Here is a 115,343-nt window from a genome sequence, read left to right as displayed (position 1 = left end):
CATGGAGCCCTCCTTCGCGCTCGCTCGGGTGATCACGCACGGCCAGCAAACAACGTGCGTGAGGTCGTATCAAAGCCCCAGAAAAACCGCGCCGGCCGCGACGACCAGGCAGGCGACCCAGCGCATGCCGCTGACCGCCTCGCGCAGAAATAGCCGTCCGATCAGCACGGCGAACACCACGCTGGTCTCGCGCAACGCCGACACCGCACCCATCGCGCCCGACTGGAGCGCCCAGATCACGATGCCATACGCCGCGATCGACACGAGGCCGCCCGCCAGCGACGAGGCGATCGAAAGCGGCTCGGCGCGCACCGGCGTCCATAGCGGCGCGAACCCGCGCCGCGCGACGAACAGCACCGGCATCGCCCAGTAGAAGAGGAACATCCATGCGGTGTAGCTGAGCGGCTGCGCGCCGGACAAGCGTACGCCGATGCCGTCGATCACGGTATAGAGCGCGATCGTCGCCCCCGTGGTCAGCGCGCCCAGCGCACCCGCGCGCGACATGTGACGCCCCTGTAGCGCGATGGCGATGATGCCGCCTGAAATCATCACGATCCCGAGCGCGTGCAAGGCGCCGATCGCCTCGTGCGCGAAAAGCGCCGCGCCGAGCGTGACGAGCAGCGGCGAGGAGCCGCGCGCGATCGGGTACGCCAGCGCGAGATCGCTGCGCCGATACGAGCGCACGAGGCTCACGTTGTAGAAGATATGCACAAGCCCCGATGCGACGATGTAGGGCCAAGCACCGGCGGCCGGCAAGGGGCTGGCGAGGACGACGAACGTGGAGACCGTGGCGATCGCGATGCTCATCCACGTCATCGACAAGGACCGGTCGCGGTTGCCGTGCAGCATCGCGTTCCAGCTCGCGTGGAGCAGCGCGGCGAAAAGCACGATACCGCCGGTATAGCTGAGCATGGAGGTGACGGGCCGCAATGACGCGGTCATTGAAAGAGTGGTCAGACGAGAAGGATATCTATCTTGTGAGCGGCCAACAAACGAGATAAATTGCGGATTCATGTTAGAAAAACTCACTTGAATGAAGCCGGTACTCCCCCCGCTCAATGCCCTGCGGGCCTTCGAGGCCGCTGGTCGGCTCGGCAGCTTCAAGGAAGCCGCCGCCGAACTGCACGTGACGCCGGGTGCGGTGAGCCAGCACGTGCGCCTGCTGGAGGCGTGGCTTGGCGCGCCCCTGTTCGACCGGCAAAACCGGCGCGTGGCGCTCACGCCCGCGGCGCAGGCCTATCTGGAGGCAATCGGCCCCTTGTTCGAACAGCTTGCGCAGGCGACCGCGCGATACGGTGTGCCGCAAACAGCTTCACGAACGCTCTCCGTGAATGCGCCCGCAACGTTCACGTTGCGCTGGCTGGTGCCACGGCTCGCGAAATTCCGCGCCGGACATCCCGACGTGGAGGTCAAGGTGGAGACGTCGAACGGGCCGCTGGAGAGCCTGAGTGAGGAACACGACATCATCATCCGGGGTGGACCGGACACGTTCTACGGCTATGCGATGCGGCCGTTTCTGACCGAGGAGCGGCTGCCGGTTTGCAGTCCCGCACTGTTGCAGCGCGCGCCGCTGCGATCGCCCGGCGACTTGCGGCAGCACACATTGCTGCATACCTCCAGCCTTCCGCGCCTCTGGCCCGACTGGCTCGCGAGCGCGCGGCTTGCTGACCTGAGACCGGCTGCCGCGTTGACCTTCGATCACTTCTACCTGACCTTGCAGGCCGCCATCGACGGAATCGGCGTCGCGATGGGGCCGACCGCGCTGGTCGCCGACGATCTCGCCGCCGGCCGGCTCGTCACCCCGTTCGCCGGCCCTCGTCTGCCCTCGCGCAGCTATTGCACTTACGTTCCGGATGAGAAGTCCGGCGATGGTTTGATCGAGCGGTTTCGTTCATGGCTCGAGCGCGAGGGCGCAGGTTCATGAACGCATGGCACGCAACGATTTCCCGTGTTGGCCTAAGCGCCGTGATCTGACCTCGAACGGGTCTGCGCAGCCGGGATATCACGCTGATCCGTGGCGATCTGCCATGTGTTTCCCCACGGATCTCTCACCATGGCTCGCCTGTCGCCGTATGGCATATCGGCTGGCGCTTCGAGCGAAATCGCCTTCGCGGCAATCGCGCGCTGGTAGGTCGAATCGGCGTCTTCAACGTAGACATAGAGACATGCCGGCATGAAATCGCGCAAGCCGTCTCCGTCGCTAATCATCACGATTGAATCGCCAATCACGATTTGGGCGGGCCGTCCTGCACGAAATTCGCCCTGCGCCTGAAACACCGTTTTGATGAATGCGATCAGATTTTCCGGATCGCGCACGACGATTCGGGGCGTAACGGTATGCCATCCATCGGGCTGATATCCGGCCATGTGGCGTCGCCTCGCAAGAGATTCGCAAGCACATTGTGCGCCGGGCACGGCATATCCGCAAAGGGCCCGGTTCATCTCGCCCGCATCAATTCGGCCCCCGAAACGATTCGTCGCGCCGCACCGGTGAAATCGGGCTTCCCACATATTGGGGATCCGATTCCATTACGCGTCACGCCGAAAATCGAAATAAATACTTGCGAACAATGCGCTTAATTATCAGCAGCCACTTTCCTAAACTTGTTATTAGCTGGCACGAAGCAAGCCGCGCTATCGGCTCACGGTATGCCGCCAATACCGTGCAATACCGAGCCATTCCGGCCTGAGAAGCCTGATTTCACGTCGCCTGAAACGGTTGCGCGAGTTTGATCGCCACGAACCAGGCGTACAACGATCGCCATAGAGCAATACAAATGGATCGTTTGCGTCGAAATTTCACTTTAATCATGGAGGAGCACATCATGAACCAATCCACCCGCACCCTGCTCGCGGCCGCAGCCGCACTCATGCTGTCGGCCGGTGCATATGCACAGAGCAACAACACGCTGGCGACCCCGTCGACCACGTCGCCGGCCGCGGCGGCGCCCGCCGCCAACGCAACGAGCGGCTACGGCACGCCTGGCGGCGCCAACTCGGACAGCGGCATGAGCGCGGGTTCGCCGAACCTGGCCCAGCCGAACGGCGCGGCCACCCTCACCAACCCGCCGCCGAGCAACAACACGCTGGCAACCCCGTCCACCAAGTCACCGGCCGCCAATTGATAGCGATTAAAGTCAATCAGGCCGCCTGATGTGAGTCGCTGCCGCCGAATGCATCGGGCGGCAGCGGATCACGAAAGCCTAGGCGAGCAACACCAAGGCATCCGAGAGCGACAACACCGTCGTACGCGTATCGAATGCGGTGTCGAACAAATGTTCGTGGACCACCGTATCCGGGTCGTGACAACAATCCTTGACCGTGTAGAGGCGGAAGTCCGCGTCGCTTGCGTACGCAACCGACGAGAGCACGACGCCCGTCGTTGCAATGCCGACCAGGATCAGCGAATCGATGCCTCGTGCGCGAAGCCGCGCCTCCAGACCGGTGCCGAAGAACACGCTGGCCCGATGCGCGGCGATGAGCGGCTCATCGGCCTGTTGATTCAACTGCGGCGCGGTCCCGTCGTCCAGAAAGAGACCCAGTCGCTTGATTCCCTGCCCATTCCTGTTCAACGGGCTGACTTCCGCATAGCCCGGACTAAAGCGCAGATTCGCGAAATAAACGCCGACGCCTTTCGCGCGCGCGGCATCGCATAGCGCGCGCGTATTAGCCAGCAGCGTGGGCGCGACCGATGGAAAGAGCCCGAGTATGTCGGTCTGATAGTGCATGACGACCAGCGCGGTTTGCGCCGGCACGACAGGCTCGATGGGCGGGATGGACGGGTTCATGCGTTGATGTTGCCTCCAGGCAGTGCCTTCGTTCGCACGGCTTCCTCAACGCGCATGATAGTCCCAACCGCCAGGTGGCCGGCGTCATCCCGCCTCAACTTTCACCCGCCCCGCTTCACCACGCGTAGCGCCCCGTCAGCAGCACATTGCGGCGCTGCCCGTACTGGCAGCGGGTCACGCTGCCGCAACGCGCCACATAGGTGCGATCGAGCAGGTTGTTCGCCGAAAGCACGAAGCGCCAGTGCTCGATGTCGTAGTGAACGGCCGCGTCGACGAGCGTGAACGAACCCACGGGCAACGTATTCGCCGTATCGGCGTAGGTCGGACCCACATACTGCACGCCCGCGCCGAAGCCCATGCCGCGCAGCGGGCCGCCCGTGAGCGAATAGTCGAGCCACACCGAAGCGAGATTGCGCGGCGTTGCGGTGGGCGTCTTGCCGACGGTCGGATCGTCCGCGCTGCCCTGTGTGACCTTGACGTCTTGCAGCGTGTACGCGGCCTGCAAACGCAGGTTTTCGGTCAGCTCGGCGGTCGCTTCGAGTTCGAGGCCGCGGCTGCGCGTTTGCCCCGTCTGCACGTTGCCGGTGAGCGCCGGATCGGGCGCGGCGGTCAGCGCATTGTTCTGGCGCAGATCGAACAGCGCAGCCGTGAAGTTCGCGTTCATGAAAGCGGGCTGGTACTTCAGGCCCAGTTCCCACTGCTTCGACTTGAGCGGCTTGTAGGTTCCGCCATAGGCGTTCACGCCGATCACGGGCTGGAACGATGTGGAGTAGCTGATATACGGCGCGAGCCCCGAATCGAACAGATACATCAGCGCCGCGCGGCCGCTGAAGGCGCTGTTGTGCTGATCGGTCGTCTCGCCGCTGAAGTTGTCGAGGTTGCTCGACGAGACCCAGTCCTCGCGTCCGCTCAGCACGAGGCGCCACTTCCGGTACGCCATCTGGTCCTGTGCATAGAGGCCGAACTGGCGCTGCACCTGGCGCATCTGCGTGTCGTTGAACGACGGCGCGACCACCGGCAGATTCAGCGCGACGGGGTTGTACAGGTTGAGCGCGTAGCCGGTGTACGTGTAGCCTTCGTTGTCGGTGAAGTTCTGGTTCGTGAAGTTGAAGCCGATCAGCAGCGAGTGATCGACCGGCCCCGTCTTCACCTTGCCGAGCAACTGGTTGTCGATATCGACGTCATTGAAGCTCGAACGCAGGTTCATCGCCGCGCGCTGCATGGTTTGCTGGTCGGCGCTCAGGCTGTAGCCGAACAACGCCTGGTTGTCCAGGTCGAGATGCGAATAGCGGAAGTTCTGCCTGAAGGTCCAGTCCGGACTGAAACGATGCTCGAACAGGTAGGAGAACGAATATTGCGTCTTGTCGTAGTTCTCGTAGCCGGGGTTGCTGGTGGCGAGGCTCGTCGGTATGCGCTGGCCGTAGAGGGTCGGCGCGACCGTGCCGTAGTACGGCAGGAAGTTGTTCGTGTCCATCGTATCGTCATGCAGATACGTGGCCATCAGCGTGAGCGAGGTGTCGGCGCTCGGGCGTAGCGTGACGGACGGCGCCACCAGGGTGCGCGTGCCGTGCACGGAGTCCACCTGGTTCTGGCTATAGGTTTCGGAGGCGATGAAGCGGTACAGCACGCGCTTGTCCGCGTCGAGCGGGCCCGACGTGTCGATGCCGATGCCGTAGTGGTTGTAGCTGCCCGCGAGCAGATCCACCTGGCCGCGCGCGTAGTCGGTCGGCATCTTCGAGACCATGCTGACGACGCCGCCCGGCTCGCCCAGACCGTACAGCACCGACGCCGGACCCTTCACGACCTCGATGCGTTCGAGCTGGTACGGATCGACGCGCCACTGGTCGAGCGCGCGGCCCGGCACGGCGGGCAGGCGCGTGCCGTCCAGGTAGAAAAAGTCCGAGCTGAAACCGCGAATGTTGAACGCGTCGTTGCGGATGTCGTTGCTGTAGTAGGTCTGCACGCCCGCCGTGTAGTGGAGCGCGTCGTTGAGGTTCGTGACGTTGCGGTCGTCGAGCTGGGCGCGGCCGATCACCGAGATCGACTGCGGCGTTTCGTGGATCGGCGTGTCGGTCTTGGTCGCGCCGCTGCCCTGGTTGGCCACGAAGCCGTTCACCGGACCAAAGGCGGATTCGCGGGCCGCCTTCACCGCAACGGCCGGCAGGGTGCTCGTGTCCCGAGGCGGCTCACCCGGCTTGTTCGGCTCGCTCGTCGCGCCCTGCTGCGTCTTGCCCGCCTCGTCGCCCGTGACGGCCTGCGCATGCGCTATCCCCGACGACATGGTCGTCACCGCCACGCCGACCAGCATGGTCAGCGCCTTCTTCTGCATCCCTGCCCGCATTTCTTCCCCGCTTCCTGGGCCGCGACAAACGTCGCGGCGTGTTGACCTTTGTCCCGTATCCTCACGGTGAAGCGAATTCTAAATGCGAATCAGTATCATTACTAGTTATTATTTTGGACGAATGGCGGCCCGCGATATCCGCCCAGCGTTGAGCGCTGGGCCGCCCGGCAATGGCGTCCCCCGGCGGCACGCAACACGTCTCAAGCCCGCGCTTTGACCGCCTTCGGTTCGGCGAGTCCCAGCAGCGAGGCGAGGCTTTTCTCGCCGCGCATGCGCGTGGTTTCGATGCGCTGTTCGAGATCGACGAGATGCGCCTGCATGCGCTCGATCGCACCAGGTGCGTCGCGCCGCGCAAGACATTCGACGATGGCCGCGTGCTCGTCGTGCTCGCAAGGCGCGTAGCCCGGCGGCTCGTACAGGCCGACGATCAGCGAGCTGCGCGACACCAGTTCGCTCAGGTAGCGCAGCAGCACCGCATTGCCCGCGAGCGCGGCCACGCGCAGGTGAAAGTCGCTCGCGAGCCGCGCCCACGAAGGCTGGTCGAAACGGTGCATGGCCGCATGCTCCTCATCGAGTTGCTTACGCAACTGCACGAGGTCGGCGTCGGTCACGCGCGCCACGGCCAGCTCCACCAGCGCGCGTTCGAGCGCGCGGCGCGCCTCGAAAATCTCGCGGGTCTCCTCGGGCGTGGGCTCCGCGATCACCGCACCTTTGTTGGGGCGCAGCGTGACGATGCCGTCATGCGCCAGCTTTTCGAGCACGCGCCGCACCGTTGCGCGGCCCACATCGAAAAGCTGGCACAAGTCCGGCTCCGGCAGCTTGGTGCCGGGCGTGAGCCGATGCGCGAGCACGCCGTCGACGATGGCGCGGTACAGATGCGCTTCGCTGCGCGTATCCAGCGATGCCGGCTCGCTCCCGTTCGCGCCGCCCTCGTCGATCGATTCGCGCGCGGCGGCTTTTTTCGCGGCTGATTTTGCTGTGATGCTTTTCGAGGCGGGGCTTTTCAAGGCGGCTTTCTTCGCGGCGGTCTGTCGGGTTGCGGACATGATGGTCGTTGCGTGCGGCGCGGGCGTGGAGAGCGTGGGACGTGTCCCAGTTTAGCGGATCGTCGCGGCCGCGCCGGTGTCCACGGTCTCCACCCCATCCACCGTGTCCATGTGCGCGCTGAGCGCGCCAGGCGTCGTCATCCAGATCGCGCCCGCGCGCGCCGCCTGCGCGATGTGGGCGAGCGCGCGCCGGAGGTGGCGCAGCCGGTACGGCTGACCCACCAGATAAGGATGCAGCGCGATACCCATCACGAGCGGCTGCCCGCGCGTGGGGTGCCCGGCCTGCGCGAGCATCTCGTCGAACTGATCGACGATCATGTCGGCGAACGCCGCGCCGTCGAGTTGCCGCCCGACGATCATGGGAATGTCGTTCACTTCCTGCGGATACGGAATCGACCACAGCGGCCCGTGCGCGGTGCGCATGCGCACGGGCCGGTCGTCGTGACACCAGTTGAGCGTGTAGCGATAGCCCGCCTGCGCGAGCAGATCGGGCGTGTCGAGCGTTTCCGATATCCACGGCGAAAGCCATCCGGCGGGCGCTTGCCCGGTGAGCGCCGCCATACGTGCGCGGCAATGCACGATCAGGTCGCGCTCGTGCGCGCGTTCGAAGTCGCTTTGCCGGTGCGCGTTGGTGTGGCCATGCGCGATCAGTTCGTCGCCGCGCTTCACGCATGCCTCGATCAGCGCCGGGCAATGATCGAGCAACGCGGTGTTCATCACAATGCCCGCCGGCAGCGCGAGATCGTCGAACAGGTCGAGACAGCGCCACGCGCCCACGCGGTTGCCATATTCACGCCAGCTGTAATTGAGCACGTCGGGCTGCGGCGAGAGCGGGCCCAGATTCGCGCCGAGCCCCTCGCCGAAAGCGAAGTGCTCCAGATTGAAGCCGAGATACACGGCGAGGCGCGCGCCGTTGGGCCAGCAATACGTATCGCGCGCAACGATCGGCCGATAGTCGAAGCGTCCGTGCGTGCGCAGCGCACCGAAGCGCGGGTCCGTGCGGGTGCTCTCGTGGGGACTGCCGGGCGTGCCGATGTGCGCGGCGGCCGTGAAGGTTGTCGTCATTGCGTCGTTACCTGTGTGTGCGATTGCGGTGCTGTTCGTGGTGCCATCCGTTGCATCGCGCGCACCGCCCTTGTGCGAGGGCGAACCGATTTGGCGCAATGCAGATGGTCAACCATTTGATACGCAGATCGTATGCAAATCGTGTTCCATATCGTTCACACATTGCCGTGACTGGCGTCGCGGCGAATCCTCATCGATCGTGAACGAAATGGCACAGGTCTTGCGTGAAGCGACCCGTCCGCGGCTTCGGTCCGCGCCCGTCAAACTCACTGGAGAACCGCCCCATGTCCCCACGCCGCATCGCTCACACGGCCGCCCGCCCCGCTTCCTCGCCGCGCCGCCAGTGGTTCAAGGCAAGCGCCGTCGCCATCGCGCTCACCGCAGCCGCGCTGTCCTGCGGCGTTGCGTACGCCGCCGACACCATCAAGATCGGCCTCGTCACCGCGCTCTCGGGCCAGTCGGCGCGCGCGGGCGAGGCGCTCACGCGCGGCATGACCATCGCCATCGACGAAATCAACGCAAGCGGCGGCGTGCTCGGCGGGCGCAAGCTCGAACTCGTGCGCCGCGACGACGAAGGCAATCCCGCCAAGGGCGTGCTCGCCGCACGCGAGCTGATCTACAAGGACAAGGTGGCGGTGCTGTTCGGCGGCCTCGACACGCCGGTTTCCATGGCGATCGTGCCGCTCGCCAATCACGAGAAGGTGCCGTTCATGGACCCCTGGGCCGCGGGCACGCAGATCACGCACAACGGCGCGAAGCCGAACTACGCGTTCCGCGTTTCCGCCGTGGACGAGCTGGTGGACGTGGCGATGGTCGCGCACGCGCAGCAGGCGTTCGGCGCGAAGAAGCTGGGCCTCATCCTCGTGAACAATCCGTGGGGCCAGTCCAATGAAAAGGGCATCGTCGCGGCGCTGGCCGCGAAGGGCATGAAGCCGGCCGGCATCGAGAAGTTCGAGGCCACCGACGTGGACGTCACGCCGCAGCTCGGCCGCCTCAAGGCGGCAGGGGCCGACACCTTGCTCATGGTCGGCAACGTCGGTCCCTCGGCGCAGGTGGTGAAGTCGCTCGACCGCATGGGCTGGCAGGTGCCGATCGTCTCGCACTGGGGCCCGGCGGGCGGCCGCTTCACGGAACTCGCGGGACCGAACGCGAAGAACGTGCATTTCGTCCAGACCTATAGCTTCTTCGGCGCGAACACGCCGGTCAGCACGCGCGTGGTGGCCGAACTCAAGGCGAAGTATCCGGACATCAAGAGCACCGACGACATCACGCCCGCGGTGGGCGTCGCCAACGCCTACGACGCGATGCGCCTGAGCGCGCTCGCCATCGACAAGGCGGGCTCCACCGACGGCGACGCGATTCGCAAGGGCTACTATGCAATCGACCGCTACGACGGCCTGATCAAAACTTACGTGCATCCGTTCAGCGAGCAGCAGCCCGACGCGCTCTCCGCGAGCGACTACGTGTGGGCGCAGTTCATCGACAACCGCATCGTGCCGGTGAGCGCCGCCGGCGGCCAGATGGCCTCGAAGTAAGGCACAGGCACTCCGGAGATTCACTCATGCAATGGATATCGGCGCTGGTCGCGGGCCTCGGCCTCGGCAGCATGTACGGGCTCATGGCGCTCGGCTTTCATCTGACGTTCGCGGTCAGCGCAACGGTCAACTTCGCACAGGGCAGCTCGATGATGCTGGGCGCCGTGCTCGCCTACACGTTCGCGCAAACGCTCGGCTGGCCCATGCCGCTCGCCATCGCGCTGGCACTCGCGGCATGCGCGCTCTACGGGCTCGTGGTCGAGCGCCTGGCCGTGCGACCGTTCGCGCGGCGCGGCTCGAACGCCTGGCTCATGGCGACCGTGGCGCTCGGCATCGTGCTCGACAACGTCGTCATGCTGACCTTCGGCACCGAGCCGCGCAGCCTGCCCTCGGCGCTCGCGCAGTCGTCGCTGCACATCGGCGGCGCGGGGCTCGGCGTGTATCCGCTGCAACTCGTGATTCCCGCAGTCGGCCTGCTGCTCGCCGCCGTGCTCCATTACGTGCTGCGGCGCTCGCGCTGGGGCGTGGCGATGCTCGCCGTGGTGCAGAACCGCGACGCCGCGCGCCTCATGGGCATCCCGATCCAGCGCACGGTAGCCGCCGCCTTTGCCGTTTCCGCGCTGCTCGCGGGCGTGGCCGGCGTGCTGATCGCGCCGCTCTTCAACGTGCAGTCGGACATGGGCACCGTGTTCGGGCTCAAGGCCTTCGCGGTCGCGATCCTGGGCGGGCTCTCCAGCGCGTGGGGCGTGATGATCGCGGGGCTGCTGTTCGGCGCAGCCGAAGCGCTGATTACGGCCACGCTCGGTTCGAGCTACACGCAGATCATTACATTCGGGCTCCTGATCGTCGTGCTGGCGATCCGGCCCAACGGCCTCTTCGGGCGCGCGGAGGTGCGCAAGGTATGAGCAATTCCCGACTTTCCCTCGCCGCCCGCGCGCAGGCGCTTCATCCGGGCACGAGCGCAAGCGCGAGCGCGCCACGCTCGCGCGGACCGTGGCCTGGCGTGGCGCTGGCCGCCGTGCTGCTGGCCGCCGCTTTCGCGGCATGCAGCGTCAACGGCTATTTCGTCGTGGTGCTCGCGGGCGTGGCGCTGCTCGCCATTTGCGGTGTGGGCCTGAACCTGCTGCTCGGGCTCACGGGCCAGGTGTCGTTCGGCCATGCAGCGTTCTATGCGATCGGCGCCTACGCCGTCGCGATCCTCACCACGCAATCCGGCTGGAACTTCTGGGCCGCGTGGGCGCTCGGCGCGGGCGTGTCGGCCGCAGCCGGCGCGCTGCTGGCGCTGCCCGCGCTGCGCGTGCGCGGGCCCGGCCTCGCGATGGTGACGATCGCGTTCGGCTTCGTGATCGAGCAAAGCGCCGTGGAAGGCGGCGACCTCACCGGCGGCCAGAACGGCATCATGAACGTGTTCGGCCCCGCGCTCGGCAGCTTCGCCGAAGGCGAGCGCGCCATCGCGCTCGTTGCGCTCGCCACGCTCGCCGTCGCGCTCGTGCTCTACTCGCTCGTTGCGCGCGGCACGTGGGGCGCCGCCATGCGCGCGGTGCGCGACAGCGAAACGGCGTCCGCCTCGATCGGCGTGAACGCGCTCGCGGTGAAAACCGTGGCCTTCGCGTTCTCGGCCGCGCTCGCGGGCCTCGCGGGCGGCCTGTTCGCGCCGCTGCAAGGCATGGTCACGCCGGGCATGTTCTCGTTTTCGCAATCGATCCTCTTCGTGCTCGTGGTGATGATCGGCGGCGCGGGGTCGGTGGCGGGGCCGCTCGTGGGCGCGGCCGTGGTCGGCCTGTTGCCCGAACTGCTCGCCGGACTCGAAAACCTGCGCCTGCTGTGCTTCGGCGTGCTGCTGCTCGTGGTGCTGTGGAGCGCGCCCGATGGCGTGGCCGGCGTGGCGGTGGCGCTGGCACGGCGGCTCTTTTCGCGTGTAGCTGCGAAGCCTGGCGAAGCGGCGGCGGCGCGCGATCAGGACACGGTGGCGGCACCGTCGCTTGAGCCGCTCGCGGTCGAAGCGCGTCGCGCACTCGCCGCGCAGGGGCTTTCGATGACGTTCGACGGCGTGAAGGCCGTCTCCGACCTCTCGTTCGAACTGCCCGCCGCGCGCGTAACGAGCCTGATCGGCCCCAACGGCGCGGGAAAATCAACAGTCCTGAATATGCTCTCGGGCTTCTATCGTCCGCAAACCGGCACGCGCACGCTCGGCGGCGCACGCCTCGCCGCGGGCGGCGCGTTCGAAAGCGCCCGCGCGGGCGTGGCGCGCACGTATCAAACTTCGCAGTTGTTCGGCAGCCTGTCGGTGCTCGATAACGTCGCGCTCGCCCTCACGCGCGGCCGGCTCGGCGCGCTGTTCGGCACCACGCGCATGCGGGGTGATGCGCCCCGTGCCGAGGCGCTCGCGCTGCTGCGCGCATGCGGCTATCACGGCGACGCGAACGCGCAAGCCGCCAGCCTCGCGCACGTGGACCGCCGCCTCGTCGAGATTGCGCGCGCGCTCGCCACGCGGCCCGCCGTGCTGCTGCTCGACGAACCCGCGGCGGGTCTGTCGAGCGAGGACAAGGTGCGCCTCGGCGCGCTGCTGCGCGCGATTGCGGATTCGGGCGTCGCCGTCGGCCTCGTCGAGCACGACATGTCGCTCGTCATGGGCGTGTCGGACCGCATCGTCGTGATCGACGCGGGGCGCTTTCTCGCGCAAGGCGAGCCCGCCGCGATTCGCGCCAACAACGCGGTGCGCGAAGCGTATCTAGGCACAACGAACGACGACACGCTGCACGCGCTGCGCCCCGCCCACGCGCGGACAACGAACGGCGCCGCCGCGCGCGAGGTGCTCGGCGTCGGCAACGTGACAACGGGCTATGGCGCAGCGCCAGTGCTTCACGACGTGAGCGTGCAGGTGCGCGAAGGCGAGCTGGTCGCGCTGCTCGGCGCCAACGGCGCGGGCAAATCGACGCTCATGCGCGCGCTCGCCGGGCTGCATCGCCCCGTGGCCGGCGGCGTGACCTTCGACGGCCGCGACCTCACGCGTCTGGACGCCGCGCACATCGCGGCGCTCGGCGTCGTGCTCGTGCCCGAGGGCCGCCAGGTGTTCCCCGAACTCTCGGTGCTCGACAACCTCAAGCTCGGCGCGTTTCCCTCGGGCCGCCTGCCGCGCGGCGAACTCGAGGCGCGCATCGAATCGATGTTCGCGCGTTACCCGCGCCTGCGCGAGCGTCAGCATCGCCGGGCGGGTCTGCTCTCCGGCGGCGAGCAACAGATGCTGGCCATCGCGCGCGCGTTGATGTCGAAGCCGCGCGTGCTGCTGCTCGACGAACCCTCGCTCGGCCTTGCGCCGAAGGTGATCGCCGAACTGTTCGCCTCGCTCGACGACCTGCGCCGCGAATCGCTTTCCATGCTGCTCGTCGACCAGATGGCGGCGATGGCGCTCGCCATTGCCGACCGTGGCTATGTGCTCGAAGAAGGCCGCGTGAGCGCGAGCGGCACGGCCGCCGAGCTGGCCGCCGATCCGAAGCTGTCCGCCGCGTATCTGGGCGGCCACGCCGACGCCGGGGTGCCCGCATGAGCGCACCGGCGCAACCGCCGCGCGGCGAAGCGGCACGGGACGCAACGGCGGCCCCGCACGCGCACACGACAGCGCAAACCGCGAGCGCGAACGCGCGCGGCCGCAACGGCCTCGTCACGAGCCCGCACACGCTCGCGAGCGAAGCGGGCCGCGACGTGCTCGCGCGCGGCGGCAACGCGATCGAGGCCGCCATCGCGATGGCGGCCGTGCTATGCGTGACCATGCCGCACTTCACCGGCCTGGGCGGCGACGGCTTCTGGCTGATCGCCGAATCCGGCCACGCCGTCGAATCGATCTCGGGCATCGGCCAGGCGGCGCGCGCGCTGCCCGCGTTCGACGGCGCGATTCCCGTGCGCGGCCCGGCCTCGGCGCTCACGAGCGCCGCCACCGTCGCCGCCTGGGAAGCCGCGTACCGCGTGAGCCGCGAACGCTGGGGCGGCGCGCTCGCGTGGGAGACGCTGCTCGCGCCCGCCATCGCGCTGGCCGAGGCGGGCTTTGCGCTCTCGCGCTCGCAGCACTTCTGGGCCACGTATCGCGAGAGCGAATCCGGCGACGCGCGCGTGTGGCGCGGCTTCGCGCAAACGTTCCTGCCGGGCGGCGCGACCCCCGCGCCGGGCGCCACATTCCGCCAGCCCGCGCTCGCCGCCACGCTGCGCACGCTCGCCGCGAACGGCCCGCGCGACTTCTACGAAGGCGCGCTCGCGCAGCGCATTGCGCGCGGCCTGCGCGAAGCGGGCTCGCCGCTGAGCGCCGACGATCTGGCGGCGACGCGCGTGCGCACCGCGCCCGCGCTCACGCTGCGCTACGGCGAAGGCGTGCTCGCCACGCTGCCGCCGCCCACCCAGGGCGTGACGACGCTGCAAATCATGGGCATCCTCGCGAAGCTCGGGCTGCGCGATTGCGAGCACGGCAGCGCCGGCTACTATCACCGGCTCGTGGAAGCGGTGAAGCAGGCGTTCATCGACCGCGACCGCCATCTCGCCGATCCCGACACGCACGACGTGCCGGTGGACACGCTGCTCGGCGACGCGCATCTCGCCGCCTGCGCGGCGCGCATCGCACCCGCGCGGGCGGCGCCGTGGCCGCATCGCTTTCGCGAAGGCGATACGGTCCACCTCGCCGCCACCGACGCCCAGGGCCGCGCGGTGAGCGTGCTGCAAACGATCTTCCACGATTGGGGCAGCGGCGTGATGGCCGGCGACACCGGCATCCTCTGGCACAACCGCGGCGCGGCCTTTCGCGCGCCCGGCGGCGAGCCGCATCCGAACACGATCGCGCCCGGCAAGCGACCGTTTCATACGCTCAACCCCGGCATGTATCTCGTGGCGGGCCGCCCGCGCCTGCTCTACGGCACGCAGGGCGCGGACGGCCAGCCGCAGACGCTTTCGGCGCTGCTCACGCGGCTCATCGACTACGGGATGGACCCGCTCACGGCGCTCGCGCAACCGCGCTTCCTGCTCGGGCGCACGTTCTCGGACAGCCGCGACAACCTCAAGCTCGAATCCGGCGCGGGCCGCGCCGTGTTCGACACGCTCGCGGCGTGGGGACACGAAATGGCGGAATTGCCCATGCTGAGTCCGCTGGCGGGCCAGGCAGGCGTCATTCGACTGGACATGGACGGCACGGCGTGCGGCGCTCACGATCCGCGCAGCGACGGACTGGCGCTGGCGGTTTGACGCCTTCCTGAAGCGTCCTGATGCGTCCTGACGCGTCCTAACGCGAGGTGGAGACCGCCATCTCCGATTCGTAGGTGATGCGCACGCGGCTGTGATGCTTGAGCGTCTGCATCACCTCGACGAGATCGGGGCGGCTCACCCGCACCGAACGGGCGGTGCCCGACTTGTCCTCGACAGTCAGCAGGTTGAGTTTGTGATCGACGCCGGTGACTTCCGCCACGCCGCTGAAGACGCGCAGCACGTGGAAGCTCACCTGGTCGGCGCCCGCCGTATGCTCGGTCACTTTCGCCGTGTGGGTCAGGCGCGTGAGCGACGCGCCCTTTAGCGGCGTCAATCCGGTGACGTAAGGCTCCATGTAGCTCGCGGTGAGCTTGTCGCCCACCTTGACGATATCGAGCACGTCGCGGTGGTCTTTCGCGCTGAAGCTCAGGTCGTCGTGGCCCGGCACCGTCACGACAATCAGCGCGTTCTTCTGGTCGATCAGGCTGATGGTGCCGTGCTGCGTGTCGACCGACGCGCCGCTTGGCACCGCCTGCGTGGCCGAGGCGCTGGTATCGTCCGCGCCCCACGCGGGCATTGCGCCGCCCGACAAAGCGATCGTCGCGGCGAGCAGCACACAGCCTCGCCCGGCGGCAACAACTGGATTCGACAGGAAGCGCATGTGAGTCCCCTTGTTACGATCGGATGCCACGCCTGTTACGCCAACCCGGAACCCGCGCGTGTTCGTCGCAGCCTGGCACCTGAAAGTGACGCATGCCATAGGACCTTGGTCTTATCCGGCCTCGCTTGGCAAGCGAGCCTCGATGGCCGCTATTCGGTAAGCCCATGCTTCATGCGCGGCGTCTGGTTGCGCGCGCGACGACGCCCGCCGTATGAGATTTGACAGGCTGTGCACCGACGAATCCGGATCGAACGAAACTCGAACGCGGCTCGAACAAAACGGCGCGGAAGATAGGCGAAATGTATTGGCGCGCGGGCCGCGCAATGAAGTTTAATGTCCTTCCCGCGCCCCCCTCTCTGTCTGCATGGAGGCATTGATGAACCCGCACGCCGCAGAAGAACTCGTCAAGGCGATTGCCGCTGAAACCCATGCACCCGTGGAAACCGTGTCGAAAATGGTCGAAGAAACCTGGGCCGCCTATAGCGATGGCGCGCGCGTCATGGATTACCTGAGCGTACTGGTCGCCCGGCGCGTACGTGAAAATCTGCGAGGTATCCGCAAGGACGCTCACTAATTCGGACTGCCAGGTCACGACCGGGAGTCGGCGCGAATGCACGCGCCAGCCTTCACTGGCAAGTCACGACGCTCACCGGCAGGTTCTCGCTCGCCGCTCCGAGTTTCTGGCGCGCGGCCGTGGTAATGGAACCCCCGGGCGGAATGCATTGCGATTGCCCCATGCCCCCGCGCTCCATTTGCGGCGCACCATTGTTGAACGACTGCCACGTGATGATGACCGGTTCACCGCAGTTGTTGATGAGGTCGGTGTAGTCGAGTCCGAGCTTGGCGTTTTTCCCGCGATACTCCCGATCGATGCAGTCCGTCGAAAGCTCGCTCGGCTCGAAACCCGGCGAGGCCGCAGGCGCGACACGATCGCCGGCGCGTACCGCGCCATGCGCCAGAAGAATCAGGACAAAGGCTGAAAGCCGGCTGTTGGCCAGGATGCGGGATGCATTCATTTTTCACCTCGTTTTCGCGTGCACGAAACTCAAGCCAACGCACCCACGGGTGTTTCACCTGTTGTGCGATCTTCCAGTTAGCGGCTGCCTGGTGCAAGCGTCAAGCGCCACGAAACGCCTTGCGTGGGCAAACAGACATTGCGCCCCACATCGGCCGCGATCATGCGCCACTATGGCGTCAATCGAGAGCCTGGACATGGAGGACGATTGCGATGGGCGCCAATGATCTGCCGGAAATCTACCGAGACTATATCGCCTGCCTGAACAGGCAGGACTGGTCAACGCTGGGAGCGTTTGTCGACGACGACGTGGAGCACAACGGCAAGCGGATCGGCTTGTCCGGCTACCGCGCCATGCTGGAGAGCGACTTCCGCGACATTCCCGACTTGCACTTCAACATCCAGACGCTCGTGTGCGAGCCGCCGAATATCGCAAGCCGGTTGCATTTCGACTGCACACCCATCGGCATGTTTCTCGGGCTGGCGGTGCAAGGAAAACGTGTGGCGTTCGCCGAGCATGTCTTCTATGAGTTTCGTGAGCGCAAGATTGCGCGAGTCTGGTCGATCATCGACAAGGCGGCGATCGAGCGTCAGTTGTAGCGCAGCACGACCGCTGGCTCGCCGCGCCTCATAGTGAAGGCGCGGCGGCAATACACAACCGTATCAGCGAGCGGCAACGCGCCCGCTTGCCCCGTCGACCAGCACCTCCGTCACTTCTTCAGAAAAGCGCATGCGTCGGCCGTCGATCAGCACGCCGTCGTCATGCTCGGGGTCTCGCTGCGCCGTCGGCACGCCATGCCTCATGAGCGCACGGGCGCAGCCGACCCAATCGGGGCGCTCCGCCAAGGCCGGCTCGTTTTCGGACGCCCACCCCAACGTGCCGAGCGCATCGGAACCGTAGCCATGGGTCTCGCGCCAGTTCGCTCCGTGGTCCAGCAAAAATGCCGTCAAGGCGGCGTCACCGCGAAACACGGCGTGATTGAGCGCGGAAGCGTCCCAGTCGCCGCCGCGCACGTCCGGCGGCCAGCCGAGTTCGATCATCGTCTTCACCGCCGCGCCCGATCCCCACGCCATCGCTTCGGGCAGCAGCCGAAGCCGGTCCGGCGGCAGCGATCGCGGCAGTTCGGGATGTTGCGCCTGAATGCGGCGTGCTTGCGTGATATCGGCGCGCGCGCACGCGGACACGAACTCCTCCTCGACGCTGAGGGTTTCGTCGACACCCGCGGCACGCAGTTGCGCCGCGATATCGGGCAGACCGACCTGCATGGCGAGCCGATAGGCGCTCACGCCCGCTGCGGTCCTAGCCTTCGCGTGCGCACCCGCCGCCAGCAGCGCGGCGATGTGACGTGCGGACCTGCGCTGAGCGATCGCACGCAAGAGTGGACTACCCCAGAATATCAAGGCTTCGGGGGCCGGTTCGTTCGCATCGCCGCCGTGCGCGAGCAACAACTCAAGGGCGGTCGCATCCGGCATGTCGAGCGCACGCCACAACGCGTTGGTTCCGCTCACGCGCGCGCCGTGCTGCAACAGCAAGCTCGTGCAGTCGGGATTTTCGAGCGAGTGATAGAGCGACTCGCCATCATTCGGGTCCGCGCCCGCGCTCAGCAGCATGCCGGTCAGCGCGGGATCGCGCGCCACGCCGACCGCGCCGTAGAGTGCCGACAGCGGCTCGGTCTCGACGGGCGAAGCCAAGGAGGCGGGCGGCAGCCGATTGCCGATTCGCTGGTTCGGATTGGCCCCGGCATCGAGCAGCGCATGCGCGCATTCGCGCAATCGCGCCGCAAACTCGGGTAGCTGCGCGAGGCTCGAATGCGTGACGGCAACGAGCGGCGGCAGATCGAGCGCGCCGCCGGGCCGATTGACCCACGCGGGATCGGCCGTTATCGCGCGTGACATCGCCTTCCAGTGCCCGGCGGTGCACGCCACGTACGGGTCGGCGTCGAGCATGTCCGGATGCTCGAGCAGCAGTTTGACCGCAACGCGCGGCCGGGCCGCGGCGTAAGTGCCCGTCACGTCGGCGCCGTAGGCGAGCCCAAGCCAGCGTCGAATCAACGCCGTCCGCTCGCGATGCGCAAGTGCGCTTGCGTCCGCGTAGGCACTGAGATCCGCCCACGACGCGAAGCCATATTCGCGCGCAAGGCAGGACTGCGCGTCATGCAGGCGGAGATCGGGCGCCGGCATTGCGTTGCCGGTGCGATTCGCGAGTGCGGGGAGGGACTGGGCGAATCGCGCCAGGGCGGCGGTGTCCCCCGCGCGATAGAGACGCAGCAGGTCTTTCGCCTGCTTCTTCAAATGATCGAGATTGGCCTGGGCAGGCAGCGTTTTCATACGGTCCTCGTGCATGGAATGGCTGAGGGTCCGCAACACCGCCCGCACAAAGGATGGGAAGCCGTCTGGTTCGCCGCGACAGGTGGGTTCAACCCTTTCCGCGGACCCGGAAGCGGCCTGCACCGCTAGCGCGATGGTATGCGAGCGCGCGTTGCGGCGTCAACCGGAGGAGACGATTTCAAATCGGCATTGACCCGATGCCGATGAGCCCCTTAATGAATTAATATTCGAGAAACGGCAATTGTCTTTTCCATGACAAAGTCATATTCGCGATTCATCTGAATGAAAGTCGCTTTTATTCCAGAAAATTGCGCCGACGATCCGCAAGGCCAGCGGCCCCACAGCACGGGCGTTAGGAGCTCATAATCCGATTAAGTCGCAATAATAAAAACGTCAAATTTATGAAATTAAAAATGCAATTTCCGCCATTGCTTATGTGAACCTTAAGGCAAGGCGCAATCAGAAAATAAATACTTCTCAAGTATTTTGAAGCCGCTCCGATAAGACATTCGCTGTTCACGGTTTTTTCTCTTTTCGGGAGCCCTTTCATGGCAATCCAGGCAGTATCCAACCAACCCGCCGCCACGACGGTCGCGAACACCGGCGCGCAGAACCAGCAGGCCAGCACCTCTGCGCAATCGACCAGCACGACGCAAACGCAGCAGTCCGGTACGACCACGCAGGCATCGACCTCGTCGCAATCGTCGCCCTCGTCAACCGCGTCGGCGTCGTACTCCGTCTCCATCAGCAGCGCCGCACGCGCCGCGCTGGCCGAAGCCAGCGAATCGTCGGTGCAGACCGCCCAGGAAGCCAACCGCGGAGATCGACAGGCGCAACGCCTCCTCGCGAAGGAGCAGGCCAACAAGATCGGCTGACGAGCAAAGCGCGTGACCGAGGCCGTATCCAGGGCGCTTTGAAACGTTAGTGGACATATCACCCACTTTCGACAGACAAGCGCCCGCTCTTTCCAGAAAATAGAGTACGGCCTCAAAGCGCGCCGAGAAGTCGCAGGCGTGCACGCGGTGACATCCTATCCTTGCAGTTGCCCCTCAGAACCCATTGCACAGGAGTCGCCGCGTGGACAACATCAAGCCCTTTCGGCCCGGATCGGAAACGGCGTCGTCGTTTCATCTCTCTCACGTTCGATCCCTGATTCGCAGTCACGGTGCAGGGGGCGACGCCATCGATCCGGGGTCGAATGAAGCAGGCAGCGACGATCGCGTCGCCGGGCAAGTCACCGTTCGTCTGCCTGGGGGCAGAGTGAGCCGGGCGCTTGCCTATGAAGCTCCGGCTTGCGAGGACCTACCGTCACGGCGACTCGCCCACGGCGTGCTCAATGGCACGACCTACTGGTTTCGATGTGCCGACGCGCCGGGCGTGCGAGAAGATTTCCCCTGCTTTCGCGCGTACTTCGGCCACGAGGGGGCATGGTTCTTCTTCTCCACGCGGGGCGCCGTGCTGCCTTTCGGGGCCGAGGTCAACTTCTCGGGTATGCGCAGCAGCGCGCAAACGGCCCCGATGCGGCTTGCAGCGAACAATTGACGCCACGGCTGTTCGCGACAACAACGGGCCGTAGCCCGCGCCCGCATCAAATCACGCTGGCATTCTGCGCGGCATAATCGCGCGCCCAACGGTAATCCGCCTTGCCCGCAGGACTGCGCCGGATGCGATCGGCCAGAAACACCGCGCGCGGCATCTTGTAGCCGGAGAGCCTGGCGCGGCACACGCTGTCGAATTCCTGCGCGTCGAACTCGGCGCCGGGGCTCAACTCGATCACGGCCGCCACGCGCTGTCCCCAGCGCTCGTCGGGCATGCCCACCACCAGCACGTCCTGCACGGCCCCGTAGCGGCGCGCCGCCTCTTCGACCTCTTCGGGGAACACCTTTTCGCCGCCCGTGTTGATGCATTGCGAGCCGCGCCCGAGCATCACGAAGTTGCCCGCTTCGTCCATGCGCGCGCGGTCGCCGCTCAGCACCCAGAGCTTGCCGTCGATGGTGACGAACACCTCCGCGCTTTTGACCGGGTCGCCGTAATAGCCGATGGGCGTGTGGCCGCTGCGCGCGAGCACGCCTTCGGCGCCCGCGCCGCTCACGATGCGCTGCGCGTCGTCGACGAGCGCGAGATCCGGCCGCGCCGCCAGCACCATGAAGCCGTCGCCGCTCGCGGGCTTCGCGCCGCCGCCCACCACGCCGACCTCCGACGAGCCCAGCCCGTTATTGAGCGCGATATGCGGAACGAGCGCTTTCAGGCGCGCTTGCAAGTGATCCGAGAACACCGCGCCGCCGTTGCCGAACACCATCAACTTGCCGAGGTCCCAACGCGCGGGCGCGGCTTCGAGCGCCTGGATCAGCGGCAGCGCCATGGCGTCGCCCACCACCGACACGACGTTCACGCCGTCGCGCACCACGACGTCCCAGATATGCGCGGGATCGAAACCGGTCTCGTCGTTCACGACGATCGTGTGCCCGGCGAAGAGGCTGATCAGCGAGAACCACATGGCCGCGCCATGCATCATCGGGGCGGCCGCGAGGACCGTGAGATACGGCTGGCGCGCGATGAGTTCGCCCAGCGCCTCGGGCGTCTCGACCGGCGGGCAGCCCAGGTACATGCCGCCGCCGCCGAGCGCGCCCATGAAGATCGCGCGCTGCGGCCACATCACGCCCTTGGGCATGCCCGTGGTGCCGCCCGTGCACAGCATGTAGAGATCGTCGCCGGAGCGCTCGGGGTCGTCGAGCGTGGGCGAGCCCTGCTCGCGCAACGTGGCGTAGTGCTCGGCGCGGCCCTCGGGCGCGCCGCTGCCCACGCACAGGAGCACCTTCAACGCGGGTACGTTGGCGGCCGCCTTCAGCACTTCCTCGCCGAAGGCTTCGCCGTACACGAGCGCCTTGAAGTCGAGCGTCGAAAAGAGGTATTCGAGTTCCGACGCGACGTAGCGGTAATTCACGTTGACGGGCACCGCGCCGATCTTGCAGCAGGCGAACAAGGTCTCGAGATATTCGGCCGAGTTGTAGAGCGCGATGCCAACGTGATCGCCGCGCCGGATGCCGCGTGAGCGCAGGCCGGAGGCGACCCGCGTGGCCCGCTCGTCGAGTTGCGCGTAGGTGAGGCGCTGCGGGCCGCACACGAACGCGGCGCGCTCGGGCACCCTGGCTGTCACGATCTCCAGCAGATCGGCCAGATTGAATGTTCTCGACCTCGTCATCGTCGTTGTCTCCTGTCTTTTTTTCTCCGGGCATGCGCACGATTTCGCCGCCTGGGTTCGGCCTGAGTTCGGCCTGGAATCAAAGCCTGGTATCAGCCCCATATCGTCGCGCCGACCGGGGCACCGCCTCATCGTCCGAACAGAGTATGCACGCGCTTGCGCACAGGCGAACAATGGCCCTTACCTGCAAGCGCAGTTTCCGCGCAGTTTCCGAAAATGTCTCTCCGGGAGATTTTGTGGCTACCACCAAAGATTATCGCCTTGGCGAATTCACTTATCCGCGCGGCTGGTTCATGATCGCCGACGCACGCGAGCTGGACACCCACAAGCCGCTTGCCGTGCGCTTCTTCGGCAAGGACTTCGCCCTGTATAGAGGGCGCGCGAGCGGCCGCGTCGTGCTGCTCGACGCGTACTGCCCGCACATGAAAACGCACCTGGCGGCCCCCAACAACACGTCGTATGTCGTGCTCGACGGCGGCGGCAGCAACGTGGAAGGCGACGACATCCGCTGCCCCTACCATGCATGGCGTTTCGGTCCGGACGGCAAGTGCAACGACATTCCGTATCACACCGGCGAAATTCCGGCGGCGGCCTGCGTGAAGACGTGGACCGTGGTGGAGAGCCTCGGCGCCGTGTGGGTGTGGCACGACCCCGAAGGCGGCGAGCCGGAATGGGCGCATCCGACGCTGCCGCAATGGGACGACCCTTCGTGGGTGCGCTGGCAGTCCTTCGACGATCTCGGCACGCTCGCGCAGCATCCGCAGGAAGTCATCGACAACATTTGCGACTACGGGCATCTCGGGCCGATTCACGGCTCGACGGTCCAGCGCTACGAAAACGAATTCCTCGCGCACACGGCCACGCAGCGCCAATGCGGCCCGCACCGCACGCTCGTGGGCGCCAACGGCGTGAGCCCGATCCTGCACACGGTCACGACCTACCACGGGCCGGGCGTGCTGATCTCCGACCTGACCGGCCTCTATGACGCCGTGCTCGTCATCACGCACACGCCGGTGGACGACGGCGTGATTCGCGTGTGGCATTCGCTGCTCGTCAAGTCGCCGGGCCAGAATGCCGAGGTGACGCTGCCCGACACCATCGCGGCGCGCCAGTTCCAGGATTCGAGCCGGCTTTCGTTCATGCAGGACTTCGAAGTATGGGCCAACAAGGGTCCGTGCCTGAACGGCATGTTCCTGCCGAGCGACGGCCCGTTCATGAAGGCCCGCGTTTGGTACAAGCAGTTCTATAACCCGCGCGCGAAGAAGCAGGAGTATCTGGAACAATGCGAAGGGGTGTATGTGCCGCGCGGCGCGGTGGCGTATACCGAAGCGGCCGAAGTCTAAACACAAGCTGAAAACACAAAAAGCGGCGTGCCCTAAACCGGAGCACGCCGCTTCTTTTTTGCCGCCGTGATTCAGGGCACTGCGACAGCCTCTTCCCGCATCATCAGGCTCGCGGCGGGATAAGCCTGCATCGCGCGAAAAAGCGCGTACCAGCCGGGCACGAGCAGCGCCGATACGCCCATGAGCGAATAACGCAGCGCATCGTGCGGATAGCGCGCGGCGAGCAGCGAACTGGCCAGCCCCGTGACGATCGGCCCGGCGCCGAGACCCAGCACATAGCCGGAGATCAGCAGCATCGAGTTGGCAGTGGCGCGCCGCTCGGGCGCCACCACGAGCGAGAGCGCGGCATAGGTGGGCGCGGACCACCACGTCACGAAGAACGCATAGGCGATCATCAGTCCCCACACCTGCGTCAGCCGCCCGGCGGGCAGCAGCAGATAGACATAGGCAAGCGGAATCGCGATCGCAAGGCCGAGCACCGGCACGCCGAGTTGCCAGCGCGCGTCGCCGCGGCGCACGAGGCGGTCGGCGAGCGCGCCGGAAAAGAGGCCGCCCAGCACCGACGCCGCGCCGGACGCGCCCGCAATCCAGCCGGCCTGCTGCAAGCTGAATCCGTGTGTGCGCACCATGTACGCGAAATTCCACGTGCCGAACGAGTACAGCACGAACATGTTAGATGCGGCCGCAACGATCAGCCAGCGCGGCACGCGCGCCGCGAGAATCTCGCGCAGGTCGCCGCGATCGACGGCGCGCCCAGCGGCACGCCGGGCGCTCAAGGCGTTCAGGTTTTCGCGCTGCGGCTCGCTCACCGTGAGCCGCACGACGCCGGCGAGCAGCAGCGAGGCGAGCCCCACCATCACGAGCGTCATGCGCCAGCCGAAGCGCGCCGCCAGCGAAGCCCCGACGACAAACGCCATCATCGCGCCGATGCTCGCGCCGGAGGTCAGCACGCTCATGGCGCGCGAGCGCCGCCACGGCGGAAAGAGGTCGGAGATCATCGAGATCGCGCAGCCGCTGCCGCCCGCTTCGCTGAGCGCCGTGCCGCTGCGCAGGATCAGCAGTTGCCAGAAGCCCGCTGCCGCGCCGCCGAGGGCCGTGATGAGTCCGCCCAGCCCGCGCGAGAGCACGACGAGATTGCGCCGGTGCCCGCGATCCGCGAGGCGCGCGAGCGGCAATCCGAGCAGCCCGAAGCCTACGGCGAAGCCCAGGCTCGACACGATGCCCACTTGCAGGTCGCTCAGCGCGAACTCGGCCTTGATCGGCTCGATCATGACCGCGAGTATCTGCCGGTCCATGAACGAGACGGCCGAAAGCGCCGTCAACAGCAGCAGCGTGTAATGGCTGCGGCGGCGCTCGCAGGCTGCGGGGTCCAAGGTATTGGTGAGTTCGGACATGGCGGTGCAGTTCGGGTCACACGCTTCTTGCATGCTTCACGCGCGCGCGGCCAGGGCAGGCCCGCGCACGGCGGCGGCGATCGAGCGCGCATACGGCCGCACCGCGCCGATCAGCACGAGCCCCGCGAGCAGGTAGCCCATCGCGCCGCCCACCATCGCCCAGCGCAACGCGTTCTCGCCGAACGCGGGCGTGAGCGCGTCGCTCAATGCGCCCACGGCAAGCGGACCGCAGCCCGCGCCAATCGCCGTCACCCCGAAGTTGTAGATCGAGAGCGTGGTGGCGCGCCGGTCGGGCCGCATGATGTGCGTGATGGCCGCGTAGCTCGGGGCCATCCACCACATGCCGAAGATCGACATGCCGAGCATGAACACGGAAACGCGCGGCACGACGAGCGCGCCCCACTTCCACGGGTCGGCGGACGGATACAGCGCGAACGCCACGGCAAGCGGAAACGCGAGCAGTGCGCCCACGATCGGCACGCCGAGCTGCCAGCGCGCGTCGCGCGCGGCGAGGCGGTCGGTAAGCCAGCCGCTCGACAGCGTGCCGATGATCGCGCCCGGTCCCGCCGCGAGGCCCATGATCGCGCCCGCGTCCTTGAGCGTGAGGCCGTGGCAACGCACGAGAAACGCCGTGCTCCAGATGCCGAACGCGTAGCCCGAGAAGCCCAGCAGCGCGCCGGAGATCACGATCTTCACGAACGCGCTGGAGCGCCAGGCGTCGCGCAGCACGGTGCGCAGCGGCTCGGGCCGCCCGCTGTCGTTGAGCGCCGCGCCTTCGGACCCGCCGCGCGCCGGCTCGAACGCGAGCAGGCGCACGAGCAGCGCGGCCACGAGCCCCGGCACGGCCATCCACACGAACGCGGCGCGCCAGCCGTGGTAGTAGGCAATCCACGCGCCCACGCTCAGGCCGATGAGCGTGCCGATGGGCGCGCCGAGCGTGAACACGGCGAGCGCCCGCGCGCGCTGGCGCGGCGGATACAGGTCGGCCACGATCGTGAGCGACGCCGAAGCGCTGCCCGCCTCCCCGACGGCCACGCCGATACGGCCCAGCGCGAGCGTCCAGTAGTTCGTCGCGAAGCCGCACAGGAGCGTCATCACGCTCCACGCCGCGCACGACCAGCTGATCAGGTTGCGCCGGTTCGTGCGATCGGCGAAGCGGCCGAGCGGTAGCGCGAACACGCAATACACCAGCGCGAAGGCAACGCCCGTGAGCAGGCCCATGGCGAGGTCGGACACGCCGAACTCCTTCTTCACGGGTTCGAGCACGACGCCCATCATCTGCCGGTCGATCAGGTTGATGATCGACACGACGAGGAACAGAAGCAGCGCGCTGTGGCGCCGCAGCGGGGAATGTTCGCTTTTCATGCTGGCTTTCCGTAAAGGTCCGGGCACGTACTGGAAAAGGTCACGCCTGCCCGCCTCACAGCGAAGGCGCGAGCGGCGCCCACGGCTGCGCGGCTTCGAGCTGGCCCGCGAGCTGGAACAGCAGTCCCTCGCCGCACAGCGCGGCCGTGAACATCATGCCGATCGGCAGGCCGCTGCGGCTCACGCCGAGCGGCACCGACATCGACGGCTGTCCGCTCACGTTGGCAAGCGCCGTATACGACACGCTGCCGACGATATGCTTGATGTACTCTTCGTACTCCTGCTCAAGACTGAGCCTGCCGAGCGGCGGCGTGAGCGTGGCCGTGACGGGCGAGAGCAGCACGTCGAAGCGGTCGAACTTCTCCTCCATCTGGAGCCCGATACGCTCGAACGTGCGGCGCGCGCGATACAGCGTTTCCGCCGAATACTGCTGCGCGTTGCGCACGATGCGCCAGGCCACCGGTTCGAGTTCGTCGGTTTGCAGCGCGCGGCCGAGCGCGGTCTCGCGGTCGCGCACGGCGGCGACGAGCGCGGTGCCCGAAGCGGCGCCGTGCGCGCTGAAAAGCTGCTGCGATTCGATGGCGAGCGTCACGGGCTCGACTTCATGGCCGAGACTCGTGAGCAGACGCACGGTCGCATCGAGCGCGGTGGCAATGTCGTCGTCGAGCGGCATGCCCGTGAGCGAGTCGGCGACGAGACCCACGCGCAGGCGCGACGGCGCGCGCCGCACTTCATCGGCGAAAGGACGCTCGGGCGCGGCCAGCCAGTAAGGGCTGCCCTTCTCGTGGCCGTGCGACACGTCGAGCGCGAGCGCCGAATCGCGCACGCTGCGCGACACCACGTGGGCGCAGCTCGCGCCGAACCAGCCTTCGAATACGTCGGGCCCATGCGGCGTGCGATAGCGCGTGGGCTTCATGCCGAACACGCCGCAATACGAGGCGGGGATGCGAATCGAGCCGCCGCCGTCGGTGGCGTGCGCCACCGGCACGATGCCCGCGGCCACGGCCGCCGCCGCGCCGCCCGAGGAGCCGCCCGCGCTCATCGCGAGATCCCACGGATTGCAGGTCTTGCCCCACAGCGCCGACTCGGTCGTCGTGCTCAGGCCGAATTCGGGTGTCGTCGTCTTGCCGAACACGACCATGCCCGCCGCCTCGTAGCGCGCGATGAGCGTGGCGTCATAGGTGGCGGGCGCAGCGTCGCGCTGCGAGCGCGAGCCGTTGGTCGTGATCGTGCCCGCCACGGCGGTGTGCATGTCCTTGGCGAGCGTGGGCACGCCGGCGAACGCGCCATCGCGGCTCGTGCCCGCTTCGCGACGCGCCGCGAGCGTCTGCTGCGCGCGCACCTCGCAGCGCATGTTCACGGCGTTGATGCGCGGGTTCACGTCGTCGCAACGCGCGATCGCCGCGTCCAGCAGATCCTGCGGCTCCAGCTCGCCGCGTTGCACGAGCGCGGCCATGGCCGTCGCGTCGAGCGTGAGATATTCATCGGGCGAGCACGCGCCGCCTTGCGTGCGGGCACTGCCTGTGAAGCTGGCGGGATGGCCTTTGTCGTTCAATTGCGTCTCCTGTTATGTCTTTCGTGTGCGTCGGCCCGTGCGCGGCCCGTTTCAGGCCCGTGCGAGCTGGCTGAACGGCACGCCCTTGTCGGTGCGCGGCTCGGGCGGCAAGCCGAGCACGCGCTCGCCCACGTTGTTCTTCACGATCTCGTCGGTGCCGCCCGCGATGCGCATGCCCGCCGCGCCGAACCACAGTCGCTCGACCAGCTCCCACTCGTCGCCCCGCTCGCTCGCGGCCAGCACGCCTTGCGCGCCCTGCAAGTCGATGGCGAGATACGCGAAGTCCTGGAGCGTGCGCGCGGCCACGATCTTCGCCACCGAAAGCTCGGGGCCGGGCTCACGCCCCTTGCCGAGCGCGGTGAGGCCGCGGCATTGCAGCAGCCACAGGCCGTGCGCGTTCAGATACAGATCGGCGAGCCGCTCGCGCATGCGGCCGTCCGCGAGCGCGTGGGCGCCGCCAAAGCCCGCCTGCTGCATCTGCCGCGCCGCCGTGCGCCACAGCTCCGGCGGCATCACGCCGCCGATCGAAAGGCGCTCGTTCATGAGCGCCGTGAGCGTGACCTTCCAGCCCGCGCCGACCGCGCCCACGCGCTGGCTGTCCGGAATGAACACGTCGTTGAAAAACACCTCGTTGAACTCGGCTTCGCCGCTCGCCTGGCGGATCGGCCGCACCTCGACGCCGGGCGTCTTCATGTCGAGATAGAACGACGTGAGGCCCTCGAACTTCGGCAGATCCGCATCGGTGCGCGCGAGCACCATGCCGAACTGCGCGAACTGCGCGAGCGTCGTCCACACCTTCTGACCATTGAGGAGCCAGCCCTCGCGGCCGTCCGTGCAGCGCTCGGCGCGTGTGCGTACCATGCCGAGGTCCGAGCCCGCGCCCGGCTCCGAAAGCAACTGGCACCAGAGCGTGCGGCCGTGCAGCGCGGCCTCGACGTGCTCGGCGCGCACCGCCTCGCTCGCGTGCACGAACAGCGAGGGAATCACCATGCCGAGGCTCACGTTGAAGTAACCCACCGGCACGTTGAAATGGCCTTCTTCCTGGCGGTAGATCACCTCCTGCATCGGCGTGCCGCCGCGCCCGCCCAACGCCTGCGGCCAGGTGATGGCGCCGTAGCCGGCTTCGGCCTTGCGCGCCTGCCAGGCGCGAGCGGCTTCCATGCGCTGCGCGGCGTCCAGCCCGCGGCCGAACACCTCGTCGGGCCGCGACTTGCGCGGCGCGTTGGCCGCGAGCCATGCGCGGCACGCCTCGCGAAACGCCGCTTCTTCGTGTGTGTCGTGAAAATCCATGCAGATCACGCTCCGTACTGTGGGCCGCGCCTCGCGCACGCCCGGAATCGGGTCAGGCCGGCGGTTGTGCTTCCAGTTCCGCTTCAAGCCCCTTCACGAGACGCTCGCGCCACTCGTGCACGTTGCCGAGCATCACGGCGAGCTGACGCGCTCGACGGTAGAACAGATGGCAATCGATTTCCCAGGTGTAGCCCATGCCGCCGTGCGTCTGGATGTTCTCCTGCGCCGCGAAGCCGAACGCCTCGCTCGCGCTCACGCGCGCGCCTGCCGCCGCCAGCGGCAATTCGGGCGCGCTGCTCGCCAGCGCCCAAGCGCCGTAATAGCAGTGCGAACGCGCCATCTGGTTGCGCGTGTAGATATCGGCGAGCTTGTGCTTGATGCCCTGGTACGAGCCGATCGCGCGGCCGAACGTGCGGCGCTCGCATGCGTAGCCCGCAGCCATGTCGAGCGCGGCGTCGGCCCCGCCAAGCTGTTCGAACGCGAGCAGGATGGCCGCGCGCTCGCGCACCGCGCTGACGAGCGCCAGCGGGTCCGCGCAGGCGTCCAGCGGCTCGGCCTCGACGCTGTCGAATTCAAGCGACGCAAACGGCCGCGCCGGGTCGAGCGTGGCGCGCGGCGTGCGCCGCACGCGCGCGCCCAGTTCCGCGAGTACCAGCACGAGACCCTCGCTTCGCGTATCGCGCGCGAGCACGACGGCGAACGCGGCGGCCATGCCGTCCGGCACGAGCGGCGCGCTGCCGCGCAGCACGCCCGACTCGAACACGGGCAACGCCTCAACGCGCCACTGGCCGTCGAGCGGCGCGGCCCAGGTCGCCGCGTCGCCGCGCGCGATGCGCGGCAGCCAGCGCTCCTGCTGCGCCTGCGAGGCACCCAGCAAGAGCGCCTGCGCGGCAAGATAGAGCGTCGAGGCGAGCGGCACCGGCGCGAGCTGCCGCCCCACCTCCTCCGCCACCACGCAAAGCTCGAGCGCGCCAAGGCCGTGTCCACCGCACGAAGGCGGCAGCATCAGCGTGGTCACACCCAGGCCCGCGAGTCCCGCCCACACGGCTTTCGCGCGCTCGCCGCCGTCTTCCATCGTGGCGCGCGCCAGCGTGAGCGGCGCTTCGTTGACGAGAAACTTGCGCACCTCGGTGCGCAGCACGTCCTGATCTTCGGTGAATTCGAAATTCATGCGTGGTCCTTGCCTTTCCTGTCGCTCAAGCGCGGCGAGTCGCGCCGTAGAAGGTCTGTCCCCTGGCCGCCATATCGCGCAGCAACTGCGGCGCGCGCAAATGCTCGCCGAACAGGTCGGCCAGGCGGTCCGCCTCGGTCACGAACGCCGCCACGCCCACGCCGTCGATGAAGCAGAACGGCCCGCCCGTCCAGGCCGGATAGCCCACGCCGAGCACCGCGCCCACGTCGCCGTCGGCGGGCGAGATCAGCACGCCTTCTTCCATGCAACGCGCCGCCGTCACGGCCTGCACGTACAGAATGCGCTGGCGGATGTCGCGCGCCTCAGGCTGTTGCGGGCGCAACGGATAGAGGTCCGCGAGACCGGGCCACAAGCGCTTGCCTTGCTCGTCGTAATCGTAGAAGCCCTTGCCCGCTTTCTTGCCCATGCGTCCCAGTTCGTAGAGCCGCTTCACGACCGGCACCGAGCGCCCCGGCACGTACTCGTCGGGAAACTCGCGCGCCTGCGCCTCGCCCGCGTGCACGGAAAGCTCGATCGACAGTTCGTCGGTAATCGCGAGCGGCCCCACCGGCATGCCCGCATGGCGCGCGCAGTTCTCGATGAGCGCGGGGTGGATGCCTTCGGCGACCATGCCGATCGCGTCGTCGACGAACGAGCCGATGAAGCGGCTCGTGAAGAAGCCCCGCTTGTCGTTCACGAGGATCGGCGTCTTGCGCAGTTGCGCGATGAAATCAAGCGCCTGGGCGAGCGTCGCATCCGACGTCGCGTTGCCGCGAATCACCTCGACGAGCGGCATGCGCTCGGCGGGCGAGAAGAAATGCAGGCCGATGAAGCGCTCGGGCCGGCGGCTCGCCTGCGCGAGCAGCGAGATCGGCAGCGCCGAGGTGTTGGTCGCGAGCACGCAGGTGGCGGGCAGGATTTCGTCGAGCTGGCGCGTGACCTGCGCCTTCACGGCGCGGTCTTCGAACACGGCCTCGACCACCATGTCGGCGTCGCCCAGCTGCGCGTAATCGGCGGCAGGCGTGATGCGCGCGAGCACGTCCGCCGCCTTCTGCTCGCTCATGCGCCCCTTCGTGACGAGGCGCGCGAGCGACTTCTGCGCGTACTGCTTGCCGCGTTCCGCAGCCGCCAGGTCGCGGTCGATCAGCACGACGTCGATGCCCCGCTGCGCCGCCGTAAGCGCGATGCCCGCGCCCATCATGCCCGCGCCCACCATGCCGAGCTTGCGGCAGGTGAAGCGCTCGAAGCCTTCGGGGCGATGCATGAGCTTGTCGGCCTTCGTCTTGCTCACGAACAGCGTGCGCACCATGCTGCGCGAAACGGGGTCGCGCGTGACCAGCGCGAGATATTTGCTCTCCACGCGCAGCGCCTTGTCCATCGGCAGTTGCGCGCCTTCGTACACGCAGCTTTGAATGGCCAGCGGCGCGGGCAGATTGTGATGCGTGTTCGCCTGCAACATCGCATTGCCCGCGACGAACGCGGGCGCCACGCGAGGATCGAGCGGGCCGCCGCCAGGAATGCGAAAGCCCTTCGCGTCCCACGGTTGAACGGCAACCGGCGTTTCGAGCAGCCAGCGCTTTGCAGCCGCGAGCAGATCGGCGGCGGGCACCACGGCGTCGATCATCTTCAGTTCGAGCGCGCGCGCGGCGCTCGCGTGCCCGCCTTCGAGCAGCCACGGCAACGCCGCGAGTATGCCGAGCATGCGGATCAGGCGCTGCGAGCCGCCCGCGCCCGGAATCAGGCCGACCTGCACCTCGGGCAAGCCGACGGCGAGCCCCGGCGCATCGGCGGCAATGCGGTGATGGCACGCGAGGCAGATCTCGAAGCCGCCGCCCATGGCCGTGCCGTTGATCGCCGCGACCACGGGCTTGCCGCAGGTCTCCAGGCGTCGCACGAGGCGCGAGAGCGAGCCGCACTTCTCGAACAGCACGTCGACGGCGTCGCTCGCCATGCTGTCGATGTTCTCCTCCATCGACTTGAGGTCGGCGCCCGCGACGAACGCCTCCTTCGCCGAGGTGACGATGGCGCCTTTCACGGCCTCGTCGGCCACGATGCGGTCGATGCATGCCGAGAGGCTGTCCATGAACGCCTGGTCAATCACGTTCATCGTCTTGCCGGGGTAGTCGATGGTGAGCGTCGCGATGCCATCGCCATCGACGGTGTAGCGAATGATGTCTTCCATGAAGCGGTGTCCTTTGCGCGTGAGGTCGGCCGTTGCGTCGGGGGTGCGTATCAAACGCGCTCGATGATCATGGCCGTGCCCATGCCCGCCGCCACGCACAGCGACACGAGCGCGGTGCTGCGGCCGCTGCGTTCGAGCTCGTCGAGCGCGGTGCCGAGGATCATCGCGCCCGTCGCGCCGAGCGGATGCCCCATGGCAATGGCGCCGCCGTTCACGTTGATGCGGTCGTGGGGAATGGCGAGCGCGTCCATGAAGCAAAGCACAACTGACGAAAAAGCTTCGTTGAGTTCCCACAGGTCGATGTCGGCCGCCGTCATGCCCGCCTGCGCGAGCGCCTTCTTCGCGGCGTGGCTCGGTCCGTCGAGCATGAGCGTGGGCTCCGAGCCGATCGACGCGAAACCGCGAATGCGCGCGCGCGGCTTCATGCCAAGGCGCTCGCCCGCTGCCTCGCTGCCGAGCAGCACGCCCGCTGCGCCGTCCACGATGCCCGAGCTGTTGCCCGCGTGATGCACATGGTCGATGCGTTCGATCTGCGCATAGCGCTGCAAGGCCACGCCGTCGTAGCCGTACTTCTGCCCCATCTCGGCGAACGAAGGCCGCAGCGCCGCGAGCGACGTCACGGAAGTCTGCGCGCGGATCGTTTCGTCATGATCGAGCAGCGTGAGGCCGATGGCGTCGCGCACCGGCACGACCGAGCGCGCGAAGCGCCCTTCGGCCCAGGCGCGCGCGGCGCGCTGGTGGCTCTCGGCCGCGTAGGCGTCCACCTCTTCGCGACTGTAGCCATGGAGGCTCGCGAGCAGATCGGCGGAAACGCCCTGCATCACGAAGCAGGTCTTGCTCGCCACTTGCGGGTCTTGCGCCCAGGCGCCGCCGTCCGCGCCCATCGGCACGCGCGACATCGACTCCACGCCGCCGCCGATCGCAAGGGAGGCCTGCCCGGCCATGACTTTCGCGGCCGCGAAGGCGACCGCGTCGAGGCCCGAGCCGCAGGCGCGATTGATCGAGAGCGCCGGCACTTCCTGCGCATAGCCCGCATTGAGCACGGCCATGCGCGCGATGTTGCCGCCCTGCTCGCCAACGGGCACGACGCAGCCCATCACCACTTCGTCGAGGGCGGCGGTGTCGAGCGCGTTGCGCTCACGCAGCGCGACGAGCGGCGCACTGGCGAGCCACACGGGCGTGACTTCGTGCAGGCTGCCCTCGGGCTTGCCTTTGCCGCGCGGCGTGCGGACGTGATCGTAGATGAAGGCTTGCATAAGTCTCCGCTTTGAAGAAGTTCGGATAGGACGCCGCGGCGCCGGGCGGCTCAGGCGACGAGCGAGCCGCCGTTGACGGGCAGCACCTGCCCGGTCACCCAGGCCGCTTCCTGCGAGGCGAGATAGGCGACGGCGGCCCCGACATCCTGCGGGCTGCCCGCCCGGCCGACCGTGGTGCCGCGCCGCGCGATATCTTCGGAGCCATCCCAGTTGTTCATCGTGCCGAGCGAGAGCGCGTTCACGGTCACGCCACGCCGCCCCACCTCGCCCGAGAGGTTGCGCAGGAAGCCCAGCGCTGCCGCCTTCGCCGCGCCGTATGCGCACAGGCCCATGCCGGTTGCCGTGCGGGCGGCGTCGGAGTTGATCGCGACCACGCGGCCGTAGCGCCGCTCGATCATGGAGGGCAGCAGCACCTGGCACGCATGCATGAGACCGTAGAGGTTCAGTTGCATCCAGCTGTCCCACTCGGCCGTGGTGGATTCGAGGAATTGCGCGTAGCCCCAGCCCTGCGCGGGAATGCCCGCGTTGTGCACGAAAATGTCGATCGGGCCGGTGTCCGCCACCACGCGCTCGTTGAGCGCCGCGATCTGCTCGCGCGAGGTCATGTCGGCGGCCACGGCGCTCGCCTTGCCGCCTTCGGCGCGCAATTGCGCGGCGGCCTCCTCGGCGCGCTCGCCAAAAAAGTCATTGACGACCACGTGCGCGCCCTGGCGCGCGAGCGCCTGCGCAATGCCAAAGCCCATGCCGCGACCCGCGCCCGAAACCAGTGCGACCTTGCCATCGAAACGGAACATCGTTTGTCTCCTGCTCGTTGTGCTAGTTCTTCTGCGGCCCCAGTGCGTGGTTGCGTGAGGCGCAGCGCTCTGGATTACAAGGATGCCGCCAGCGGCGCAGCGCCGCCTACCTCATTCGGACGAGGCCGCGCGCCGTGCACGTGGTCAAGATGGCTTCGTCCCGGGCTGCCCCTCTTTGTGTCCCCCTGAGTCACCCGATCCTCTCGACCCTCTGGAAAAATCCGCATGGAACGTGCTCATCCGTCCGCCCCCGGCCCGTTGCAGGGCTTTCGCATCGTCGAGTTCGCGGGCATCGGCCCCGCGCCCTTCGCGGGCATGCTGCTCGCCGACCTGGGCGCCGATGTCGTCATGATCGACCGGCTCGCCGACGCGCGCGCGGGCTACCCTCGCATGGCGCTCAACCGCGGCAAACGTTCCATTGCGCTCGACCTGAAAAGCGAAGCGGGGCGCGCGCTCGCATGGGAGATGCTGGCGAACGCCGACGCGCTGATCGAGGGCTTTCGCCCCGGCGTGATGGAGCGCCTCGGCTTCGGCCCCGATGAAGTGGCGAAGCGGCATCCGAAGCTCGTGTACGGCCGCATGACGGGCTGGGGCCAGAGCGGACCGCTCGCGCAAAGCGCGGGGCACGACATCAACTACGTCGCGCTCACCGGCGCGCTCTCGCTCGCGGCGCGCCCCGGCGCGACGCCGTCGATCCCGCCCACGTTCATCGGCGACATGGGCGGCGGCGCGATGTTTCTCGTCACCGGCGTGCTGGCCGCGCTGCTCGAAGCGCAACGCTCGGGACGCGGCCAGGTCGTGGACGCCGCGATCGTCGACGGCACCGCGCTGCTCGGCGCGCTCATCCACTCGATGCGCGGCATCGGCGCATGGGTCGATCGCCCGGAGCGCAACTTCTTCAGCCATACGTCCCCGTTCTACGATGTGTTCGAATGCGCGGACGGCAAGCACGTCACGCTCGGCGCGATCGAACCGCAGTTCTACGCGCAATTGCTCCAGCGCCTGGGCCTCGACGACGTCGATCCGGCCGCGCAATACGACAGCCGCGCGTGGCCCGAACTCAAGGCGCGCGTCGCCGCGTTGATCCGCACGCGCGAGCGCGAGCATTGGTGCGGCCTGCTGCTCGGCACCGATGTCTGCTTCGCGCCCGTGCTCGATCTCGACGAAGCCGCCGCTCACGAGCACAACCGTGCGCGCGGCGTGTTCGTCGAGGTGGACGGCAAGCGGCAACCCGCGCCCGCGCCGCGCTTTTCGCGCACGCCCTCGCGCGCGCCGCAAGCCGGCCCGCTCGTCGGCGAACATACGGAAGCAGTCCTGATGGAATTGGGACACGCGAAGGAGGACATTGCGGCCAGCCGCGCGCAGGGTGCGTGCGCCTGAGGACCGGGCACCCCGCGATGGTGGAGATCGCGGGGTTGGCAAGCGTTCATGACAGGGCGCGGCCGGTGCACGGCCGCCCCGCCTAGCGGGCCGGAGCGAGCTCCGCCACTTCCGACGTGCCCAGCAGCATGACGCTGTTGAGGAAAATGCGCACGAGTTCGGTCTGACGCCGCACGCCCGTCTTCGAGAAGATCGAACGCAGGTGCGCTCGCGCCGTGTTGCGCCGGATGCCCAGCGCCTCGGCGGCTTCTTCGAGCGAAAGCCCGTTTGTCAGTTGAATGGCGAGCGCCGTTTCGGCGGGCGTCAATTCGAAGAGCTGCTGCGCGAGCTTGACGGGCGGATGCGACGCGCCTTCCGGGTCGCGCACGAAAATGGCCACGGCGGGACGATGCTTGCCGTCGGTCCATTCGTCGGTCGCGAGCTGCCGAACCACCACGCCCCAGCTCGCCTGCCCCGAAGGACGGCTCACCGCCATCGCCTCGATGAGCCCCACGCGCGACGGCGCACGCAGCGCCTCCGCAACGAGGCTCTGGAGCTTGCGGTTGTCCATGGCGTACGAAGCGGTCACGTGATTGCCGATGAGCTTGAGCCCGTCACCCGACTGGAGCATTGCCTTGGCGATCGCATTGGTTTCGATCACCATGCCGTGCTCGTCGAGCACGATCACGCCGACCATCAACTGCACCATGGCCTGGCTGTAGAGCGAGGTGATGCGGCGATCCTGGTGGGTGGACTGGTACAGATTGAGCGCGCGCTTCAAATGCGGCACGAGCCGCTCGCACAGCGCGCGGTCTTCGCTCGAAAACGGCGGCGCACTTTCGGGCCGCGTCAGTCTGAAACCATAAACCGACCGGTCGGCCGTGGCGAAATCCACGGCCATGACGTGAAAGACCTCATGCGGCGCGCACCACGCCTGATAATAAGTGGTCGAGCGCCATTCGGCTTCGGAAAGCATGTCGCCGATCGTCACCAGCTTGTCGAGCGGCAGCCCCCGGAACGGGCTCAGTGAGAGATGAGGATTGTGCTGCTGAATCAGGCGGCGGTCGTCGCTGCCCGAAAATATGAGCCCCTCTTCCTTGGTGGGGACCGACTGTTGAACGATCAGGGAAACGTAATTCGCAGAGAATTCGTTGCAGACTTCCTCGAAACAGCGAACCCACTTCGCGGTATCGAGCGCCGACTCGTAAATCATTCCAAGCAGATGACTGAAACGATCCACCGAAATTGACGGAGCCTGCCAGTTGTACACATCCGCAGCCACATCAGTTCCTCAATAATTTGCAGGGAAGTATCTCGGGCGGAGCGGGGGGACGTCAATTTAGGGAATATATCTACCGCTCAGACAAAAAGGTTGTGTTGTCCCCTTTTGTGTCCGAGCCGTGTCTACGCCATGTCCGCACTGTGTCCGCCCGCGCGCTCACGCATCGCTCATGCACATCGTCGCGCGCGTCGCTCAAAGCGTTCCGCGCGGCTCCTTCGGCATGCCAAGGCCGCGTTCCGCCATGAGGTTCAACTGGATCTCGTTCGTGCCCGCATAAATCGTGTCCGCCCGCGAGAACAGAAACACCTGCTGCAAGCGCGTGCGCTTCTCGTCGTCGGCTTCCACGATATTGGCTTGCGCGCCCAGCACGTCCATGGCCAGTTGCCCAAGCTCGCGGTGCCAGTTCGACCAGTAGTACTTATAAACCAGCGCTTCGCGGCGCGGCGCGCCCTGTGCTCCTGCGTCGGCGCCGCTCAGCATGCGCAGCGCGTTGTGGCGCATGATGCGCAACCCCGACCACGCCTGTGCGAGCCGCTGCCGGATGACCGGCTCGTGCGCCGCGCCGTTGCCGCGCGCAGCTTCGATCACCCATGCCAGTTCGCGCGCGAACTGCATCTGCTGGCCGAGCGTGGAGATGCCCCGCTCGAAGCCGAGCAGCGTCATGGCCACGCGCCAGCCGTCGCCAGGCTCGCCCACCACGTCGGCGGCGGCCGCCCGCGCGCCGTCGAAAAACACTTCGTTGAATTCGGACCCGCCATTCATCTGCCGGATGGGGCGAATTTCGACGCCGGGCTGTTCGAGCGGCATGAGGAAAAACGACAGGCCTCGATTGCCTTGCGCCTCCATGTCGGTGCGCGCCAGCACGAAGATCCAGTCGGAGTCGAGCGCGAGCGAGGTCCACACTTTTTGCCCGCTGATGCGCCAGCTACCGTCGGCCTCACGCACCGCGCGCGTGCGCACATTGGCGAGATCGGAACCCGCGCCGGGCTCCGAGTAGCCCTGACACCAGAATTGCGTGCCCGCGAGAATACCCGGCAAAAAGCGCCGGCGCTGATCTTCACTGCCGCACGCGATCAAGGTCGGCCCGAGCAGGCCCTCGCCAATGTGCCCCATGCGCCCCGGGCCGCCCGCGCGCGCATACTCTTCGGCGAACACCACCTGCTGCGCCACGGAGAAGCCCCTGCCGCCGCACGTCTGCGGCCAGCCGAGCGCCGTCCAGCCGCCCGCCGCCAGCTCGCGCTCCCACTCCTTGCGCAACGCCGGCCAGGCCTCTTCGTCGCCCGGCCCGCCACGAAAGCGCAGGCAGGCGAATTTGCCCGTGAGATGTTCGTCGAGCCATGCGGCGACTTCAGCGCGCAATGGCGCATGAGAGAGCGCGTCGTTCACCATGTCGTTGCCTCGTCCACGATCTGTTGCGCGATGAAGGCGCGCAATGGCGCGGTCTCGCCGAACATGGCGCTCGCCGCCTGCGCCCGCTTGAAATAAAGCTGGGGATCGTATTCCCACGTGAATCCCACGCCGCCGTGCAATTGAATGGCCTCCTGCGCGCAAAAACGCAAGGTCTCGTTCGCGCTTGCCTTGGCTGTCGCCACTTCCAGTTGCGTTTCCCGCGCGGGCACGGCTGCTGAGGTGTCGGCATCCCAGGCGAGGGCCGCGCCCAGCACCGCCGATCGCGTGGACTCGATCTGCACGAGCATTTGCGCGCAGCGATGCTTGATGGCCTGGAACGAAGCGATCGATCGCCCGAACTGCACGCGCTGTTCGACGTAGGCGAGCGTGAGGTCGAGGCAGCGTTGCGCGCCGCCCAGCTGTTCGGCGGCCAGTGCCAGCGGCGCGAGCCATGCGGCGCGCCCGAGCGCGCCGTGCGCTTCCTCGCCTTGCGCGAGCAACGCGTCGTTCGATACTTCGATGTCCTTGAATTCGAGGCGTGCCAGCGGCCGCGTGCTGTCCAGCGTGACCAGCGGCGTGCGCACGAGGCCTTCACCGGGTTCGACTTCGAAAAGCGCGAGACGCCCCTCGTCGTTCGCCAGGCGCGCAGCCACGATCACGAGCCCGGCTCCCGCGCCGTCGATCACCTGCTCCACCGCTCCGCGCAGCCGGTAGCCGCCCGCCGTGCGCTGCGCGCTGACCGCGAGGTTGCCCTCATCGGCCTCGTCGTATGCCTCGCCCGCCCACGTTCTGGACGAAGCCAGCGTGGCGCGCAGTTCACCGTTGGCAATGCGGCCAAGCCGCTCGCGCGCACGCGGCGAATCGCAGCAGGAAAGCAGCGTGCCCGCAAGGCAAACGGTGCTCAAGTAAGGCACGCACGCAAGCCGCTGCCCCATTGCCTCCAGCAACAGGATCAGCTCCATCGCGCCCAGTCCCGATCCTCCCGCAGCCTCGGGCACGCTCAGCGCGCACCAGCCAAGCTCGCGGGCAACGAGACGCCACAACGCTTCGTCGTGGCCCGACGACTGCTCCACGGCGCGGCGAACCGCAGCCGAGCCGCTGTGCTGATCGAGCACTTCGGCCGCCGCGTCGCGAATCATCGCCTGTTCTTCGCTCAAGGCGAATTCCATGCTGTCTCCTTCCTCGTACGGGCGGGTCTGTTGCCTCGCCTCGCTGCGCACGCGCCATCGCGCCGTGCCGATGCACGACCGCGTAACTGCGCGCGGTCGCGCCTTTCGTGTCCCTCGTGCCTTTAGCGCTTCTTGAGCCTACGCTTCGAAACGAATGGAGCATTCGCCGAGGCCCTCGATGCGCATCGAGAAGCCGTCGCCCGCCACTACGGGAACGAGCGGCGCGAGCGAGCCCGAGAGGATCAGCTCGCCCGCCTTGAACGGAATGCCGAACGCGCCGAGCGTGTTGGCGAGCCATGCAACGGCTTCGGCGGGATGACCCTGCACCGCCGCGCCCACGCCCGCTCCCGCTTCCACGCCGTTTTTCCACATCTGCATGGAAACGGCCGCGAGGTCGAGCGCGCCCGGATCGGTATGCTGCTCGCCGATCACGAACACGCCGCACGACGCGTTGTCGGCCACGGTGTCCTGAATCGCGATCTGCCACGCTTCGATGCGCGAATCGACGATCTCGAAGCACGGCGCGACCCACGCCGTGGCGGCCAGCACGTCGGCGCGCGTCACGCCCGGCCCTTGCAGGTCGGCCTTCAGCATGAAGGCGATTTCGCCTTCCGCGCGCGGCTGGATCAGATTCGCGCCGCGCAGCGAAACGCACGCGCCGTCGTCGAAGCGCATCGTATCGGTGAGGAATCCGAAGTCAGGCTGGAAAACGCCCAGCATGTCCTGCACGGCCTTCGAGGTCACGCCGATCTTCTTGCCGATCACGCGCTCGCCGCGCGCTTCACGACAACGCAGCATATGCAGCGAGATCGCGTACGCGTCGGCGACGCTCATGTCCGGATAGCGGCGCGACAGCGGCGGCAGGGTCGTGCCCGCGCACAATGCGTCGAACAGCGCGGAGCCAAGCTCGCGAACCCGGGACGCGTCCATTGTTGTGTCAGTGCCTTGCATCTTTACCCCGCATGAATGGCGCGACTCGCGCCAGCGCTTTCTACGTTAAGCGATGGGGCGCACGCGGGGCATCGTTCGAATGGATTAGGCGCCGTTCACGCTTGCCGGGACGCCGTCCTCGACCAGGGCCAATCCTGGCCCCGCCCGCCCGAGCACCAGATCCGCGCCTTTATCGCCGATCACGACCGTCGCGGCGGTGGTGTTGCCGCAAATCAGATTCGGCATGACCGACGCATCGATCACCCGCAATCCCGCGATGCCCTTCACGCGCAGGTCCGGCGTCACCACGGCGAGCGGATCGTCGGCGCGGCCCATGCGGCAAGTGCCCACGGCGTGATGGCCGGTCGTGAGGAACGGGCCGAGCCAGTCGAGCCATTCGTCGTCGCTGCGCACGTCCGGGCCCGGCCGCGTTTCGGCCTCGGTCAGGCGCGCGAGCGACGGCTGCGCGGCGAGTTCGCGCATCGCGCGCAACCCGTATAGCAGCGCACGCCGGTCGCGCTCGTCGTCGAGATAATTGAACTGCAAGGCGGGCGCCTCGCGCGCGTCCGCGCTCTTGAGCCACACCGAGCCGCGCGACCACGGCCGCAACTGGTACGGCGCGAGCGTGAAGCCCGGCCACGCCTCCGGCGTCTCGCGGCCTTCGCGCAAGGCCGTTTCGATGTCGCCGGTCACGGGCAAGCCGAAGATCTGAAGGTCGTGATAGGGCAGCGTGGGATCGCTCTGGATCCACGCGCCGAATTCGGATGGCGGCGTGGTCATCTCGCCGCGCCGGGTGAGCAGGTAGCGCAGCGCGGGCACCACCACGCCAAGCCCGCGAAACGCCGCATTGAGGCTGGGCGTGCCCGGCTTCAGACGCCACGTCATGGGCACGATGGCGTGGTCCTGCAAATTCGCGCCCACGCCGGGCAAGTCGGCATGCACGCGAATGCCGAGGGCCGCCAGCGGCGCGGCGGGCCCGATGCCGGAGAGCATCAGCAGTTGCGGCGTGTTGATCGCGCCGCCGCACAGCAGCACCTCGCGCGCCGCCGCCGCGAAACGCTCCGTGCCGTCGGGCAAGCGGTAAACGACGCCGCTCGCGCGCTGCCCGTCGATTTCCACGCGCGTCACGAGCGCGTGCTGCACGACCTTGAGGCCGGGACGCCCCATGGCCGGTTCGATGGCGTTGCGCGCGATCGACGAGCGCCGTCCGGCGTCGACGTTCACCTGATAGAGCCCCGCTCCGCGCGGCTCGCCGTCGTTGAAGTCGTCGCTTTGCGGCCAGCCCGCTTCGCGCGAGGCCGCCAGCATGGCGTGCGAGATGGGATGCACGCGATCGAGATCGGCCGCCGTGAGCGGGCCGCCCGTGCCGTGCAGCGCGTTGCGGATGCGCCGCTGGTCCTCGGTGCGCAGGAAATGCGGCAGCAGGTCGTCCCACGACCAGCCCTGCGCGCCCGCCGCGTTCCAGTCGTCGAAATCGCGCCGGTGCCCGCGCACGTACAGCATGCCGTTGATCGACGTGGAACCGCCGAGCAGCTTGCCGCGCGGCACCTTGATGCGGCGCCCGCCCGCCCAGCGCTCCGGCTCGCTCTCGTAGACCCACGCGTAGCGCTTGTCGTAGATGAGACGCCCCCAGCCCGCAGGCATCTCGACCATCATCCGGCGATGGCTGCCGCCCGCCTCCAGCAGCAGCACGCGCAAGCCCTGCTGTTCGCTCAGGCGCGCCGCGAGCATGCCGCCGGCCGCGCCCGCGCCGACCACGATGTAATCAAACGTTTCGTTCACCTGAGCTGTCTCCTGAGGCCGTTCGGCCTTCGTTTTTTTCTGGCTTGTTTGTCTGTGTCGATGGTGATGCTCACGACTGGCTCGCGTGAGGACATCCCTCATCCGGACGATGCAGGCGGCAGCGCTCCTGCGGCCTCCGACCCGGCTTATGAATACTACAGTTCATTTTTAGACTTGAGTATACAAATTTCAGAACGCCTGCTACCTTGGCGCCTGATCTCAGGTGTGCGCGACACAACCCATGAACCCGATTCTGGAGAGAGGAGACAGGAGATGACTGCGAGCGACAACGCAAAAGCGCCTCAAGCGCATGACGTGCTGCCACGGCCCGAGCGGCCGCGTTCGACCCGCGCCGGGCGCACCGCGCGCGAAGCCGCCGACCCGCAATGGCCGGACACGCCGCGTGCGCCCGAGGGCGCGCCCAATGTGCTGCTCATCCTCACCGACGATATCGGCTACGGCGCGAGCCACACCTTCGGCGGCCCGATACCGTCGCCCACGCTCGACGCGCTCGCGAGCGCGGGACTTCGCTACACGGAGTTCCACACCACGGCCATGTGCTCGCCCACGCGCGCGGCGCTCCTCACCGGGCGCAATCATCATGAAGTCGGCAGCGGCCGCGTGACGGAATCGGCCACGGCCTACGACGGCTATACGAGCATCATCCCGCGCGACTCGGCAACGCTGGCCGACATCCTGCGGCTGCACGGCTACTCCACCGCCATGATCGGCAAGTACCACAACGTGCCCGACTGGGAGAGCGGCCCGGCGGGCCCGTTCGATCACTGGCCCACTTCCATGGGCTTTCAGTACTTCTATGGATTTCTCGGCGGCGGCACCAACCAGTGGTCGCCGGGACTCTATCTCGGCACCGAAGCCATCGAGCCGCCGCACGACGACCCCGCCTATATCCTGGAGAGCGACCTCGCGGATCGCGCGATCACCTGGATACGGCGGCAAAAGTCGGTGGCGCCCGAGCGGCCTTTCTTCATGCACTACGCCACCGCTTCGGGCCATTCGCCGCATCACGCGCCGAGAGACTGGATCGAGCGCTTCAAAGGCCAGTTCGACGAAGGCTGGGACCGCATTCGCGAGGCGACGCTCGCGCGCCAGAAGGCCTGCGGCGTCGTACCGGAGAACACGCTGCTGACCGCCCGCCCCGACGAGATCGAGGCGTGGGACACGCTCTCGGCCGACCAGAAGAAGGTCTACACACGCATGATCGAGGTGTACGCGGCGACGGTCGCGCACGCCGACCACCAGATCGGCCGAGTGATCGACGCATTGCGCGAGATGGGCGAGCTCGACAACACGCTGGTCGTCTTCATTCAGGGCGACAACGGCGCGAGCGCCGAAGGCGGCCCGCATGGCGAGCTCAACGAAACGCTCTTCATGAACGGCATGTCGGAAGCATTGCCCGTGCTGCTCGAACATCTCGACGAGCTTGGCGGGCCGATGGCGTACAACCACTATCCGGTGGGCTGGGCGCACGCCATGGACACGCCGTTCCAGTGGTTCAAGCAAGTGGCCTCGCATTTCGGCGGCACGCGCAATGGCATGGTCGTCACGTGGCCCAAACGCATCGCGGCCCAGGGCGGCGTGCGCCGGCAGTTCCACCACGTGATCGACATCGCGCCCACGGTGCTCGAATGCATCGGCCTGCCGGCGCCTCGCGTGGTGCACGGCGTGGAGCAGTCGCCGATGTCGGGCGTGAGCATGGCCTATACCTTCGACGACGCCCACGCGCCATCGCACCGCAAAACGCAGTATTTCGAGCTGGTGGGCAATCGCGCGATCTATCACGACGGCTGGGTCGCGGCCGCCGGTCCCGTGGAGATGCCGTGGTCGTTCCCGATGGATATCCGCTCGCTGGACGACATTCGCTGGGAGCTTTACCACGTCGCCGACGACTATAGCGAAGCGATCGATCTCGCCGGCACGGAACCCGCGAAGCTGCGCGAGTTGCAGGATCGCTTCTGGATCGAGGCGGCCCGCAACCACGCGCTGCCGATCATGCGCGGCACGGCGAACCTGCCCGGCCCGCCCAAGCCGAGCGCCGTGCGCGGGCGCAACGAGTTCGTGTTCTATCCGGGCACGCAACGCGTGCCGCCCGGCAGTTCCCCCAACGTAGCGAACCGCTCGTTCACGATCGCCGCCGACGTCGATCTGCCCGCGCAAACGCGCGAGGGCGTGCTCTTCAACCAGGGCGGCCGCTTCGGCGGACACGCGCTTTATCTGCGCGACGCCCGGCTCGTCTATCATTACAATCTGCTGGGCACGGCGCGCTATACGGTGGAGTCCCGCACGATCATTCCGCCGGGGCGTCACCGGCTCGCGCTCGACTTCGAAGCCGATGGCGGCGGTTACGGCAAGGGCGGGCAAGCCACGCTCAGGCTCGACGGCGAGGTGATCGGCACGGGGCGCATCGAGCGCACGGTGCCGTGGGTGATGTCCTATGTCGAAGGCATGAATGTCGGGCTCGATACGGGCACACCGGTCAGCGAGGACTATCGCGTGCCGTTCCGCTTCAGCGGTACGCTGCATACGGTGAAAGTCACGCTGCGCTAGCCCGGCCGCCACCGGCATCAACCCGCCCCGCAGGGCTTCGAAACCGCATGACCGATACGAACGCGACGCTCTCGCGCAGGGAGCGCAACAAGCAGAAGACCCAGGAGCGGCTGCTCGAAGCCGCGCGGCGTCTGTTCGCCGAGCGCGACATCGCCAGCACGACGATCGACGAGATCGCCGACTATGCCGATGTCGCGCGCGCGACCTTCTTCAATTACTTCCCGGGCAAGGACGCCGTCTTGCAGGCGCTGTGGCTCGAGCAGCTCGCGAAGCTCAAGGCCGTCGTCGACGAGCAGCTCGCCGCAGAACACAGCACGCAGGCGCGCCTTCTCAGCGTGCTGCGGGCGTTCGAAACGGCGGCAACGAGCCGCCCCACCTATCTGCGCGCGGTCACCTGCGAGCTCGAACGCGATGCGGGCACGCTCGAACTCGCGCGCCATCGGGTCGACTATTTCCAGGCGACGCTTGCGCCGCTCGTCGCGGCGGGCCAGCACCAGGGCGACGTGCGCAACGACTTTGACGGTGCATTTCTCACGCAGATGATCGGCGCGGCCTATCTGTCGATCGTGCGCAACTGGCGCCTCGACCCCGACTACGATCTGCGCGCGCGCATCGAGGACACCGCACGCTTTCTCGGCGAAGCACTGCGCGCGCCCGGCGAAAGCAACGCGGCGGCGCCCGCGCCTCGACAAACCCGGCGGACCCGGCGCACGCCCAAGGTCTGACCCGCGCACACGCTCTCGTCTGATCGGACGATGCCGCAGGCGTCGCCAAAAGGTTCAATGCGCTCAAGCCGGACGGGCTCCCGCCGTCCCATGCACCGCGTATCGAACCGCCATGGCCAAACTGATCGAGACCGAAATCCAGCAGGGCGTCGCCACGCTCACGTTCAATCGCCCGAATGCGCTGAACGCCTTGAACACGCCAATGGCCGTGGAACTGGCCGAGCAGCTCGAACGCGCGACGCAGCGCGCCGACGTGCACGTGATCGTGGTCACGGGCGCGGGCCGCGCGTTCATGGCGGGCGGCGACGTGCACGCGATGCGCGAGACGCTCGACGAGCGCCCCTCCGAACGCCGGCGCCAGATCGGCAAGCTCGTGCGCCACGCGCAGCTTTGCGTGCAAACCATCGTCGCATCGCGCAAGCCCGTGATGGCCTGCGTGAACGGCGTGGCCGCCGGTTTCGGCCTCTCGCTCACCGCCGCATGCGATGTGGTGATCGCGGCCGACCATGCCACCTTCGCCTCGGCCTATAGCCGCATCGGCGCTTCGCCGGATGGCGGCGCGACGTTCACGCTTCCCCAGGCGGTCGGCCCGCGCCGCGCCGCGCAATGGCTCTACTTCGGCGAGCAATACAGCGCGAGCGAGGCCTTGCAGATGGGTCTCGTGAACTGGGTCGTGCCCGCAAGCGAGCTGGCCGCCGCCTCCCAGGCGCGTGCCGCTCAACTGCTGGCGCTGTCGTCCAATGCGTTCGCGCAGACCAAAGCGCTGCTCAGCGGCGCGGCGCAACGCTCGCTCGACGCGCAACTGGTCGCCGAGCAGCGCGGCTTTCTCGCCTGCGCGGAGCACGACGAGTTCCGCGAAGGCGTGGACGCCTTCGTCAACCGGCGCAGCCCCGTGTTCCGCACGCGCTGAACGATGCGCTGCGCGAGACGCAGCCGCCATCCCCCGCTTCGCAGTTGAATCGGACAACGAACTGATGAAACGAACCAAGGCGGCCGCCTGGGAGACGCGTAATCGCATCCTGGACGCGGCGGAGCACGTATTCGTCGCGCGCGGCGTCGCCTCCGCGACACTAAGCGACATCGCCAGTGCCGCGAGCGTCACGCGCGGGGCCATCTACGGGCACTTCGAGAACAAGAGCGAGTTGTTCGCTTCGATGATCGAGCGCGCCGGGCTGCCGACCGAAACGCTGGTCAAGGAAGTGGCGAACGCGCCGCAAACCGATCCGCTCGGCCACATCGGCCAGGTCTTTGCGCGATCGCTGCATGACGTCGCGCGCAATCCGCGAACGTGGCGGATCTTCGCGATCATCTTCCGCAAATACGAGTTGCCGGACGAGTCGTGCCCCGTGCTCACGCGCTGCCGCGACGTCGCCGACGAACTCCAGACGCGCCTGCAAGCCGCGCTACGCCATGCCGTTCGCGCAGGACAACTGCCCCGCGACCTCGACGTGGAGTTTTCCAGTTCGCTCTTTCTGGTGCTGTGGAACGGCGTGCTTCTGGAATGGCTGTCCAGCCCGGTAGTCGACAACCCCGGACACGACGCCGAACGCATTGCGCAAAGCTGGCTCGACATGCTGCGCTACAGCCCAACCTGCCTCGGCAAGGCGCAAGCGTGCTGAAGCAGGCCGGACATGCGGCACCGCTAGTCGAGAGGCGTCACATGCGCCTTGCGGCCATCCCAGCGCAAACGGTCGATGCAGCGCAGCGCCTCGCCGCCGCGACCTTCGCCGCCCAGCAAGAGCACGCTGTCATCAAGCGGGATCGAGAGGCCATAGGCGCGCCCTTGCGGCAATTGCCCCGCCACCTCCCAGCGGCCGTCGACGAGCGCGTAGATCACGTCGCGCCACGTCTTTTGCAGACCCTGGTGCGCGTAGGTTCGCCCCTGGCCGTACTGCTCCCACGCGCCGGGGAAGTTCGCGCCGCCCGCCGCCAGCAGCGCGCCGTTGCTGTAGCCCGCGAAGGCGCCCGCCAGGCCTTCCTGCACCGACTCGCCAGGCGGCGCGACGATATCAGGCGCGGCCCGGCTTGCAAGTATCTCGCCCGCCACTTCGACGTGATTGACCGCGCGCGAGCGCAAGCCGGGTTTCAACTCGCCGTGGATCAACGTCGCCTGGCTACCATCGAACGCGACAGCCGCGCCGACCACGGCCGGAAGCGGCAGCTTGCCGAGCGAGCGCCATGTGCTTTCCGCAGGCTCGTAGCACAGCACGTCGTCGGCGAAGCGATAGTCCTCGGGGCGTTGGCTGAAGTACGCCACTTCGATCTCGCGGCGGCGTTCGGCGTCGCTCCCGGCGGCCTTGAGGTCGCGAAAGAGCGTCTCGAACACCGTCTTGTTCACGCCGCCGAAGAACAGCACGCGCGCGCCTGCCGAGACGCACGCGGCACCCAGCACGCTGCGGGGGCTGCGCGCATTCAGTTCGCGCCAGCGGTTCGCGGCGGGATCGAATTCGTGCACGTCGCAGTGGATGACCGTGTCCGGCGTGCCGCCCGAACCGGGAATCTGCCCTGCGCCGCCGAACACATAGAGCTTGCCGCCCACCACGGCGCAGCCGCTCTGCTCGCGCGGGCCGCCGGGGAAGTCCGCAAGTCTGCGCCACGCGCGGGGGTGTGCCGCGAGATCGAGCGCATACCATTGCGTTCCCGCCGACCCCAGCCCCGCATAAATCACACTGCCCATTCTCGCGCCCGCGCCGTTCTTCAGCCCGACAGGAAACTCAGGGCAGGTATCGGCAAGAGACGCCAACTCGCTACAGTTGCTCTGCATGAAGAGATTGCTATTGATTCGTAAACCTAATTATTCAGGCAAGCATTGCACCGCTTGCGACTTGCGGTACATCCTGGTGCGAGCGAGGGCGTCGCCCCCGCTCTCATGCGACAAATACGACAATCAGGCGGCCTTGCCTTGAGGGGCCGCGCCAAGCCGGCCGAGCAGCGTATTGAAATGCTTTTCGTATGCGCTCATCAGGCCTTGCAGATCCTTCGCCTCGATCATCTTGACGATGCTCGCGTGGTCTCGCGCCGAAGCCTCCAGCATCTTGCGCGTGGGCGGTTCGCCGGTCTGGTCCATGCGGTGGAACACGCGCCAGAACATGTCGGTGAGCTTGCTCAAGAACGTGTTGCCAAGGCAGCGGTACATGGTGGCGTGGAACTGCCGGTCCTCTTCCTCGTACTCCTCGCCCGCCTTGGCTTTCTTGAGCATGGCGTTGGCCAGTTCACGCAGCGCCTGGACGTCTTCCGGCGGAATCTGTTGCAGCACGGCCGGCACCGAACCGAGTTCGATGGCCGCGCGCACCTGAAGCAAGTCGCGGATACTGCGGCCGTCGGCCACGAACGCATAAGGCAGGTTTTCGATGATCGAATCGAACGAGAACGCCTTCACGTAGATGCCCTCGCCGTGGCGCGACTCCACCACGCCGAGCGACTCCAGGCTCTTCATCGCTTCGCGCAGCGACGGCCGGCTGATACCCAGTTCCTGCGCGAGCACGCCCTCGGGCGGCAGCGAGTCGCCGAATCGCAGCTTGCGGTCCTCGATGAACTTCTTGATTTCAATCTGGGCCTGCCGATAGGCCGGAACACGGTTGCTCATAGACTCTCCACCAGGTCGGGACCGCCGCGTGGCAGGCGCGCGAGCCGGATGACGCACGTTGCTCGAATTCGCCTCGCGGGTGCGACGATGCACGTCAGTGCACGATCAGACATCAGATATCTAATTCTAACACGCCCCTAATTACCGGTTGAGCCGCCCGACGGCAGCCGACGGGAAGCGCTCACGCGCCCGCCGCCTCCGCATCCATGCGCGCGAAGATCGTGTCGAAGTGTTTCCGGTAGGCCTTCACGAGGCCGCCCAGATCACCCGCTTCGAGCCTGTCGACGATATCGATGTGGTCGCGCGCGGTCGCTTCGATAAGCCAGTGCTCGGGCTGCCCGGTCGAATGGTTCAGCCGGCGGAACACCTGCCAGAACAGGTCGATCAGGCGGCTCAGGAACGGATTGTCCAGGCATTGGTGCAGCGTCGCGTGAAACTCCCGGTCCTGCTCCTCGTACAACTCGTGTGCCTCGGCCCGCGCGAGCATTTGCTGCGCCAGCACGCGCAGGCGCGCGACATCGGCAGCCGGAATGCGCGCATGAATCTCGGGCACCGCGCCAATTTCGATTGCCGCGCGCACCTGGAGCAATTCGCGCAGGCTATGGCCTTCCGCGATAAAGGCGTACGGCAGATTGTCGATGATCGAATCGAACGAAAACGCCTTGACGTAGATGCCCTCGCCATGCCGCGACTCCACCACGCCGAGCGATTCGAGGCTCTTCATCGCTTCGCGCAACGAAGGCCGGCTCATGCCGAGATCCTGCGCAAGCTGCCCCTCGGAGGGCAGCGCGTCGCCAAAACGCAGGCCATGCCGCTCGATGTAGCTCTTGATCTCCATCTGGGCCTGCCGGTAAGCAGGGATGCGAGACGTCATGTTTGCTCTCCAGTCAGTTCGGGTTCCGCTCCGTTGCCACACCGCATGCTCGCACTCCCGCTCGCCTGTCTTTTGCGTGCTTCGCAAAAGACTTGCACCGGCGGTCTTAAAAAACGACTTGCGCGGTCGAATTTTGCAGTGCTAGCATTTGACCTCAGATGTCAGATATCTGATTCTAGCACAGCACAGAGATCGATCGCGATAGCGCGGCCGCGCGGGCTTTGGCCCCACGCGCCGTTGCCGACTCCCGTCCGCCCTGTGAAGAACACGTAGTGAACAACACGCTTACAACCCGGCCGCATGCGCCGGGGCGGCATCGCAAAGACGGTTTTGACAAGGAGATCTAACAATGAAGAAGGCGGTATGGGCGCCCGGTGCGGCGGCGGTCTTGTGTGCGCTATCCACCGGCGCGAGCGCCCAGTCTAGCGTCACGCTCTCGGGGCGCATCGACGCCGGGTTCGCGTACATGAACAACGTGCAGACCTCGCCTGGCGTAACGGCGTCGCGCTTTGGCATGCAAAGCGGCGACTGGGGCACGGGCATGCTCAATTTCACGGGCACGGAGGATCTGGGCGGCGGCGTCAAGACGATCTTCTTCCTCTCGCGCTCGCTCAAGGCGACCACCGGGACCGCCGGCACCGTCCACCGCAAATCGTGGGTCGGTTTATCTCAGGAGAACTACGGAACGATCAAGTTCGGGCGCGATCTCTTCATCAGCAACGGCGTATCCGCGTTCGACCCCTTCCTCCAGGAGATGTTCAGTTCCGCTTCGCTGGTGCGCGGGCGCACGTGGCAGCAGACCAACAGCAACGTCGGTTACCTGAGCCCCTCCTGGCACGGCTTCGATCTGGCGGCGCAATACTCGTTCGGCGGCAAGCCCGGCAACTGGAACGGCACCGACACGGGCTCGTACGGCCGCTCGGACGGCCTGCAACTGACCTACCGCACCGGCCTGTTCGACGTGCGAGCGATCTACGACGAATTGCGCGACCCGAACGGCCAGTTCAGCAATGTGTTCACGGCGTCGCGCGAATTCATCCTGGCCGCCAACCTGCGCCTCGGGTCGTTCCTCGTTCAGGGCGCCGCCACGCGCATGTTCGCGCCCGACACGCCAACGGGCCTCGCGAGCACGGCGAATCACTACTGGCTGGGCGTGGGCTATCAGGCGAACCCTTTCCTGCTCGTGACGCTCGCCGCGTATCACGTCGACGTGGGCCAGGGCGCGGGCAACGACACTCACGACGCCCACGGCCACGCCACGATGTACGAACTCGGCACGACCTATAACCTCTCGAAGCGCACCTTCCTTTACGCCAACGTGGGCTATGTGCACAACAGCAGCAACGCCACCTTCTCGCTGGAGCCCAACAATCCCGGCCTGAACAACAGTAACCTCGACAACCCGCTGCCGGGCCACTCGCAGGTGGGCGCCTATCTGGGCATCAACCACTCGTTCTGAGCGCGCCCGCTCCTTTCCTCAAGCTTTCTCCACGACGCGGCCGTGCCGCCGCAATCGCGGCGGCGCGCGCCGTCGTGCGAGCGTACGTCATCCATATGGGCAACACCTCACCAAACGACGCCACCTCGTTCGTCCTGTTCGGAGGAACGGGCGATCTGGCCATGCGCAAGATACTGCCTGCGCTGCACAAAGCCGAAACCGCGGGCAGACTGCCGCACGCGCTGCGCATCCTGATCGTGGACCGCAGTTGCGCGAGCCGCGCGGACCTCATGGCCTGGCTCGACACATGCGTTCGCCCGCATCTCGCCCAGAGCGGCCCGGCTTGCGCGGCGTGGCAGCGGTTCGTCGAACGCATCGAATACGTCCGCCTCGACTTCTCGCGCCCGCAAGATTTCGTCGCGCTTCGGGACGCACTTCGGGACACGCTTCGAGACACATCGGCCGCACACGCGCACGCGACCCGCGAAAAACCGCTCTACTATCTGGCGACGGGCCCGGCGCTGTTCGTGCCGATCTGCCGCGCGCTGGCCGCGCTCGACCTCACGCGCGACGCCCGGGTCGTGCTCGAAAAGCCGCTTGGCTACGATCTCCAGTCGTCGCGGCAGATCAACGACGAAGTCGGCCAGATTTTCGCCGAGGAGCAGATCTACCGCATCGACCACTATCTCGGCAAGGAGTCGGTGCAGAACCTGCTTGCGCTGCGCTTCGGCAATACGCTGTTCGAGCCGGTGTGGCGGCGCGAATGGGTCGAAAGCGTGCAGATCACCATTGCGGAGCAACTCGGCGTGGAGGGGCGCGGCGAGTTCTACGACAGTGTGGGCGCGCTGCGCGACATGGTGCAGAACCACCTGCTTCAATTGCTCTCGATCGTCGCGATGGAGCCGCCTCACTCGATGGACGCCAACGCGGTGCGCGACGAAAAGCTGCGCGTGCTGCGCGCGCTCAAACCGGTGCCCGCGAACGATATCGACAGCGTCGCGGTGCGTGGCCAGTACGACGCGGGCGTGATCCGCCGCGAAGCCGTGCCCGCCTATGCGCGGGAAGCCGGCATCGCGCACGCGAGCACGACCGAAACCTTCGTCGCGCTGCGCGTGGAAGTCGAGAACTGGCGCTGGGCAGGCGTGCCGTTCTTTCTGCGCACGGGCAAGCGGCTCGCCGAGCGCGCGGCCGAAATCGTCATCACGTTCCGGCCCGTGCCGCACTCGTCGCTCGGCAACGAATCGGGCCGCCCAGGCGCAAACCGGCTCGTGATACGCCTTCAACCCGACGAGGACATTCGCCTCCACTGGCTCGCGAAGCGTCCCGGCGAAGGCATGGCCTTGCAGCCCGTGCACCTCGAAATCGACTTCGACCGCTTTTTCGCGCCGGAGCGCATGGATGCGTACCAGCGGCTGCTGATCGACGCGATCCACGGCCGTCTCGCGCTATTCGTGCACCGCGACGAACAGGAAGCGGCCTGGCGCTGGGTCGAGCCGATTCTGCGCGACTGGAAGGCGCGCACCGCGCCGCCGCGCCCGTATCTTGCGGGTTCGTGGGGGCCGGCCGCGTCGAGCGCGCTGCTCGCGCGCGCGGGTATGTGCTGGATGGAAGAAGAACATTAGGATACCGATGCGACGGCGCATGGCGCGCCGTCGCAACCTGCATCGATATCAACGGGTAACAACCGCCAACAACCGCTCAGTTATACGAGCGCAGAGTGATGCGATTGCTGAGCGAGCTCACGCCGCTCACCTGACGCGCTGCATCGCCGGCCTTCTGGATCTGGTCGGCCACCGGCACCGAACCGCTCAGCGTCACCGCCCCGCCGTTGGCGCGCACGGAGATGCGTTCATTGTTCAGGCCCGGCGTTTTCGCCAACGCGCGCAGCACGTCGCGGCGCAGCTTGCGGTTGGCCGCCTTGGTCGCCTTGATATTCGACTCCGCGCCGCTCGCCGCCACGCCGCTGTCCGAGCCCGGCGACGGTTGCGCCGAGACCTGGCACGCCACCGCGAGCATGACCGCTCCCGCCACGACCCACCCCATTGCTTTTCGCTTCATTGTGTCCTCCCTGGTTTGCCTGCTGACTGAAAAGCCGAACTAAAAAAACCGAACCGCGGCCCACCGGCGCAACGACGCCGGTGCGGCCTGACGGCTAGATCAAAGTGTTTGGGTGACCTTGTTCAGATGACGCGGCGTGTCCGGGTTGCGCCCGCGCGCGGCGGCGAGACCCGCCGCCATCACGTAGAACGGCAGGATCGCGGCGATCGGGTCGAGCGCCTCGTGACCCGTTTCGAGCAGCGGCAGGTTCGCACCGGGCACGGCAGACGGCGCGGCCAGCAGCACGCGCGCGCCGCGCTCGCGCATGTCGTGCGCGAGTTGCAGCAGGCCGTCCTGCTCCGGGCCGCGCGGCGCGAATACCAGCAGCGGATACGCGCGGTCGATGAGTTCCATGGGGCCGTGGCGCACTTCCGCGCCGGAAAACGCCTCGGCCTGGATGCCGGAGGTCTCCTTGAGCTTCAATGCGGCTTCCTGCGCGATCGCCAGTCCCGGCCCACGGCCGATCACGATCATGCGGTCGGCTTCGCACAACGCGTCGATTGCGCTGTGCCAGTCGAGTTCACATGCGGCATGCAGCGCGGCGGGCAAGGTGGCCAGGGCCTCGCTCAAGGCGCGCTCGCGCGACCACGCCGCGACGAGTTGCGCCGACAACGCGAGCATCGCCACATAACTCTTGGTGGCGGCCACGCTCAGTTCCGGACCGGCCGCGAGCGGCAGATGCCATTCACACGCCGCGGCGAGCGGCGAATCGGGAGCGTTGACGGCGGCCACGGTCAGCGCGCCGGCCTCGCGCAACGCGGCCATCGCGCCCACGAGATCGGGGCTGCGGCCCGACTGCGAGAAAGCCAGCGCGAGTTGCCCACCCACGCGCAACGGGGCGCGCCGCAGCGTCGCGACCGACATCGGCAACGAGGCCACCGGCACGCCCAGCCAGTTCATGGCGAGCGAGGCGAAATAGCTCGCGGCATGGTCCGAGCTGCCGCGCGCAACGGTCAAGGCGACCTGCGGCGCGCGTTCGGTGAGCAAGGCGGCGAGCGCCTCGACCCGCGACGGGTCGGCTAACTGCGCGGCGACGACGGCAGGCGCGGCGAGCGCCTCTTCAAGCATCTTCGACAATCCGTTCTCCTTCTACGAAAGTGGCGGTGAGCGCCAGGGCGCGGTCGAGCACGACGAGATCGGCCCAGGCTCCGGGCGCGATGCGCCCACGATCGGCCAGACCGAGGTAGTCGGCCGCGTGGCGCGACAAATGGTGGGACACGTCGGCGAGCGGCAGCCCGATCGACACGAGATTGCGCAGCGCCTGGTCCATGGTCAGCGTGCTGCCCGCGAGCGTGCCGTCGGCGAGGCGCACGCCGCCCATGCACTTCGTGACGTGCTGGCTGCCGAGCCGGTATGCGCCGTCGGGCATGCCCGCCGCCGCGGTGCTGTCGGTCACGGCGTAAAGGCGCGGAATCGCGCGGGCCGCCGCCTGGATCGCACCGGGATGCACGTGCACCAGGTCGGGAATGATCTCCGCGTAGTCCGCATGCGCGAGCGCCGCGCCCACCATGCCCGGATTGCGGTGATGCAGCGGCGACATCGCATTGAACAGGTGCGTGAAGCCCGCCGCGCCATGTTCGAGCGCGCGCACGCCGTCTTCATACGTGCCCGCCGAGTGGCCGATCTGCACGCGCACGCCGCGCCCGGCAAGCGCGCGAATGATCTCCATGTGCCCCGCGATTTCGGGTGCGAGCGTGACGATGCGCACCGGTGCGAGCGCGAGATAGTCCAGCACCTCGTCGAGCACGGCGGCGACCGCGGCGTCCGGTTGCGCGCCCAGACGCCCGGGGTTGATATACGGTCCTTCGAGGTGCACGCCCAGCACCCGCGCGCCGCCCGCGCTGCGCGTGCGCGCATGGTCGCCGAGGTCGGCGAGCACACGCCGCAGTTCCGCGCGCGGCGCCGTGACCGTCGTGGCGAGCAGGCTGGTGGTGCCGTGGCGCGCATGCAGGCGCGCCATGGTCGCCACGGCGGCCGAGCCTTCCATGACGTCGGCGCCGCCGCCGCCATGTACGTGCAGGTCGATGAAGCCCGGCAGGATGCAGGGCTCGCCGTTGCCCGCCGGATCGGCGGGCTCGCCTTCGAGCGCCGCGATGCGTCCGTCCTGAATGTGAAGACGGCCGCGAATCCAGCCGTCCGTCGTGAGTAGGTTTCCGCTGAGCATGTCAATGGCCGGTTGAAGTGAGCGGCTCGCGCCATTGCGCGGTCAACTCGTAGTAATCCTGTAGATAATCGAGCGGCGGCAGGCTGGCCGGCAGCACCAGCGCTTCGAGCGCCACCGCCACGCCGCCCACGTAGCGCAGGCGTTGAATCGCCGCGACGCGTTCGCCCGGCGCGAGGCCGAGCAGGCGCGCCTCCTCGTCGCTCGCGGCGCGGATCGTACGCGAGACACAGCGCACGCCGCTTCTGGCAGCGGGCGGCGTGGCCGTACCGGCCGCGGGCGGCGCGATGAACGTGCCGGACCCGCGAACGCGGCGCACCAGCCCGTCGCGCACCAGCAGCGTCATCGCCCGGCGCATGGTGATGCGCGAGACCTTCAAGGCGCTCGCCAGGGTGCGCTCGGAAGGCAGCGCGTCGCCAGCCTGCCACGCGCCGCCGCGAATCGCGGCCGTGAGCTTGCCCGCCATCTGCAAGTAGAGCGGCATGGCGCTGTCCGCGTCGGGCATGATGTCCTGCCAGGGAATATTCATCGGAAGCGCTCGTTTGATGCGTCGCCGTACGTCGCCGCGTCAGGCATGAAGCGCCCGCGCAAGCGCGCTTACCGTGGCCCGCCAGCAATCCTGCGAGGCCCGCGTGTCTTCGACCGAGTCGAAACCGTGTGGCGCGCCCGGATACACATGCAATTCGGTCGGCACGCCCGCATCGATCAGTCGTCCTGCATAAGCGAGGTTCTCCGCCGCGAACAAGTCGAGCGCGCCGAGCGCGATGAACGCCGCCGGAAGATCGGCCAGGCTTTGCGCCCGCGCAGGCGCGGCATAGGCGCTCACGTGCAGCCCTCCCGGCTCCCCGGCCAGCGCCGCGCGCCAGCCAAAGCGGTTCGATGCCGGTGTCCAGACGAACTCGCCCGCGTAAGGCGACACCGGGCCCGTCGAGCCGGTGCGGTCGTCGAGCATCGGGTAAGTCAGCAACTGAAAGCGCAGCGCGATTTCGCCGCGCTCGCGCGCGAGCAACGCGAGCGCCGCCGCGATGCCCCCACCCGCGCTCTCGCCCGCCACGGCCAGTCGCGTGCGATCCACTCCAAGCATAGGCGCGTGGTCGTGCACCCAGCGCAGCACCGCGTAGGCATCCTCCACCGCGCCGGGCAGCGGCGTTTCCGGCGCGAGCCGGTAGTCCACCGACACCACCACGCAACGCACCTCGGCCGCGAGGCGAAGGTTGCGCCCGTGCGCGTTCTCGGGCTGCCCCATGACCATGCCGCCGCCATGCAGATGCACGAGCGCGGGCAGCTTGCCCGTGGGCACGGTGGCCGCGTCCGGCGCAGGCGGCGTGTAAATCACCACGCGCACGGGCGGCGCGCCGGGCGGACCGCTCACGTGCCGCGTGTGAACGCTGACGTCGCGGTCATCGAGCGCCGCAGCGTGTTGCGCCTCACGCGCCCAGTGCGCGGCAAGCGCGCGGCGCTCGGGCAGGCGCTCGCCGCACAGGTCGGGCGGCGAGGCGTCGGCAAGCGACTGGAACGCCGGGTCGAGCAGATGTCTGGAGGACATAGGAGTTCGATCAAGAGACGGCGCGCAGGCGCTCACGCGGGCGTGAGCGGCACGACTGGCGCGAGCGGCACGCCGGACGACTCGCCATACAGCAGGCAAGCGACTTCGTGGCGATCCTCCCGGTGCACGAGCGGCGGCACGGTGCTCTTGCACGAAGGCATTGCGCGCGGGCAGCGCGTGTGAAACACGCAGCCCGGCGGCGGATTCAGCGGGCTGGGCACTTCGCCCTTGAGCAGATCCTCGCCCGCAAGACGCCGCGCGGGGTCGGGCACGGGCGAGCTGCGCGTGAGCGCCTGCGTATAAGGATGCAAGCCGCCGTCGCGAATGCCCGCGCGGCTCGCGAGCTCCATCACGCGGCCGAGATACAGCACGAGCACGCGGTCGCACATGCTCTGCACGATGGGCAGGTCGTGCGAGACGAAGAGAATGGCCAGGTCCAGCGAGCGACGCAGTTCCAGCAGCAGATTGACGATCTGCGCCTTGACCGACACGTCGAGCGCGGCCACGGCTTCATCGGCCACCAGCACCTTCGGCTTGAGCGTCAAGGCCCGCGCGATCACGACGCGCTGCTTCTGCCCGCCCGACAATTCATGCGGATAGCGCCGCAGCACCGAAGCCGGCAGCCCGACCACGTCGAGCAGCCGCGCGATTTCGGCGCGCCGCTCCACGCCCGTGCCGAGTTTGTGGAGCACGAACGGTTCGAGCAGGCTCTGCTCGATGGTCATGCGGCCATTCAGGCTCGAATTGGGGTCCTGGAAAATCATCTGCATGTCGCGCCGCACCTCGCGCAGCGCGCGCCCGCGCAGCCCCGCCAGGTCCTGCCCCTGGTAGCGCACCGTGCCGCTCGTGGGCGCCATCATGCCGAGCGCGATGCGCCCGAGCGTCGACTTGCCGCTGCCCGACTCGCCCACGATCCCGACGATCTCGCCGGGCTTCACGTCGAACGACACGCCGGTCAGCGCATGCAGCGCCACCGGCGCGCGCAGGAACGCCTGGCGCACGGGAAACTCGCGGCACACCTGCTCGAAAGAGAGAATGGGCCGCACGCCGGCCTCATCGTTCGCGTCGATACCGTTCATACCTTGTTCCAGAAATGACAGCGCACGCTATGGACCTCGTTCACCTGCGTCTGGGCGGGCACCTCGACGCTGCATCGCGCCTCGGCGCGCGTGCAGCGATTGGCGAAGCGGCAGCCCGTGGGCGCGCCGACGATGGCTTCGATCTGGCCGGGAATGCCGCGCAATGCGCCGCCCTCGGCCGGCCGTGGAATCGAATCGAGCAGCGCGCGGGTATAGGGGTGCTTCGGCGCGGCGAACAGCTCGGCGGTGGGCGCCGTCTCCACGATCTGGCCGCCGTACATCACGGCCACGCGGTCGGCGATCTGCGCGACCACGCCCATGTCGTGCGTGATGAACACCACCGCCATGCCCGCTTCCTGCTGGAGCTTGCGGATCAGTTCGAGAATCTGCGCCTGCACCGTCACGTCGAGGGCCGTGGTCGGTTCATCGGCGAGCAGCACGGCGGGCTCGCACGCGAGCGCGATGGCGATCATCACGCGCTGGCGCATGCCGCCCGACAACTGATGCGGATACTGCTTCGCGCGCGAAGCCGGGTCGGAGATCCCCACTTTGCCGAGCAGCGCGATGGCGCGCTCGCGCACCTCGCCGCGCTTGCCCATGCCGTGGATCGTGAGCGCCTCCTCCACCTGCTTACCGATGCGCTGAAGCGGATTGAGCGAGGTCATCGGCTCCTGGAAGACCATGGAGATGCGGTTGCCGCGCAGCTTCATCATCGGCTTTTCGCCGAGCGCGAGCAGATCGACCGCGCCCGATCCAGCGGATCCGGCCGATTTGGCCGATCCACCCGAATGCAGCCACGCCTCGCCCGCGAGTTGCGCGCGGCCGCCAAGCAGCCGCATGAGCGAAAGCGAAGTGACCGACTTGCCGCTGCCCGACTCGCCGACGAGCGCCAGCGTCTCGCCGCGCCGCACCTGCAAGGTGACGTCGGTCAGCGCGTGCACCTGCCCCGCGGGCGTGGCGAAGCGCACGCACAATTGCTTCACGTCGAGCGCGATGACCTCGTTGCTCATGTCAGCCCGCCCGCAAGAGTCCGCTCTTTTCGACAATGGCGCGCACCTTCGCGGCGTGCGCGTCGCTCAGCACCGCATTCGGGCGGCTCATGTGGCGATGGGTGATGAGGCCCATCATCTGCATGGCCGTCTTGAAGCCGCCCACGCCCGAGGCGTTGCGGCTCGTGTCGGGATAGCCCTGGAACACGATCTCGAACAACTCGATCAGGCGCTGCTGCTCGGCGCGCGCCGCCGCCCAGTCGCCCTTGCGCGCGGCGTCGTAAAGCCGCACATAGCCGGCCGGGTCCACGTTGGCGAGGCCGGGAACCGCGCCGTGGCCGCCGCCGAGCAGGGCGTAGTCCACCGTGATTTCCGATCCGGTCAGGACTGCGAAGTCCGGATGCGCCGCGAAATCGCGCATGACCATGCGCATGTTGCCGTCGTCGCCGCTGCTGTCCTTCAGGCCCACGATGGCCTTGCGCGCGTACAGCTTGTGCAGCGTCTCGCGTTCCAATTTGATGTTCACGCACACCGGAATGTCGTAGGCGATGAGCGGCAGATCCACGGCGTCGCGCACGTAGCAGAAGTGATCGACGATCTCGGCCTGCGAGGTGCGCGTGTAGAACGGCGCGGTGAGCACGAGCGCATCGACGCCGAGCGCGCGCGCCTCGCGAGCGTGCTGGATGCAGCGGTCGGTGGCGATGTCGATCACGCCCGCGATCACGGGCACGCGGCCGCCGGCCTCTTCCATAACGATACGGATCACTTCGGCGCGGCGCTGCGCGTCGAGAAACACCACTTCGCTCGACGAGCCGAGAATGAACAGACCGTGCACGCCGCCGTCGATCAGATGGCGCACCACGCGGCGCAGCGAAGGCGCGTCGACCTCCATGTCCGTGGTGAGGGGCGTGACGACGGGCGGCACGATGCCGTGCAGGGAAAACTGGGTCATTTTGCGTGTTGTTCCTGGTTTGACTTTGGATCAAAGGCGGCGCGAAGTCCGTCGCCGAAAAAGTTGGCGGCGAGCGCCGTCACAACGATAAGAATTCCCGCGGGCATCCACATCCACGGATAGGCCTGCATCATCGAGGCGTCGGTGGTGAGGCTCAGCAGGCTGCCCCAGCTCGCGAACGGCATTTGCACGCCGAGGCCGAGAAAGCTCAAACCCGCCTCCATCATGATGGCCGACACGAAATTCAGGCTCGCGAACGCGACGATCACATCGGTCGTGTTCGGCAGGCAGTGGCGCACGATGATGTACGCGTCCCCCGCGCCGAGCAGCCGCGCCGCCGCCACGAAGTCGAGTTCGCGCACGGTCAGCACGCGTGCCCGCACGAGCCGCACCGCCAGCGGCGCGGTGAGCACGCCGACGATCACGATGGTCTTGCCCGTGCCCGGTCCGAGGACGGCCGCGAGCGTGAGCAGGACGATGGTGGTGGGGAAGATCATCACGACGTCCACGAGCCGCATGATGAGCATGTCGATCTTGCCGCCGAAATAACCGGCGACGCCACCGAACAGCAGGCCGAGCACTACCGAGAGCAGCGCGCTCAGGAGGCCCACGGTGAGCGACACCTGGCCTGCGGCCAGCGTGCGCGCGAACATGTCGCGCCCGGTTTCGTCGGTGCCGAACCAGTGCGTGGCCGAAGGCGGCAGCGAAACGGAACTCAGGTCGATCGTGTTCGGACCGAAGCGGCTCGCGAACGGGCCGAACACGCAAAGCAACACCACGAGGCCGAATACGACGAGGCCGAACACCGCGAGCCGGTTGCGCGCGAAGCGGCGCAGAACGGACGATCTCATCCTGCGTTCGCCGCGTGCGGCGGCGCCTGCAAGGGCAAGGTTTTGCTGCATGAAGCACTCTCCATCAAGGCTGGCATGGTTCAGTTGAGCGCGATGCGCGGATCGATGAAGGCATACACCACGTCGGTCAGCAGGTTGACGACCAGCACCGCAATGGCGATCCACAAGGTGATGCCCATGATGAGCGGGTAGTCGCGCGCGGCGATGCCGTCGAGCAGCAGCGTGCCCATGCCCGGCCACGAAAAGATCGTCTCCAGAAACACAGCGCCGCCGATGATGTTCGCGAAGTTCGCGCCGATCACGGTCACGATCGGAATGAGCGCATTGCGAAACGCGTGCCGCGTGAGCACCTGCGAGCGGCTCAATCCCTTCGCGCGGCCCGTGCGGATATAGTCCTGCGTCATCACTTCGAGCAGGCTCGCCCGCGTGTAGCGCATGAGGATCGCGACGTACTGGATCGACAGCACCGAGGCGGGCAGGATCAGATGCCAGAGAATGTCCGCCGCGCCGCCCTTGCCCGGCGTGGTGTAGCCGCCGGTGGGAAACCAGCCCAGCGTCATGGAAAGGAAGTACAGCGCCAGAATGCCGAGCAGGAAAACCGGACCGCTCACGCCCACATAGGCGAGCAGCGAGAGCCCATGATCGACAATGCTGCCCTCCATATGCGCGGAGACGAGCCCCAGCAACACGCCGAGCAGCACGCCGATGCCGATGCCCGTGCCGGTCAGCAGCAGCGTGGCCGGAATGCGCGACGCGATATCGTGGCTCACCGAGGTGCCGTCCTTGTAGCGGTAGCCCAGATTGCCCTTGGTCATTTCCTTGACCCAATAGCCGAACTGGACGTAGGCCGGGCGGTCGAGCCCCAGCTCATGGCGCAACGCCGCCTTCTGCACCGCCGAGATATCGTGGCCGGGCGGCGCGAAGGCATCGACCGGATCGCCCGGCGCGAGGCGAACGAACACGAACACGACGGCGAGCACCGCCAGCAGGATCGGTATGTACAGCAGGAACCGCTTGATCAGATAGTGAGTCATGTTTGCCCTTCTAGCGGCCGCGAGCGACCGGGTGACACGATTTCGGTGTTGCCTCGCTTACTTGACCGACCAGCGTTCCGGGTGATCCATGTAACGGCCGCCGCCTGGCGCCGGCGTCCACACGAAGTCCTGCACCTGGGTCGAGACGCCCGCGAAGCGGTTCGCTTCGAGCACCGGCAGCCACGGCAGATTGGCGTTCGTGTAGCGGCACACGTCCTGGTAGACGCTCGAGCGTTTGGCGGTGTCGGTCGCGGCGCGCCCTTCGTCGAACAGCTTGTCGAGCTCCGGCATGTTCACGCGCATGAGGTTGTAGCCGCGCGGCGGCGCGTATTGCGACATCAGCACGCTGCTGAGCACGTCGGGGTCGGGGCCGTTGGTCGTGCCCGCGAAGGTCATGGCGAACTTGCCCGCGCGCACCAGCTCGCCGTAGGTCGGCGCGTCGACGAAACGCGGCTGCACGTTCACGCCCACCGCCGCGAACATCGCCTGGATCACGGCCATGGCGTTGCGCGAAACCGGGTCGGTGTAGTACGTCAGCAGCTCGATGGGCTGCCCCGCGAACTTGCTCCAGCCCGCTTCGTCGAGCAGCCGTTTCGCCGCGGCCGGATCATAGGCGTACGGCTTGAGGTTGGACGGCACGTATTGCGGCTCGGTGAGCACGCAGTTCGCGACCTGCGCCTGCCCTGCATAAAGGTTCTTGATGAGGCCCGCGCGGTCGATCGCCATCAGCAGCGCTTGCCGAACGCGCAGGTCCTTGAAGCGCGGATCGCTGAAATTCACGCCGACGTAGTTCACCACGCGCGACGGACCGGCGATGGTGCGAAAGCGCTCCGCCTTCGTGTTGCGCACCTGCGCGAGCGACATATAGCTATACTGAATATCGCCCGACTGGAGCGCGAGCACGGCGGCGCCATCGTCCTTGAAATAGCGGTTGATGAGCGCGTCGATATGCGGACGGCCGCGATAGTAGCCGGGGTTGGCGTCGAGCTCCACATACTGGTCGGGCACGTACTTGCCCCACTTGAAGGGGCCGGTGCCCACCGGCTGCGTCTTCCACCACGCGGCCGTGCGCAGGTCCTTCACGGGAATCGAGGCGAGCGCGTGCTCCGGCACGATCATAACGTTCGTGAGCGCGTCGACCAGCGCGAGGTTGGGCTTGCCAAGCGTGAGCACGACCGTGTTGTCGTCGGGCACGGCCACGCTCTGGATATCCGCAAGACGCGCCCAGAACTGGTTGGGCAGATCGGGATTCTTCAGCAGATCCAGCGTGAACTTCACGTCCTTCGCCGTGAACGGCTGACCGTCCTGCCACTTCACACCTTTGCGCAAATGGAAGGTGATCGTCTTGCCGTCGGGCGATACGTTCCAGTCGCTCGCGAGGTCGCCTTCGATCTTCGTCATCTCGGCGTTGTAGAGCACCAGCGTGCCGAAATACTTGTTGAACCAGCTATAGCCCGCCGTGGCGGTGAGCGGGTTGAACTGCTGGGGCGCGCCCGCGGGGCCGGTGTCGAACGCGCCGGTCAGCGTGTTCGCCGGCGCCTCGCCCGCACCGAACAGCGATGCGGCGGCCACTGCGCCGGCTGCGATGGCGCGCACTCGTGCTTGAACGGTCATCCTCTTCTCCTTGGCTTTATTTCTTCGCATGAACCGGCGCGCTATGGCCGCCGGCGTCCGCTTGTCCCGTATGCGCGGCGCAGGCTGCATGCGCGCGCGCTTCCATTTCGACGCGGCCCTCGAAGGCCTGCGCCCACTGCGCCGCGCCGATCAAACCCGAATCGGGCCCGAGCGCCGCTTTCGTGATCGCCACCCGCACCAGCACGGGTTCCTCCATGAGCGCCGCCTGGATGCGCTCGACCATGCCGGGCGCGAGCCCCACGCTGCCGCCGATCACCACGTGGTCCACGTCGAGCAGCATCACGCAGTTGGCGATCGCCTCCGCAACGGCGCGCGCCGCGTGCGCGAGGATGCGCTCGGCGCGCCGGTCAGTCACGGCGCGCGCGAACACCTCGCGGCTGTCGAGCGGTTCGCCGAAAACACGCGTCGCTTCGCGGGCGATCGCCGTGCCCGAGGCCAGCGTTTCGAGGCAGCCCGTGCGCCCACACCCGCACGGCACGCGCCCCGCCGGGGACGGCAAGCTCACCGTGGCGTGCCCGATGTGGCCCGCGAGACCGCACGCGCCCACCTGGAGCCGCCCGCCGATGACGAGCCCGCCGCCCACGCCGGTGGAAAGCGTCAGATACAGCAGATTGCCGGGCGGCGTTTCGCAGGCCTGATATTCCGCCCACGCCGCCGCCTGCGCATCGTTCAGGATGACGATGGGACAGGCAAAGCGGGCCGCGAGAAAGTCGCGCAGCGCGAAGCCATTCCAGAACGAAATGATGTTTTGGTTCACGGCATGGATGCGCCCTTCCTGAACGAATCCGGTCGAGGCGACCGCGACGCGCTCGGGCGCGGGCATGTCGGCCGTCAACTCGGCGAGCGCGCGGCCGAACGCCTCGGCGCTGCCCGGCATCGCCACCTGGCGGCGCATGACGATCGCGCCCTCGTCGAGCATGGCTGCCGCGATCTTCGTGCCGCCGATGTCGAGCGCGAGCATCACGATGCTTCCTCCGTGGCGCTCATGGCCTCCACGAACCATTGCGTGATGTGCTCGACGCGCGTGATCGCGGAGCCGACCGTGACCGCGAACGCCCCGGCGCGCAACGCGCGCGCGGCGTCCTGCGCCGTTTTCAGGCGGCCTTCCGCGATCACGCGATAGCCGCGCTGTTTCCATGCGGAGATCAACGCGTAGTCGGGTTCGTCGGACGCGGTTTGCGTTTGCTCCGTATAGCCCGAGAGCGTGCTCGCCACGATTTCGAAGCCCATTTCATGCGCGGCGACGCCATCGGCCTCGGTCGCGCAATCCGCCATGGCGATGCATCCCGCCGCGTGAATGGCGCGCAGCAACGCCGCAACGGCAACGGGGCGCACGCGCGCCGTGGCATCCACGGCGATGATGTGCGCACCCGCTTGCGCCAACGCGCGCACGTCGTCTTCAAAGGGCGTGATGCGCACGGGCGAATTGTCGAGGTCGCGCTTGACGATGCCCACGATCGGCACGCTCACCGCCGCCGCCACCGCGCGCACGTTCTCCACGCCCTCGATGCGCAACGCGGCCGCGCCGCCGGCAACCGCGGCCAGCGCCATGGCGACGATGGTTTCCGTGCGGTCCATGGGACCGTGCGTGACCGGCTGGCACGAGACGATAAGCGCGTGCTTGAGCACTTCAATGTCCATTCTTCGAGGCATCCCGTCGGTTAGACGTCGGTGTAAAAGCGGGCTGGCGACTCAGCCGGAACTGCCCTCGCCAGAGCATATTGGATATCTGATATCTGATCTTAACACCGGCTGATTTTTGACGGCAACACTTTTCGCGGCCGTCCGGATCGCGCCTCGCGCACGTGCTTCAGTGCTGCAAGCGCCGTGCTTTAAGCATAGGTCCGCGTGATTGCGATGCCAGTGGGCGTAGCGGACACGATCTGGCGGTAGATGCGTGTATCCGTATGAGGAAAGTCGGCGCGATAGTGCGCGCCGCGGCTCTCGGTGCGCCCGAGCATGGCAAGGACCAGCACGCGCGCCATCGTGAGCGCCTGCCAGGCGTCGAAGCCCTGGGCGAGCGGGCTATAGACCGCCTGGAGCGCTTCGAGCCGCGTGAGCGCCGCCGTCAACGCGCCGTGCTCGCGCACGACACTGGCGTCCATCGAAAGGATCTCGCGTACGGCGTCGAATACCTCGCCCGCCGTACGCGCCGATTCCGCGTGAAACTGGCCGCACCACGCGCCGAATTCGGCCGCCAGTACATCGAACGATGGCGAGCGTTCATCGGCTCGCACGTAGTGTTCCGCCTTCGCGACGGCGCGATCGGCGAACACCAGACTGCCGCCAACCGAGTTGCCGCCCAGGCGGTTCGCGCCTTCGATGGCCGAAGCGACCTCGCCGACGGCAAACAGGCCGCGCAGCGCGGTCTCGCCGTGTTCGTCGATCAGAATGCCGCCATTGCAGCTATGCGCGAATGGCGCGACGCGAACTTCGTCGCGGCACATGTCGATGCCCATTTCCTCGCGCAGCCAGTCCAGATAGACGGCGTAGAACGCAGAGCGTTCCTCGTACAGCGCCGGACTGAAGGACAGCCTCACGCCGTCCGAGCCCGCGCGGATGGCGTCCATCATGCGCGTGTCGAAAACGCGCGAGGCATAGTCGAAGCTGAATGGCGCGTAAGCGCTGCGCTGCGCGAACATCCCGGCCGCTTCGGACTCCGGCAGATCGGCAAACAGGTTGCGCCCGCAACCGTCATGCATACCGGTGCAGAAGCGCAAGGTATGTTCGCCGAACAGCACCTTGTACTTGGGCGCGAGCAGGCCGGGAATGAACTGCACGTACTCCATGTTCACGAGCGAGCAGCCCGCGTCGAGCGCCGCGGCGTGGCCGCCGCCATAGATATGGTTGGGGTAGAGGTTGTGGCGGTACAGACTCGCAAGGCCGCCCGTCGCCAGAACGATAGCCTTGCAGCGAACCAGCAGATAGCGCCCGTCGCGCGCGAAAACGGCGCCGCTCACGCGCTCGCCGTCGCCCAGTATCCTGACGAGCCCTGCACGTTCGAGCGGCGTGATCCGCTCATGGCCTTCAACGAGGGCGCGAGCGTTGCGGGCCGCCTCTGGCCAGTCGCCGATCATGTAGATGTCGCGCGGATACCGCGCGAAGCAGGCGGGCCGGTTGTCGCCGCGCAGCCACGGCCTGAAACCGATCTTGTCGAGCAGGCCGATCTTGTGCGGCGAGTCTTGCAGATACGCGTCGACGATGCGCGGCTCGTTCATGCCGCATGCGACGCGCTCAATTTCCTCCTTGAAGATTGCGTAGTCGGCGGCGCCTTTCGTCACCTGGATGCCGAGGCTCGCTTTCTTGGGAAAGTAGCTGGCGCCGCCCGCGATTTTGCCTTTCGTCGCCAGCAAGACACGCATGCCGCTTTCGGCCGCCTGCACCGCGGCGACCAAACCCGCTATGCCGCCGCCCACGACCAGCAGGTCGCAGTCCATGTGCTCCGTTGTCCAGCTCATCGCGCCGTCTCAGATTATTAGATATCTGATATCTTAGCACTGAGTGACTTTGAGGCGGCTTGGGGTGTTTCAGCGGTTGAATCTCAAGCCTGGGACGCGGGGCGCGCGAGTGCCTCCACAAGTTGCGGAACGACTGAGAAAAGATCGCCTACGAGGCCGTAGTCGGCCACGCTAAAGATCGGCGCTTCTTCGTCCTTGTTGATCGCGACGATGACCTTCGAGTCTTTCATGCCCGCCAGATGCTGGATCGCGCCGGAGATGCCCACGGCAACGTAAAGTCCCGGCGCGACGATCTTGCCGGTTTGGCCGACCTGATAGTCGTTGGGCACGTAGCCCGCGTCCACGGCCGCACGCGATGCACCCAGGGCTGCGTTGAGCTTGTCCGCGAGCGGTTCCAGAACCTTGGTGTAGTTCTCGCCGCTGCCAAGGCCGCGACCGCCGGAGACGATGATCGACGCGCTCGTGAGTTCCGGGCGATCGAGCTTCGTGACTTCGCGGCTCACGAACTGCGAAAGGCCGCTGTCGGCTGCGGCTTCGAGCTTTTCGATTGCGGCGCTGCCGCCTTCGGCTGAGGCGGCGTCGAACGCGGTCGTGCGGACCGTGATGACCTTGACCGGATCGGCCGATTGAACCGTGGCGATCGCATTGCCCGTGTAAATCGGACGCTCGAAGGTATCGGGCGATTCGACGGCGGTGATGTCGCTGATCTGCGCAACGTCGAGCTTCGCGGCAATGCGTGGCGTGACGTTCTTGCCCGCGGCCGTGGTCGGTGCGAGGATGTGCGAATAATTCTTCGCAATGCTGATGACCGTCGCTTCGACGTTTTCAGCGAGACCCTGTGCGAGTTGCGGTGCGTCGGCCAGCAGCACCTTCGCAACGCCTGCGATCTTCGCTGCCGCTTCGGCTGCGGCCTGCGCGTTGTGGCCAGCCACCAGTACGTGCACATCACCGCCAATCTTTTGCGCGGCAGCCACGGTGTTCAGCGTAGCGGCCTTGACGCTCGCGTTGTCGTGTTCGGCAATAACCAGAATCGTCATTTTTCAATCGCTCCCTTACAGCACCTTGGCTTCGGTTTTCAGCTTGTCGATCAGCGCCGCAACGTCGGGCACCTTCACGCCTGCGCTACGCTTGGCCGGTTCCGCGACTTTCAGCGTTTTCAGGCGCGGCGTAACGTCAACGCCCAGGTCTTCCGGCTTGACCGTTTCAAGCGGCTTCTTCTTTGCCTTCATGATGTTCGGCAGCGTGACGTAACGCGGTTCGTTCAGGCGCAGGTCCGTCGTGACCACTGCGGGCAACGTGAGCGCGAGCGTTTCCGCGCCGCCATCTACTTCACGCGACACGGTGGCCTTGCCATCGGCCACGACAACCTTCGAGGCAAACGTGGCTTGCGGCAGGTTTGCCAGGGCGGCGAGCATCTGCCCGGTCTGGTTCGAGTCGTCGTCAATCGCCTGCTTGCCGAGGATGATGAGCGATGGCTGTTCCTTGTCGACCAGAGCCTTCAAAAGCTTCGCCACGGCCAGCGGTTGCAGGTCTTCATTCGACTCCACCAGCACCGCGCGATCGGCACCGATTGCGAGCGCCGTGCGCAGCGTTTCCTGAGCTTGCGAAGCACCGCACGAAACGGCAATCACCTCGGTGGCGACACCCGCTTCCTTCAACCGCACCGCTTCTTCAACTGCAATCTCATCGAAAGGATTCGTCGCGAACTTCACGTTGGCGATATCCACGCCCGTGCCATCCGACTTCACGCGAACCTTCACGTTGTAATCCACCACACGCTTTACCGCCACCAATACCTTCAACTCCGCCTCCTCACATTTGGCCCGCTTGATACGCACTTCGCCGGGGTTTGAAATCCGGATCGTGGCGCCGTACTCCAGCGCCACGCCTTGAAACACTACTCACTAACAACGGATTGCTTCGCCGAAGCCCCCGTCGCGACACGAGACGGGGAAGCCCGCCCGATCGCAACCATCGAGAGTGCGGCAGCAATAACAGGAATGGCGAGCAGCAGAATCGCCCCCTTCAGCCCCACATGCGACTGCATGATCGTGCCGCCGACGATCGATCCCAGGATGGAGCCCAGACGCCCGACCGCATTGGCCCATGCCACCCCGGTCGCGCGCATTGACGTGGGGTAGTAGCTCGCCGAAAGCGCATAACCGCAAATCAGGCTTCCGCTCAGAAAGAATCCCGTCGCAAGCACAGCCAGGGAAAGAAACAGCTTCGACTCGAGCGCCATCGCGCAAAGCAGTATGCAAAACGCCGCGCCGGCGTACGAGTATCCGAGCACGCGCCCGGCGCCAAGCCGATCCATGCAACGCCCGAGCAATACGGCGCCCACCGTCGCGCCAACCTGATACATCGTCGCGATCAACGACGCCTGGGCGAGCGGAACGCCGGCTTCCGTGAGCATCAACGGCAGCCAGTTCATGAGCAGATAGATGACCGCGACGCTCGCAAAGAACGACACCCACAACGCGATCGTGCCGCTCACCACGTCCCGGCTAAACAGCGAGCGAACCGAAGACCTGACCGCCGCCTCTTCGGCAACCAGCGCGGGAATCCCCGCGCTGTCCGCAATCCGCGACGCAATGGCTGCGATCCGCGTGTCGTGGCGGCCGTCGTTGCGCAACACGAGAAAGCGCAGCGATTCGGGCAACGCGGCGACGATGAGCGGCACCACCAGCAGCGGCGCGATTCCGCCAATGATCAGAATCGCCTGCCATCCACCCAGATCGACAATCCGCGTGCTGATAAAGCCGCCAATCATCGCGCCGATGGTGAAGCCGCAAAACATCATCGTCACCAGCGTCGAGCGCACGCGCGCCGGACAATACTCCGACGTCAGCGTGATCGCGTTCGGCATGGCGCCGCCCAGGCCCAGCCCCGTGGCAAAGCGCAACACCACGAGCGTGGTGATGTCGGTGGCCGCGGCCGAGGCCAGGCTGCACGCGCCGAACACCAGCACGGAAATGGCGAGCACCTTCTTTCTGCCAACCCGGTCCGCAACCGGACCGAAGAGCACCGCGCCGATCATGAGACCGGTCAAGCCGAGTGCGAAGAGAGGCGCCATCGCCTCGGGGCTGAGCCTCCACTGCGCCCGAATGGCCGGCGCAATGAAACCCACGCTGGAGGTATCGAAGCCCTCGATCATGAGAATCAGGAAACAAATGGCCACAATGCGCTTCTGAAATCGGCTAACTGGAAGTGAGTCAATGAATTCATCGACTCTCCTGCTTTCGGCAACTCTCATGATCGTCTCCGTCAATTCCGGTTGTTTTGATTGATGGCGCGCCCGTCTTCGGCGCGCTTCGCCACCTGGCGACCGGAAGGGATTCCGGACCGTAGTGGACTTTCGTGTCTGGATGACTGCCTTGTTTCAATACATAGCATTGCGAATTACTTTTTCGCCGCTACGGTCCCGCTTTGCACTCACTGCGCTATTCCTCAGGTCGCGTTTCTCTCTCCGGCCAGCCGGTCCCGAATGGCCCTCTTGAGCACCTTGCCGGACGGGTTTCTCGGCAACGTCTCAACAACCACGAGTTGTTTGGGCGCCTTGAATCCGGCGAGCCTGCCCTCGCAATGGGACCGCACGTCCTCCACGCTCAAGGATTCGCCGTCGCGCAATACCACAACGGCGACAACGCGTTCGCCCCATCGTTCGTCGGCAACGCCCACTACGGCGGCTTCGGCCACCTGGGGCAACTGATACAGCACCCGCTCGACCTCCGACGAAGCGATGTTCTCGCCGCCGCTGAGGATCATGTCCTTCTTGCGGTCGGTCAGAAAGAGAAAACCCTCGGCGTCGAGATAGCCGATATCGCCGGTTCGAAACCAGTCGCCGTGGAAGCTGGCTCGGGTTTTCTGTTCATCGCGCCAATATCCGGCCGACACTTTCGGCCCCCGCACGCAGATTTCGCCCTCCTGCCCGCTCGGCAACACGCGGCCTTCTTCGTTGCGAATTTCAATTTCGACGTTGGCGAGCGCCCGGCCAGTCGAACCGATTTTCTCCAGCTCGCGCCCGGCTTCCATCATCGTGTCCCCCGAGCAGGTTTCGGTAAGGCCGTACGCGTCGACATAGCGTGCCTCGCGAAATAGCGTCTTGAACTCGCGAATGCGCTGTTCGGGCGTGCGCTCGCCCCCGCCTACGAGCCACCGGAAACTCGACAGATCGAACCGCTCCCGGCCCGGCAAGGCCAGCACGCGGTCGAGCATGACCGGCGCCATCCAGCCGCCCGTGAGCTTCTCAGCTTCGATCATGGCAAGCGCCCCCTGCGCGTCGAAGTCGCGTTGAATCGCGACCATGCCACCAACCTGAAGCACCGCGAGCCCCGGCAGATCGAATGCGCCCACGTGATAGAGCGGCCCCACCACGAGCAGCCGGTCGTCTGCCGACAAACCCAATGCCGCGATGTGATCGAAGCACTTCCACGCATAGTTCTCGTAGCTGTGCGTCACGCCCTTCGGCCGGTCGGTGGTTCCCGATGTGTACATCAGGCGGAACAGGTCTTGCGGGCCGCTTGCATGGCCGTTCTTCAGCGGCGCGAGCCCGCGCGCGAGTTCGCGGCTATCGGACTGCGCGCTTGCGTTCAACGCCACGAGCGCTTCGCAGCCGCCCGCATTGCCGCGCAGTTCCTCGTCGACGAACATCAAGCGCGCGGTCCCGTGCTCCGCGATGTAAGCGACTTCCTCGCGCGCGAGCCGGTAATTGATCGGCAACGACACGGCGCCCACATAGCTGATCGCGAGCGCGAGTTCGACAAATGCCGCGCTGTTCTTCATCAGAAGCGCGACGACGTTGCCCGGCTTGATCCCTCGCTCCACGAGCATGGCGGCCACGACTTCCACGCGGTTCTGCAACGCGGCGTACGACACCCGCTGGTCCTTGTAGATCAATGCGATGCGGTTCGGCTCGCTGCGCGCCCACCAGGCGACGCTGGAACACAATGACGTCATTTTCGTTTCTCCCACCCTCCACGGCTACAAATGTCAGTACGAACGCGGCATGCCGAGATCGTGGTTCGCGACGTAGTTCAGGATCATTTCCTCCGAAACGGGCGCAAAGCGGAAAAGGCGGCAATCGCGCCACAACCGTTCGACGTGGTACTCCTTCGCGTAGCCCATGCCGCCCATGGTTTGCATCGCGCGCTCGGTCGCGCGAGCCACCGTTTGCGCCGCGATCAGCTTGGCCGCATTGGCTTCGCTGCCGTAGTTCAACCCCGCATCGAAATGGCTTGCCGCCTTGTGATTCAGCAGCCGCGCGGCCTCGATCTCCACGTGACATTGCGCGAGCGGAAACTGCAATCCCTGGTACGCGCTGATCGGCCTGTCGCCGAACAGCTTGCGGTCGTTCGCATAGTTGACCGCGAGACGAATGGCAAGCTCGCCCGTGCCGACCAGGCCGGCCGTGGTCACGATACGCTCGGTGTTGAGCACGTCGAGCAACTCTTTCCAGCCGCTATGCAGCGTCCCGATCAGCTCGTCGGGTTCGATGCGCACGTCGTCGAAGAACACGCTGCTCGAATCGAGCGTGCAGGTGCCGAGCTTGTCGATCGAGGTGTGACTGAGGCCTTCGCGCTTCACGTCGATCATGAACATCGAGAGGCCGTCGGTTCGCGACGCGGCCTCCTCGCGCTTCTTCGTGCGCGCGATGACCAGCATCTTCGAAGCGACCTCGACGCCGGTGATCCAGATCTTGCGCCCGTTGAGCCGCCAGCCGCCGTCTGCCTCCTGCTTCGCGAAGGTCTTGATTTCCAGCGTATTGGTTCCGGCGTCCGGCTCGGTCAACGCCATGCAGCAGTTGATCTCGCCGCTGATGATCAGCGGCAGGAGTTCACGGCGCATTTTCTCGCTGCCGAAGCGCGATATCGACACGCCGCCAAAGATCGGGTTGATCATGAAGAGCTGGCCGACCGTCGAGCCGCCGCCGGTCGCGGCAAGGCTCTCGACGATCAACGCCATTTCCAGCATGCCCAGGCCGCTGCCGCCATATTCGGTCGGCAGCGCCACGCCGCAAAGACCGGCCTCGCAAACCGCGCGCCAGTATTCGGACGGAAAGGCCTTGCGCGCGTCGTGCTCGCGCCAGTAATCGAGCCCAAAACGTTCGCCAAGCTGGCGAGCGCTATCGACGATCATGCTTTGTTCGTCTTTCAAGCGAAAATCCATTGTCTCTCTCCTGGTGTTCCTTGCCGCATGCGAATCGCAACGGGATCAAATGTGCAGCGCGCGTCCGAAGGCGGCCAATGCCGACTCGTGCATCGCTTCCGAAACGCTCGGGTGAGGAAAGACCGTGCCGATGATCTCGGCCTCGGTCGCTTCGAGCGAACCCGCGAGGGTGAATCCGTGAATCAGTTCGGCAGCTTCGGGGCCGACCATGTGCGCGCCAAGCAGCGCCCCGGTCTGGGCGTCGAAGATCGTTTTGACGAAGCCCGCCGTCTCGCCCGTGGCCACCGCCCTGCCGTTGCCTTCGAGTGGAAAGCGCCCGATTTTCAGCGCCGCGCCCGTTGCCCTCGCCTGTGCCTCGGTCATCCCGACGCTAGCCGTTTGCGGGTAGCTATAGGTGCACGCGGGTATCCATGATTCGTCATGCTTATCATTGCCTCGCGCGCCCGCAATACGTTCCACGCAGGCCACGGCCTGGTGGCTGGCCTTATGCGCGAGCATCGGCGCGCCCACGACATCGCCTATCGCCCATACGCCGGGTTCCGCCGTTCGCCCGCAGGCGTCCGTGACGATCCGACCGTGCTCCGCCGCGACCCGCGTATTCTCGATACCGATGCCTTCCACGTTGCCCGTCAACCCGATGGCCACGAGCATGCGATCGGCCTCCAGCGCTTCGCTCGTTCCGGCGGCGCTCACCCGCACGCGCACGCCGGTTCCCGAGCGCTCCACGGCCTCGATGGTCGCGCCAGCCAGCACGCGCACGCCCTGACGCTCGAACGCCTCGCGCAGGAACGCCGAGACCTCTTCGTCGCCGGCGGGAAGCACCTGCGGCTTCGCCTCCACGACAGTGACTTGCACGCCGAGGGTCGAATAGAAGCTTGCGAACTCCATGCCGATGGCCCCCGAACCGACCACGATCAGCGAACGGGGCAGACTCCCCGGCGTCAAGGCGTCGTAGTAGCTCCACACGCGATCGCCGTCGAACGGCACGTGCGGCAACGCTCGCGGGCGCGCGCCGGTCGCGAGTATCACGTTTGCCGCGGTGAGCAAGCGGACGCTCCCATCGTCGCCGCGAACTTCCACGACGCCGTTGCCGGCCAAAACGCCCGTGCCATCCACGACTGCCACCCCGGCTTTCTTCAGCAGATGCGCGACACCGCGATTCAGGCGCTGCGCGACCTGCCGCGAACGCTCCACCATCTTCCCGAGGTTGATGCCCGGTTCGGCGAGGTCGAGTCCCAGCGTCGCCGCCCCGCGAATATGGCGCAGTGTGTCGGCGGCGTGCAGCAACGCCTTGGTGGGAATGCAGCCCCAGTTCAGGCAGATGCCGCCAAGGTGCTTCTTCTCGACAAGCGCGACTTTCAGGCCGAGTTGCGCGCCGCGCAGCGCGGCGACGTATCCACCCGGGCCGCCGCCAATCACTACGAGATCGAATGCAGTGTGTTCGGTCATCACGTCACCAGCAGCGTTAGGGGTTGCTCCAGATAGCCCACCACGCGCTTGAGAAAAGCAAGCGCATTGACGCCATCGAGCACACGGTGGTCGGCCGAGAGAACGAGGCCCATTTCTTTCCGCAACGCAGGGAGTCCCGCCGCGTCGGGCCGGAACAGTTCGCGAATGCTGCCCACGCCGAGAATCATTGCCTGACCGGGATTGATGATCGAACTCATGTAAGTCACGTCGTGCATGCCGGCGTTCGACACGGTAATCGCGCCTCCTGCCGTGTCCGATGCGCTCAAACGCCTTGCGTGCGCGCGCTCCGCCAACGCTTGCGACGCGCTCGATATCGCCTGGATCGATTGGCTGGCGACATCGCGCAACACGGGCACCGCAAGTCCACGTTCGGTGTGGACGGCCATGCCGACATCGGTCGTATCGAGATTCAGGATGCCGTGATCGGTCCAGACACGATTGACCTGCGGCATATCGGCGAGTGCGCGGCCGACGGCAGCCAGAATGAAGTGATTGATCGTAGTCCGAATGGTTGTCTGCGACGCTTTCAATTCGCGGCGTAATGCCTCCAGTCGCGAGACTTCCGCCTCCACGGCCAGATAAAAGTGCGGAATTTCTCGCTTCGATTCGCTGAGGCGGCGCGCGATGGTCTGCTCCACTGCGCTTGGCTGCGTGAGCCGTCCGGCCGGGCCGGCTGGCGTGGCGAGCGCCACTTCGTCACCGCTTCGAACGGGTTCTCCGGGCTCAACGAGCGAACCAGCGCGAATGCTGTCCAGATCGCCGGCCCGAATGCGTCCACGCGGGCCCGTGCCGCGTATCGCGCGCAAGTCGATGCCGCGTTGAGCGGCGAGGCGTCGCGCCAACGGCGTTGCGACCACGCGTTGCGGGCTATCAGGTTGCGCTTTCGCTGCCGGAGCCGTTTCATTTTCCGCAGCGGCGACGGAGTGGCTATTCACATCGTTCACGCCATTCGCGCCATTCACGGAGCGCATTGGCGCGGTACCGTCATCGGGCTTTCCATCGTCCCAATAGCCAATCACGCTGCCCACCGGCAATGTGCGGCCCACTTCGGCGCATGTTTCGATCAGACGGCCGCCCGCTTCGGCGGCGATCTCGGTCGCGGCCTTTTCAGACTCGATCACGAAGATGCCCTGGTCGGCTTCGAACGCTTCGCCAGGCGACACCATCCACTCGACCAACATGCCTTCGGCCATGGTCAAGCCAAGTTTGGGGACCAGTAGTTCGCGTCGCATCGTGTCAGCGTCCAACGAAATGGGGAGCGCGCTTCTCGAGGAATGCGCGACACCCCTCATGCGCGTCGGCGCTGTCGAGCACCAGCCCGATCATCGCCTGCTCGTGCGCAAGCGCCGACGGCAGGGTCATGTCGGCGCCGTCGCGCAGGGTCCGCTTGAGCATGCGCAGCGTGAGCGGCGATTTCGCGGCGATGCGGCCCGCCAGCGCAAGCGCTTCGCTTAACAAGTCCTCTCGGGGCACTGCACGATTGCACAAGCCGAGCGCAACCGCCTTTTCTGCGGTGATCTGGTCACCCGTGAACATCAGCTCCTTCGCCATGCACAGCGGAATTTGCCGGATGATGCGTTGCGTACCGCCCGCACCGGGAAACAGTCCGAGCGTGATCTCGGGCAGCCCGAGTTTGGCCTCCTGCGCCACCAACCGGATGTCCAGCGCAAGCAGCAGTTCCGTGCCGCCGCCGAGCGCCCAGCCGTTGATCGCCGCGATGGTGGGTTTGTCGCACACCTCGAAGCGCCGGAAAACACGGTGGATGATCTCGGCGAACGCCTGGTAGTGCGCGAGACCTTGCCGGCTGTCGAGGTCGGCAATATCGCCGCCCGCCACGAACGCGCGGTCGCCGGCGCCGGTCAGCACGATCGCGCGGATATCGTCGTCGCGCTCGAATTGGGTGAGCGCCACTTCGAGCGCCAGCAGGGTGTCGACGTTGAGCGCGTTGAGTGTTTTGGGCCGATTGATGGTCAGCAGGCCAATCGCCTCGCGTTTTTCGATCAGCACCAGTTCGTTCGAATCAGACATGCATGCCTCGTTCAGGAAAGGGTTTGTTTGATGGCGGCAACGACCGTCGCGACGTTCACGGCATATCCGCGTTCGAGGGAACTGGCGAACGGCACGGGCATGAACGGCGCGCCAACGCGCAGCACCGGTGCATCGAGGTCGTCGAAGCCTTCGTCGCCAATCGTCGCGGCGATCTCCGCGCCGACGCCGAACGCCTGGACCGCTTCGTGCACCACCACCGCGCGATGGGTGCGCGAGACCGATTCCAGTACGGTCTGCCGGTCCCAGGGCTGCAAGGTCCGCAGATCGATCACCTCCACGGCGATGCCCTCCGGTTCGAGCGCCACGGCGGCTTCGAGGCAGGTGAACACGGTTGCGCCATACGTCACCAGCGTGACGTCGCGGCCCGCACGCGCGATGCGTGCGCGGCCGATTTCAGCGCTCAGGCTGGCGTCGACCGCGCCCTTGCGCGCGTAGAGTCCCTTGTGCTCTACGAAGACGATCGGGTCCGGGTCGTCGACGGCGGCGCGCAGCAGCGAGTACACGTCCTGCGGCTCGGCCGGGCACACCACTTTCAGGCCCGGCACATGGGCCAGCCACGCTTCCAGACACTGCGAATGCTGCGGGCCCGCATTCACGCCGCCACCGTGCGGCGCACGCAGCACCAGCGGAACGCTGCCCTGCCCGCCGAACATGAAGCGCGCCTTCGCCGCCTGATTGACGAGCGCGTCCATGGCCAGCGTGATGAAATCCATGAACATGATCTCCACGACCGGCCGCAAGCCGGTCAAGGCCGCGCCCACGGCCGCCGAAGTCAGGGCCGCCTCGGAAATCGGCGTATCGCGCACCCGCTGCGGACCGAATTCGTCCAGCAGGCCACGCGTGGCCTTGAACGACCCGCCTGCCTCCGCAATGTCCTCGCCGAGCAGGACGACTCGCTCATCGTGTTGCATGCTGTCACGCAGCGCCTGCGTCACCGCATGGACATATCGCATTTCAGTCGCGCTCATGCGTGTTCCCGTTTCGTGTAGACATCCGCGAGCGCGGATTCGAATGTCGGCAGATCGTCCGCGCGCGCCGCCGCGATGGCGGCCTCGACGAGGCTCGCGATCTCGTGCTCGACCGACTCGACGCGCTCGTCGCTCGCCCCGCTTTCCAGCAACGCCGCGCGACCTCGCGCGACGGGATCGTGCGCCTGGAGCGCGCTCAGTTCGTCTGCGCTGCGATACTTCTGCGCGTCGCCTTCGAAATGGCCGCGCACGCGGTGCGTGATGCACTCCAGCACGAACGGCCCGCGGCCTTCGCGCAACCCCGCGACCGCCGTGCGCGCCGCGTCGGCGACGGCGCACACGTCGTTGCCGTCCACCTGCGCGTAGTCGATCCCGAACGCGCCAGCAAGCGCTTCCAGCTTCGCCGTGAACTGGCGCGACGTGGGCGAGAACTCCGACCACCCGTTGTTCTCGCAGACGAGCAGCAACGGCACGCGCCACAGCGCGGCCATATTGAGCGTTTCGTGAAGCACGCCTTCGGCCATGGCGCCGTCGCCGAAAAAGGAGACCGCCACGCCGTGGGTCTTGCGAATCGCGTGCGCCATGGCGCTGCCCAGCGCGATGGGTATGCCCGCGCCCACGATGCCGTTCGCGCCGAGCACGCCCAGCGAGAGGTCGGCAACGTGCATCGAGCCACCGCGCCCCTGGCACACGCCATGTGCGCGGCCCATGATCTCCTTGAAGAACCCCGTCACGTCCACGCCGCGCGCGAGCACGTGGCCATGTCCGCGATGCGTCGTCGCGAGGGTGTCCTGCGCGTCCAGGGCGCTCGCCACGCCCGCTGCGACGGCTTCCTGTCCGACACTGAGGTGAATGAAGCCGGGGACCTCGCTGTCGGCGAAGAGGCGGCTCAGGGCTTCCTCCACGCGGCGAATCAGCAGCATGCCCCTGTACAGGCCGAAGCGATGCGCCTGAACCGCCTGCGCGCCGGACGAGTCCGATGCGTTCATGCGTACATTCATCTGGACTCCATATCGTTAAGTTCGGTCACGGTTCGCGTTGGCGCGAGTGGGTCCGCATTGATGCGCACCGAGCCGACAATGCGGTCTGTGCCGTCGTCGCCGCGCACCCAGACGTCCAGCTTGCCGGGGTCGCCGTCGACCGGGCTGCCTCCGGCCGTAATGGTCTCCCCCGCGCGAACGGGTTTCACGAAGCGAATGTCGAGTTCGAGCGCCTCGAACGCCGCCGCGCCGAAACTCCGATAGAGCGCCTGCCACAACAGGCAGAGCGACATCGTGCCGTGGGCGATCACGCCGCCCATGGGTGTGTTCGCGGCAAACGCCTCGTCTAGGTGAACGGGATTGAAGTCATCGGTCATTTCCGCGTAATCGCGGATCATCGCGTGATCGACGTGCAGCGTCGCACTCTGAATGGCAAGGGTCATGGTCATCGTCAAGCGGCCCAGATCAGTGACAAGCGTCCTTCGTAGAGGGCGCGGCCATCGTCGCCCGTGCCCTGCGCGAGCAACTCGACGTAGCGGCGCTCCCGTTTGATTTCCTTCCCGTCGCAACGGATCACGGTTCGCACCGCCTCGCCGCGACGCGGCAAGGCGTGCAGGCTGAAGCGCTGCCGCGCATGCACGTTGCCGGGAGGGCGCGGCGTCACGACCGCGAGGTACGCGCGCATCATCATCGCCACCAGAAGCCCGGCCGCCTCGGCTGCGTCGTTCGCGCCGGACGATGCGGTGTCGCCAAAGATCTTCTGCCAGCTTCGCGCGTGCGAGTCGTCGAGCAGCAGCACGGTTTCGCCCATCGTCTTGCCGGGCTCGAAGGTGTCGTAGGTCACGATGTCGCTCATGCCTCGACCTCCGCATAGGGAAGCGACACGCCGTCGATTTCATGAAAGGCAATCGTCACCGGCTGGTCGATCTTCAGATCCCGTTGCGCGCCGTCCCTGACGTTCACCATCAGCCGGAAGCCTTCGTCCATGTCGACAATGGCGAGCGCATAAGGCGCTTGCGCGCGAAAGGCCGGGGTTGGTGCGCGGTGCACGACGGTGAAGCTCAGGATACGGCCGCGCCCTTTCGACGGCTTCCACGTCAACGCCTCCTTGAAGCAATGGACGCATCGGGCGCGCGGAATGCGCTGTACTTTTTCGCAGTGCGAGCAAATCTGGTAACGAAGCACCCCTTCGGCGCAACCCTCCCAGAAGGCGGCGGTCTCCGCCGTCGCGCGAGGCAATGGACGATTCATTTCAGTTCACTCCGAGCACAAGGGAGCAATGCGCGGACAGGATGCCGCCATCGCCGTGTACGAAAGCCAGCTTCGCGTTGTCGACCTGGCGCGCCTGTGCCTCGCCCCGCAATTGATGCACGGCCTCGACCACATGAAACATGCCGCCGGCGGCGCCGGAGTGTCCGTACGAAAGCAGCCCTCCGTGGGTGTTGCAGGGCAAACGCCCGCCAAGCCCCAGTTCGCCCGCCGCGGCCGCGCGGCCCGCCTCTCCGCGCTCGAAAAAGCCTATCGATTCGAGTTCGACCAGCAAGGTGATCGTGAAGGAGTCGTAGATCGCGGCCACGTCGATATCGGCCGCGCTCACGCCCGCACGGGAAAACGCCGTGGCCGACGACGTCTTGCAGCCGAAGTCCGTGAGGCTCGGCGCCGCCACGATGTGCTCGTGCGTGTGGCCCTGGCCCGCGCCCGCGATCTCCACGGGGCGGCGCCGCGTGTCGGCCGCCGCGGCGCGGCTGCTCACCACGACTGCGGCCCCGCCGTCGGAAACGAGGCAACAATCGAGCATGCGCAGCGGCGAAGCGATCTCTTTCGAAGCGAGCACCTGCTCCACCGTGATGGGGTCGCGCTTGTGCGCCTTCGGATGACGCCCCGCATGTCGCCGGTGCTCCACGGCAATGGCCGCGAGTTGCTCCGAACGCACGTCGTACTCGTGCATATAGCGGCGCGCGACCAGCGCATACGACGCCGGCACGCTGATGCCGAAAGGGCGCTCGAACTGCGGATGCCCGACTTCCGCAAGCGCGGCGACGGCGCCGTCGCGCGACATACCGGTGAGCCGGTTGTCGCCCGTCACGACGAGCACGTGGTTGCATTGCCCGCTGGCAACGAGCGCCGCCGCCTGCATGACCATGATGCATGCGCTTGCGCCGCCCGCCTGAATGGCCGCGCAATACCCCGGATGAATGCCGAGATACTCACAGAAAACCGAAGCGAGCATCAAGTGGGGTTCGGTAAAGGAATAGGCGCACAGCACGCCGTCGATCTCGCCGATTTCAAGCCCGGCGTCGGCAATGGCGCCGAGTGCCGCTTCGGCGTGCAGGCTCATGCAGCTCGAACCCGGCAATTCGCCAACGGCTGTGTCGTATGCGCCGGTGATGAAGGCATGCATGCTCATAGCCCGGTGTCTCCCTGGAAGGCCAGCGGACGCTTGTTCAGAAAGTTCTCGACGGCTTGCGCGTGGTAGGGCGAATGCAGCGCGATGGCCTGTGCCGCCGACTCCAGCTCCGCAAGCGTGTCCTGGTCGAGATTGAACGAGCGATTGAGAATGTTCTTGGCCATGCCAAGCGCCTCGGTCGATGCGTGGTGATAGCGCTGCGCCATGGCCAGCGCGGCGCCCAAGAGAGCGTCCGGCTCGACAACGCTGTGCAGAATGCCGAGACGCATGGCTTCGTCCGCGCCGATTTCGCGCGCCGAAAAGACGATGTCCTTGGCCCGCTGCAATCCGACGATGCGCGGCAGCAGGAAGAAGCCGCCGAGATCCGGCACGAGCCCGATGCGGCCAAAGGCGGCGCAAAAGCGCGTGCGCGGCGTGCCGATGATGAAGTCGCAGGCGAGCGCGAGATTGAATCCCGCGCCGAATGCCGGCCCGTCCACGGCGGCGATCACGGGCTTCTCCAGATTGACCAGTTCGCGAAACCACGGATGCAGACGCCGTATGCGGTCGCGGTCGAGGTGGATGGGCCGCTTCGCCTCCGAGAGCGCGCGCAGATCGCCGCCCGCGCAGAACACGCCCGCGCTGCCGGTAATGACGAGAACCTTCACATCGCTGTCGTCGCGCGCCGCGAGCACCGCTTGCGCGAGCGCGGCGCGGACTTCGAGATCGAAGGCGTTGCGCCGTTCCGGCCGGTTCAGCCGGATGACCTGTGTGGCGCCATGGCGCTCCTGCAACACGAATTCGCTCATGGCTTGAACCCCAGGCTGCGAGCGATGATGTTGCGTTGAATCTCGCTCGTGCCCTCGCCGATGACATACACGAGCGCGTCGCGGTGAATGCGGCCAACGGGGTACTCGCGCATGATGCCCGCGCCGCCGTGAATGCGGATCGCCTGTTCGCTCACTTCGAGCGCCGTTTCGCTCGCAACGAGTTTCACGCGCGCGGCCATGGCGGAATCCAGCGTGCCCTGGTCCACGCGCCACGCGCCGTAGTACACGAGCCATCGCGCCGCTTCGATCTTCGCGGACATATCGGCGAGCTTGTGCGCGATCGCCTGGTAGTCGCCAATGCGCTTGTTCGCGACGATGCGATCGTTCGCGTAATCGAGCGCAGCGTCGAGAGCCGCGCGGGCCATGCCCAGCGCGTTGGCCGCGACGCCGACGCGGTTTTCACTGAGCGACTCCATGATCAACGGATAGGTGCCTTCGCGCGCGCCGAGCAGGCAGTCGTCCGGCACGAAGGCGTCTTCGATATGGATGAGCCCGGTTTCCGAAGCGCGAATCCCTTCCTTGCGCAGCTTCTGGATATCGAAGCCCGCGTTGGGCAATTCGACGATGAAGAGGCTGATGGCTTCCGGCGTGAGCTCGGCGCGCGTGCGGGCGGCCACGAGCAGGAAATCGGCATGCGGCGCGTTGGTGATGTAGACCTTGCTGCCGGTGAGCTTCCAGCCGCCCGCGACTTTCTCCGCCCGCGTTTTGAGTGCGCGCACGTTGGAGCCGCCGTCCGGCTCGCTCAACCCGAAGCCCGCGATCTTGTCGCCCGCGAGCGCGGGCTTGAAGAATCGCTCGCGCTGCTCGGGCGTGCCCGCCCGCCAGATCGGCCAGATACCCAGATGCGAGTGTGCCGACCACGCGGAAGCGAAACCCTGGCTCGTATAGCTCAGTTCCTCGCGCACGATGCAGTCGCTCACCTTGTCGAGGCCGCTGCCGCCATCGGCCTCGGGATAGCGCACGCCCAGCAGCCCAAGCTCGCCCCAGCGTTTGAAAATGTGGCGCGGGAACGCTTCCGTTTCCTCCGCCTGTTCGACCAGCGGCTTCAATTCCTCACGGCAGAACCGCCTGACGGTCTCGCGCACGGCCTCGTGTTCGGGCGAGAAGGTGAAGTCAAGACTCATTTTTCTGGCTGCTCCTGGTTGTTCGTCCATGCCGGGTTAGGGCTTGAAATTCTCTATTGCGAATATTGTTCTTTGATGAGAATATTATTCGAGACGATCGGCGATCGGTCAACCTCGTTGAATTGCTCGTTTACACCTAATTAACATTGAATCGATTCGTCGTGCACACTTGTAAACATTCTCTTTGGAGAATTCATATTCTTTTTCGAGAACAGCCAGAACAACCATTCTTAGAGACAGCAGGAGCGTTCGTTGACTGAGCACATCCCCCAGGCCGAGTCCCCCGCCAACCGGTTGGCGTCCATCCTTGAAGCGAGCAGCGTGGCCATCGTCGGCGCGTCGGCGGACCCCGCGAAAATCACCGGGCGACCGCTGGCGTATATGCTGGCCCGCGGCTATCAGGGCAAACTCTTCGCCGTCAATCCGGGGCGCGAGGAAGTCCAGGGATTGCGGGCGTACCCCTCGCTGCGCGCGATTGGCGAGCCCGTCGACCTCGCGATCGTCGGCACCGAAGCGGCGAAGGTCGAAGGCATCGTGGCGGAAGGCATTGCGGCGGGCGTGAAGGCGTTCGTCGTGTTCTCGTCGGGCTTCTCCGAAACCGGCGAGGAAGGCCGCGCGCTCCAGGCGCGTCTGCGCCAGCTTGCCCGCGAGAGCGGCGTCACGATCCTCGGGCCGAACTGCCTCGGCGCCGCGAACAGCGCCTCGGGCCTCATCGCCTCCTTCACGACGGCGCTGGAGGAAACGCCGCTTCGGCGCGGCACGTTTGGCTTCGTGAGCCAAAGCGGCGCGCTCGGCGCTTACTGGCTCGACATCGTTCTGCGCTCCGGACTGGGCTTCAGTCACTGGATCACGACCGGCAACGAATGCGACGTGGATGCCGCGGAAGCGATCGACTATCTCGTCGATCATCCGGATACCGAAGTAATCGGCGTGTATCTGGAAGACATCCGCGACACACTTCGATTCCGCCACGCCCTGCGACGCGCGGCGGCCGCCGGCAAACCCGTGATCGCGATGAAGTCCGGCCGGTCGAGCGCGGGCGCCGAAGCCGCCGCCTCGCATACCGGCGCGCTCGCGGGCGACGACTCGCTCTACGATGCATGCCTCAAACAATTCGGGGCCTTGCGCGTCAATTCGCTAACCGAACTGATCGATACGGCCCGGATCTTCCTGCATCACAGCGTGCCGGGCGGCAACCGGCTTGCCGTCATGTCCGTTTCCGGCGGCGCCGGCGTGCTCATCGCCGACGAAGCGGACGCCCACGGCATGACGCTTCCCGCCTTCGCGCCGCCGACTGCGGACGCGCTCGCCCCCATCCTCCCGTCGTTTGCGAAAGCGTCGAATCCGTTGGACCTGACCGGCAATGTCGTGCAGGACGCGGGCAGTCTCGCGCGCGCGTTGAGCGCCGTGGACGCCGATCCGGATGTCGACGCGACCATCGTCTTTATCGGCATGATGCATAGCATCGCCCCGACGCTCGCCGAGTCGCTGGCCGCGTTGCGCCGAACGCTGAAGCACCCGCTGATCGTGGTCTGGATGAGCGCGCGGGCGGACTCCGTCGCGGCGCTGGAGGCGGCGCATATCCCCGTGTTTGCGGATATTCCACAGGCGGTGCGCGCGCTCGCGTTGTCCGCCGCCGTGAGCGGGCTGCACCGATCGGCCGTTGCCGCCGGTGTGCCCGGCGCGCTTCACGCAAACCAGGCGCGCAAGACGCATGCCGTGACCGAATGGGACGGCAAGGCGCTGCTGCGCGGGCAAGACGCCGTATGCGTCCCGGCCGGCGTACTCGTGGAGCCCGATGGTCAAACGCCCGAACTCACCCTCTCGATGCCGGTCGCCGCCAAGCTGCAATCCACGCGCCTGCTGCACAAGAGCGATGCGGGCGGCGTCATTCTGGGCATTCGCGACGCCGGGCGGCTCGCGGAATCGATTCGTCTCTTGAAGGACATCGCCGCGAAGCAGGACATCCCGCTCCAGGGCGTGCTGATCGAACAGATGGTGCCGTTCGATCACGAGTTGATCCTGGGCTTGCGCCGCGACGCGCGCTTTGGCGCGACGCTCACGCTCGGGCGCGGCGGCGTGGAAGTGGAACTGGACGCCGACGTCGTCACGAGGCTGTTGCCGCTCTCGGCCGGGCAGGTCGAAGCCATGCTGCGCGGACTGCGTGCGAGCCGCCTGTTCGAAGGATTTCGCGGCCGCCCGTCCATGGCCGTCAAGGAGGTCGCGGCCCGCATCGCCGCGCTAGGCGAATGGTTCGCCAGTCTCACCGATGTCGAGGAGCTGGAGATCAACCCCCTGGCGGTGCGCGGCGGCGAAGTCTGGTGCCTCGACGCGCTCGTCACGCGCGCCGTGTGAGCCGTGTGAGCCGCTCGCCGGCCTTCGCGTGGCCGGCGACGATCATATTAAAATCAACCCATTGCACTCTTTGCACGAACTAGCATGGCGACAAATTCAGCGCCGGAGAAACTGGTAGGCGCCCTCTCCAGCGGTCTTGCTGTCCTGCGCTACCTCGCGGCGGCATCGACGCCCGTGGGGGTCACGCGGATCGCCCGCGATCTCGAACTCAACTCAAGCACCTGCTTCAACCTGCTCAAGACGCTGGTTCACGAACGCCTCGTGATTTTCGACGAAAGCGCCAAGACCTACGCGATCGGGCTGGGCCTCGTCGAGCTCGCGAAAGGCGCGCTCGAACAGGCCTCGTATGCCCGCCTCGTGCAACCGCATCTGGCCGAGATCGCCATGCGGCACCGGATCACGGCGACGCTGTGGCAACGCACGTCGGGCGAGCGCGTGGTGCTCGTCGCCAGCGCGGACAGCGCGGGCGCGATGCGCGTGCACATGAGCATCGGGCAACGCCTGCCGATGTATCTGGCGGCGTTGGGGCGCAGCATTGCCGCGGCCTCGGGACTCTCGGCGGCCGAATTGCGAAGCCGCTTCAGCGCCTTGCGCTGGGAAAACGCGCCGCCATTCGAAGCGTGGCTGGCCGATGTCGAAGAAGCGAAGATCAAGGGCTATGCCGTCGACGTGGACCGCTATGTGCGAGGCGTCACGACAGTCTCGGCCGCCATCCTGGACGGCGACCAAAGCCCGGTGATGGCGATGAGCGCCGTGGGTTTCAGCGGGCAATTCGACGCCGGCTCGATCGAAGCGCTTGGCGCGGACCTGCGCGCGCGCGCCGCTGAAATCTCCCGGGCGGTATCGGGCGTTTGACCGTGGTTTTGATCGATGACGGCGCGCGCGGCTTGCATGGCCGCACGCGCCGCCGCGCAACCGGTGCTTGCGTCTACGCGACCAACGCTTCGTACTCCTCGCGAAACCGGTTGAGCGAGCTTTCGACCACCGTCACCGCGCCGTCGATGAGACCGCAGCGACCGCTGCCGGGCAGAATGCGGCACAGGTTCTCCAGCGCGTCGAGATCGGCGCGCACGCCGCGCCCGGTGTCGAGCCGGTTGAGCAGGCGCATTAGCTGAAACGTTCCGCCTTTGCAGGGCGGACATTGCCCGCACGAGCCTTGGGCGAAGAAGCTCACGTACTCCGCGACCTTGCGCACAATGCTGGTGCCCTCCGAAACGACGATCATCGCGCCGGTTCCAAGCCGCGAGTGGCGTTGCCGGACCGAGTCGAAGTCCAGCGCGACATCGAGCTCGCGTTGGGTCAACAAGGTGTTGGAAGGGCCGCCCGTGAAAACCGCCTTGAATTTCTTGTCCTGTAGCATGGCGCCGCCGTACTGGAAGACGAGCGTCGCGAGGCTCGTGCCCATCGGCAGTTCGTACAGGCCAGGACGCAAGACGTCGCCCGAGAGCGAATAGAGTTTGGTGCCCGCCGCGTCGCCCACGCCCAGGTCCCGATACCACTGCGCGCCATGTCGCAGGATGCCCGGTACGTGAGCGAGCGTCTCGGTGTTGTTCACGATGGTCGGCGCGCCATGCACGCCCTGCTGCGCGGGGAACGGAGGTTTGCGGCGCGGAAACGGAAAGCCGCCCTCCACGCTCGCGATGACCGCCGTTTCCTCTCCGCCGATATACAGCCCCGAACTGGCAAGCACGCGCAGTTCGACCGTCCTGCCGATAGTCTGCTCGATCGCCGTGAAAAGCCGATGCGCCCGCCACTGCCGCGCCGCCTCGCGAGTCGCCGCGAGCGAGTGCTGCTGATGCGGGTTCACGTAAAGAATGACGTGGTTGGCGCGCGTCGCGAGCGCCGCGATGAGCGCGCCTTCAATCACCTGGTGCGGCGTATGCTCCAGCAGGAAGCGGTCCTTGAAGGTGCCGGGCTCGTCCTCGTTGCCGTTGCAGATGACGTACTTGTCGCCTTCGGGCGCGGCGGCCACAGGCGTCCATTTCTTGTGCGTGGGGAATCCCGCGCCGCCCATGCCGCGCAAGTCCGCCTGGGCGATTTCAGCGATGATCGCCGCCGGGTCTTGCAGCGCCTTCGCCAGTCCCTCGCCGCCACCGTGCGCGAGCCAGGCGTCGAGGTTCGCGCCGACGCGGATTTCGTCGCGCATGAGATTCTGGTTGAGCTCGTCCATTGGGCGCTCCGTGGATTGCATCAGCGGGGGCTTCCCACTCCGTGCGCGTGCTTGTCGGCGTGCTTGTCGGCATGCAGGCCGGCGTCGGCCCGCAGGTCGAAGTGCGCGTAGTCGGGGAAAAGCCGGGGCGCCTTCACGCTCAAGGGCAATCCCGCGAGCGTGAGTTCACGCTGCCACGCGTGAACGTGACCGATGCCCGCGCGGCTCGCCATGACGCGCGCCTTCGCTTGCGCCGCGCTCGCGCCCACCCGCCGCCCCATGCTCAGGATGTCGAGCAAGGCGTTGCCCATCAGCCGGTTGCGCCCGTGTATGCCGCCCGTCACCTCGCCCGCGCAGTACAGGCCGGGCACGTTGGTCGCCCCGTCCTTGCCGATCGCGACGCCGCCGTTCTGGTAGTGCAGCGTGGGATACACGAGAAACGCCTCGCGCGCCGGATCGATACCGCACTTGCGCGCGAGATGGCGCAGCGTCACCAGCCGTTGCGCCAGGATGCCGGGGTTTTCCATTTCGAGCGTCGGGGTGTCGAGGAAGACGCCGATCCGCCCGTCGCGCATGATGGCGCGCCCTTGCGCGCATTCGCGCAGGATGGCCGACGCCACCACGTCGCGAGGCGCGAGTTCGTCGACGAAGCGCTCGCCTTCGCCGTTGAGCAATCGGGCGCCCGCGGAACGCGCGGCTTCGGAGATCAATCCGCCCGCCAGATGGTGCGGCCAGGCAACGCCGGTCGGGTGGTACTGGAACGAGTCGAGCTCGCGCAGCCGCGCGCCGCTGCGATAGGCCAGCACCAGACCGTCGGCGGTCGCGCCGTAATGGTTGGAGGTGGGAAAGGCGTTGAGATGCAGGCGCCCCGCGCCACCCGTGGCAAGAACCACGGCACGCGCGCGCACCAGCACGAAGGCGCGCCATTCGAGGTTGTAGAGCACGGCGCCCGCGCAGCCGCCGTGCTCGTCCGTCAATAGCTCGACCACGGGGCAGCGGTTCCATACGTCGATGCCGGGATCGAGATCGACGGCCTCGCGCAGCACGCGCATCATCTCCAGCCCGGTGTAGTCCCGATAGGAAAGAATGCGCGCCGCCGACGCGCCGCCGGCCCTCTTGCGCGCGAGGTCGCCGCCGATCGGCCGGTCGCCCTCCAGATCGAACATCATGCCGAGCCGGATCAGCCAGCGGATCACATCGGGGCCGTCCATCACCATTTGCGCGACGAGCTCCGGGTCGCTGCGGAAATGGCCGGCGCGCAATGTGTCCTCGAAGTGCAGCTGCGGACTGTCGTCCTCGCCCACGGCCGCCTGGATGCCGCCTTCGGCCATCACCGTGTTGCTGTCGCCAAGGCGCAGCTTGTTCGCGAGCATGACCTGCGCGCCCTGCTTCGCCGCGGTGAGCGCCGCGGCGCACCCGGCGCCGCCGCCGCCGATCACGAGCACGTCGGTCGCGACCAGTTGCGCGCCCGCCAGGTCCACGTCGTCGATCAGCGCGTTGGCCTGCAACTGGCGCGCGAGATCGGGCTGGCACGGCTCGCCGCGATTCGCGCCCACGGCCAGCGGCACGCGCGCGTTGGGGCCGTGGTCGGGGTGATAGCCCTTCAGGAGTGCATCGACGGATTGGGTGTCGGCGCGCAACGCGGGTGCGCCGCCGGGACGGTAATGCTGCCGCGCGTTGTCGTAGGGAATCGCGTTCGCCATGATCTCGCGCTCCGCTTAGCGTGGCGGCCGCGCGGCCGGTGCATCGAAATCGATGGTCATCTCGCCGCTTTCGATCTGTTGCAGCCGCCGGATGAGATTGGCCGGGCGCTGCGAGTGGGCCGCGATCATCCGTCTGACGAAGAGGCCCAGGTGATTGGGCCGGATGTGTTCGGGGCAAGCGAGCGTGCAGAGATTGCACATCACGCATTCGTCGAATACCTGGCTCGCCGCGTCGAGGCGGCCCTCCACGGCGAGGTTCACGCCGCGCTGGACCTCCAGGCCCTTCGGGCAGGCGCGGTCGCAACCGCTACAGTGGCGGCAGTGGGACGCCTCGGGAAAGATTTCGGCCATGGTGCGCAGCGCCTGCCAGCTATCGCCGAGGTCCTCCATGCGATACACGTGCCGCGCGGCCGTGGTCAGGTAGTCGAGGAAGGCGACCTGCATGCCGTCTTCCACCAGCGTCTCGCACGCGAGCACGGTTTTCACGTCCTGCTCGCCGCTGCGCCGGACCATGACGCGGCAGGAACCGCACACGCCCTGCCCCATGCACCCCACGCCTTCCACCAGCGTCTGCCCGGCATGCACGAAGGCTTGCAGGATCGAGCAGTGGGCCGGCGCCTCCAGCTCGCGCCCTTCAATGCTTAGGCTAACCATCTTCGGTCTCCTTGCGCGGCACTCGCGCCACGCACGTGAACCTGCGGAAAACGGCTCGTCAACCATAGCACAATGAGGCTCGCCGTTCGCCGGGGCGCGCGATGCGATGCGCGTGCATAATTGCCCCTCGCTGTAACTTCGGTGAACGTCGTGAAGCGCTGGTTGATTCGCTGTGCATCGGTAATCGCTGGACTCGTGATTCTCGCGACGGCATCCGGTAATGGCTACGAGGCCTATGACCGGCATCAGGCTCAAAAGGCCTTTCCAGCGCCGGAAGAAGTGGTCGATATCGGCGGGCGCGGCATTCAACTTGATTGCCGGGGCGCGGGCTCACCCACGGTCGTGTTCGCATTCGAGCGGCCGGACACCGTGATCGATGCCGTGCTATCCGTCGTCGACGCGGTCCGCGCGGGCGATCAACACTGAACGGCCGGTAATACGCGAGCGAATCGCAAATCGATTCGTTACCCTAACTTTTAACGACAATCGACCATGCTCTTCGACCCCGCGCGCCACGAACCCCTTGACCCCGCCGCCTGGGACGCAGCACGCGCCCAGGCAACGATCGCGCGCATCGTCGACGACACGCGCGCCGCGTTCACACCCGAGTGGCTATGGCCCTCGCATCCGCTCGACCTCGAAAGCGACGGCGGCGTCGCGCCTGCGCTCACGCCGCTTTATTTCGGCGCAGCGGGTGTGGTCTGGGCGCTTCACTACCTCGATGCCCTCGGCGCCATCCAGGCACCGGCCACGCAAACCGCCTGGCTCGACCACATCGAGCCGATCCGCGTTCACAACCAAGCGTGGCTCGCCAGGGTGGGCATCCATGCCGATGCGTCGTACCTCATCGGCGAGTTGCCCATGCTCATGCTGCACCATGCGCAAGCGCCCACGCCGGCACTCGAAGCGCGGCTCGCCGGGCTGATCGCCGGCAATATCGATCATCCCGCGCGCGAGCTGATGTGGGGCGCGCCTGGCACCTTGCTGGCCGCCTGTTTCCTGTTCGAGCAAACGCAAAACGAGCGCTGGGCAGCGTTGTTTCGCGAGACGGCGGCGCATTTGTGGAGCCAGTTGCAGTGGTCCGACGAGCACGCGTGTCACTTCTGGACCCAGGATCTGTATGGCCAACGCTCCACGTATCTCGACGGCGTGCACGGCTTCGTCGCGACCGCTTCGCCGTTGATTCGCGGGCGGCACCTGCTCGACGCGGCGCACTGGTCGCGCTGGCAGGAGGCGATCGCAAACACCGTGCGCAAAACGGCGACCTGGGAAGACGGCAAAGTCAATTGGCGCGCCCAGCTCCACTCGAAGCCCGCTTCGAACGACGGCCTGCTGATGCAGTTCTGTCATGGCGCGCCGGGCTTCGTCACCTGTCTTGCCCGATTTCCGGACGCGACGCTCGACGATCTCCTGATCGCGGCGGGCGCGGCCATCTGGGAAGCCGGTCCGCTCGTCAAAGGCGCGTCGCTCTGCCATGGCACGGCGGGCAATGGCTACGCGTTCCTCGCGCTGTACGGGCGCACCCGCGACCCGATCTGGCTGGAGCGGGCCCGCGCGTTTGCGATGCACAGCATGCGCCAGTGCGAAGCGCATGCCGCAGAGTACGGGCGGCTGCGCTACTCGCTATGGACCGGCGATCCGGGTTTGGCCATCTATCTGGCGGACTGTTTGCGCGGCGAGGCAGCGTTTCCGACGCTCGACGTCTTTTATCCGCCTCGCGCCAGCTAGCATTCGCGGCGCTGCGGTCCATCGCGCGCTCAGCGCACGGCTAGGGCGCCGCCTTCGCGATGAGGGACTGGAGCCGTGCCTTCGAGCGCGGATCCATCGGATGCAATTCGCACCCCACGCGGCTCCATCCTCTTTCGCGATCCTCCGCGACCCAGCGAACATCGAGCGCAACGGCGAGGACGATTTCGTCTTCGTCGTCGATCGGCGGCGACTGCAACCATCCCGAGACCGTTTCGCCACGAGACAGCAAGCCGTTCCTCACATGCAGGAGCGCGCCGTGCGAGCTCAGGTCCGCGACCTGCGCGAGCGCCCTGCCGTCCTTGTTCAACAACAGCGGGGCGAACAACATTGGCGTGCGCACTTCCCGACGCAAATCCAATCCACTATTCATACGCGTGACACCCGTTTTTTCGACATTTCGTTTTTATGGTGCACCGGTCCTTTCCGCGAACTTCGCCGAAGCGCTACGCCTGTTTCGGTGAAGTGGAACAAGCTTGGGGGAGAGGCATGGTGTGGCGCTGGGATTGTAACGTGATTGCGAAAAATCAAGTGATTGCCAATCGGTAATGACGTTATGGCAATATCGGCGGCCCGTATATCGGGCGAATACGGGCGAATGGGAGAAAACGATTGAACCGGGCGCGTGGCCCTATATCGGGGCAACTCGCGCAATGGCGGCGCGCATTGGCGCAGCGACAGCCAAACGTTATCGCGCCCGGTAACGCGAGGGTTTTCCGGGCGCTTTCGAAAGTGCGCTTAGTTGGCCACCTTCAACTGACCGCCGTTGCCAAGGCCGCCCTTCACCTGCTGGGCCTTGTATTCACGCACGGAATCCACGAGGTTGTTCAGCGAATCGGTAAACGCCGCGACGATCACCTTACCCTCCGGCGTGTCGGCGTAGCCACCGATTGCGCCCGTGGTGTGGGTGCTCATCAGGCTGCCGATCGCACCGATATCCATGTCGCGCGCGGAACCCGTCGCCGCCGCAAGCTGAACGGACGAGCGGTTGTCGACGAGCGTGAGCACCGTGGAAGCCGATTTCGTGTTGACGTTGCCCGCCACCTGCGCGGCGACGCCGCCGACCACGGGCACCAACGCCAGCAGGCCGCCAATGCTGCCCGCGTTCTGGTTCGAGAACGTGATGGTCGGCGTCATGGTGTAGTCGGCCAGCACGACTTGCCCCTTCTTGATGCGATTGCTCTTGCGGGCTTCGCCCGAATTGCTCAGCGCGCGCTCGGTCATGGCCTGATTCAGCGCGCGGCCCCGGTCCACCACGACGAAGCAGTTCGACTGCTGGACGAGCATTTTCAGCACCGGCACCGTACTGCCGAGCTGGTACTGGCCCGTGAGGATGTTGTACCAGGGCGCTGCCGTGTCTTCCTCGACGGCGATGGTGCCGAGCGGCGCGGCGCAACGATGCATCGCATCGGCCGTGGGAGCGTGCGTGCCCGCAACGGCGGTGCTGTCGGGGCTGCTGTTACCGCCACCCAGTTGCATGTTCGAGCACGCGGCAAGCGTGATGAGAGAAAGCACCCCGACGCTTTTAGAAGCGTATTTCATTATGGTCCTGTCTGGTCAGATTGATTTTTATCGTTTGCGCATTTTCATGGTCATCAAATGCGGCCAACATACTATCAATTTCATTCGCGCATTACGAACGATTCCACACCAACGAACGTTAAATGGTATGCGCTCTGCATAGCGTCCGATGGCTGACATATCGCTCATGTAGCATCGCCTGGAATTGCGAATTTGCCGCGTTAGCGCGTCAATCCGCGATTCCCGTGAATCGCGGAAATACCGTTGCGCCCGCACCGATCCAGACTTCAGTACCACATGCCGATATAGTTGCCGTCGGCGGAACCGCGCTCGACAATCACGTATTTCAGCGTGTTGGTGGCTGTCATGAAACGGTACGCGGTCCAGATCGTTTTGCCCTGCTGCGTGTCGACGTAAGGCGTTCCGTTGATGGCAGCCTGAATAGAGGCGGCCGGCACCTGGACGGCCGTTAATGGCCCGGAATTCGTGGACCCTGTGTAGAGTTCGAAGTTCGCGTTGCCATTGGCGTCAAATGACAACGTTTGCGGATTCGCCTGGTTCACCGGATCGCAATACTGGTTGAACGTGAAACTGCGGCCGGCCAGCTCGCTCAAGCTGGTGACCTGCGTTGCACTGGCGGTAATCAGAATATCGGTCGCGGCAAAGCCATTGTCACTGATGCTGCCCGACGGTGCCGCACCGCAAATTTCATACGCCCCGTCGAGATTGGGTTCGACCGTCGTGCCTTGAATGGCGCCGTTGACACCATAGGGGTCGAAAATTCGGGTCGACGCCGATCCGGAAACACTGATCGGGCCGATATTGGCAATCGCCGTGTTGTTGACCTGAATGACCGTCGAACTACCGGATTTGCCGTAGGTAATCTGCCCCGTCCAGCCGCTTTGCGTAATGGTCTGCGCGTTGGTTTTCGTCGGCAGGTTATCGACGAACGAGGCGCCGCTCCACGGGGCGCCCGTGGGTCCGGCACTCGCGTTGTAATCGGTATAGGCCACCGAATAAGGCAAGGTTGTATTCGTCCCGCTGCTGCTTTTGTCGCTGCCGCCACCGCCGCCGCACGCGGCCAGCGCCGCGCTCATTGCGACCGCGATGGATGTTTTTGCTGCTCGCATGATTTCCCCCGTTCATAAAGCGCGTGCGCGCACAACGCGTATTCTTGCGCGTCGCTTGGGGAGCAGCATCGTCAAAGTTGATGAAGTTGTACGGCTCGACCGGAAGGCGAAACGGGCGATTCAGGCGCGACGACTGTTGCATGCGGCTTACGGACCACTTTGCGTTCGACCGCTCGCCAAGGCGCTTTGCGCCCCGCGAACTGCCCATTCCCGAACTAAGCAAATCATGATTTGTTGGTTTGCCCGAATTCATTGCAGGTCGACAATCATCGGGCATGGATTCGACATCCGTCGATCTCCTCTCCCCTGTTCATTGCCGGGCCTCATCCGATGAAGGCGTTCTCCTCCCCATTCCGCGTGCGCGCGGCCGGAACCACCGTGATTGCGGCGTGCGCGGTCGCGGCCATTCTTCTGCAAAGCGGCTGCAAGCCTCACGAGGCACCGGCACAAGACGCGAGCGCGTCGTCAAAGCAGGCCCCGGCGCAGCAGGAAATCACGTATTTCAAGTATCCCGACAATCCGGCGTTCGATCTCGTCTATCTGGCCGACAAGCTGGGCTATTTCGACAACACGAGCACGCGGCCCAAATATGTCGGCAAGATTTCCGCGCCGCAGATCATTCCGCTCGTCGGCACCGGCGATATCGATTTCGGCACGCGCATGGTGCCGCTGGTCATCTCCGCCATCGCCAGCGGCGCGGATATCAAGGTCATTTCCGCCGGTGGCGAGACGCTGCCCGACGCACCCCACATGAAGTATTTCGTGCGCAAGGATTCGGGCATTCTCGGGCCGAAGGATTTCGAGGGCAAGACGGTCGCGTTCAACAGCTTCGGCGCGTGCGCGGAGTTCGTCACGAAGAAATATCTCGCGCAGCATGGCGTGAATGTCTCGAAGGTGAACTGGCTCGTCGTGCCCGACAATCAATCGGAACAGGCGCTCGTCACGAAGAACGTCGACGTCGCGATCATTCACCCGCCCTTTTCCGGCGCGGCCGAAGCCGATCCGCAACTGCGCAAGCTCTGGAGCGACTGGGACGAGGATCACGGTCTCGGCGGCATGGCGCCCTATAGCGTCAATGGCGCCTTCGCGCGCGCTCATCCCCAGGCGGTGCGCGACTTCGTCGCTGCGATCGCGAAGGCGGGCAACTGGGTCAACGCGCATCCCGACGAAGCACGCAAGCTCACGGCGGAACGCCTCGGCATCGACGAACGGCTCGTCGAACGCTATGCGTACGTGAAGGATCTCGTGGTGACGGAGCCGCCGATCCAGTACTACATCGACATTCTCGAACAGGCGGGCAAGATTCCGAAGGGCAAGGTCAACGTGAAGGACGTCTACACGAACGACTTCAATCCGTTCGTGAAGCACGAGGCGCAAGCCAGCGCGACGACGCCCGCGACCGGAACCGGAACCCGCTCGTGAGCACGGTCATTTCGGCACGCGAGAAGATCGTCGCGCGCGACCTTTCGCTGACCTACACGAACGCGAAGACGCACGCGCCGCATACGGTGCTCAAGCGCTTCGATCTCAGCGTGCGCGAAGGCGAATTTCTCTCGCTGCTCGGTCCGAGCGGTTGCGGTAAATCGACGTTCCTCAACGTGCTTGCCGGGCTCACGCCGCCAACCTCGGGCGAGATTCGCGTGGACGGCGACCCCGTGAGCGCCGTGCGGCAGAAGCTCGGTTTCGTCTTTCAGGGCTATGCGCTCTTTCCGTGGCGCACCGTGCGCAAGAACGTGGAAGCGGGGCTCGAGATTCGCGGCATGAAGCGCGCCGAGCGGCGCGACGAGGCCGAGCGCTTTTTGCGCCTCGTGGGCCTGCTCGATTTCGCCGATCACTATCCGCATCAGCTTTCCGGCGGCATGCGCCAGCGCGTGGCAATCGCGCGCGCCCTCGCCTACGGTCCCGAGATCCTGCTGATGGACGAGCCGTTCGGCGCACTCGACGCGCAGACGCGCGAACTGCTTCAGCAGGAACTGCTCGGCATCTGGGAGCGCAGCGCCACGACGGTCGTGTTCGTCACTCACAGCATCGACGAAGCAGTCTTTCTCTCGGATCGAGTGGCCATTCTCGGGCGCGGCCCCGGGCGCGTGAAGGAAATCATCGACATCGATCTGCCGCGTCCGCGCGACGACGCGCTGCGCCACTCGGCGGCGTTCGTCGCGCTGCGGCAGCGCGCATGGGCGAGCCTGAGCACGGAGCTCGACGCACCGCCCGCCGCCAGGGCGGAGGTCGACGCTCAAACCGGAGTCCAACATGTCTGATTCAAGCGGCGTGCGCGAATCGTCCGTATTGCTTTCCGCCGATGTGCGCGGCGGGCGCGGCGTACGCCGCGTACGATTTGGCACGCATGTCGCGCGCCTTTCCGTGGGCGTGGAACGCTCCATCGCGCTCGTCGCCTTCCTGCTGCTGTGGGAGTTGCTGCCGCGGCTCGGCATCGTCAACGCCGCTTATCTGAGCCCGCCTTCGCAGGTCGCCGTCGCCATCGCACGCCTGTTCGCAAGCGGCGAAGTGTGGACGCATATCGGCGCGAGCGCGTTGCGCTCCTTGAGCGGGCTGCTCCTCGCGGTTGCGGGCGGCATCGTCTGCGGTTTCCTGCTCGGCTGGTTTCGCCGTGTCGAGCGCATCGTCGATCCCGTATTCCAGTTGCTGCGGCAGGTCTCGGCCTTCGCGCTCTTTCCCGTCTTCATCCTGTTTCTCGGCATCGGCGAGTCGTCGAAAATTGCCATCGTCATTTGGGCCGCCTTCTGGCCTGTGCTGCTCAACACGATTGCGGGGGTGAAACAGGTCGAGCGCCTGCTGATCGATTGCGCGCGCTCGATGGGCGCTTCGCAACGCTTCATCGCGACCAAGGTCGTGTTGCCTTCGGCGTTGCCGCAGATCCTGACCGGCGTGCGCCTGGCCGGTGCATACAGCATCACCGCGCTCGTCGCGGCGGAGATGATCGGGGCGCGCTCGGGGCTGGGGTTCTATACGCTCAATTCTCAGGAAACGTTTCAGATTCCCGATATGTATGCGGGCATCGTCTTGCTCGCACTATTCGGACTGCTGATCAATCAGAGCCTGTCGATACTCGAACGGCGACTGCTGCGCTGGCGCGTCGGTCTCGCGCAGAATGGCTAGGCTCGCCCCGCTTGCGGCGACGCCCGGCGCACGTCGCGCACATCGCGTGCGCGGGCCCGCCGCGGCGCTGGCCGGTGCACTGGTGCTGCTTGCCGTGCTCGCATGGGCTCTGATGGGCGACGTTCTCCCCAACCATCCCGACGATGACCGCCCGTTCGCCGCCGCCATTGCGCGCGGCGCGATGATTGTCGCGGTACCCCCGCGCCCGGCGCCTACCCTGTATATCGGCAAGGTCGACCGCACCGCTCGCGCACCCGATCCCTTCGCTGCCGCCCTTGCCACGGACCTCGCGCGCCGCGTGGGGTTGCCCGTGCAGTTCGTGCTTGCCGAACCGGCCGCCGCGCGCGCCGCCGTGCAGTCGGGCCAGGTGGACGCCGCAATCGCCGGCCTGGGCTTCTCGCCCGATGCAAGGGTTGCGTTCGCACCGGCTTCGTACACGAGCGGACGCGGCATGGCGCTCGTCCTCAATCATGGCGAGGTGCGGCAATGGCGTGACCTGGGTGGCCGCGCGCTTTGCGCCGCGCGAGACGACCCGTACGCCGCGCGCGCGGCGCGTGAGTTCCATGCGAGCGTTCAGGGCTTCGACAGGCCGCTCGATGCGCTCCTTGCGTTTCAGGCAGGCGATTGCGCGGCGCTTGTCGCAGACGAACTGGTGATTGAAGGCCTGCTCAAGCAGCCTGACTGGTCTTATTACCGCCCGCTGCCCGGCACGGTCGCGCCGGCGCCCGCCTTCATCGCGACCCGCGCGGGCGAAGTGGCGAGTGCCGCGTTTGTCGGCGAGACGATTGCCGACTGGCGGCGCGTCCGCTGGCTCGCCACGGTGCGCAAGGACCAGGCGGTTAGCCTCGCATTCGACATGTTCAACGCGGAAAACGACTTGTATTGCCATTAGCCGCGCGAGGCGGCGTGGCAGCCGTAGCGGGCAGACATACGCCTGCCGCTACGACGGTGTGGCACGCTTTTGGCCCGTTACGCTGCTGCGACTTCCGGCGCAGCCGTGACCTCGACGGGTGCCGGAGCCGTTTTAGCCGCTGCTTTGGCGGCCGTCTTACGCGGTGCCGAAGCCTTTTTCACAGGCGCTGCGGCTTTGCGCGCGCGTGCGCCTTCTGCCGGAGCGGCCGCGCGTCGGCCAGTCGCCTTCTTCGCGGCGGGCGTTGCCTTGACCGCCTTTTTGGCTACGACACGTTTGGCGGTTGCCTTCTTCGCGGGTGCCGCTTTGGCACCGGCATCCTTCGTCTTCGCACCGGCTTCGATCAGGAATTTCGAACGATCCTTGACGTCGCGAATCCACGCCGGCGCGCGCCCACGGCCCGTCCACGTCGCGCCCGTTTTCGGGTCTGCGTATTTCGGCGCGACCGGCTGCGCGCTCGCACGCGGCGTTTTGGCTGCCGCTTTCGCGCCCGTAGCCGCCGGCTTTCTGCCGCGCTTCTTGCCGATAAAGCTCTCAATGTCAGCGATGCTCAGTCCGTGCTTGTGCATCAATTCACGGATTCTGGTCAGCCCCACCGACGTTTGTTTCTCGGCGATTGCTGCCGCCTGTTTCTGGAGTTTTGCAATTTTCAGGCTGATCGCGTCCAAAGTTACCATTTCAAGTCCTCGCTGTGGGGTTTGCCGTCCATGCGATCCCGGAACTGCTATGGCATATCGAAATTCGGTCTGCCCGTCAGAATTGACGCCATCGTCGCGATCGTGATTATGGCTTTAGCGATGCGCGTATGCAAATCGAATGCGCACTCGATCAGTGACTGGAATGTAACGGGAAATTAATCGACCAACTGATCAATTCGCATCCCTGACGATTTTCCAGAGAGCTCAAACAGGTGACGTGCGGCATTAAAGCGTTTTTATTTGCTCGCCCGCGATGCGCTCATGCGTCCAAAAACGAACTGCCCGAGGTACCAGCCGAGCTCCGTGTTTGCGAGGATGTCGCTTTCGGTGACGTCGGCGGGCTCGAGTTTCATGCGGCGCAGCATCAACTTGCCCTCGCGCGATGTCACCCAGCCCCGGATGAAATCGCGCTTGCTGCGCTCGTCGGCCGCGAGGTAATGCTCGCGGCCGAGCGTCGCTTCCTCGTTCATGCGCGAGCGCGACTCTTCTTCTTTCGACGCAATGCTCTGCGCGACCGAGGCGGGAACCTCGGCCGGTTCGGCGCCGGCTTGAACGTCGCTGCCCAGCAGCTTCGCCTGGACGTCGACCATCGTGCGCTCGGCTTCCGACATTTTCCAGTTATCGCGTAGCGCCTTCATCAGATAACCGGACGGACTCTTTTTGACCTGGCCGCGATGGAGCCGGAAGCGCGTGTATTCGATCGCCTGCTGAATGCGTTCGTCCGTCCAGGTATCGCGGTTCTCGGAAATCTCGCTGAACTGGCGCGACGAAAGATTGAATTCGTCCTTCAGCACCTTGTAGACATGGCTCGCATCGGCGAGGCTCGCCATCACGGCGTCCGCGGTTTCCTTGCGCTTGAGGACGAAACGGATGCGATCGATTTTCTTCGACGAAGTCGACTCGGTCCTCGTTTCGTACGAGAGCTCGATGTCGGACACCTCGTTGATTTCCTTGACGGCGGGCTCGAGCCAGTCGCGCTTGAAGTATTTGAAAATGGCCGCGTTTGCGCCCATTTTCCCCGGCCACGTGCGCATCACTTCAAGCGGAATCCAGTCGGTGCGTCCGGCCGCGACGCTGGGCAGCACCTTGTCGTAGATGGCTCGCGCGAGGCTGCGCGTGAAAGCGGTCGAGATACGCAGGCTCAGCCAGTGCGACGTGCGCGGATCGCGGATATGCGGCACCAGCGTCGGGTGCACGTCGAACCGGACACGGCCGCGATGAAACGCCACGAGGCCGATGAGCTGCACCTGGACCCACAGGTCGTTTTCGTTGGGATCGCGGTCAGAGGGCGTGTTCGTCACGCGGATCTTGGCGTTTTGCGCTTCGTCCGCAATCGTGCGCAGATGCTTGAGATTGCGGCTGTCATAGCGCATCAGCCACTTGAAATAGTTCAGCTCGACATCGTACTGGTCCTGAGGCTGCAACTCCTGGGCGACGATGAAGTACGCCGCGTCGAGAAAACGACGCGCCGGCAACCCCATGTTCACGATTTCGGTGAAGAAGTTGTTGCGCTGATACCCGATCTCGCGGCTGGACTCGTTCACCGGCAAACCGAGGTCGAACATGTCCTCGAACAACGCCAGGGCCATCTGCCTTGGCGTTGTTTTCGTTCTGCCCTCTTGCGGATTGTCCGATGCCATTGCGTGGTCTGCGCGGTTGAAGTCATGCACTTTATCACCCGTAGGTGAGCTGTCAACACAACAAACCTCACCTTCGAGAAGCGGTTCAACCTGCGTCTTGCGTTGGCGTCGAATCATGCACAAACAACCTCACCACGCGCACAACAGACCTCACCTCTAACGCGCGGTAAAAGCGCATAGCGGGCCGCGCGGTATGGGTTTCCGGGCGATAGGCGGCCGTTTGCACAATGAACCTCACCCTTGTGGATAACATGCCGCCACGCACATCAGACCTCACTATCGTGCGGCCTGGATCTCACCTTCGCGGGGATAAAACCTCCCTTTGGTGCACAACAGACCTCACCTTCAGCACAAGGAATCTCACCTTTTCGACCCTAAGTCTTTGTTTTTTATGGAAGCACTGGCGATTGTTAGTTTGTCTGTCCTGTTTTTAGGTTTACAAAAACAACCTACAAACGGAGCTACCACAGCCTGAGTAATGGATGAGATACAGCGTGGCGGTCATTCGGGACGCAGCGAGCCGCGCTATTTCTACGGATTTGTGCTTTTGCGAAGCGCCGCAGCCGGGGAACCATGGTGAGGTCCGTTGTGCAAGCTGGAAGTCCTGGCGTTTCGTGCGGGTTCAATCGGCGGCAAACGCCCGATTTCGTTGGGATGATGGTGAGGTCATTTGTGCCATCGTGGCTCGAAAGCACTATTTTTGCCGTCTACGCGGGGTGATTTGCGGCGTCAGGAACAGGAAGGTGAGCCCCGTTGTGCTCGATTCGGCGCGCTATTGCGCCTGCGAGAGCTTGATTTCTGGCATTTTGAGCCGAAAAATCGAATAAATTTCTGTGTTTACAGTGATTTAGGCTGAAAAATCGAGTCCGCTTCTGTATTATGAACTTTATCGAAATTTCCTCGAAAACCTCAGAATGGTGAAAACAAGCCAACTTCCAGCCGTCGATCGGACTGTGCCTCTGGAACAGATTAGCGCGTTCGCTGAGAAGGTGTCGATTTTTACGGACGAGCTGCGCGAAACGATCCTGGCGCCGCGGCCCCGAAAGATGGCGCCGGTGTTCAAGACAGGTGAGATTGCCGCGATGTGCAACATCACCCATTCCCAGGTTCAGTACCTGGCCACCAAGGGGGACGGTGACCTCCCCCCCGGTAAGGCGGCGGGAACGGGACGCACGCGGACTTTCACACTCGAAGAAGCGCGCATCTGGGTGCAGAAAGTCTCCGACATCTATCAGACTCCCCTTGTGACCGGGACCCGGGAGCCGGACGGAAAAATCATCATAACAGCCCAGCTCAAGGGCGGCTCGGCCAAAACCACGACCACGATGTGCCTGGCCCAAGGTCTGACGCTGCGCGGACGCAAGGTGCTAGTCGTGGACCTCGACCCGCAAGCTTCCTTGTCCGAACTCTGTGGCTTGTATGCCGAGAAGGACGTGACGCCCGAAGACACCGTGCTGCCCTATATCTACGACCAGCAGATTGAAGGTGGTCTGGGTGCTCGCATTCAGTCGACTTATTGGGACGGGCTTGACGTCATACCGGCGCACACGGAACTCATCGGGGCGGAGTTTCATTTGCCCGCAATGCAGAAGATCAAGCCGGGTTTCAAATTCTGGACGGTGCTGCGCGAGGGGCTCGAACCGCTGCGCAAGCAGTACGACTACATCCTGATGGACACGTCGCCGTCGCTCTCCTATATGAACCTGAACGCGTTGCTCGCGGCCGATGCCCTGGTGATGCCGATGGTGCCGGAGAACCTCGATTTCATCAGCTCGTTGTCGTTCTGGCGGTTGTTCTCGGACGTGTCGAAGAGCTTCATCAAGTACGAACAGGGCAAGAAGTACGACTTCATTTCGCTGCTGCTGTCGAGGGTGGATTATGGACGCACCTCCTCGGCTCCGATCGTTCGCGCGTGGGCGGAGAGTGCTTACGAGAACTGGCTGCATGCGATCGAGGTGCCGGCCAGCTCGGTGATGAGCACAGGTGCCCTGGCCTTTTCCACGGTGTTCGACATCAGCAGTTCGCATAGCGCGGCCAAGTCATTGCAGCGTGTCCGGCAGCCGCTCATCGATTATTGCCGCTGGTTGGACGAAATTTATGAAGAAAAATGGAGGACCGCGCAATGAGCAATATGCGTGAACAATTGCTGGCGAAGACGGCTGGAATTCGGAAGACATCGGCCATCAAGGAAGACGAGGTCAAGCGCACGGAGCGTACGCAGACCGCGCCCGGGCTGGCAGGTGCGCTCGCCGTCGCGCAGCTTCGCGTTCAGGAGCTGGAGGCCGCAGGCGTGACGTCGCAGTTGGCGGTCACGGAAATCGCGCCCAACCCCTGGCAGCCGCGCCGCATTTTCAATGAAGCGAAGTTGAGCGAGCTGGCCGAGTCGATTCGTGAAGTCGGACAGGTACAGCCGATCGTAGTGCGACGCGTCGAGTCGGGCTATCAGATCGTGGCGGGCGAGCGTCGCTGGCGCGCGCACAAGGTTCTGGGTCTCAATACGATCAAGGCCGTGGTTGCGGATTGCTCGGATTCGGACATGGCGGTTCTCGCGATGGTCGAAAACGTCAGCCGCGACGACCTGTCCGACTATGAGATCAGCCTTTCGATCCGGCGCACCGAAAAGGAATTCCCGGATCGCAAGCGCCTGGCCGAGGCGCTGGGTCTCTCGCGCAGCGGCCTCTTCCAGTTCCTGAGTTTCGACAAGCTGCCCGATTTCGTGCTCAAGGACATGGAGATTCAGCCGCGTCTGTTGGGGGCGAACGCGGCCGAGGCGATTGTCTCGGCAATCCGCAAGTTCGGGGAGGCAGGACTTGCCGCCGCGCGTGAGGTGTGGCCCGATGTTGTTTCGGGTGAGCTCGAACAAGGTAAGGCCGCAGCCGCAATCAAGCTGCTGGCGACGCAGGGCACGGCCCCGACGGGCGGGAAGGAACGCAGCATCGACAAGTTTTTTGCCGGCAAGGAACACGCGGGGTCGATCACGAAGGACGTAAACGGCTTTACGATCAAGTTCAAACCGGGTGTGATGACCGAGGCGTTGGAGGCGCAGATTCGTGCGCTTATCAGCCAGACGTTTAATCACCTTCCGAAGTAAGCTGGACCTAGCCAGTTTGAAGCCCGCCTTGAGCGGGCTTTTTTTTCGTCGTTGTCCGGCGGGGGCCGCGATCCATAGTATGGACTCGTGCGGGGCGTGGCAGGGCGGGATGGGTTCGTGTCGAAGACACGGCGGGCGCTGCTCGAAGATACGGCGAGGTGCTGGGAGGTGGTGCGAGGCTATGAGTCCATAGTATGGATTGCGGCAGCGCTTGCGCCTCCGGGCATGTTGATCTCGCGAGTGTTTGGGGATTTCGCCTGTTGTGTTCTGGTGGATGGTAGGACGCAGGCGAATCCATAGTATGGACTCGGGCGCCGGGTGCTTTGGCAGGCCATATGCGCTAGCTGAATCCAATCGCGATGTCGCGTGTGGCCAGGGGCGAGTCCATAGTATGGATTCGGTGGTCGCTCGCATTTGACAACGCCGGATCCTGCACGGCGCCAGGTGACACGTGGGCGTAGCGTAGCGCTGGACAGTCCATAGTATGGATAGAACTGATGGAGATCAATCCGGGCTGGCTTCAGGTCGAACTTTGCCGACTCGCGTTCGGTGAGGTGCGCATGTAGTCCATAGTATGGATTGTCCTTTCCCGTTGGCCACCTACCAAGCTGCGCACTGTTACTCCGCGCGGCCTTGGCCCACATCTCACGGCCTCCGCGAATTCAACGCTCCACACCGACTTCGCGCTGGAAGAAACGCGATGCCAGCGTGGAGAGTGACTCAGTGCAAATCGGGATCCACGCCCGTACGGCTGCTCAAACGCTTACACGTCAATCTGCTCGTGTCCCAGAGGGTCGCGATGCGCCGTCGATCCAGGGGTGATGTTAAACGCGCGGTTGCCTCCTTTCCCCTAGCTATACGGTGCATCCTTGCAGGTCTCGCGATTCAATGCGCGCGCCTGGGGCCGCTTGTAGCGAGGTGGCCCATGCCTCGCTACAAGAGCTGCAAAGCAAGCACCCGGTTCGTTCGTCCCGCTCCTGAAACGCTGGTCTCGTGTGCCGTATAGGGTGATCGTGGCCGCGTGAACGCTCCGCGCTTGGTTGCGGGCGCGGACAAGCTACCGTGGCCGTTTCAGCGACCGCGTAAGGCCGGTAGAGATTGTGCCGCCCCTACCGGCTGGCGCGGCCAGGCAAGCGACTTCCATTGCGGCTGAAGGCGACTGAAATCCTCAGCCATTCCCGGAGCCCGCTAAACATGCCGCGGTATCGCCGGGTCGTGGGTTATTGCCAGTCCGTTCACGAACTCCCTACATACCGGGTTGGCGAGGACCTACCTCTTGCCTGTCCTCGCGCGACAACTGTCCCATGATGTACTCGCAAAACGACCACCTGACCTTGCCCTCGCAGCCATGTGCGTCACGTAGTTCAGATGCGGCCAACGCACCGCATGACGCCCGCTTTTGACTTGGCTTCGCGCGATACCCGTGGATCGCATCGGCGGCGTCACTCCTCTATCCGCAAGCCCTCATACAGCGCTGATCCGCATCGCTGGTCTAGGGAAAGCGGAACAGGAGGGCGCTCTAACCCGGTTCATCCATACTCGCTCTCACGTGTCCGCATTCGCTGAACAGATCGAATTACAGGTGCCGAGAACGTGAGAGCAGGGCGTGCCGTTGCTTAAAGGTGCGCATTGAGCACATCATCGCGGCAGCTAGCAGGAAGCGATTGCATTTGCTAAATATGCAACTAACCGCATAGCTAGTGCTACGGACTAACCACACGATCACCGGAAAGCAAGCCATGCATGTACACGCAAATAAAACACAAATCGGCTTCCCGAAGCATCCTCAACCTCGACCTGACGCCTCCACGGCTCACGTTCGAAATGGCCTGTGTCCTTTCTCCTTGCTTTGCTTCGTGAAACATTTCGGAGCCGAATTCAAGAACCGTTGAATTCCAGCAGCCACGGGCCTTTCAACGATATTTGAAACGATTGTTTCACGATCTGACAGCCGATCTGCGATTGGCGCTAGATCGAAGGGGACGGCGAGACGGTCGCACTTCGCTGTTGGACCGCTTTCGTATCAAAAGACACGTATTTCGTAATGCGCGGCCAAGGCTCCACTTCTGGGCAGTGTGGGCGGCAAAATCTATCCTTCTGCGAAAGCGCGCAGCGGCATGACGCGAGCGGAAAGGTCTTTTGGCGTTCCGCGCCCGCAGCGACCGCTTTACCGCCCTCGATTGACTGGCATATCGTCGAAAGCAAATAACTAAGTATTGCTAATCAAGTGCCACACACGCACCGCATTCCCCTTCGACTTACCGCCGCAACCCCGACACGACACCTCAAAAGATCGTGCTAGTTTACAAACGATCCCAAAAGGGCAAGGCACTCCGATGACGCCCCTTGACAGTCACATCGACGCGAGCCGCCTCGACGACGAATGGCTCGAAGCCGACTGCGATGGCGGATTCGCGTCCGGCACGGTCGGCACTGCGCGCACGCGTCGCTATCACGCCTTGCTCCTCACAGCGACGCAGCCGCCCACGGGCCGCGTGGTGCTGGTCAACGGCATCGAAGCCTGGCTCGAGTACGGCGAGCGCAAAACCGCGCTAACGATGCAGCGCTACGCGCCCGATCTGCTCTATCCCGATACCTCGGAGCGCATCGCGAGTTTCACCCCATCGCCATGGCCGACCTGGCATTACCGGCTGGACAATGGCGCCGTGCTCACGGCCGAAGTGTTCGTTGCGAAGGCGAGCCGCGAGACCGTATTGCGCTGGCGCATGGAAACACCGCCCACGGCGCGCGCCGATATGCCCACGTTGAAAGTCCGCTTGCTGATATCGGGCCGCGACTACCATGCGCTGCACCGCGAAAACCCGGCGTTCGCGTTCGATGCCCGGATCGACGGCGAGCGCGTTCGCTGGCAGCCATACGCCAACCTTCCCGCGATCGTCGCCCTCTCGAACGGCCGCTATACGCATGCGCCGGACTGGTATCGTCACTTTTGCTATTCGCGCGAGCGGGAGCGCGGTCTCGACTACATCGAGGATCTCGCGACGCCTGGCGTGTTCTCGTTCGATCCCGGCAACGGCGACGCCGTCCTCCTGTTGCGTGCTCAGCCGCGATCGGGCACGCCCGACACAACGCACGACGCCGGCGAAAGCGCGGCGAACCGCGCGGCACGGCTCGCCGGCTTCGAGGCGCTGCGCAGGGCCTCGCGCGGCTCGCGTCTGCAACGCTCCGCGGACGCATACGTCGTCGCACGCGGCGACGGCCGTACGATCATCGCGGGCTACCTCTGGTTTGCCGACTGGGGCCGCGACACCTTCATTGCCATGCGCGGCCTGCTGCTCGCCAGCGGGCGCTACGAAGAAGCGGGGGCGATCCTGCTCGAATGGGCGGCCAGTGTTTCCGGGGGCATGTTGCCCAATCGCTTTCCCGATGCCGGCGACGCGCCCGAATACAACTCCGTCGATGCCTCGCTATGGTTTGTCGTGGCCGTGCACGACTATTTCGCGGCGGCGAACGTGCCGGACGAAGTGCGGCACGTGCTGCAAGGTGCGGTCGACGCCATTCTTGACGGCTACGCGCGCGGCACGCGTTACCGGATCGCCGCCGATCCGGACGACGGGTTATTGCGGGCGGGCGTGCCGGGCGTGCAACTCACCTGGATGGATGCGAAGGCGGGCGACTGGGTCGTCACGCCGCGCATCGGCAAGCCGGTCGAGATCCAGGCGCTATGGATCAACGCGCTGCGCATTGCGCTCGCCTGGGACTCGCGCTGGCGCGACCTCGAAGCGCGCGCCAGCGCCGCGTTTGCCGCGCGCTTCGTCGATCCGTCGACGGGCGCGCTATTCGACGTGATCGATGTCGATCACGTGGCGGGCAAGGTCGATCGCGCGATCCGTCCGAATCAGATCTTCGCGGCAGGCGGATTGCCGTTCGCGCTGCTCGAAGGCGACGCGGCGCGCGCGGTCGTCGCACAGGTTCAAATGCATCTGCTCACGCCCATGGGGCTGCGTACGCTCGCGCCGTCGGACCCCGCTTATCGCGGGCATTACCGTGGCGGCGTGCTGGAGCGCGACGGCGCGTATCATCAGGGCACCGTCTGGCCCTGGTTGCTCGGGCCCTTCGTGGATGCCTGGCTCCGAGTGAATGGCGATACCGCGGCGCAACGCGCGCTTGCGCACGAGCGTTTCGTCGCGCCGCTGCTCGCGCATCTCGAGCGCGCCGGGCTCGATCACGTTTCCGAAGTCGCCGACGGCGACGCGCCGCACACGCCGGGCGGCGCACCATTTCAGGCGTGGTCGCTCGGCGAATTGCTGCGCACGCTCAAACGGCTCGGCGAATCTGACCCGCCTGGCTAGCCCGCGCGGCCGCGCCTCGCGTCGGCCAAAGCGCGCTAGCATGTGACTCTCGGCGCGCCCACGCGCCGTCCCACGAGAAGGAGATGCCCATGCTGCTGCGCGCCGCCGGCCTCATCCACACCGTTGAAGGCCAACGCCTTTATTCGAGCGACTATGCCCGCTGGCAGCGCTGGGGGCCGTACCTGAGCGAGCGCCAGTGGGGCACGGTGCGCGAGGACTACAGCGAGCACGGCACCGCGTGGGACTATTTTCCGCACGACCACGCCCGCATGCGCGCCTACCGCTGGGGCGAGGACGGCCTGGCCGGTTTCGCCGACGAGCGGCTGAGCTGGTGTTTCTCCGTCGCGCTGTGGAACGGGCAAGACCCTATCCTGAAGGAGCGCCTGTTCGGCCTCACGAACCAGCAGGGCAATCACGGCGAGGACGTGAAGGAGCTGTACTTCTACCTGGACAGCACGCCGACGCATTCGTATATGCGCATGCTCTACAAGTACCCGCAGGCCGCGTTTCCCTACCAGGACCTGATCGACGAAAACGGGCGGCGCGGCACCGATCTGCCCGAGTATGAAATTCTCGACACCGGCGTTTTCGACGACGAGCGCTATTTCGACGTGCAGGTCGAATACGCGAAGCACACGCCGGAAGACATCGTGATGCGCGTGACGGTCGAGAACCGCGCGGGGCAGCACGCCTCGCTCGACGTGCTGCCGCAGATCTGGGCGCGCAATACGTGGTCGTGGAAGGCCGTCTCCGGCAAGCCGTCGCTCACGCTCGTTTCCTCGCCCCAGGGCGAGCATGTCGTCGCGCACTGCAATCGCGAGAATTCGCACGAGCCGCTCGTCGTGACGGCCGCGTCGAAGGAGGGCGCGCATGTCGAGTGGCTCTTTTGCGAGAACGACACCAACGTTCAGCGCCTGTTCGGCATGGACGGCGCGGGCCCGTTCAAGGACGGCATCAACGACTATGTCGTGCACGGCCAGGGCGATGCGATCCGGCGCGACGTCGGCACGAAGGCTGCCGCGCGCGTGCATCTCGAACTCGCGGCACACGGCCGCGCCGTCATCACATTCCGCTGGCGCCCGATCTCCGCGCCGAGCGAAGACACGCCGCTCGACATCGACAGACTCTTCGCGCAACGCATCGCCGAAGCGGACGCGTTCTACGACGCGTTGCAGCACGACATCGAAAGCGCCGACGCGCGGCTCGTGCAACGTCAGGCGCTCGCGGGATTGTTGTGGTCGAAGCAGTACTACCAGTACGACGTGAACCGCTGGATCGAAGGCGACCCGCTGCAACCGCAGCCGCCCGCGAGCCGCCAACGCGGACGCAACGCCGACTGGCGGCATCTGTGCAACGCGGACATTCTCTCGATGCCGGACAAGTGGGAGTACCCGTGGTACGCATCATGGGATCTCGCGTTTCAGGCGGTCGCGTTCGCGCTGGTCGATCCGATGTTCGCAAAGAAGCAGATGCTGCTGCTCGTGAAAGATCGCTATCAGCATCCCAACGGCCAACTGCCCGCATACGAATGGGCGTTCGGCGACGCGAATCCGCCCGTGCATGCGTGGGCGGCATGGCGCGTCTATGAGATCGATCGCTCGATCACGGGCCAGGCCGACCGCGATTTTCTCGAACTGATCTTCCATAAGCTGCTCCTGAATTTTTCGTGGTGGGTGAACCGCAAGGACGCGGAGGGCCACAACATCTTTCAGGGCGGCTTTCTCGGACTCGACAACGTCGGGATCTTCGACCGTTCGTCGCCGCTGCCAACGGGCGGTCACATCGACCAGGCCGATGGCACCGCATGGATGGCCGCCTACGCGCTCGACCTGATGCGCATGGCGCTCGAACTCGCGTTTGCGAACCATGTGTTCGTCGATATCGGCGTGAAGTTCTTCGAGCACTTCCTGTACATCGCGGGCGCGGTGAGTTGCGACGACGGCTGCGACACGGGCCTGTGGGATAGCGTCGACGAATTTTTCTACGACAAGCTCAAGCTGCCGGACGGCACCAGTACGCCGCTCAGAATGCGCTCGATCGTCGGGCTGATTCCGTTGTTCGCGGTGCGCGTGCTCGAGGAGCGGGTGCACGGCGGCCTGCCGGGGCTGCGCGACAGGCTCGTCTGGTTCCTCGAACACCGGCCCGATCTCGCGCGGCTGGTGTCGCGCTGGAACGAACCGGGCAAGGGCAATTCGCTGCTGCTCTCGCTATTGCGCGGGCATCGCATGAAAGCGCTGCTGCGCCGCGTGCTCGATGAAAGCGAGTTTCTCTCCGAGCACGGCGTGCGCGCGTTATCGCGCACCCACCTCGACGAGCCTTTCGTCTACCGCTATAACGGCTGCAATTTTTCCGTTAAATACCTGCCCGCCGAATCGGGCTCGCGTGTGTTCGGCGGCAATTCGAACTGGCGCGGCCCGGTGTGGATGCCGGTCAACTATCTGCTGATCGAGTCGCTGTACGAATTCCACCGCTACTACGGCGACGGGTTTCTCGTCGAATACCCGAGTGGCTCGGGCAACAAGCTGTCGCTCGCGCAGATCGCCGACGAACTGGCACGCCGCGTCACGACGCTCTTTCTGCTCGACCGCAACAACGAACGCCCGGTGATGGGCGCTTATCCGCAGCTACAGGCCGATCCGCGTTGCCGCGAACTCGTGCTGTTTCACGAATACTTCCACGGCGATAACGGGCGCGGCGTCGGCGCGTCGCACCAGACCGGGTGGACCGCGCTCGTCGCGCTGATGTTGCAGCCGCGCATGATGAGTCCTTCGGGCAATGTGCCCGTCGCGGGCGAACTGGAGGCGGTGGACGCGCTCAAGTGAAGGCATGGCTTGCAGTGCGGACCTGGCTAGAGGATACGCCCCGCATTGAGATGTTGCGCCGGATCGAGCGTCGCCTTTAGCTGCGCCATCAACTGTCGTTCGATCTCGCTGCGGCTCATGTGCAGAAACGGCTTCTTGATACGGCCGATGCCGTGCTCGGCGGAAATGCTGCCGCCGACTTCCTCCACGAGCCGGTAGACGATCTCGTCCACCTTCAACTGGTCGGCTTCGCTCGCATGCGGACCGCTCACGATATGGAGGTTGCCGTCGCCGAGATGCCCGAAAAAGAGGTGCGAAGTCGAAGGGAAGGCCGCCTGCAACTGGGCGCGGGCGCGCTCGATATACTCGCCGGTCGCACGCAGCGGAATGCCCACATCGAACGACACGAACGGTGAAAGCGATTTGAGCAACTCGCCTATGGCGTCGCGCAGCGCCCACAATGCATGGGACTGCTCATGGTTTTGCGCGACGATGACATCGGAGGCCATGCCTTCTTCGATCATCTCGCCGAGAAAGCCCTCGAAGATATCCTGCATTTGAGGTGTCGCGCCGCCTTCGGCCTCGATCAGCACATAAATCGGGTGCGCCTGCGCGAACGGCATCGCGCGCCCGAGCGCGCGTGAGGAAGCGAGCAGAAAGTCCTCCCACATCACCTCGAACGACGAGAGCCCCGGTAAACGCCCTCGCGCCGCCTTCAGCAGCGCCGCGACCTTTGCGAACGACGGCACGGCGCACAGCGCGCTGCGCCGCGCGGCGGGCTTCGGAAAGAGGCGCAGCACGGCACGCGTGACGATGCCGAAGGTGCCCTCGGTGCCGATGAACAGATGTTTCAGATCCGGCCCGGTATTGTTCTTCAGCACGCTGTTCATCATCGGGACGATACGGCCGTCGGCGAGCACGACTTCGAGGCCGAGCACGAGATCGCGCATGGGGCCGTAGCGCAGCACGCGGTTGCCGCCCGCGTTCGTCGCGATGTTGCCGCCGACCTGGCAACTGCCGCGCGCGCCGATATCGAGCGGGAAATACCAGTCCTGCGCTTCGACCGTTTCCGCAAGCCGCGCGAGCACGACACCGGCCTGAACCGTGACCGTGCCGCCGATTTCGTCGAACGCCTCGATGCGGTCCATGCGTTCCATCGAAATGACGATGTCGCCTTCGTCGGGCACGGCGCCGCCGGCGAGGCCCGTGAGCCCGCCCTGAATCGTGATGCGCTGCTGCTCGCCCTGATGGTGGCGCACGATGCGCGCCACGTCCTCGCTGCTGCGCGGCCGGTAGACGAGGGCAGGGCGGCCGCCGTGCAGGCCGCTCCAGTCGGCGCAATATTTGTCGAGGTCGGCGGCGTCGCTCAGCGTTCCCGGCAGATCGACCGGCGTGATGGTGTTCAATCCGTGTTCCAATGCGCTCAACATTTTCTCCCTGGACTCAGGATGCAAAGCCACGCCTTCGCGCGCTGTTCGACTTTGTCATCCAGCCGTTAAAATAGTACTCCGTCGCATTTCACGACTTTTCGACGAATTCATTCATGCCGCCCCGCCTCGACCCATCGAACGACACCGCCCGCCGTCCCAACGCCAGCCAGACGCTCACGCGCGGGCTCGAAATCGTCGAGAGCGTCGCGGCGGGCGCGGTCTCGCTGCCCGAGATCGCGAAGTACACGGGCCTTTCGCAGAGCACGGCGCATCGGCTCGCTTCGGCGCTCGTCGAGGCGCGCTACCTGCAACACGAGCCGCGCCGCGGCTACGGCCTCGGCAGCAAGCTGATCGAGCTGGGCTTTCAGGCCTATCGCGGCTCCAGCATCCTCGTGGCCGCTCGGCCGTATCTGGAGCAGCTCGCCACGCAAACGCTCAACACCGTGCATCTCGCGACGCTCGTCAACGACGAGGTGATCTATCTCGACAAATTGCCGGGCCAACGTCCGATCGAAGTGAGCTCCTATATCGGCGGGCGCAATCCGATCACGACAACGGGCGTGGGCAAGGCGCTCATTCTCGATTGCGACGAAGACGAATGGCGCCGCATTCACGCGCGCGAAGCGCAGGCCGGCCACAACGTGCCAGCGGAAGCGGCGTGGCTCGACCTGATGCGCTCGAGCGCGGCGCGCGGCTGCGCGTTCGACCTGGGCGAGGCCGAACCAGCCATTCGCTGCGTCGCCGCGCCGGTGCGCGACGCGACAGGGCGCATCGTCGCGGCCATCAGCGTCACGAGCGTCGTGCAGTACATGGAGCCCGAGCGCATGGAAGCGCTCGTGCCCGTGGTGAAGGCGCAAGCCGAGGCGATCAGTGTGCAGCTCGGCTGGCGTTCCCGCTGAAATTCACGCGCGCTTCATACTCAGTTCAAGCTGAAGCGCGCGACCGCGCTCACACAATACCCGTGACATAGAACAGCACGATCGCCGTGCAGGCCACCATCGTCTTGATCAGCGTGATCGCGAAGATGTCGCGGTACGACTGGCGATGCGAGAGCCCGCACACGGTCAGCAGCGTGATGACCGCGCCGTTGTGCGGTAGCGTGTCCATGCCGCCGCTCGCCATCGAAGCGATGCGGTGGAACACTTCCAGCGGAATACCCGAGGCCTGGGCCGAGTGCACGAACGTATCGGCCATGGCGCCGAGCGCGACGCTCAGCCCCGCGATGGCCGAACCCGTGAGCGCGGCGAGCACCGTCACCGAAATGCCCAGATTGAACAACGGATTGGGAATCGCCTGGAGCGTTTTCGCGGCGACCACGAAGCCGGGCAACGCGGCCATGATCGCGCCGAAGCCGAACTCCGAAGCACTGTTCATCGCGGCGAGCAATGCGCCGTTGACGGCCTGCTTCGAGCGCTCGGCGAACTGCGGCACGACCTTGCGCCAGCTCGTGGCGAGCACGGTGAGAATGCCGACGACGAGCGCGCCTTCGACGGCCCATAGCGGCGCTTCGGCGCGCACGTCGATGGGCAGCGCTTGCGGCAGGCCCGCGAGATCGAGCGAGAAATGTCCGTCCGTGTACGCGAGCGGAATCCACTTCGAAAACGCGTAGTTGAGCGCGCACACGAGGACGAGCGGCAGGAGCGCCACCCAGACATTGGGCAGGTCCTCGCCGGGCCGGATCGGCGCGGGCTCGTTGAGGTGGCCGGCGCCGTAGCCTTCTTCGGTCCGGAGCGCGGCGCGCCGGCGATACTCCAGATAGAGCATGCCGGTGATGAAGATCAGCGCGCCGCCGATCGTGCCCAGGCGCGGCGCGGCCCACGTGTTGGTGTGAAAGAACGAAATGGGAATGATGTTCTGCACCTGCGGGCTGCCGGGCAGGGAATCCATCGTGAACGTGAAGGCGCCCAGCGCGATCGTGCCGGGAATCAGGCGCTTCGGAATATCGCCCTGGCGGAACAGTTCGGCGGCGAAGGGATACACCGCGAACACCACGACGTTCAGCGACACGCCGCCGTAGGTGAGAATGGCGCAAACCAGAACGATCACGAGCATCGCGCGCTGCCCGCCCACGAGGTTGACGATCGAAGCGCTGATGGCGCGTGCGTTGCCCGAAAGCTCGATGACTTTGCCGAACAGCGCGCCGAGCAGGAAGACAGGGAAGAACAGCTTGATGAAGGTGACCGCCTTGGCGAGAAAGATGCCTGAGAAAGCGGGGCCGACGGCTTGAGGCTGGGTCAGCAGAACAGCGATGAGCGCCGCGATTGGCGCGAAGATGATGACGCTATGCCCGCGGTAGGCCATGAAAACGAGAAAGGCCAGAACCGCGACAATGACGAGCACTGCCATTTGAATCGACTCCTGTATTTCTTATCGTTATGCAGATGCGCACCTACGCGCATCCTGTCGCGCGACGCCTTGCGGCGCCGCGCGATCAACCCCTGAACGACTTCAGCGATTTCAGACTTGCGCGCGCTTTTTCAGATCGAGCGCCACATCGACGATCATGTCTTCCTGGCCGCCCACCATCCGGCGCTTGCCCAGTTCGACGAGAATGTCCACCGTCTTCAGGTCATACTTCTTCGCGGCCACTTCCGAGTGACGCAGGAAGCTCGAATACACGCCCGCATAACCGAGCGCCAGCGTTTCGCG

General features: G+C 65.9%; 99 protein-coding genes (1 of these 99 running past the window's edge). 31 read left to right on the top strand and 68 right to left on the bottom strand.

Features of this window, described 5'->3' with window-relative positions; all coding sequences use genetic code 11:
- Both C7401_RS33910 and C7401_RS33905 read right to left on the bottom strand, forming a co-directional pair.
- Nucleotides 1-3, bottom strand: the 5' portion of a protein-coding gene (locus tag C7401_RS33910; RefSeq protein ID WP_112176199.1) for an alpha/beta fold hydrolase. It extends 891 nt beyond the left edge of the window; the window shows 3 of its 894 coding nt (coding positions 1-3); its start codon is at nt 1-3; its stop codon lies off the left edge, out of view.
- 66 nt (nt 4-69) lie between these two features.
- Nucleotides 70-912: an EamA family transporter gene (locus C7401_RS33905; protein WP_112176197.1), complete on the bottom strand. Its 843-nt coding sequence runs from the start codon at nt 910-912 to the stop codon at nt 70-72.
- A gap of 121 nt (nt 913-1,033) precedes the next feature.
- On the opposite strand from C7401_RS33905, the gene gcvA reads away from it, so the two are divergent.
- On the top strand, nt 1,034-1,924 hold the full coding sequence (gene gcvA, locus C7401_RS33900) for a transcriptional regulator GcvA (protein WP_112176195.1): 891 nt from the start codon (nt 1,034-1,036) through the stop codon (nt 1,922-1,924).
- A gap of 32 nt (nt 1,925-1,956) precedes the next feature.
- Here gcvA and C7401_RS33895 read toward each other — a convergent pair whose 3' ends face one another.
- Entirely contained in the window at nt 1,957-2,367 is a 411-nt protein-coding gene (locus C7401_RS33895) for a VOC family protein (RefSeq protein ID WP_112176194.1), read from the bottom strand.
- A gap of 458 nt (nt 2,368-2,825) precedes the next feature.
- On the opposite strand from C7401_RS33895, the gene C7401_RS33890 reads away from it, so the two are divergent.
- Complete coding sequence (locus C7401_RS33890; protein ID WP_112176234.1) at nt 2,826-3,125, top strand: hypothetical protein; 300 nt, start codon at nt 2,826-2,828, stop codon at nt 3,123-3,125.
- Between the two features lie 78 nt (nt 3,126-3,203).
- Here C7401_RS33890 and C7401_RS33885 read toward each other — a convergent pair whose 3' ends face one another.
- From C7401_RS33885 to C7401_RS33870, 4 genes are all read right to left on the bottom strand, one after another.
- Entirely contained in the window at nt 3,204-3,788 is a 585-nt protein-coding gene (locus C7401_RS33885; RefSeq protein WP_112176192.1) for a cysteine hydrolase family protein, read from the bottom strand.
- 115 nt (nt 3,789-3,903) lie between these two features.
- Nucleotides 3,904-6,129 carry a TonB-dependent siderophore receptor gene (locus C7401_RS33880; RefSeq protein WP_112176190.1) on the bottom strand — a complete coding sequence of 742 codons (2,226 nt, stop codon included), beginning with the start codon at nt 6,127-6,129 and terminating at the stop codon, nt 3,904-3,906.
- 200 nt (nt 6,130-6,329) lie between these two features.
- Nucleotides 6,330-7,175, bottom strand: a complete 846-nt coding sequence (locus C7401_RS33875; protein WP_112176188.1) for a GntR family transcriptional regulator — start codon at nt 7,173-7,175, stop codon at nt 6,330-6,332.
- 51 nt (nt 7,176-7,226) lie between these two features.
- Nucleotides 7,227-8,240 (bottom strand): polysaccharide deacetylase family protein, encoded by a 1,014-nt coding sequence (locus C7401_RS33870; RefSeq protein WP_112176232.1) that lies wholly within the window; start codon nt 8,238-8,240, stop codon nt 7,227-7,229.
- A 284-nt stretch (nt 8,241-8,524) separates the two neighbouring features.
- Here C7401_RS33870 and C7401_RS33865 point away from each other — a divergent pair, with 284 nt between their 5' ends.
- Genes C7401_RS33865 through C7401_RS33850 form a run of 4 tightly spaced genes read left to right on the top strand, consistent with a single transcriptional unit; the run spans nt 8,525 to nt 14,998 of the window.
- A complete protein-coding gene (locus tag C7401_RS33865) occupies nt 8,525-9,775 on the top strand; it encodes an ABC transporter substrate-binding protein (RefSeq protein WP_112176187.1) in 1,251 nt (416 codons plus the stop codon).
- 26 nt (nt 9,776-9,801) lie between these two features.
- Nucleotides 9,802-10,680 (top strand): branched-chain amino acid ABC transporter permease, encoded by an 879-nt coding sequence (locus C7401_RS33860; protein WP_112176185.1) that lies wholly within the window; start codon nt 9,802-9,804, stop codon nt 10,678-10,680.
- Nucleotides 10,677-13,322, top strand: a complete 2,646-nt coding sequence (locus C7401_RS33855; RefSeq protein WP_112176183.1) for a branched-chain amino acid ABC transporter ATP-binding protein/permease — start codon at nt 10,677-10,679, stop codon at nt 13,320-13,322. Before C7401_RS33860 ends, C7401_RS33855 begins: the two co-directional genes overlap by 4 nt.
- Entirely contained in the window at nt 13,319-14,998 is a 1,680-nt protein-coding gene (locus C7401_RS33850) for a gamma-glutamyltransferase family protein (RefSeq protein WP_112176181.1), read from the top strand. Before C7401_RS33855 ends, C7401_RS33850 begins: the two co-directional genes overlap by 4 nt.
- Nucleotides 14,999-15,035: 37 nt before the next feature.
- On the opposite strand, the gene C7401_RS33845 is transcribed toward C7401_RS33850, so the two are convergent.
- Nucleotides 15,036-15,659, bottom strand: a complete 624-nt coding sequence (locus tag C7401_RS33845) for a hypothetical protein (protein WP_146758046.1) — start codon at nt 15,657-15,659, stop codon at nt 15,036-15,038.
- 376 nt (nt 15,660-16,035) lie between these two features.
- On the opposite strand from C7401_RS33845, the gene C7401_RS33840 reads away from it, so the two are divergent.
- Nucleotides 16,036-16,233, top strand: coding sequence for a DUF3562 domain-containing protein (locus C7401_RS33840; RefSeq protein WP_112176177.1), 198 nt, complete (start codon nt 16,036-16,038; stop codon nt 16,231-16,233).
- Between the two features lie 52 nt (nt 16,234-16,285).
- Here C7401_RS33840 and C7401_RS33835 read toward each other — a convergent pair whose 3' ends face one another.
- Nucleotides 16,286-16,675 carry a cupredoxin domain-containing protein gene (locus C7401_RS33835; protein ID WP_112176175.1) on the bottom strand — a complete coding sequence of 130 codons (390 nt, stop codon included), beginning with the start codon at nt 16,673-16,675 and terminating at the stop codon, nt 16,286-16,288.
- 212 nt (nt 16,676-16,887) lie between these two features.
- Between C7401_RS33835 and C7401_RS33830 the strand changes: the two genes are divergently transcribed.
- Nucleotides 16,888-17,274, top strand: a complete 387-nt coding sequence (locus C7401_RS33830; protein WP_112176173.1) for an ester cyclase — start codon at nt 16,888-16,890, stop codon at nt 17,272-17,274.
- A gap of 63 nt (nt 17,275-17,337) precedes the next feature.
- Here the strand turns inward: C7401_RS33830 and C7401_RS33825 are convergent, their stop codons facing one another.
- Complete coding sequence (locus C7401_RS33825; RefSeq protein ID WP_112176171.1) at nt 17,338-19,002, bottom strand: ankyrin repeat domain-containing protein; 1,665 nt, start codon at nt 19,000-19,002, stop codon at nt 17,338-17,340.
- A 548-nt stretch (nt 19,003-19,550) separates the two neighbouring features.
- Between C7401_RS33825 and C7401_RS33820 the strand changes: the two genes are divergently transcribed.
- Entirely contained in the window at nt 19,551-19,877 is a 327-nt protein-coding gene (locus tag C7401_RS33820; RefSeq protein WP_112176169.1) for a hypothetical protein, read from the top strand.
- A 202-nt stretch (nt 19,878-20,079) separates the two neighbouring features.
- Complete coding sequence (locus C7401_RS44625; RefSeq protein WP_146758045.1) at nt 20,080-20,544, top strand: hypothetical protein; 465 nt, start codon at nt 20,080-20,082, stop codon at nt 20,542-20,544.
- A 46-nt stretch (nt 20,545-20,590) separates the two neighbouring features.
- Here C7401_RS44625 and C7401_RS33810 read toward each other — a convergent pair whose 3' ends face one another.
- Nucleotides 20,591-22,204 carry an AMP-binding protein gene (locus C7401_RS33810; protein ID WP_112176165.1) on the bottom strand — a complete coding sequence of 538 codons (1,614 nt, stop codon included), beginning with the start codon at nt 22,202-22,204 and terminating at the stop codon, nt 20,591-20,593.
- Nucleotides 22,205-22,440: 236 nt separating this feature from the next.
- On the opposite strand from C7401_RS33810, the gene C7401_RS33805 reads away from it, so the two are divergent.
- Complete coding sequence (locus C7401_RS33805) at nt 22,441-23,547, top strand: aromatic ring-hydroxylating dioxygenase subunit alpha (RefSeq protein WP_112176163.1); 1,107 nt, start codon at nt 22,441-22,443, stop codon at nt 23,545-23,547.
- A 71-nt stretch (nt 23,548-23,618) separates the two neighbouring features.
- Here the strand turns inward: C7401_RS33805 and C7401_RS33800 are convergent, their stop codons facing one another.
- The 8 genes from C7401_RS33800 to C7401_RS33765 are packed head-to-tail and all read right to left on the bottom strand — an operon-like array spanning nt 23,619 to nt 34,554.
- Nucleotides 23,619-24,941 (bottom strand): spinster family MFS transporter, encoded by a 1,323-nt coding sequence (locus C7401_RS33800; RefSeq protein ID WP_181565766.1) that lies wholly within the window; start codon nt 24,939-24,941, stop codon nt 23,619-23,621.
- Nucleotides 24,942-24,977: 36 nt separating this feature from the next.
- Nucleotides 24,978-26,306 (bottom strand): spinster family MFS transporter, encoded by a 1,329-nt coding sequence (locus tag C7401_RS33795; protein ID WP_112176159.1) that lies wholly within the window; start codon nt 26,304-26,306, stop codon nt 24,978-24,980.
- A gap of 55 nt (nt 26,307-26,361) precedes the next feature.
- Entirely contained in the window at nt 26,362-27,861 is a 1,500-nt protein-coding gene (locus C7401_RS33790; RefSeq protein ID WP_258397336.1) for an amidase, read from the bottom strand.
- A gap of 51 nt (nt 27,862-27,912) precedes the next feature.
- Complete coding sequence (locus tag C7401_RS45780; protein WP_112176158.1) at nt 27,913-29,151, bottom strand: acyl-CoA dehydrogenase family protein; 1,239 nt, start codon at nt 29,149-29,151, stop codon at nt 27,913-27,915.
- Nucleotides 29,152-29,203: 52 nt separating this feature from the next.
- On the bottom strand, nt 29,204-30,322 hold the full coding sequence (locus C7401_RS45775; RefSeq protein WP_112176156.1) for an acyl-CoA dehydrogenase family protein: 1,119 nt from the start codon (nt 30,320-30,322) through the stop codon (nt 29,204-29,206).
- 25 nt (nt 30,323-30,347) lie between these two features.
- Nucleotides 30,348-32,495: a 3-hydroxyacyl-CoA dehydrogenase NAD-binding domain-containing protein gene (locus C7401_RS33775; RefSeq protein WP_220092885.1), complete on the bottom strand. Its 2,148-nt coding sequence runs from the start codon at nt 32,493-32,495 to the stop codon at nt 30,348-30,350.
- Nucleotides 32,496-32,554: 59 nt separating this feature from the next.
- The gene (locus tag C7401_RS33770; RefSeq protein ID WP_112176154.1) at nt 32,555-33,760 is read right to left on the bottom strand and encodes an acetyl-CoA C-acetyltransferase; all 1,206 of its coding nucleotides are present in this window, start codon (nt 33,758-33,760) and stop codon (nt 32,555-32,557) included.
- Nucleotides 33,761-33,810: 50 nt separating this feature from the next.
- Nucleotides 33,811-34,554, bottom strand: a complete 744-nt coding sequence (locus C7401_RS33765; protein WP_112176152.1) for an SDR family NAD(P)-dependent oxidoreductase — start codon at nt 34,552-34,554, stop codon at nt 33,811-33,813.
- A gap of 225 nt (nt 34,555-34,779) precedes the next feature.
- On the opposite strand from C7401_RS33765, the gene C7401_RS33760 reads away from it, so the two are divergent.
- A complete protein-coding gene (locus C7401_RS33760) occupies nt 34,780-35,934 on the top strand; it encodes a CaiB/BaiF CoA transferase family protein (protein ID WP_112176150.1) in 1,155 nt (384 codons plus the stop codon).
- Nucleotides 35,935-36,016: 82 nt separating this feature from the next.
- On the opposite strand, the gene C7401_RS33755 is transcribed toward C7401_RS33760, so the two are convergent.
- The 5 genes from C7401_RS33755 to C7401_RS33735 form a co-directional block, all read right to left on the bottom strand.
- A complete protein-coding gene (locus tag C7401_RS33755; protein ID WP_224041994.1) occupies nt 36,017-37,195 on the bottom strand; it encodes a helix-turn-helix transcriptional regulator in 1,179 nt (392 codons plus the stop codon).
- 192 nt (nt 37,196-37,387) lie between these two features.
- Nucleotides 37,388-38,584, bottom strand: a complete 1,197-nt coding sequence (locus tag C7401_RS33750; RefSeq protein WP_112176146.1) for an acyl-CoA dehydrogenase family protein — start codon at nt 38,582-38,584, stop codon at nt 37,388-37,390.
- Nucleotides 38,578-39,753, bottom strand: a complete 1,176-nt coding sequence (locus tag C7401_RS33745) for an acyl-CoA dehydrogenase family protein (protein WP_112176144.1) — start codon at nt 39,751-39,753, stop codon at nt 38,578-38,580. Before C7401_RS33745 ends, C7401_RS33750 begins: the two co-directional genes overlap by 7 nt.
- Nucleotides 39,754-39,891: 138 nt before the next feature.
- Nucleotides 39,892-40,683 (bottom strand): fumarylacetoacetate hydrolase family protein, encoded by a 792-nt coding sequence (locus C7401_RS33740; RefSeq protein ID WP_112176142.1) that lies wholly within the window; start codon nt 40,681-40,683, stop codon nt 39,892-39,894.
- Nucleotides 40,684-40,788: 105 nt separating this feature from the next.
- Entirely contained in the window at nt 40,789-42,465 is a 1,677-nt protein-coding gene (locus tag C7401_RS33735; protein ID WP_112176140.1) for a GMC family oxidoreductase, read from the bottom strand.
- Between the two features lie 273 nt (nt 42,466-42,738).
- On the opposite strand from C7401_RS33735, the gene C7401_RS33730 reads away from it, so the two are divergent.
- The 4 genes from C7401_RS33730 to C7401_RS33715 all read left to right on the top strand — a co-directional run bounded on the left by C7401_RS33730 (nt 42,739) and on the right by C7401_RS33715 (nt 47,377).
- Nucleotides 42,739-45,033, top strand: coding sequence for an arylsulfatase (locus C7401_RS33730; protein WP_181565765.1), 2,295 nt, complete (start codon nt 42,739-42,741; stop codon nt 45,031-45,033).
- A gap of 47 nt (nt 45,034-45,080) precedes the next feature.
- Nucleotides 45,081-45,758: a TetR/AcrR family transcriptional regulator gene (locus C7401_RS33725; protein WP_112176136.1), complete on the top strand. Its 678-nt coding sequence runs from the start codon at nt 45,081-45,083 to the stop codon at nt 45,756-45,758.
- 112 nt (nt 45,759-45,870) lie between these two features.
- The gene (locus tag C7401_RS33720) at nt 45,871-46,668 is read left to right on the top strand and encodes an enoyl-CoA hydratase/isomerase family protein (protein WP_112176134.1); all 798 of its coding nucleotides are present in this window, start codon (nt 45,871-45,873) and stop codon (nt 46,666-46,668) included.
- A 64-nt stretch (nt 46,669-46,732) separates the two neighbouring features.
- A complete protein-coding gene (locus C7401_RS33715; RefSeq protein WP_112176132.1) occupies nt 46,733-47,377 on the top strand; it encodes a TetR family transcriptional regulator in 645 nt (214 codons plus the stop codon).
- Nucleotides 47,378-47,400: 23 nt separating this feature from the next.
- On the opposite strand, the gene C7401_RS33710 is transcribed toward C7401_RS33715, so the two are convergent.
- The 3 genes from C7401_RS33710 to C7401_RS33700 all read right to left on the bottom strand — a co-directional run bounded on the left by C7401_RS33710 (nt 47,401) and on the right by C7401_RS33700 (nt 50,218).
- On the bottom strand, nt 47,401-48,522 hold the full coding sequence (locus C7401_RS33710) for an N-acetylneuraminate epimerase (RefSeq protein WP_112176131.1): 1,122 nt from the start codon (nt 48,520-48,522) through the stop codon (nt 47,401-47,403).
- A 123-nt stretch (nt 48,523-48,645) separates the two neighbouring features.
- Complete coding sequence (locus C7401_RS33705; RefSeq protein ID WP_112176129.1) at nt 48,646-49,344, bottom strand: FadR/GntR family transcriptional regulator; 699 nt, start codon at nt 49,342-49,344, stop codon at nt 48,646-48,648.
- A 181-nt stretch (nt 49,345-49,525) separates the two neighbouring features.
- Nucleotides 49,526-50,218, bottom strand: a complete 693-nt coding sequence (locus tag C7401_RS33700; protein WP_112176127.1) for a FadR/GntR family transcriptional regulator — start codon at nt 50,216-50,218, stop codon at nt 49,526-49,528.
- A gap of 349 nt (nt 50,219-50,567) precedes the next feature.
- On the opposite strand from C7401_RS33700, the gene C7401_RS33695 reads away from it, so the two are divergent.
- The gene (locus tag C7401_RS33695) at nt 50,568-51,677 is read left to right on the top strand and encodes a porin (RefSeq protein ID WP_112176125.1); all 1,110 of its coding nucleotides are present in this window, start codon (nt 50,568-50,570) and stop codon (nt 51,675-51,677) included.
- Nucleotides 51,678-51,772: 95 nt separating this feature from the next.
- Nucleotides 51,773-53,278 (top strand): glucose-6-phosphate dehydrogenase, encoded by a 1,506-nt coding sequence (gene zwf / locus C7401_RS33690; RefSeq protein WP_112176123.1) that lies wholly within the window; start codon nt 51,773-51,775, stop codon nt 53,276-53,278.
- Between the two features lie 76 nt (nt 53,279-53,354).
- On the opposite strand, the gene C7401_RS33685 is transcribed toward zwf, so the two are convergent.
- From C7401_RS33685 to C7401_RS33540, 30 genes are all read right to left on the bottom strand, one after another.
- On the bottom strand, nt 53,355-53,714 hold the full coding sequence (locus C7401_RS33685; protein ID WP_258397335.1) for a BON domain-containing protein: 360 nt from the start codon (nt 53,712-53,714) through the stop codon (nt 53,355-53,357).
- A gap of 99 nt (nt 53,715-53,813) precedes the next feature.
- Nucleotides 53,814-54,821 (bottom strand): SIS domain-containing protein, encoded by a 1,008-nt coding sequence (locus tag C7401_RS33680; RefSeq protein ID WP_112176119.1) that lies wholly within the window; start codon nt 54,819-54,821, stop codon nt 53,814-53,816.
- Nucleotides 54,814-55,917, bottom strand: coding sequence for an N-acetylglucosamine-6-phosphate deacetylase (gene nagA, locus C7401_RS33675; protein ID WP_112176117.1), 1,104 nt, complete (start codon nt 55,915-55,917; stop codon nt 54,814-54,816). The genes C7401_RS33680 and nagA overlap by 8 nt, the downstream gene beginning before the upstream one ends.
- A 1-nt stretch (nt 55,918) precedes the next feature.
- Complete coding sequence (locus C7401_RS33670) at nt 55,919-56,443, bottom strand: GntR family transcriptional regulator (protein WP_112176115.1); 525 nt, start codon at nt 56,441-56,443, stop codon at nt 55,919-55,921.
- A 39-nt stretch (nt 56,444-56,482) separates the two neighbouring features.
- The gene (locus tag C7401_RS33665; protein ID WP_112176113.1) at nt 56,483-57,460 is read right to left on the bottom strand and encodes an alpha/beta hydrolase; all 978 of its coding nucleotides are present in this window, start codon (nt 57,458-57,460) and stop codon (nt 56,483-56,485) included.
- A gap of 32 nt (nt 57,461-57,492) precedes the next feature.
- Complete coding sequence (locus C7401_RS33660; protein WP_112176112.1) at nt 57,493-58,539, bottom strand: ABC transporter ATP-binding protein; 1,047 nt, start codon at nt 58,537-58,539, stop codon at nt 57,493-57,495.
- The gene (locus C7401_RS33655) at nt 58,536-59,549 is read right to left on the bottom strand and encodes an ABC transporter ATP-binding protein (RefSeq protein ID WP_112176110.1); all 1,014 of its coding nucleotides are present in this window, start codon (nt 59,547-59,549) and stop codon (nt 58,536-58,538) included. Before C7401_RS33655 ends, C7401_RS33660 begins: the two co-directional genes overlap by 4 nt.
- Nucleotide 59,550: 1 nt before the next feature.
- Nucleotides 59,551-60,480 (bottom strand): dihydrodipicolinate synthase family protein, encoded by a 930-nt coding sequence (locus C7401_RS33650; protein WP_112176109.1) that lies wholly within the window; start codon nt 60,478-60,480, stop codon nt 59,551-59,553.
- Nucleotides 60,477-61,331 (bottom strand): ABC transporter permease, encoded by an 855-nt coding sequence (locus C7401_RS33645; protein WP_208948978.1) that lies wholly within the window; start codon nt 61,329-61,331, stop codon nt 60,477-60,479. The genes C7401_RS33650 and C7401_RS33645 overlap by 4 nt, the downstream gene beginning before the upstream one ends.
- An 80-nt stretch (nt 61,332-61,411) precedes the next feature.
- Nucleotides 61,412-62,365, bottom strand: coding sequence for an ABC transporter permease (locus C7401_RS33640; protein ID WP_112176107.1), 954 nt, complete (start codon nt 62,363-62,365; stop codon nt 61,412-61,414).
- A gap of 57 nt (nt 62,366-62,422) precedes the next feature.
- Nucleotides 62,423-63,979 carry an ABC transporter substrate-binding protein gene (locus C7401_RS33635; RefSeq protein WP_112176105.1) on the bottom strand — a complete coding sequence of 519 codons (1,557 nt, stop codon included), beginning with the start codon at nt 63,977-63,979 and terminating at the stop codon, nt 62,423-62,425.
- 16 nt (nt 63,980-63,995) lie between these two features.
- On the bottom strand, nt 63,996-64,961 hold the full coding sequence (locus tag C7401_RS33630) for an N-acetylmannosamine kinase (RefSeq protein ID WP_224042035.1): 966 nt from the start codon (nt 64,959-64,961) through the stop codon (nt 63,996-63,998).
- Complete coding sequence (locus C7401_RS33625; protein ID WP_220092884.1) at nt 64,961-65,641, bottom strand: N-acetylmannosamine-6-phosphate 2-epimerase; 681 nt, start codon at nt 65,639-65,641, stop codon at nt 64,961-64,963. The genes C7401_RS33630 and C7401_RS33625 overlap by 1 nt, the downstream gene beginning before the upstream one ends.
- 191 nt (nt 65,642-65,832) lie before the next feature.
- Complete coding sequence (locus tag C7401_RS33620; RefSeq protein ID WP_112176099.1) at nt 65,833-67,458, bottom strand: FAD-dependent oxidoreductase; 1,626 nt, start codon at nt 67,456-67,458, stop codon at nt 65,833-65,835.
- 83 nt (nt 67,459-67,541) lie between these two features.
- Nucleotides 67,542-68,495: an electron transfer flavoprotein subunit alpha/FixB family protein gene (locus C7401_RS33615; protein ID WP_112176098.1), complete on the bottom strand. Its 954-nt coding sequence runs from the start codon at nt 68,493-68,495 to the stop codon at nt 67,542-67,544.
- Nucleotides 68,496-68,510: 15 nt separating this feature from the next.
- Nucleotides 68,511-69,260, bottom strand: coding sequence for an electron transfer flavoprotein subunit beta/FixA family protein (locus C7401_RS33610; RefSeq protein ID WP_112176227.1), 750 nt, complete (start codon nt 69,258-69,260; stop codon nt 68,511-68,513).
- A 95-nt stretch (nt 69,261-69,355) separates the two neighbouring features.
- On the bottom strand, nt 69,356-70,639 hold the full coding sequence (locus C7401_RS33605; RefSeq protein ID WP_258397334.1) for an MFS transporter: 1,284 nt from the start codon (nt 70,637-70,639) through the stop codon (nt 69,356-69,358).
- A gap of 269 nt (nt 70,640-70,908) precedes the next feature.
- On the bottom strand, nt 70,909-72,417 hold the full coding sequence (locus C7401_RS33600; protein WP_112176094.1) for an AMP-binding protein: 1,509 nt from the start codon (nt 72,415-72,417) through the stop codon (nt 70,909-70,911).
- A 33-nt stretch (nt 72,418-72,450) separates the two neighbouring features.
- Nucleotides 72,451-73,626, bottom strand: coding sequence for an acyl-CoA dehydrogenase family protein (locus tag C7401_RS33595; RefSeq protein ID WP_112176092.1), 1,176 nt, complete (start codon nt 73,624-73,626; stop codon nt 72,451-72,453).
- 45 nt (nt 73,627-73,671) lie between these two features.
- Nucleotides 73,672-75,075 (bottom strand): dihydrolipoyl dehydrogenase, encoded by a 1,404-nt coding sequence (lpdA, locus tag C7401_RS33590; protein WP_112176090.1) that lies wholly within the window; start codon nt 75,073-75,075, stop codon nt 73,672-73,674.
- Complete coding sequence (locus C7401_RS33585) at nt 75,075-76,328, bottom strand: dihydrolipoamide acetyltransferase family protein (RefSeq protein WP_112176225.1); 1,254 nt, start codon at nt 76,326-76,328, stop codon at nt 75,075-75,077. The genes lpdA and C7401_RS33585 overlap by 1 nt, the downstream gene beginning before the upstream one ends.
- 4 nt (nt 76,329-76,332) lie before the next feature.
- Entirely contained in the window at nt 76,333-77,124 is a 792-nt protein-coding gene (locus C7401_RS33580; protein WP_112176088.1) for an enoyl-CoA hydratase/isomerase family protein, read from the bottom strand.
- Nucleotides 77,125-77,135: 11 nt separating this feature from the next.
- On the bottom strand, nt 77,136-78,113 hold the full coding sequence (locus C7401_RS33575; protein WP_112176086.1) for an alpha-ketoacid dehydrogenase subunit beta: 978 nt from the start codon (nt 78,111-78,113) through the stop codon (nt 77,136-77,138).
- A complete protein-coding gene (locus C7401_RS33570) occupies nt 78,110-79,102 on the bottom strand; it encodes a thiamine pyrophosphate-dependent dehydrogenase E1 component subunit alpha (RefSeq protein ID WP_112176223.1) in 993 nt (330 codons plus the stop codon). The genes C7401_RS33575 and C7401_RS33570 overlap by 4 nt, the downstream gene beginning before the upstream one ends.
- A gap of 8 nt (nt 79,103-79,110) precedes the next feature.
- Nucleotides 79,111-79,542, bottom strand: a complete 432-nt coding sequence (locus tag C7401_RS33565) for a MaoC family dehydratase (protein WP_372460571.1) — start codon at nt 79,540-79,542, stop codon at nt 79,111-79,113.
- Nucleotides 79,543-79,544: 2 nt separating this feature from the next.
- Complete coding sequence (locus tag C7401_RS33560; protein ID WP_112176084.1) at nt 79,545-79,949, bottom strand: hypothetical protein; 405 nt, start codon at nt 79,947-79,949, stop codon at nt 79,545-79,547.
- Entirely contained in the window at nt 79,946-80,332 is a 387-nt protein-coding gene (locus tag C7401_RS33555) for a Zn-ribbon domain-containing OB-fold protein (RefSeq protein ID WP_258397333.1), read from the bottom strand. The genes C7401_RS33560 and C7401_RS33555 overlap by 4 nt, the downstream gene beginning before the upstream one ends.
- 13 nt (nt 80,333-80,345) lie before the next feature.
- Nucleotides 80,346-81,500 carry a thiolase family protein gene (locus tag C7401_RS33550; protein ID WP_112176081.1) on the bottom strand — a complete coding sequence of 385 codons (1,155 nt, stop codon included), beginning with the start codon at nt 81,498-81,500 and terminating at the stop codon, nt 80,346-80,348.
- Nucleotides 81,497-82,288: an enoyl-CoA hydratase/isomerase family protein gene (locus tag C7401_RS33545; protein WP_112176079.1), complete on the bottom strand. Its 792-nt coding sequence runs from the start codon at nt 82,286-82,288 to the stop codon at nt 81,497-81,499. Before C7401_RS33545 ends, C7401_RS33550 begins: the two co-directional genes overlap by 4 nt.
- Nucleotides 82,285-83,433 carry an acyl-CoA dehydrogenase family protein gene (locus C7401_RS33540; protein WP_112176069.1) on the bottom strand — a complete coding sequence of 383 codons (1,149 nt, stop codon included), beginning with the start codon at nt 83,431-83,433 and terminating at the stop codon, nt 82,285-82,287. The genes C7401_RS33545 and C7401_RS33540 overlap by 4 nt, the downstream gene beginning before the upstream one ends.
- Nucleotides 83,434-83,685: 252 nt before the next feature.
- Between C7401_RS33540 and C7401_RS33535 the strand changes: the two genes are divergently transcribed.
- Nucleotides 83,686-85,788 carry an acetate--CoA ligase family protein gene (locus C7401_RS33535; protein ID WP_112176067.1) on the top strand — a complete coding sequence of 701 codons (2,103 nt, stop codon included), beginning with the start codon at nt 83,686-83,688 and terminating at the stop codon, nt 85,786-85,788.
- A gap of 84 nt (nt 85,789-85,872) precedes the next feature.
- The gene (locus C7401_RS33530; RefSeq protein WP_112176065.1) at nt 85,873-86,643 is read left to right on the top strand and encodes an IclR family transcriptional regulator; all 771 of its coding nucleotides are present in this window, start codon (nt 85,873-85,875) and stop codon (nt 86,641-86,643) included.
- Between the two features lie 73 nt (nt 86,644-86,716).
- Here the strand turns inward: C7401_RS33530 and C7401_RS33525 are convergent, their stop codons facing one another.
- From C7401_RS33525 to C7401_RS33515, 3 genes are read right to left on the bottom strand one after another with little or no spacing between them, the layout of a single operon-like run.
- Nucleotides 86,717-87,958, bottom strand: a complete 1,242-nt coding sequence (locus C7401_RS33525; protein WP_112176063.1) for a complex I 51 kDa subunit family protein — start codon at nt 87,956-87,958, stop codon at nt 86,717-86,719.
- 20 nt (nt 87,959-87,978) lie between these two features.
- Nucleotides 87,979-89,640, bottom strand: a complete 1,662-nt coding sequence (locus C7401_RS33520; RefSeq protein ID WP_112176061.1) for an FAD-binding protein — start codon at nt 89,638-89,640, stop codon at nt 87,979-87,981.
- A gap of 15 nt (nt 89,641-89,655) precedes the next feature.
- The gene (locus C7401_RS33515) at nt 89,656-90,294 is read right to left on the bottom strand and encodes a 2Fe-2S iron-sulfur cluster-binding protein (RefSeq protein ID WP_112176059.1); all 639 of its coding nucleotides are present in this window, start codon (nt 90,292-90,294) and stop codon (nt 89,656-89,658) included.
- A 150-nt stretch (nt 90,295-90,444) separates the two neighbouring features.
- On the opposite strand from C7401_RS33515, the gene C7401_RS33510 reads away from it, so the two are divergent.
- The gene (locus tag C7401_RS33510) at nt 90,445-90,720 is read left to right on the top strand and encodes a hypothetical protein (protein WP_133254531.1); all 276 of its coding nucleotides are present in this window, start codon (nt 90,445-90,447) and stop codon (nt 90,718-90,720) included.
- Nucleotides 90,721-90,786: 66 nt separating this feature from the next.
- The gene (locus C7401_RS33505; protein ID WP_112176055.1) at nt 90,787-92,022 is read left to right on the top strand and encodes a lanthionine synthetase C family protein; all 1,236 of its coding nucleotides are present in this window, start codon (nt 90,787-90,789) and stop codon (nt 92,020-92,022) included.
- A 40-nt stretch (nt 92,023-92,062) separates the two neighbouring features.
- Here the strand turns inward: C7401_RS33505 and C7401_RS33500 are convergent, their stop codons facing one another.
- From C7401_RS33500 to C7401_RS33490, 3 genes are all read right to left on the bottom strand, one after another.
- Nucleotides 92,063-92,413, bottom strand: coding sequence for a PilZ domain-containing protein (locus tag C7401_RS33500; protein WP_112176054.1), 351 nt, complete (start codon nt 92,411-92,413; stop codon nt 92,063-92,065).
- 365 nt (nt 92,414-92,778) lie between these two features.
- Nucleotides 92,779-93,582: a CsgG/HfaB family protein gene (locus C7401_RS33495; RefSeq protein WP_112176052.1), complete on the bottom strand. Its 804-nt coding sequence runs from the start codon at nt 93,580-93,582 to the stop codon at nt 92,779-92,781.
- Nucleotides 93,583-93,848: 266 nt separating this feature from the next.
- The gene (locus C7401_RS33490; protein ID WP_133254530.1) at nt 93,849-94,691 is read right to left on the bottom strand and encodes a hypothetical protein; all 843 of its coding nucleotides are present in this window, start codon (nt 94,689-94,691) and stop codon (nt 93,849-93,851) included.
- A 330-nt stretch (nt 94,692-95,021) separates the two neighbouring features.
- Here C7401_RS33490 and C7401_RS33485 point away from each other — a divergent pair, with 330 nt between their 5' ends.
- From C7401_RS33485 to C7401_RS33470, 4 genes are read left to right on the top strand one after another with little or no spacing between them, the layout of a single operon-like run.
- Nucleotides 95,022-96,113 carry an ABC transporter substrate-binding protein gene (locus C7401_RS33485; protein ID WP_112176048.1) on the top strand — a complete coding sequence of 364 codons (1,092 nt, stop codon included), beginning with the start codon at nt 95,022-95,024 and terminating at the stop codon, nt 96,111-96,113.
- Complete coding sequence (locus C7401_RS33480) at nt 96,110-96,952, top strand: ABC transporter ATP-binding protein (RefSeq protein ID WP_373864476.1); 843 nt, start codon at nt 96,110-96,112, stop codon at nt 96,950-96,952. Before C7401_RS33485 ends, C7401_RS33480 begins: the two co-directional genes overlap by 4 nt.
- Entirely contained in the window at nt 96,945-97,811 is an 867-nt protein-coding gene (locus tag C7401_RS33475) for an ABC transporter permease (RefSeq protein ID WP_112176046.1), read from the top strand. Before C7401_RS33480 ends, C7401_RS33475 begins: the two co-directional genes overlap by 8 nt.
- Nucleotides 97,804-98,703, top strand: a complete 900-nt coding sequence (locus C7401_RS33470; protein WP_258397332.1) for a type 2 periplasmic-binding domain-containing protein — start codon at nt 97,804-97,806, stop codon at nt 98,701-98,703. The genes C7401_RS33475 and C7401_RS33470 overlap by 8 nt, the downstream gene beginning before the upstream one ends.
- Nucleotides 98,704-98,780: 77 nt before the next feature.
- Here the strand turns inward: C7401_RS33470 and C7401_RS46005 are convergent, their stop codons facing one another.
- Together C7401_RS46005 and C7401_RS33460 are read right to left on the bottom strand one after the other, a co-directional pair.
- Nucleotides 98,781-99,398 carry an H-NS histone family protein gene (locus tag C7401_RS46005; RefSeq protein ID WP_112176044.1) on the bottom strand — a complete coding sequence of 206 codons (618 nt, stop codon included), beginning with the start codon at nt 99,396-99,398 and terminating at the stop codon, nt 98,781-98,783.
- Nucleotides 99,399-99,655: 257 nt separating this feature from the next.
- Nucleotides 99,656-101,059, bottom strand: a complete 1,404-nt coding sequence (locus C7401_RS33460; RefSeq protein WP_112176042.1) for a replication initiation protein — start codon at nt 101,057-101,059, stop codon at nt 99,656-99,658.
- Nucleotides 101,060-101,973: 914 nt separating this feature from the next.
- Here C7401_RS33460 and C7401_RS33455 point away from each other — a divergent pair.
- The 4 genes from C7401_RS33455 to C7401_RS33440 all read left to right on the top strand — a co-directional run bounded on the left by C7401_RS33455 (nt 101,974) and on the right by C7401_RS33440 (nt 111,285).
- Nucleotides 101,974-103,185, top strand: a complete 1,212-nt coding sequence (locus C7401_RS33455) for a ParA family protein (protein ID WP_112176040.1) — start codon at nt 101,974-101,976, stop codon at nt 103,183-103,185.
- Entirely contained in the window at nt 103,182-104,150 is a 969-nt protein-coding gene (locus C7401_RS33450; RefSeq protein ID WP_112176038.1) for a ParB/RepB/Spo0J family partition protein, read from the top strand. The genes C7401_RS33455 and C7401_RS33450 overlap by 4 nt, the downstream gene beginning before the upstream one ends.
- 2,336 nt (nt 104,151-106,486) lie before the next feature.
- Nucleotides 106,487-108,463: an amylo-alpha-1,6-glucosidase gene (locus tag C7401_RS33445; RefSeq protein WP_112176036.1), complete on the top strand. Its 1,977-nt coding sequence runs from the start codon at nt 106,487-106,489 to the stop codon at nt 108,461-108,463.
- An 89-nt stretch (nt 108,464-108,552) separates the two neighbouring features.
- Nucleotides 108,553-111,285 (top strand): MGH1-like glycoside hydrolase domain-containing protein, encoded by a 2,733-nt coding sequence (locus C7401_RS33440; protein ID WP_373864475.1) that lies wholly within the window; start codon nt 108,553-108,555, stop codon nt 111,283-111,285.
- 26 nt (nt 111,286-111,311) lie between these two features.
- Here C7401_RS33440 and C7401_RS33435 read toward each other — a convergent pair whose 3' ends face one another.
- Complete coding sequence (locus tag C7401_RS33435) at nt 111,312-112,670, bottom strand: FAD-binding oxidoreductase (protein WP_258397331.1); 1,359 nt, start codon at nt 112,668-112,670, stop codon at nt 111,312-111,314.
- Nucleotides 112,671-112,807: 137 nt separating this feature from the next.
- On the opposite strand from C7401_RS33435, the gene C7401_RS33430 reads away from it, so the two are divergent.
- Nucleotides 112,808-113,593 carry an IclR family transcriptional regulator gene (locus tag C7401_RS33430; protein WP_112176031.1) on the top strand — a complete coding sequence of 262 codons (786 nt, stop codon included), beginning with the start codon at nt 112,808-112,810 and terminating at the stop codon, nt 113,591-113,593.
- A gap of 49 nt (nt 113,594-113,642) precedes the next feature.
- Here the strand turns inward: C7401_RS33430 and C7401_RS33425 are convergent, their stop codons facing one another.
- Both C7401_RS33425 and C7401_RS33420 read right to left on the bottom strand, forming a co-directional pair.
- Entirely contained in the window at nt 113,643-115,040 is a 1,398-nt protein-coding gene (locus C7401_RS33425; protein WP_112176029.1) for a GntP family permease, read from the bottom strand.
- Between the two features lie 111 nt (nt 115,041-115,151).
- Nucleotides 115,152-115,343 (bottom strand): 4-hydroxy-2-oxovalerate aldolase family protein (locus C7401_RS33420; protein WP_507763442.1); only part of this gene is annotated, 192 nt, incomplete at its 5' end.

This window comes from Paraburkholderia unamae (genome assembly GCF_003268775.1).
GTDB classification, from domain to species: Bacteria; Pseudomonadota; Gammaproteobacteria; order Burkholderiales; family Burkholderiaceae; genus Paraburkholderia; species Paraburkholderia unamae.
Note: the sequence above shows the minus strand (reverse complement) of the source record. Positions and strands in the feature narration are given on the sequence as shown.

Coding starts and splice junctions, on each gene's coding strand:
- C7401_RS33840 (WP_112176177.1), top strand. CDS start 16,036: ATGAACCCGCACGCCGCAGAAGAACTCGTCAAGGCGATTGCCGCTGAA.
- lpdA (WP_112176090.1), bottom strand. CDS start 75,075: ATGACCGAACACACTGCATTCGATCTCGTAGTGATTGGCGGCGGCCCG.
- C7401_RS33560 (WP_112176084.1), bottom strand. CDS start 79,949: ATGAGCGACATCGTGACCTACGACACCTTCGAGCCCGGCAAGACGATG.
- C7401_RS33460 (WP_112176042.1), bottom strand. CDS start 101,059: ATGGCATCGGACAATCCGCAAGAGGGCAGAACGAAAACAACGCCAAGG.
- C7401_RS33545 (WP_112176079.1), bottom strand. CDS start 82,288: ATGAGCGAATTCGTGTTGCAGGAGCGCCATGGCGCCACACAGGTCATC.
- C7401_RS33800 (WP_181565766.1), bottom strand. CDS start 24,941: ATGTCCGAACTCACCAATACCTTGGACCCCGCAGCCTGCGAGCGCCGC.
- C7401_RS33620 (WP_112176099.1), bottom strand. CDS start 67,458: ATGAGCTGGACAACGGAGCACATGGACTGCGACCTGCTGGTCGTGGGC.
- C7401_RS33580 (WP_112176088.1), bottom strand. CDS start 77,124: ATGTCTGATTCGAACGAACTGGTGCTGATCGAAAAACGCGAGGCGATT.
- C7401_RS33505 (WP_112176055.1), top strand. CDS start 90,787: ATGCTCTTCGACCCCGCGCGCCACGAACCCCTTGACCCCGCCGCCTGG.
- C7401_RS33795 (WP_112176159.1), bottom strand. CDS start 26,306: ATGAAAAGCGAACATTCCCCGCTGCGGCGCCACAGCGCGCTGCTTCTG.
- zwf (WP_112176123.1), top strand. CDS start 51,773: ATGGGCAACACCTCACCAAACGACGCCACCTCGTTCGTCCTGTTCGGA.
- C7401_RS33445 (WP_112176036.1), top strand. CDS start 106,487: ATGACGCCCCTTGACAGTCACATCGACGCGAGCCGCCTCGACGACGAA.
- C7401_RS45775 (WP_112176156.1), bottom strand. CDS start 30,322: ATGAATTTCGAATTCACCGAAGATCAGGACGTGCTGCGCACCGAGGTG.
- C7401_RS33500 (WP_112176054.1), bottom strand. CDS start 92,413: ATGAATAGTGGATTGGATTTGCGTCGGGAAGTGCGCACGCCAATGTTG.
- C7401_RS33450 (WP_112176038.1), top strand. CDS start 103,182: ATGAGCAATATGCGTGAACAATTGCTGGCGAAGACGGCTGGAATTCGG.
- C7401_RS33665 (WP_112176113.1), bottom strand. CDS start 57,460: ATGTCCTCCAGACATCTGCTCGACCCGGCGTTCCAGTCGCTTGCCGAC.
- C7401_RS33890 (WP_112176234.1), top strand. CDS start 2,826: ATGAACCAATCCACCCGCACCCTGCTCGCGGCCGCAGCCGCACTCATG.
- C7401_RS33655 (WP_112176110.1), bottom strand. CDS start 59,549: ATGAGCAACGAGGTCATCGCGCTCGACGTGAAGCAATTGTGCGTGCGC.
- C7401_RS33615 (WP_112176098.1), bottom strand. CDS start 68,495: ATGACGATTCTGGTTATTGCCGAACACGACAACGCGAGCGTCAAGGCC.
- C7401_RS33670 (WP_112176115.1), bottom strand. CDS start 56,443: ATGAATATTCCCTGGCAGGACATCATGCCCGACGCGGACAGCGCCATG.
- C7401_RS33595 (WP_112176092.1), bottom strand. CDS start 73,626: ATGGATTTTCGCTTGAAAGACGAACAAAGCATGATCGTCGATAGCGCT.
- C7401_RS33525 (WP_112176063.1), bottom strand. CDS start 87,958: ATGGACGAGCTCAACCAGAATCTCATGCGCGACGAAATCCGCGTCGGC.
- C7401_RS33865 (WP_112176187.1), top strand. CDS start 8,525: ATGTCCCCACGCCGCATCGCTCACACGGCCGCCCGCCCCGCTTCCTCG.
- C7401_RS33725 (WP_112176136.1), top strand. CDS start 45,081: ATGACCGATACGAACGCGACGCTCTCGCGCAGGGAGCGCAACAAGCAG.
- C7401_RS33855 (WP_112176183.1), top strand. CDS start 10,677: ATGAGCAATTCCCGACTTTCCCTCGCCGCCCGCGCGCAGGCGCTTCAT.
- C7401_RS33585 (WP_112176225.1), bottom strand. CDS start 76,328: ATGCGACGCGAACTACTGGTCCCCAAACTTGGCTTGACCATGGCCGAA.
- C7401_RS33825 (WP_112176171.1), bottom strand. CDS start 19,002: ATGAAAACGCTGCCTGCCCAGGCCAATCTCGATCATTTGAAGAAGCAG.
- C7401_RS33600 (WP_112176094.1), bottom strand. CDS start 72,417: ATGACGTCATTGTGTTCCAGCGTCGCCTGGTGGGCGCGCAGCGAGCCG.
- C7401_RS33550 (WP_112176081.1), bottom strand. CDS start 81,500: ATGAGCATGCATGCCTTCATCACCGGCGCATACGACACAGCCGTTGGC.
- nagA (WP_112176117.1), bottom strand. CDS start 55,917: ATGCTCAGCGGAAACCTACTCACGACGGACGGCTGGATTCGCGGCCGT.
- C7401_RS33845 (WP_146758046.1), bottom strand. CDS start 15,659: ATGCGCTTCCTGTCGAATCCAGTTGTTGCCGCCGGGCGAGGCTGTGTG.
- C7401_RS33860 (WP_112176185.1), top strand. CDS start 9,802: ATGCAATGGATATCGGCGCTGGTCGCGGGCCTCGGCCTCGGCAGCATG.
- C7401_RS33730 (WP_181565765.1), top strand. CDS start 42,739: ATGACTGCGAGCGACAACGCAAAAGCGCCTCAAGCGCATGACGTGCTG.
- C7401_RS33695 (WP_112176125.1), top strand. CDS start 50,568: ATGAAGAAGGCGGTATGGGCGCCCGGTGCGGCGGCGGTCTTGTGTGCG.
- C7401_RS33715 (WP_112176132.1), top strand. CDS start 46,733: ATGAAACGAACCAAGGCGGCCGCCTGGGAGACGCGTAATCGCATCCTG.
- C7401_RS33425 (WP_112176029.1), bottom strand. CDS start 115,040: ATGGCAGTGCTCGTCATTGTCGCGGTTCTGGCCTTTCTCGTTTTCATG.
- C7401_RS33530 (WP_112176065.1), top strand. CDS start 85,873: ATGGCGACAAATTCAGCGCCGGAGAAACTGGTAGGCGCCCTCTCCAGC.
- C7401_RS33895 (WP_112176194.1), bottom strand. CDS start 2,367: ATGGCCGGATATCAGCCCGATGGATGGCATACCGTTACGCCCCGAATC.
- C7401_RS33905 (WP_112176197.1), bottom strand. CDS start 912: ATGCTCAGCTATACCGGCGGTATCGTGCTTTTCGCCGCGCTGCTCCAC.
- C7401_RS33720 (WP_112176134.1), top strand. CDS start 45,871: ATGGCCAAACTGATCGAGACCGAAATCCAGCAGGGCGTCGCCACGCTC.
- C7401_RS45780 (WP_112176158.1), bottom strand. CDS start 29,151: ATGGATTTTCACGACACACACGAAGAAGCGGCGTTTCGCGAGGCGTGC.
- C7401_RS33880 (WP_112176190.1), bottom strand. CDS start 6,129: ATGCGGGCAGGGATGCAGAAGAAGGCGCTGACCATGCTGGTCGGCGTG.
- C7401_RS33820 (WP_112176169.1), top strand. CDS start 19,551: ATGGCAATCCAGGCAGTATCCAACCAACCCGCCGCCACGACGGTCGCG.
- C7401_RS33575 (WP_112176086.1), bottom strand. CDS start 78,113: ATGAGCGCGACTGAAATGCGATATGTCCATGCGGTGACGCAGGCGCTG.
- C7401_RS33515 (WP_112176059.1), bottom strand. CDS start 90,294: ATGGTTAGCCTAAGCATTGAAGGGCGCGAGCTGGAGGCGCCGGCCCAC.
- C7401_RS33650 (WP_112176109.1), bottom strand. CDS start 60,480: ATGACCCAGTTTTCCCTGCACGGCATCGTGCCGCCCGTCGTCACGCCC.
- C7401_RS33700 (WP_112176127.1), bottom strand. CDS start 50,218: ATGACGTCTCGCATCCCTGCTTACCGGCAGGCCCAGATGGAGATCAAG.
- C7401_RS33485 (WP_112176048.1), top strand. CDS start 95,022: ATGAAGGCGTTCTCCTCCCCATTCCGCGTGCGCGCGGCCGGAACCACC.
- C7401_RS33475 (WP_112176046.1), top strand. CDS start 96,945: ATGTCTGATTCAAGCGGCGTGCGCGAATCGTCCGTATTGCTTTCCGCC.
- C7401_RS33760 (WP_112176150.1), top strand. CDS start 34,780: ATGGAACGTGCTCATCCGTCCGCCCCCGGCCCGTTGCAGGGCTTTCGC.
- C7401_RS33810 (WP_112176165.1), bottom strand. CDS start 22,204: ATGACGAGGTCGAGAACATTCAATCTGGCCGATCTGCTGGAGATCGTG.
- C7401_RS33470 (WP_258397332.1), top strand. CDS start 97,804: ATGGCTAGGCTCGCCCCGCTTGCGGCGACGCCCGGCGCACGTCGCGCA.
- C7401_RS33640 (WP_112176107.1), bottom strand. CDS start 62,365: ATGACTCACTATCTGATCAAGCGGTTCCTGCTGTACATACCGATCCTG.
- C7401_RS33440 (WP_373864475.1), top strand. CDS start 108,553: ATGCTGCTGCGCGCCGCCGGCCTCATCCACACCGTTGAAGGCCAACGC.
- C7401_RS33875 (WP_112176188.1), bottom strand. CDS start 7,175: ATGTCCGCAACCCGACAGACCGCCGCGAAGAAAGCCGCCTTGAAAAGC.
- C7401_RS33430 (WP_112176031.1), top strand. CDS start 112,808: ATGCCGCCCCGCCTCGACCCATCGAACGACACCGCCCGCCGTCCCAAC.
- C7401_RS33495 (WP_112176052.1), bottom strand. CDS start 93,582: ATGAAATACGCTTCTAAAAGCGTCGGGGTGCTTTCTCTCATCACGCTT.
- C7401_RS33565 (WP_372460571.1), bottom strand. CDS start 79,542: ATGACCATGACCCTTGCCATTCAGAGTGCGACGCTGCACGTCGATCAC.
- C7401_RS33750 (WP_112176146.1), bottom strand. CDS start 38,584: ATGGTGAACGACGCGCTCTCTCATGCGCCATTGCGCGCTGAAGTCGCC.
- C7401_RS33490 (WP_133254530.1), bottom strand. CDS start 94,691: ATGCGAGCAGCAAAAACATCCATCGCGGTCGCAATGAGCGCGGCGCTG.
- C7401_RS33570 (WP_112176223.1), bottom strand. CDS start 79,102: ATGAACGCATCGGACTCGTCCGGCGCGCAGGCGGTTCAGGCGCATCGC.
- C7401_RS33710 (WP_112176131.1), bottom strand. CDS start 48,522: ATGCAGAGCAACTGTAGCGAGTTGGCGTCTCTTGCCGATACCTGCCCT.
- C7401_RS33660 (WP_112176112.1), bottom strand. CDS start 58,539: ATGAACGGTATCGACGCGAACGATGAGGCCGGCGTGCGGCCCATTCTC.
- C7401_RS33455 (WP_112176040.1), top strand. CDS start 101,974: ATGGTGAAAACAAGCCAACTTCCAGCCGTCGATCGGACTGTGCCTCTG.
- C7401_RS33635 (WP_112176105.1), bottom strand. CDS start 63,979: ATGACCGTTCAAGCACGAGTGCGCGCCATCGCAGCCGGCGCAGTGGCC.
- C7401_RS33885 (WP_112176192.1), bottom strand. CDS start 3,788: ATGAACCCGTCCATCCCGCCCATCGAGCCTGTCGTGCCGGCGCAAACC.
- C7401_RS33625 (WP_220092884.1), bottom strand. CDS start 65,641: ATGGACATTGAAGTGCTCAAGCACGCGCTTATCGTCTCGTGCCAGCCG.
- C7401_RS46005 (WP_112176044.1), bottom strand. CDS start 99,398: ATGGTAACTTTGGACGCGATCAGCCTGAAAATTGCAAAACTCCAGAAA.
- C7401_RS33870 (WP_112176232.1), bottom strand. CDS start 8,240: ATGACGACAACCTTCACGGCCGCCGCGCACATCGGCACGCCCGGCAGT.
- C7401_RS33740 (WP_112176142.1), bottom strand. CDS start 40,683: ATGGACGCGTCCCGGGTTCGCGAGCTTGGCTCCGCGCTGTTCGACGCA.
- C7401_RS33850 (WP_112176181.1), top strand. CDS start 13,319: ATGAGCGCACCGGCGCAACCGCCGCGCGGCGAAGCGGCACGGGACGCA.
- C7401_RS33680 (WP_112176119.1), bottom strand. CDS start 54,821: ATGCTTGAAGAGGCGCTCGCCGCGCCTGCCGTCGTCGCCGCGCAGTTA.
- C7401_RS33630 (WP_224042035.1), bottom strand. CDS start 64,961: ATGCTCGCGCTCGACATCGGCGGCACGAAGATCGCGGCAGCCATGCTC.
- C7401_RS33540 (WP_112176069.1), bottom strand. CDS start 83,433: ATGAGTCTTGACTTCACCTTCTCGCCCGAACACGAGGCCGTGCGCGAG.
- C7401_RS33705 (WP_112176129.1), bottom strand. CDS start 49,344: ATGAGCAACCGTGTTCCGGCCTATCGGCAGGCCCAGATTGAAATCAAG.
- C7401_RS33830 (WP_112176173.1), top strand. CDS start 16,888: ATGGGCGCCAATGATCTGCCGGAAATCTACCGAGACTATATCGCCTGC.
- gcvA (WP_112176195.1), top strand. CDS start 1,034: ATGAAGCCGGTACTCCCCCCGCTCAATGCCCTGCGGGCCTTCGAGGCC.
- C7401_RS33770 (WP_112176154.1), bottom strand. CDS start 33,760: ATGCAAGCCTTCATCTACGATCACGTCCGCACGCCGCGCGGCAAAGGC.
- C7401_RS33835 (WP_112176175.1), bottom strand. CDS start 16,675: ATGAATGCATCCCGCATCCTGGCCAACAGCCGGCTTTCAGCCTTTGTC.
- C7401_RS33765 (WP_112176152.1), bottom strand. CDS start 34,554: ATGTTCCGTTTCGATGGCAAGGTCGCACTGGTTTCGGGCGCGGGTCGC.
- C7401_RS33685 (WP_258397335.1), bottom strand. CDS start 53,714: ATGAAGCGAAAAGCAATGGGGTGGGTCGTGGCGGGAGCGGTCATGCTC.
- C7401_RS33520 (WP_112176061.1), bottom strand. CDS start 89,640: ATGGCGAACGCGATTCCCTACGACAACGCGCGGCAGCATTACCGTCCC.
- C7401_RS33645 (WP_208948978.1), bottom strand. CDS start 61,331: ATGAGATCGTCCGTTCTGCGCCGCTTCGCGCGCAACCGGCTCGCGGTG.
- C7401_RS33745 (WP_112176144.1), bottom strand. CDS start 39,753: ATGGAATTCGCCTTGAGCGAAGAACAGGCGATGATTCGCGACGCGGCG.